98 protein-coding genes and 4 pseudogenes (2 of these 102 running past the window's edge) are annotated in these 114726 nt (G+C 72.6%); 58 read left to right on the top strand and 44 right to left on the bottom strand.

Annotated features, from left to right (window positions below; genetic code table 11):
• Positions 1 to 651, bottom strand: the 5' portion of a protein-coding gene (locus AB0K00_RS05050; RefSeq protein WP_363515513.1) for an SDR family oxidoreductase. It extends 264 nt beyond the left edge of the window; 651 of the gene's 915 nt are visible here — the first part of the coding sequence; the start codon lies at positions 649 to 651; its stop codon lies beyond the left edge, outside the window.
• Between the two features lie 46 nt (positions 652 to 697).
• A complete protein-coding gene (locus AB0K00_RS05045; RefSeq protein ID WP_363515510.1) occupies positions 698 to 1039 on the bottom strand; it encodes a hypothetical protein in 342 nt (113 codons plus the stop codon).
• A gap of 55 nt (positions 1040 to 1094) precedes the next feature.
• Here AB0K00_RS05045 and AB0K00_RS05040 point away from each other — a divergent pair, with 55 nt between their 5' ends.
• On the top strand, positions 1095 to 2585 hold the full coding sequence (locus tag AB0K00_RS05040; protein WP_363515508.1) for a CoA transferase: 1491 nt from the start codon (positions 1095 to 1097) through the stop codon (positions 2583 to 2585).
• A gap of 228 nt (positions 2586 to 2813) precedes the next feature.
• Here AB0K00_RS05040 and AB0K00_RS05035 read toward each other — a convergent pair whose 3' ends face one another.
• A complete protein-coding gene (locus tag AB0K00_RS05035; RefSeq protein ID WP_363515505.1) occupies positions 2814 to 4052 on the bottom strand; it encodes an ROK family transcriptional regulator in 1239 nt (412 codons plus the stop codon).
• Between the two features lie 114 nt (positions 4053 to 4166).
• Between AB0K00_RS05035 and AB0K00_RS05030 the strand changes: the two genes are divergently transcribed.
• From AB0K00_RS05030 to AB0K00_RS05015, 4 genes are all read left to right on the top strand, one after another.
• Entirely contained in the window at positions 4167 to 5162 is a 996-nt protein-coding gene (locus AB0K00_RS05030) for a PAS domain-containing sensor histidine kinase (RefSeq protein ID WP_363515502.1), read from the top strand.
• Positions 5163 to 5200: 38 nt separating this feature from the next.
• Entirely contained in the window at positions 5201 to 5749 is a 549-nt protein-coding gene (locus tag AB0K00_RS05025) for a YciI family protein (RefSeq protein ID WP_363515499.1), read from the top strand.
• 81 nt (positions 5750 to 5830) lie between these two features.
• Entirely contained in the window at positions 5831 to 6181 is a 351-nt protein-coding gene (locus AB0K00_RS05020; protein ID WP_363515496.1) for a GlsB/YeaQ/YmgE family stress response membrane protein, read from the top strand.
• Between the two features lie 52 nt (positions 6182 to 6233).
• Positions 6234 to 7076, top strand: coding sequence for a universal stress protein (locus tag AB0K00_RS05015; RefSeq protein WP_363515493.1), 843 nt, complete (start codon positions 6234 to 6236; stop codon positions 7074 to 7076).
• 3 nt (positions 7077 to 7079) lie between these two features.
• On the opposite strand, the gene AB0K00_RS05010 is transcribed toward AB0K00_RS05015, so the two are convergent.
• A complete protein-coding gene (locus tag AB0K00_RS05010; RefSeq protein ID WP_363515490.1) occupies positions 7080 to 8330 on the bottom strand; it encodes a pyridoxal phosphate-dependent aminotransferase family protein in 1251 nt (416 codons plus the stop codon).
• A 16-nt stretch (positions 8331 to 8346) separates the two neighbouring features.
• Entirely contained in the window at positions 8347 to 11391 is a 3045-nt protein-coding gene (locus AB0K00_RS05005) for an EAL domain-containing protein (RefSeq protein WP_363515487.1), read from the bottom strand.
• Positions 11392 to 11829: 438 nt separating this feature from the next.
• Between AB0K00_RS05005 and AB0K00_RS05000 the strand changes: the two genes are divergently transcribed.
• The gene (locus AB0K00_RS05000) at positions 11830 to 13248 is read left to right on the top strand and encodes a glycoside hydrolase family 6 protein (RefSeq protein ID WP_363515484.1); all 1419 of its coding nucleotides are present in this window, start codon (positions 11830 to 11832) and stop codon (positions 13246 to 13248) included.
• Between the two features lie 19 nt (positions 13249 to 13267).
• Here AB0K00_RS05000 and AB0K00_RS04995 read toward each other — a convergent pair whose 3' ends face one another.
• The 3 genes from AB0K00_RS04995 to sthA all read right to left on the bottom strand — a co-directional run bounded on the left by AB0K00_RS04995 (position 13268) and on the right by sthA (position 17461).
• Positions 13268 to 14341, bottom strand: a complete 1074-nt coding sequence (locus AB0K00_RS04995) for an MFS transporter (protein WP_363516431.1) — start codon at positions 14339 to 14341, stop codon at positions 13268 to 13270.
• 122 nt (positions 14342 to 14463) lie between these two features.
• The gene (locus AB0K00_RS04990) at positions 14464 to 15957 is read right to left on the bottom strand and encodes a hypothetical protein (protein WP_363515482.1); all 1494 of its coding nucleotides are present in this window, start codon (positions 15955 to 15957) and stop codon (positions 14464 to 14466) included.
• Positions 15958 to 16057: 100 nt separating this feature from the next.
• Entirely contained in the window at positions 16058 to 17461 is a 1404-nt protein-coding gene (gene sthA / locus AB0K00_RS04985; protein WP_363515479.1) for a Si-specific NAD(P)(+) transhydrogenase, read from the bottom strand.
• Positions 17462 to 17639: 178 nt separating this feature from the next.
• Here sthA and AB0K00_RS04980 point away from each other — a divergent pair, with 178 nt between their 5' ends.
• Positions 17640 to 18041: a type II toxin-antitoxin system PemK/MazF family toxin gene (locus AB0K00_RS04980; protein WP_363516428.1), complete on the top strand. Its 402-nt coding sequence runs from the start codon at positions 17640 to 17642 to the stop codon at positions 18039 to 18041.
• Positions 18042 to 18075: 34 nt separating this feature from the next.
• Here AB0K00_RS04980 and AB0K00_RS04975 read toward each other — a convergent pair whose 3' ends face one another.
• From AB0K00_RS04975 to AB0K00_RS04960, 4 genes are all read right to left on the bottom strand, one after another.
• The gene (locus tag AB0K00_RS04975) at positions 18076 to 18813 is read right to left on the bottom strand and encodes a septum formation family protein (protein ID WP_363515476.1); all 738 of its coding nucleotides are present in this window, start codon (positions 18811 to 18813) and stop codon (positions 18076 to 18078) included.
• Between the two features lie 49 nt (positions 18814 to 18862).
• A complete protein-coding gene (locus AB0K00_RS04970; protein WP_363515473.1) occupies positions 18863 to 19519 on the bottom strand; it encodes a hypothetical protein in 657 nt (218 codons plus the stop codon).
• Between the two features lie 72 nt (positions 19520 to 19591).
• Positions 19592 to 20299 (bottom strand): hypothetical protein, encoded by a 708-nt coding sequence (locus AB0K00_RS04965; RefSeq protein ID WP_363515470.1) that lies wholly within the window; start codon positions 20297 to 20299, stop codon positions 19592 to 19594.
• Positions 20299 to 20907 (bottom strand): RNA polymerase sigma factor, encoded by a 609-nt coding sequence (locus AB0K00_RS04960; RefSeq protein WP_363515467.1) that lies wholly within the window; start codon positions 20905 to 20907, stop codon positions 20299 to 20301. Before AB0K00_RS04960 ends, AB0K00_RS04965 begins: the two co-directional genes overlap by 1 nt.
• Before the next feature lie 107 nt (positions 20908 to 21014).
• On the opposite strand from AB0K00_RS04960, the gene AB0K00_RS04955 reads away from it, so the two are divergent.
• The gene (locus AB0K00_RS04955) at positions 21015 to 21365 is read left to right on the top strand and encodes an STAS domain-containing protein (protein ID WP_363515464.1); all 351 of its coding nucleotides are present in this window, start codon (positions 21015 to 21017) and stop codon (positions 21363 to 21365) included.
• Between the two features lie 10 nt (positions 21366 to 21375).
• Here AB0K00_RS04955 and AB0K00_RS04950 read toward each other — a convergent pair whose 3' ends face one another.
• Together AB0K00_RS04950 and AB0K00_RS04945 are read right to left on the bottom strand one after the other, a co-directional pair.
• Positions 21376 to 22035, bottom strand: coding sequence for a DUF3159 domain-containing protein (locus AB0K00_RS04950; protein WP_363515461.1), 660 nt, complete (start codon positions 22033 to 22035; stop codon positions 21376 to 21378).
• Positions 22036 to 22106: 71 nt separating this feature from the next.
• Positions 22107 to 23261 carry an aromatic acid exporter family protein gene (locus AB0K00_RS04945; RefSeq protein WP_363515458.1) on the bottom strand — a complete coding sequence of 385 codons (1155 nt, stop codon included), beginning with the start codon at positions 23259 to 23261 and terminating at the stop codon, positions 22107 to 22109.
• A 39-nt stretch (positions 23262 to 23300) separates the two neighbouring features.
• On the opposite strand from AB0K00_RS04945, the gene AB0K00_RS04940 reads away from it, so the two are divergent.
• The 6 genes from AB0K00_RS04940 to AB0K00_RS04915 all read left to right on the top strand — a co-directional run bounded on the left by AB0K00_RS04940 (position 23301) and on the right by AB0K00_RS04915 (position 29273).
• Positions 23301 to 24032, top strand: a complete 732-nt coding sequence (locus AB0K00_RS04940) for a tyrosine-protein phosphatase (RefSeq protein WP_363515456.1) — start codon at positions 23301 to 23303, stop codon at positions 24030 to 24032.
• Positions 24029 to 24988: a 2-dehydropantoate 2-reductase gene (locus AB0K00_RS04935; protein WP_363515453.1), complete on the top strand. Its 960-nt coding sequence runs from the start codon at positions 24029 to 24031 to the stop codon at positions 24986 to 24988. Before AB0K00_RS04940 ends, AB0K00_RS04935 begins: the two co-directional genes overlap by 4 nt.
• A 25-nt stretch (positions 24989 to 25013) precedes the next feature.
• The gene (locus AB0K00_RS04930; protein ID WP_363515450.1) at positions 25014 to 26387 is read left to right on the top strand and encodes a DUF2252 domain-containing protein; all 1374 of its coding nucleotides are present in this window, start codon (positions 25014 to 25016) and stop codon (positions 26385 to 26387) included.
• Positions 26388 to 26553: 166 nt separating this feature from the next.
• On the top strand, positions 26554 to 27432 hold the full coding sequence (locus tag AB0K00_RS04925; RefSeq protein WP_363515447.1) for a septum formation family protein: 879 nt from the start codon (positions 26554 to 26556) through the stop codon (positions 27430 to 27432).
• A gap of 71 nt (positions 27433 to 27503) precedes the next feature.
• On the top strand, positions 27504 to 28382 hold the full coding sequence (locus AB0K00_RS04920) for a septum formation family protein (protein WP_363515444.1): 879 nt from the start codon (positions 27504 to 27506) through the stop codon (positions 28380 to 28382).
• Entirely contained in the window at positions 28383 to 29273 is an 891-nt protein-coding gene (locus tag AB0K00_RS04915; RefSeq protein ID WP_363515441.1) for a septum formation family protein, read from the top strand.
• A 16-nt stretch (positions 29274 to 29289) separates the two neighbouring features.
• Here the strand turns inward: AB0K00_RS04915 and AB0K00_RS04910 are convergent, their stop codons facing one another.
• The 5 genes and pseudogenes from AB0K00_RS04910 to AB0K00_RS04890 form a co-directional block, all read right to left on the bottom strand.
• The gene (locus AB0K00_RS04910) at positions 29290 to 29601 is read right to left on the bottom strand and encodes a hypothetical protein (protein WP_363515438.1); all 312 of its coding nucleotides are present in this window, start codon (positions 29599 to 29601) and stop codon (positions 29290 to 29292) included.
• Between the two features lie 113 nt (positions 29602 to 29714).
• Positions 29715 to 30206: pseudogene (locus tag AB0K00_RS04905) on the bottom strand (ATP-binding cassette domain-containing protein); the annotation flags it as partial.
• Between the two features lie 5 nt (positions 30207 to 30211).
• Positions 30212 to 30979 carry an ABC transporter permease subunit gene (locus tag AB0K00_RS04900; RefSeq protein ID WP_363515435.1) on the bottom strand — a complete coding sequence of 256 codons (768 nt, stop codon included), beginning with the start codon at positions 30977 to 30979 and terminating at the stop codon, positions 30212 to 30214.
• 124 nt (positions 30980 to 31103) lie between these two features.
• Positions 31104 to 32099: pseudogene (locus AB0K00_RS04895) on the bottom strand (ABC transporter permease subunit); the annotation flags it as partial.
• Positions 32100 to 32272: 173 nt separating this feature from the next.
• Positions 32273 to 32434: a hypothetical protein gene (locus AB0K00_RS04890; RefSeq protein WP_363515432.1), complete on the bottom strand. Its 162-nt coding sequence runs from the start codon at positions 32432 to 32434 to the stop codon at positions 32273 to 32275.
• A 116-nt stretch (positions 32435 to 32550) separates the two neighbouring features.
• Here AB0K00_RS04890 and AB0K00_RS04885 point away from each other — a divergent pair, with 116 nt between their 5' ends.
• On the top strand, positions 32551 to 33570 hold the full coding sequence (locus tag AB0K00_RS04885) for a LacI family DNA-binding transcriptional regulator (RefSeq protein ID WP_363515429.1): 1020 nt from the start codon (positions 32551 to 32553) through the stop codon (positions 33568 to 33570).
• Positions 33571 to 33626: 56 nt separating this feature from the next.
• On the opposite strand, the gene AB0K00_RS04880 is transcribed toward AB0K00_RS04885, so the two are convergent.
• Both AB0K00_RS04880 and AB0K00_RS04875 read right to left on the bottom strand, forming a co-directional pair.
• Entirely contained in the window at positions 33627 to 34682 is a 1056-nt protein-coding gene (locus AB0K00_RS04880) for an FAD-dependent oxidoreductase (RefSeq protein WP_363515426.1), read from the bottom strand.
• A 57-nt stretch (positions 34683 to 34739) separates the two neighbouring features.
• Positions 34740 to 36647, bottom strand: a complete 1908-nt coding sequence (locus AB0K00_RS04875; protein WP_363515423.1) for a PPC domain-containing protein — start codon at positions 36645 to 36647, stop codon at positions 34740 to 34742.
• Between the two features lie 216 nt (positions 36648 to 36863).
• Between AB0K00_RS04875 and AB0K00_RS04870 the strand changes: the two genes are divergently transcribed.
• From AB0K00_RS04870 to AB0K00_RS04845, 6 genes are all read left to right on the top strand, one after another.
• Positions 36864 to 37835 carry an aminoglycoside phosphotransferase family protein gene (locus tag AB0K00_RS04870; RefSeq protein ID WP_363515420.1) on the top strand — a complete coding sequence of 324 codons (972 nt, stop codon included), beginning with the start codon at positions 36864 to 36866 and terminating at the stop codon, positions 37833 to 37835.
• Between the two features lie 47 nt (positions 37836 to 37882).
• The gene (locus tag AB0K00_RS04865) at positions 37883 to 39655 is read left to right on the top strand and encodes a PAS domain S-box protein (RefSeq protein ID WP_363515417.1); all 1773 of its coding nucleotides are present in this window, start codon (positions 37883 to 37885) and stop codon (positions 39653 to 39655) included.
• Positions 39656 to 39710: 55 nt separating this feature from the next.
• Positions 39711 to 40892 carry a metallophosphoesterase gene (locus AB0K00_RS04860; RefSeq protein ID WP_363515414.1) on the top strand — a complete coding sequence of 394 codons (1182 nt, stop codon included), beginning with the start codon at positions 39711 to 39713 and terminating at the stop codon, positions 40890 to 40892.
• Positions 40893 to 41014: 122 nt separating this feature from the next.
• Positions 41015 to 42424 carry a TIR domain-containing protein gene (locus AB0K00_RS04855; RefSeq protein WP_363515411.1) on the top strand — a complete coding sequence of 470 codons (1410 nt, stop codon included), beginning with the start codon at positions 41015 to 41017 and terminating at the stop codon, positions 42422 to 42424.
• A 5-nt stretch (positions 42425 to 42429) separates the two neighbouring features.
• The gene (locus AB0K00_RS04850) at positions 42430 to 43992 is read left to right on the top strand and encodes an SPFH domain-containing protein (protein WP_363515408.1); all 1563 of its coding nucleotides are present in this window, start codon (positions 42430 to 42432) and stop codon (positions 43990 to 43992) included.
• A complete protein-coding gene (locus AB0K00_RS04845) occupies positions 43989 to 45098 on the top strand; it encodes a TIR domain-containing protein (protein ID WP_363515405.1) in 1110 nt (369 codons plus the stop codon). The genes AB0K00_RS04850 and AB0K00_RS04845 overlap by 4 nt, the downstream gene beginning before the upstream one ends.
• Positions 45099 to 45777: 679 nt before the next feature.
• On the opposite strand, the gene AB0K00_RS04840 is transcribed toward AB0K00_RS04845, so the two are convergent.
• The 7 genes from AB0K00_RS04840 to AB0K00_RS04810 form a co-directional block, all read right to left on the bottom strand.
• Positions 45778 to 46218 carry a universal stress protein gene (locus AB0K00_RS04840; RefSeq protein WP_363515402.1) on the bottom strand — a complete coding sequence of 147 codons (441 nt, stop codon included), beginning with the start codon at positions 46216 to 46218 and terminating at the stop codon, positions 45778 to 45780.
• Between the two features lie 61 nt (positions 46219 to 46279).
• On the bottom strand, positions 46280 to 46711 hold the full coding sequence (locus AB0K00_RS04835) for a GtrA family protein (protein ID WP_363515399.1): 432 nt from the start codon (positions 46709 to 46711) through the stop codon (positions 46280 to 46282).
• The gene (locus tag AB0K00_RS04830; protein WP_363515396.1) at positions 46708 to 48369 is read right to left on the bottom strand and encodes a hypothetical protein; all 1662 of its coding nucleotides are present in this window, start codon (positions 48367 to 48369) and stop codon (positions 46708 to 46710) included. The genes AB0K00_RS04835 and AB0K00_RS04830 overlap by 4 nt, the downstream gene beginning before the upstream one ends.
• Positions 48366 to 50471: a glycosyltransferase gene (locus tag AB0K00_RS04825; RefSeq protein WP_363515393.1), complete on the bottom strand. Its 2106-nt coding sequence runs from the start codon at positions 50469 to 50471 to the stop codon at positions 48366 to 48368. Before AB0K00_RS04825 ends, AB0K00_RS04830 begins: the two co-directional genes overlap by 4 nt.
• A 22-nt stretch (positions 50472 to 50493) precedes the next feature.
• The gene (locus AB0K00_RS04820) at positions 50494 to 54363 is read right to left on the bottom strand and encodes a PA14 domain-containing protein (RefSeq protein ID WP_363515390.1); all 3870 of its coding nucleotides are present in this window, start codon (positions 54361 to 54363) and stop codon (positions 50494 to 50496) included.
• A 176-nt stretch (positions 54364 to 54539) separates the two neighbouring features.
• Positions 54540 to 55823 (bottom strand): cytochrome P450, encoded by a 1284-nt coding sequence (locus AB0K00_RS04815; RefSeq protein WP_363515388.1) that lies wholly within the window; start codon positions 55821 to 55823, stop codon positions 54540 to 54542.
• A gap of 89 nt (positions 55824 to 55912) precedes the next feature.
• A complete protein-coding gene (locus tag AB0K00_RS04810) occupies positions 55913 to 57403 on the bottom strand; it encodes an MFS transporter (RefSeq protein WP_363515385.1) in 1491 nt (496 codons plus the stop codon).
• A 218-nt stretch (positions 57404 to 57621) separates the two neighbouring features.
• On the opposite strand from AB0K00_RS04810, the gene AB0K00_RS04805 reads away from it, so the two are divergent.
• Positions 57622 to 59376, top strand: coding sequence for a discoidin domain-containing protein (locus AB0K00_RS04805; RefSeq protein ID WP_363515382.1), 1755 nt, complete (start codon positions 57622 to 57624; stop codon positions 59374 to 59376).
• Between the two features lie 68 nt (positions 59377 to 59444).
• Here AB0K00_RS04805 and AB0K00_RS04800 read toward each other — a convergent pair whose 3' ends face one another.
• Entirely contained in the window at positions 59445 to 61655 is a 2211-nt protein-coding gene (locus AB0K00_RS04800) for a choice-of-anchor J domain-containing protein (RefSeq protein WP_363515379.1), read from the bottom strand.
• 214 nt (positions 61656 to 61869) lie between these two features.
• Between AB0K00_RS04800 and AB0K00_RS04795 the strand changes: the two genes are divergently transcribed.
• Positions 61870 to 63069, top strand: a complete 1200-nt coding sequence (locus AB0K00_RS04795; RefSeq protein WP_363515376.1) for a PQQ-binding-like beta-propeller repeat protein — start codon at positions 61870 to 61872, stop codon at positions 63067 to 63069.
• Here AB0K00_RS04795 and AB0K00_RS04790 read toward each other — a convergent pair.
• Positions 63064 to 63789, bottom strand: coding sequence for an alpha/beta hydrolase (locus tag AB0K00_RS04790; RefSeq protein WP_363515374.1), 726 nt, complete (start codon positions 63787 to 63789; stop codon positions 63064 to 63066). The genes AB0K00_RS04795 and AB0K00_RS04790 overlap by 6 nt on opposite strands.
• A gap of 64 nt (positions 63790 to 63853) precedes the next feature.
• Between AB0K00_RS04790 and AB0K00_RS04785 the strand changes: the two genes are divergently transcribed.
• Positions 63854 to 64261, top strand: coding sequence for a MarR family transcriptional regulator (locus AB0K00_RS04785; protein WP_363515371.1), 408 nt, complete (start codon positions 63854 to 63856; stop codon positions 64259 to 64261).
• A gap of 7 nt (positions 64262 to 64268) precedes the next feature.
• Here AB0K00_RS04785 and AB0K00_RS04780 read toward each other — a convergent pair whose 3' ends face one another.
• Positions 64269 to 65450: a hypothetical protein gene (locus tag AB0K00_RS04780; RefSeq protein WP_363515368.1), complete on the bottom strand. Its 1182-nt coding sequence runs from the start codon at positions 65448 to 65450 to the stop codon at positions 64269 to 64271.
• Positions 65451 to 65489: 39 nt separating this feature from the next.
• A complete protein-coding gene (locus AB0K00_RS04775) occupies positions 65490 to 66557 on the bottom strand; it encodes an alkene reductase (protein WP_363515365.1) in 1068 nt (355 codons plus the stop codon).
• A gap of 115 nt (positions 66558 to 66672) precedes the next feature.
• On the opposite strand from AB0K00_RS04775, the gene AB0K00_RS04770 reads away from it, so the two are divergent.
• From AB0K00_RS04770 to AB0K00_RS04755, 4 genes are read left to right on the top strand one after another with little or no spacing between them, the layout of a single operon-like run.
• Positions 66673 to 67128: a MarR family winged helix-turn-helix transcriptional regulator gene (locus AB0K00_RS04770; protein ID WP_363515362.1), complete on the top strand. Its 456-nt coding sequence runs from the start codon at positions 66673 to 66675 to the stop codon at positions 67126 to 67128.
• A gap of 9 nt (positions 67129 to 67137) precedes the next feature.
• Positions 67138 to 67827, top strand: a complete 690-nt coding sequence (locus tag AB0K00_RS04765; RefSeq protein WP_363515359.1) for a carbon-nitrogen hydrolase family protein — start codon at positions 67138 to 67140, stop codon at positions 67825 to 67827.
• Between the two features lies 1 nt (position 67828).
• Complete coding sequence (locus AB0K00_RS04760; protein ID WP_363515356.1) at positions 67829 to 68494, top strand: FCD domain-containing protein; 666 nt, start codon at positions 67829 to 67831, stop codon at positions 68492 to 68494.
• Between the two features lie 34 nt (positions 68495 to 68528).
• The gene (locus AB0K00_RS04755) at positions 68529 to 69371 is read left to right on the top strand and encodes a fumarylacetoacetate hydrolase family protein (RefSeq protein ID WP_363515353.1); all 843 of its coding nucleotides are present in this window, start codon (positions 68529 to 68531) and stop codon (positions 69369 to 69371) included.
• Here the strand turns inward: AB0K00_RS04755 and AB0K00_RS04750 are convergent.
• Positions 69368 to 70192 carry a class I SAM-dependent methyltransferase gene (locus AB0K00_RS04750; RefSeq protein WP_363515350.1) on the bottom strand — a complete coding sequence of 275 codons (825 nt, stop codon included), beginning with the start codon at positions 70190 to 70192 and terminating at the stop codon, positions 69368 to 69370. The two genes, AB0K00_RS04755 and AB0K00_RS04750, sit on opposite strands and share 4 nt — an antisense overlap.
• Positions 70193 to 70278: 86 nt before the next feature.
• On the opposite strand from AB0K00_RS04750, the gene AB0K00_RS04745 reads away from it, so the two are divergent.
• Both AB0K00_RS04745 and AB0K00_RS04740 read left to right on the top strand, forming a co-directional pair.
• Positions 70279 to 70992: a helix-turn-helix domain-containing protein gene (locus AB0K00_RS04745; protein WP_363515347.1), complete on the top strand. Its 714-nt coding sequence runs from the start codon at positions 70279 to 70281 to the stop codon at positions 70990 to 70992.
• 108 nt (positions 70993 to 71100) lie between these two features.
• The gene (locus tag AB0K00_RS04740; RefSeq protein WP_363515344.1) at positions 71101 to 71664 is read left to right on the top strand and encodes a Uma2 family endonuclease; all 564 of its coding nucleotides are present in this window, start codon (positions 71101 to 71103) and stop codon (positions 71662 to 71664) included.
• Positions 71665 to 71680: 16 nt separating this feature from the next.
• Here AB0K00_RS04740 and AB0K00_RS04735 read toward each other — a convergent pair whose 3' ends face one another.
• Genes AB0K00_RS04735 through AB0K00_RS04725 form a run of 3 tightly spaced genes read right to left on the bottom strand, consistent with a single transcriptional unit; the run spans position 71681 to position 74122 of the window.
• Entirely contained in the window at positions 71681 to 72034 is a 354-nt protein-coding gene (locus AB0K00_RS04735) for a DUF4406 domain-containing protein (protein ID WP_363515341.1), read from the bottom strand.
• Positions 72031 to 73035, bottom strand: coding sequence for a DeoR/GlpR family DNA-binding transcription regulator (locus AB0K00_RS04730; RefSeq protein ID WP_363515338.1), 1005 nt, complete (start codon positions 73033 to 73035; stop codon positions 72031 to 72033). The genes AB0K00_RS04735 and AB0K00_RS04730 overlap by 4 nt, the downstream gene beginning before the upstream one ends.
• A gap of 49 nt (positions 73036 to 73084) precedes the next feature.
• Positions 73085 to 74122 carry a lysylphosphatidylglycerol synthase transmembrane domain-containing protein gene (locus AB0K00_RS04725; RefSeq protein WP_363515335.1) on the bottom strand — a complete coding sequence of 346 codons (1038 nt, stop codon included), beginning with the start codon at positions 74120 to 74122 and terminating at the stop codon, positions 73085 to 73087.
• 61 nt (positions 74123 to 74183) lie between these two features.
• On the opposite strand from AB0K00_RS04725, the gene AB0K00_RS04720 reads away from it, so the two are divergent.
• Entirely contained in the window at positions 74184 to 75002 is an 819-nt protein-coding gene (locus AB0K00_RS04720; protein WP_363515332.1) for a UDP-galactose-lipid carrier transferase, read from the top strand.
• Here the strand turns inward: AB0K00_RS04720 and AB0K00_RS04715 are convergent.
• A complete protein-coding gene (locus AB0K00_RS04715) occupies positions 74991 to 75695 on the bottom strand; it encodes an SDR family oxidoreductase (protein WP_363515329.1) in 705 nt (234 codons plus the stop codon). The two genes, AB0K00_RS04720 and AB0K00_RS04715, sit on opposite strands and share 12 nt — an antisense overlap.
• Before the next feature lie 36 nt (positions 75696 to 75731).
• On the bottom strand, positions 75732 to 76235 hold the full coding sequence (locus tag AB0K00_RS04710; protein WP_363515326.1) for a hemerythrin domain-containing protein: 504 nt from the start codon (positions 76233 to 76235) through the stop codon (positions 75732 to 75734).
• Positions 76236 to 76291: 56 nt separating this feature from the next.
• On the opposite strand from AB0K00_RS04710, the gene lysX reads away from it, so the two are divergent.
• The 7 genes from lysX to AB0K00_RS04675 all read left to right on the top strand — a co-directional run bounded on the left by lysX (position 76292) and on the right by AB0K00_RS04675 (position 85139).
• Positions 76292 to 79543 (top strand): bifunctional lysylphosphatidylglycerol synthetase/lysine--tRNA ligase LysX, encoded by a 3252-nt coding sequence (lysX, locus tag AB0K00_RS04705; protein WP_363515323.1) that lies wholly within the window; start codon positions 76292 to 76294, stop codon positions 79541 to 79543.
• Between the two features lie 44 nt (positions 79544 to 79587).
• Entirely contained in the window at positions 79588 to 80316 is a 729-nt protein-coding gene (locus AB0K00_RS04700) for an IclR family transcriptional regulator (protein ID WP_363515320.1), read from the top strand.
• Between the two features lie 35 nt (positions 80317 to 80351).
• Positions 80352 to 80834 carry a cation:proton antiporter regulatory subunit gene (locus AB0K00_RS04695; protein WP_363515317.1) on the top strand — a complete coding sequence of 161 codons (483 nt, stop codon included), beginning with the start codon at positions 80352 to 80354 and terminating at the stop codon, positions 80832 to 80834.
• An 8-nt stretch (positions 80835 to 80842) separates the two neighbouring features.
• The gene (locus tag AB0K00_RS04690; RefSeq protein WP_363515314.1) at positions 80843 to 82018 is read left to right on the top strand and encodes a cation:proton antiporter; all 1176 of its coding nucleotides are present in this window, start codon (positions 80843 to 80845) and stop codon (positions 82016 to 82018) included.
• A gap of 127 nt (positions 82019 to 82145) precedes the next feature.
• Positions 82146 to 82877, top strand: coding sequence for a hypothetical protein (locus AB0K00_RS04685; RefSeq protein ID WP_363515311.1), 732 nt, complete (start codon positions 82146 to 82148; stop codon positions 82875 to 82877).
• A gap of 91 nt (positions 82878 to 82968) precedes the next feature.
• A complete protein-coding gene (locus AB0K00_RS04680) occupies positions 82969 to 83394 on the top strand; it encodes a MarR family transcriptional regulator (protein ID WP_363515308.1) in 426 nt (141 codons plus the stop codon).
• On the top strand, positions 83391 to 85139 hold the full coding sequence (locus AB0K00_RS04675) for an MFS transporter (RefSeq protein ID WP_363515305.1): 1749 nt from the start codon (positions 83391 to 83393) through the stop codon (positions 85137 to 85139). The genes AB0K00_RS04680 and AB0K00_RS04675 overlap by 4 nt, the downstream gene beginning before the upstream one ends.
• A gap of 92 nt (positions 85140 to 85231) precedes the next feature.
• On the opposite strand, the gene AB0K00_RS04670 is transcribed toward AB0K00_RS04675, so the two are convergent.
• The gene (locus tag AB0K00_RS04670; protein ID WP_363515302.1) at positions 85232 to 86188 is read right to left on the bottom strand and encodes a helix-turn-helix domain-containing protein; all 957 of its coding nucleotides are present in this window, start codon (positions 86186 to 86188) and stop codon (positions 85232 to 85234) included.
• 62 nt (positions 86189 to 86250) lie between these two features.
• On the opposite strand from AB0K00_RS04670, the gene AB0K00_RS04665 reads away from it, so the two are divergent.
• The 3 genes from AB0K00_RS04665 to AB0K00_RS04655 all read left to right on the top strand — a co-directional run bounded on the left by AB0K00_RS04665 (position 86251) and on the right by AB0K00_RS04655 (position 89168).
• Complete coding sequence (locus AB0K00_RS04665) at positions 86251 to 87561, top strand: amino acid permease (RefSeq protein ID WP_363515299.1); 1311 nt, start codon at positions 86251 to 86253, stop codon at positions 87559 to 87561.
• Positions 87562 to 87591: 30 nt separating this feature from the next.
• On the top strand, positions 87592 to 87924 hold the full coding sequence (locus tag AB0K00_RS04660) for a YciI family protein (RefSeq protein WP_363515296.1): 333 nt from the start codon (positions 87592 to 87594) through the stop codon (positions 87922 to 87924).
• Between the two features lie 65 nt (positions 87925 to 87989).
• On the top strand, positions 87990 to 89168 hold the full coding sequence (locus AB0K00_RS04655) for a DUF6596 domain-containing protein (RefSeq protein ID WP_363516425.1): 1179 nt from the start codon (positions 87990 to 87992) through the stop codon (positions 89166 to 89168).
• An 85-nt stretch (positions 89169 to 89253) separates the two neighbouring features.
• Here AB0K00_RS04655 and AB0K00_RS04650 read toward each other — a convergent pair whose 3' ends face one another.
• Positions 89254 to 89445, bottom strand: a complete 192-nt coding sequence (locus tag AB0K00_RS04650; RefSeq protein ID WP_327010904.1) for a hypothetical protein — start codon at positions 89443 to 89445, stop codon at positions 89254 to 89256.
• Positions 89446 to 89538: 93 nt separating this feature from the next.
• Entirely contained in the window at positions 89539 to 89913 is a 375-nt protein-coding gene (locus AB0K00_RS04645; RefSeq protein WP_363515292.1) for a nuclear transport factor 2 family protein, read from the bottom strand.
• A gap of 106 nt (positions 89914 to 90019) precedes the next feature.
• Here AB0K00_RS04645 and AB0K00_RS04640 point away from each other — a divergent pair, with 106 nt between their 5' ends.
• From AB0K00_RS04640 to AB0K00_RS04615, 6 genes are all read left to right on the top strand, one after another.
• Positions 90020 to 91237: an ROK family transcriptional regulator gene (locus tag AB0K00_RS04640; protein ID WP_363515289.1), complete on the top strand. Its 1218-nt coding sequence runs from the start codon at positions 90020 to 90022 to the stop codon at positions 91235 to 91237.
• Positions 91238 to 91528: 291 nt separating this feature from the next.
• On the top strand, positions 91529 to 92617 hold the full coding sequence (locus AB0K00_RS04635) for a sugar ABC transporter substrate-binding protein (protein ID WP_363515286.1): 1089 nt from the start codon (positions 91529 to 91531) through the stop codon (positions 92615 to 92617).
• Complete coding sequence (locus tag AB0K00_RS04630) at positions 92614 to 94053, top strand: sugar ABC transporter ATP-binding protein (protein WP_363515283.1); 1440 nt, start codon at positions 92614 to 92616, stop codon at positions 94051 to 94053. The genes AB0K00_RS04635 and AB0K00_RS04630 overlap by 4 nt, the downstream gene beginning before the upstream one ends.
• Positions 94046 to 94987 (top strand): ABC transporter permease, encoded by a 942-nt coding sequence (locus tag AB0K00_RS04625; RefSeq protein WP_363515280.1) that lies wholly within the window; start codon positions 94046 to 94048, stop codon positions 94985 to 94987. Before AB0K00_RS04630 ends, AB0K00_RS04625 begins: the two co-directional genes overlap by 8 nt.
• Positions 94984 to 95958 carry an ABC transporter permease gene (locus AB0K00_RS04620; RefSeq protein ID WP_363515277.1) on the top strand — a complete coding sequence of 325 codons (975 nt, stop codon included), beginning with the start codon at positions 94984 to 94986 and terminating at the stop codon, positions 95956 to 95958. The genes AB0K00_RS04625 and AB0K00_RS04620 overlap by 4 nt, the downstream gene beginning before the upstream one ends.
• A complete protein-coding gene (locus tag AB0K00_RS04615) occupies positions 95951 to 96817 on the top strand; it encodes an SMP-30/gluconolactonase/LRE family protein (RefSeq protein WP_363515274.1) in 867 nt (288 codons plus the stop codon). Before AB0K00_RS04620 ends, AB0K00_RS04615 begins: the two co-directional genes overlap by 8 nt.
• A 60-nt stretch (positions 96818 to 96877) precedes the next feature.
• Here AB0K00_RS04615 and AB0K00_RS04610 read toward each other — a convergent pair whose 3' ends face one another.
• Together AB0K00_RS04610 and AB0K00_RS04605 are read right to left on the bottom strand one after the other, a co-directional pair.
• On the bottom strand, positions 96878 to 97756 hold the full coding sequence (locus AB0K00_RS04610) for a SigB/SigF/SigG family RNA polymerase sigma factor (protein WP_363515271.1): 879 nt from the start codon (positions 97754 to 97756) through the stop codon (positions 96878 to 96880).
• Positions 97757 to 98078: 322 nt separating this feature from the next.
• Entirely contained in the window at positions 98079 to 99275 is a 1197-nt protein-coding gene (locus tag AB0K00_RS04605) for a hypothetical protein (RefSeq protein WP_363515268.1), read from the bottom strand.
• A 31-nt stretch (positions 99276 to 99306) separates the two neighbouring features.
• Here AB0K00_RS04605 and AB0K00_RS04600 point away from each other — a divergent pair, with 31 nt between their 5' ends.
• From AB0K00_RS04600 to AB0K00_RS04580, 5 genes are all read left to right on the top strand, one after another.
• Positions 99307 to 100080, top strand: a complete 774-nt coding sequence (locus AB0K00_RS04600; protein ID WP_363515266.1) for an SAM-dependent methyltransferase — start codon at positions 99307 to 99309, stop codon at positions 100078 to 100080.
• A gap of 258 nt (positions 100081 to 100338) precedes the next feature.
• Positions 100339 to 101970 carry a DUF4331 domain-containing protein gene (locus AB0K00_RS04595; protein ID WP_363515263.1) on the top strand — a complete coding sequence of 544 codons (1632 nt, stop codon included), beginning with the start codon at positions 100339 to 100341 and terminating at the stop codon, positions 101968 to 101970.
• Between the two features lie 60 nt (positions 101971 to 102030).
• The gene (locus AB0K00_RS04590; protein WP_363515260.1) at positions 102031 to 103326 is read left to right on the top strand and encodes a hypothetical protein; all 1296 of its coding nucleotides are present in this window, start codon (positions 102031 to 102033) and stop codon (positions 103324 to 103326) included.
• Positions 103326 to 104996, top strand: a complete 1671-nt coding sequence (locus AB0K00_RS04585) for a hypothetical protein (RefSeq protein ID WP_363515257.1) — start codon at positions 103326 to 103328, stop codon at positions 104994 to 104996. The genes AB0K00_RS04590 and AB0K00_RS04585 overlap by 1 nt, the downstream gene beginning before the upstream one ends.
• Positions 104997 to 105517: 521 nt before the next feature.
• Positions 105518 to 106699, top strand: a complete 1182-nt coding sequence (locus AB0K00_RS04580; RefSeq protein ID WP_363515254.1) for a hypothetical protein — start codon at positions 105518 to 105520, stop codon at positions 106697 to 106699.
• 54 nt (positions 106700 to 106753) lie between these two features.
• On the opposite strand, the gene AB0K00_RS04575 is transcribed toward AB0K00_RS04580, so the two are convergent.
• Complete coding sequence (locus AB0K00_RS04575; RefSeq protein ID WP_363515251.1) at positions 106754 to 109432, bottom strand: FtsX-like permease family protein; 2679 nt, start codon at positions 109430 to 109432, stop codon at positions 106754 to 106756.
• A gap of 219 nt (positions 109433 to 109651) precedes the next feature.
• On the opposite strand from AB0K00_RS04575, the pseudogene AB0K00_RS04570 reads away from it, so the two are divergent.
• The 6 genes and pseudogenes from AB0K00_RS04570 to AB0K00_RS04545 all read left to right on the top strand — a co-directional run.
• A pseudogene (locus tag AB0K00_RS04570) lies at positions 109652 to 110848 on the top strand (Clp protease N-terminal domain-containing protein); the annotation flags it as partial.
• 135 nt (positions 110849 to 110983) lie between these two features.
• Positions 110984 to 112009: pseudogene (locus tag AB0K00_RS04565) on the top strand (AAA family ATPase); the annotation flags it as partial.
• Between the two features lie 39 nt (positions 112010 to 112048).
• Positions 112049 to 112687, top strand: a complete 639-nt coding sequence (locus AB0K00_RS04560) for a TetR family transcriptional regulator (protein ID WP_363515248.1) — start codon at positions 112049 to 112051, stop codon at positions 112685 to 112687.
• Positions 112684 to 113127, top strand: coding sequence for a DoxX-like family protein (locus AB0K00_RS04555; RefSeq protein ID WP_363515245.1), 444 nt, complete (start codon positions 112684 to 112686; stop codon positions 113125 to 113127). The genes AB0K00_RS04560 and AB0K00_RS04555 overlap by 4 nt, the downstream gene beginning before the upstream one ends.
• Positions 113128 to 113185: 58 nt before the next feature.
• Complete coding sequence (locus AB0K00_RS04550; protein ID WP_363515241.1) at positions 113186 to 114115, top strand: hypothetical protein; 930 nt, start codon at positions 113186 to 113188, stop codon at positions 114113 to 114115.
• A gap of 2 nt (positions 114116 to 114117) precedes the next feature.
• Positions 114118 to 114726: the 5' portion of a DUF2071 domain-containing protein gene (locus AB0K00_RS04545; RefSeq protein WP_363516422.1), read on the top strand. Its footprint extends 339 nt past the window's final position; the window shows 609 of its 948 coding nt (coding positions 1-609); the start codon lies at positions 114118 to 114120; its stop codon lies beyond the right edge, outside the window.

Genomic DNA, 114726 nt, shown 5'->3' with positions numbered 1-114726 from the left:
GCCGAAGTGCTCGAGCATCACCTCCGAGCGCAGCCAGCCGGGCGTGATCGCGACCGCCGTCGCGCCGTGCGGCTTGAGCTCGTGCGCCTGCGCGAACGCCAGCCGCAGCACGGACATCTTCGCCAGGTCGTAGAAGAACGACACCCGGTAGTTGTCGGCGTTGTACTCCAGGGTCCCGTCGGTCACCTCGACCACCAGCCCACCGGGGTTGCGGATCAGCAGCGGCAGCGCGGCGTGGCTGGTGATGATGTGCGTGTCGATGGCGAGGCGCAGGATGTGCAGCCCCGTGTCGAGGGAGTCCTCCCACAGCGGCTTGTCCCAGGTGAACAGCCCTTCGGCGCCCCAGATGTCGTTGACGAGCAGGTCGAGCCGGCCCTGCTCGGCGTCGATGCGGGCGACGAGGTCCCGCACCTGCTCCGGCACCAGGTGGTCGACCTGCACGCCGATCCCGACGCCGCCGGCCGCCGTGACGAGCTCCGCGGTCTCCTCGATCGTCTCCGGCCGCGCCATCTCCGACTGTTGCTGCCGGGTGGTGCGGCCGGTCGCGTACACCGTGGCGCCGGCCGCACCCAACTGCACCGCGATCTGCCGGCCCGCGCCCCTCGTGGCCCCGGCGACCAGCGCGACCTTGCCCTTCAGTGATGTGTTCATGCCGTTGACCGTGTCAGCAAAACCTGACAACCCGTGTCCGACTTTCCTACCGGGTCTTGCCGTCGACGCGGGGGCGCCGGGCACCCTCGACGGCGACGCAGATGCCGTAGACCTTCGCGTGCCCGGTCCAGCCGTTTATCCGGCCCCGGTTGTTGCTGATCTGCACCCGCCCGCCCGCCGCGTCGACCGCGGACACCAGGTGCAGGTAGACCGTCCCGGCGACCTTGGCCAGGACGATGTCGCCGACCTCGACCTTCGCCGGGTCGACCGGGCTGACCGTGACCAGCTCCCGGCTGCGCACCAGCGGCACCATCGAGGACCCGCTGGGCCGGAACCGCACCGTCGCGCCGCCGGCGACCCGCGCGGCGACCATGTCCAGAGCTCCCATCGTGCCCGCGAGCATGCGCCCCCGCGCGGCGCGGTGTCGAGCGAGAATGGCAGGGGTGAGCGTCGAGATCCGTGGTCCCGCTGTCCCTGGTGTACTGGCCGCGCCCCTCGCCGTGGCCGCCTGCGCGACCGCGGCGGTGACGATGTGCCTGGAGGCCGCCGCGGACCTGGCCGGCGCGCGGACCGGCCGCCGGCCCGCGGTCGCCCTCGACACCGCCCACGTCGCCGCGGCGGTGCGCAGCGAGGCGCTGCTGCGGGGCCCTGACGGGCGCGGCATCGAGGGGTTCGCCCCGTTGTCGCGGCTGTGGCCGGCCGCCGACGGCTGGGTCCGCACCCACGCCAACTATCCGTGGCACCGCGCCGCGCTCCTGGCCGCCCTGGGCACGGACGAGGACGGCGTGGCCGGTGCGATCGCGGCCCGGCCCGCTTCGGACGTCGAGCGCCTGGTGTACGCCGCGGGCGGCCTCGCCGTCGCCTGCCGCCGCCCGGACGACTGGCTGGACGAGTGGCTGGACGGGCCAGCGGCCGAAGCGGGCGGGGCGTCGGGCGGCGTGCCGGGCGGCGTGCCGGGCGGGGCATCGGGCGGTGCATCGGGCGGTGCGCTGCCGGGTCCGCTGGTGCGCACCACGCCGCTCGGTGCGGCACCTGGTGGCCGGGCCCTTCCGGCCGCCTCCGGTCGCCAGACGCCCCCGGCCGCTTCCGGACGCCAAGCGCCGCCAGCTGCCTCTGGTGGCCAGGTGCCTCCGGCGGCCTCTGGTGGCCGGGTGCCTCCGGCGGCCTCTGGTGGCCAGGTGCTTCCGGCGGCCGGGATCCGGGTGCTCGATCTGACCCGGGTCATCGCCGGCCCGGTCGGCACCCGGATGCTCGGCGCGCTCGGCGCCGACGTCCTGCGCATCGACGACCCCGGCCGGCCCGAGCTGCCGCTGCACGCGGTCGACGGGGTCGTCGGCAAGGCCAGCACCACCCTGGACGCCGGCACCGCCGCGGGGCTGGAGACGCTGCACCGCCTGCTCGACACCGCCGACGTGCTCGTCACCGGCTACCGCCCCGGTGCCCTGCGCCGGTTCGGCCTGGACCCGGACCAGGTCGCCGACCGGCACCCCGGCACCGTCGTGGTCACGCTGTCCGCGTGGGGCACCACCGGCCCGTGGGGCGCCCGGCGCGGCTTCGACAGCCTGGTCCAGGTCGCGACCGGCATCGGCTGGCTCACCAGGGACGCCACCGGCCGCCCCGGTGCCCTGCCGTGCCAGCTGCTCGACCACGCGTCCGGGTACCTCGCCGCCGCCGGAGCTCTCGCCGCTCTCGCGGCACGGGAACGCACCGGCGCCGCCGCCCACGTCGAGGTGTCCCTGGCCCGGACCGCCCGGTGGCTGCTCGAGACTCCCCTCGACCCGTCGCCCCCGGTGGACACCCCGACGGCGCCGTTCCTGGTCCCGCTCGGCGCGGGCTGGACCGGTGTCAGCCCGCCCGGCACGATCGACGGCACCCCACTGACCTGGCCGCACCTGCCGCCCGCCTACGGCAACGCACCCGCCGCCTGGCGCTGAACCCGCCACCACCGAGCCGCCTCGACCACCAAGCCGCCTCGACCACCAGGCCGCCTCCACGGCCAAGCCGCCTCCACGACCGCGCCAGCCACCACGACCGCGCCGGCTCCAACTCCACGCCAGCTCCACCACCGCGCCGACTCCAGCACCGCGGCGGCTCCAACTCCATGCCGGCCCCAACACCGCGGCGGCTCCAGCACCGCGGCGGCTCCAGCGTCGCCGGAGCAGCTACACCGGGCGGCGCAAGGTGGCGAGGATCGAGTCGCGGACGGCGGAGCGGCCGGCCTCCTGGGCGCCGAGCAGTGCGGCGTCGTCGTGCAGCGTGCTGGTCGCGATCGCCGTCTCCAGGGGCGCGGCCTCGGCCAGCGCGGTCGCGACCGCCGTGCTCAACACCGGCCCGCCGGCCTGGCCGACCTCGCCGCCGATGACGACGAGCGGCGGGTCGAGCACGGCGACGACGGCGGACAGGCCGATCGCGATCCGGCCGGCCAGGGTCGTCACGAAGCTGCGGGCGGCGTCGTCGCGCTCCGAGGCGCGGGCCACGGCGACGGCCATGGTGCCGGCGGCGGTGCTCTCCTGCAGGCCGTACTCGGCGGCGAGGTCGAGCACGGCGCCGCCGCCGACCAGGTCCTGGAAGTCGACCCGGCCGGTGAACCCGCGGCCGCCGGTGACGCCGGGCAGCATCATCGGCATGTACCCGATCTCGCCGGCGCCGCCGCGGGCACCGCGCAGCAGGGTGCCGCCGAGGTCGATGGCGAGGCCGAGACCGGCCTCGCCGAGCCAGAGCAGGGCGAAGCTCTCCGCGTCGCGGCCGGCGCCGTGGGCGCGTTCGGCGACGGCGGCGAGGTTGACGTCGTTGTCGACGCCGACGGGCACGCCGAGGCGGCGGCGCAGGTCGTCGACGAGCCCGGGGCGGCCCCAGCCGGGGACCTCGACGTGGTGCAGGACGTCGGTGCGGGCGTCGTAGGACCCGGCGACGGCGATCTGCACCTGCGCGACCGGGTCGGGCGCGATCCTGGCCTCCTTGCACACGTCCTGCACGGCGTCGACGACGGCCGAGACCGGGTCGGTGCGGGTGAAGTCGACCGCGAGCTCGAGCCGGCCGCGGACGGTCCCGGCGAGGTCGGTGACGGCCGCGCTGACCGTCGGCAGGTCCGAGCCCGAGATGCCGCCGGGCGGCGGGGACGCGGTGCGGTCGCGCACGGACAGGGCGACGGAGTACGCGGCGTCGGGGTTCACCGCGTACACCTCGGCGTTGGGGCCGGGGCCGGCGCTGACGTAACCGACGACGGTGACGAGCTTCGCCTCCGTGAGCCGCCGCAGCGCCTCCGAGATCGTCGGTTTGGACAGCCCGGTCAGCTCACGCAGGTCGCCGCGCGTGAGGGTGCCGCGTTCGAGGACATGACTCAGGGCGGCCGCGTCGTTCATGGCCCTGAGCAGCTTGGACGATCCGCCGAGATGCGTCATGGTGGCTCGAACCGTATGGGCGGGCGTCGGCGGGTGTCAATCGCCACGCGCGGTCGGGTGGACGTCACTTAAACTCACCAAGGGGACAAAAACGACGAAAAGCGTGGTCAGGTGATGACGGTCGATCCGGAGCTGCTCGCCGCGGCGCTCGACCAGCTCGGCACCGGGCTGCTCGTCACCGGCGCCGACGGCACCGTCGTCGCGGCGAACCAGGCGACCCGGGACCTCCTGGGCGAGCAGGCGACGGGGCGGAAGGTCGGCGACACCGTCGCCGCGGCGATGGCGAAGGACGACCACGGCCGCTGGTCGCCGCGGCCGGGGCTGGTCGTGGAGTGGACCTGGACCGCGCTGCTGACCGGCACCCCGCACGAGGGCCGCTGCCTCGTGCTGCGGGACGTGTCGCACCGCATCGCCGACCGGGCCAGGCTCCGCCGGCAGAACCGGGCCCTGGCGGAGCTGGTCGCGATGAAGGCCGAGTTCACCGCGGCCGTGTCGCACGAGCTGCGCACCCCCGTCACGTCGATCGCGGCGATGTCGGAGCTGCTGGGCGAGGAGGTCACCGAGCCGGACCCCCTCGCGGCGCCGGTCGCGGCCGTCGCCCGCAACGCCGCCCGGCTCCTCGGCCTCATCGACAACGTCACGGAGCTGGCCCGCATCGAGAACGCGCCGCCCGCCGCCGTCGCCGGCGAGAAGATCGCGCTGGAGGAGGTGGTGGCGGCCGCGCTGCCCGGCTGGACCGCCGCCGCCCGCGACGCCGCCGTGCACCTGACCGCGACCGGTGCCCACGACGCGACCGTCGAGGGTGAGCGGGTGCTGCTGCGGCGGCTCGTCGACGCGATGATCGGCATCGGGCTCGCGGCCGCCGAGCCGGGAGCCCTGCTCGGCGTCGACGTGGCGTCCACCGACAGCGGCTGGCGGATCACCGTGCCGATCGGCGGGCGCGGCGGCGACCGGCTCTTCACGTCCTCCGCGGCCACCGGCGAGGGCGTGCGGCACGACTCGACGGCGTTGATGCTGTGCCGGGCCATCGTCGCGCGGCACGGCGGCCGGTTGACCACCGACACGGACCCGGACGGCGCCGCGGTCCTCGCAGCGCATCTACCCTCCTGAGTGCGCCGGCGATCGGCCGCATGGGAGACTGCCGCACCATGCTGCACTTCATATACGGCGTGGACCGGCCGGGCACCGGCCCGCTGCGCGTGGAGCTCCTCGAGAAGCACTGGGCGTACATGGACGGCTACGTCAAGGAGCTCACCGCCCGCGGCCCGACGCTGAGCGAGGACCGGACCGAGGCCACCGGCAGCATCCACATCGTCGAGCTGCCCGACCTCGCCGCCGCGCGGAGGTTCGCGTTCGACGAGCCGAACTACCAGGCCGGCGTCTACGATCCCGTGCTGCTGCTGCGATACGAGGACACCCTCGGCGGCACCATGTGGCAGCACGCCTCCGGCGCGGGCGAGGGGTTCCTGCTCATCGGCCACGCGCCGCCGGGCACCCGGCCCGCCCGGGCCGCGGCGCCGGCCCGCGGCATGCTCGCCCGCGGCGAGCTGTTCTCGCACGAGGACGGCGGCTGGCTCGGCACCGCGGTGCTGGTCGAGGCGGCGGTCGACGGGGCGCCGGTGCGGGCCGCGGACGTGCTGCCGGGCGGCTACGACGAGGTCGAGATCCACCCGTGGCAGATGGGTGGCCGCCGCTGAGTGCCTCCCACCCCTGCGGACCTGACCAAGGACGTGTACGGTGCCGCTCGATTGATTCAACGCGAGGGGAGCGCGGGTGCCATGCACATCAACGACTTTTTGAGCGCGATCCCGATCGGTCTGCTCATCGGTGTCCTCGGCCGGCTGGTCCTGCCGGGCCGCCAGTCGATCGGGTTGTTCATCACGTTCCTGATCGGCGTCGGCGCGGCACTGCTCGGCACGCTCGTCGCCGAGCTGATCAACCTCGACGACGACGCCCTGGTCAAGGTGTGGAAGATCCAGTGGAGCTGGTGGGAACTCGGCATCCAGGTGCTGTTCTCCACGATCGGCATCGGGCTGGCCAACACGCTGACCTACACCAGGCTCGCATCCGGCAACCCGAAGCCCCGCAAGCGCGCCACCCCCCGCCGCCGCAAGAAGGCCGAGGACTGACCGGAGACTGACGCCGCTGGTCGATGCCCGTCCCGCGAGGGACGTTGGATACATGGACAGACCAGTGGTCGTCGGCGTCGACGGGTCGGTGGCGAGTCTCGGCGCGGTGCGATGGGCCGCCGACGAGGCCGCCCGGCACGACCGGACGCTTCGGGTCGTGCACGCGATGAGCTGGGAAGGCCCCGCCGACGGGCAGGGGGTCGTGCTGGACGCGGCCGCCGACGCGCGGGGCTGGCAACCGGGCATCGCGGTGGAGACCGTCACCGTCGGCGGGCCGGCCGCCCGGGTCCTGCAGGAGCAGTCCCGCACCGCCAGCCTGGTGGCGATCGGCGGCAGGCCGCACGACGGCGGCCTGCTGGACTCGTCGGTCGGCGCCCACCTGGCCGCCTTCGCGCACTGCCCGGTCCTGGTGGTCAACCGGGGCGAGCGGTGGCTGACCGAGGACCGGCACCCGCTGGACGTGTGGCCGGGGCCGCCCTCCCCGGACCGGGCCGGTCCCGGCGCGGACCCGATGACGGCGCTGCCCGGCACCGCGCCGGTGGTGGTCGGCGTCGACGGGACGCCGTCGAGCTGGCGGGCCCTCGATTTCGCCTACGACGAGGCGCGGTCGCGGCACGTGCCGCTCGTCGCCATGCACGCCGGGCACACCCGGCCACACAGCGCCGTTTACGCGGAGCTGGCGCCGTGGCTGCGGCGGCACCGCGACGTCGACGCCAGGTTCGCCGGGTCGGACGAGCCGGTCCTCGAGGCGCTCACCGCCGCCGCGAGCAACGCGCTGCTGCTCGTCGTGGGCGCGCACCGCGTCTGCTGGTATGAGCAGCCCCGGCCGAACCCGCGCACCCAGCTCATCGTCCATCACGCCGCCAGCCCCGTCCTCGTGACGCGCAGCGTCTAAGACCTAGCTCGCGCTGGTCTCCCGGGCGGACTGGAACACCTCGGCGGCGGCGAGCTCGCTGATGACGGCGTTGAGCTCGTCGATCTGCTCGTCGGTGTTGGCGGCCGTGACCTGCACCCGGAAGCCGACCTGGTCGCGGGGCACCCCCGGGTAGGGCGCGAGGGTCACGAACAGCCCGCGCTGCCACAGCAGCTCCGACACCTCGACCAGGTCGCGGTCCAGGGCGATCGGCAGCTCGATGATCGGCGTGTCGTCGGTGTTGGGGGTGAAGACGCCGAGCTCGCGGACGTGCTGCAGCACCCGGGTCGACATGCGGTGCAGGTCGGCGCGCAGCTTGTCGCCGCGGTCGGCGTTGACGTCGAAGCCGGCCAGGACGGTCGCGAGGGACGCGGTCGGCGACGGGCCGGAGTACAGGTAGGGCGCCGCGGAAGCCTTGAGCCGGTTCTTCAGCACGGTCGGCACCGCCAGGAACGCCAGCAGCGACGAGTACGCCTTGGAGAACCCGCCGACGAGCACCAGGTCGTCGTAGGACTCGCCGTAGTAGCGCACGATGCTGTTGCCGCGGGTGCCGTAGGGGCTCGTCTCCTCCGTGGACCGCTCGCCGATGACGCCGAAGCCGTGCGCGTCGTCGACGTACAGGACCGCGCCGTGCGCCCGGCACAGGTCCAGGTACTGCCCGATGCGCGGGATGTTGCCGGTCATGCTGTTGACGCCGTCCATGCAGACCAGGACCGGGCCGGGCAGGTCCGTGGCCAGCAGCGAGGCGAGCTCGTCGATCGTCTTGAACCGTTTCAGCGTGGCGCCCAGACCACGGGCGTGCACGCAGCCGTCCCAGATCGTCTTGTGCGCCCGGGCGTCGACCAGCAGCGTGCCGCGCTGCGCCAGGACCGGGATCACCGACAGGTGGATCTGCGTGATCGTGGGCAGGACCAGCGTGTCGGGAGCGCCGAGCAGGTCGGCGAGCCGCTCCTCGATCCGCGGATACAGCGCGGGGTTGCCCAGCATCCGCGACCAGCTGGGATGGGTGCCCCAGCGCCGCAGCTCGCCCTCGACGGCGTCGATGATCTGCGGCTCCAGGTCGAAGCCGAGATAGTTGCAGGAGGCCCAGTCGGTGAGCCAGTGCTCCCCGACCCGGATCCGGCGGCCGTCGACCTCGTCGATGACCGCGTCGTAGAAGCGGGTACGGGCCCGCAGGTCGGCGATACCGCTGTAACGGGGGTCGTCGTCGACAGCGGCAGCGAGGTGGTTGAGCACAAGTCCTCCGAAGGCCTCAGGCCGCCGAACGACTTCCCCGTTGAAGCCCCGACGCTTCCTCTAACAACCATTGACTCGCGTCACCGTAGCTCAACGGCCTGGAGAACAAGTAACCCTGGCCCAGATGGCAGCCCATCGCCACCAGAAGATCACGCTCGGCCTCGGTCTCGATACCTTCAGCAACAATTTGCAGTTGCAGAATCGCCGAGAGCTGCACGATCATGTCGACGACCGCGTGCTGCTCCGACGACGACGCGATGGTGTCGATGAAGCTCTTGTCGAGCTTCAGCACGTCGACGGGCAGGCGCCGCAGGTAGGACAGCGACGAGAAGCCGGTGCCGAAGTCGTCGATGGCGATGCGGACGCCGGCCTCGCGCAGTTCGGCGAGCTCGGCGGTGACCTCGCCGTCGTCGTGCAGCAGCAGGCTCTCGGTCATCTCCACCAGCAGGCTCGCCGGCGGCAGGCCCATCCGGTCGATCTCCTGCAGGACCCACCGGGCGAAGCCCTGCTCACGGCCGCGGAACTGGCGGGCGGAGACGTTGACCGACACGTACACCTCGTCGCCGGGGTGCAGCAGGCGCCACTGCGCGGCGGCCTCGACCGCGTTGCGCAGCACCCACGCGCCGAGCGGCACGATCAGGCCGCTCTCCTCCGCGACGGAGATGAACTCGGCCGGGGACACCATGCCGCGGGTCGGATGGTTCCACCGCACCAGCGCCTCGAAGCCGTGGGTGCGGCCGTCGCCGATCGCGACGATCGGCTGGAAGTGCAGCAGGAACGCGCCGTCGGCGATGGCCCGGTCCAGGTCGGCGCGCAGCTTGTGCCGCTCGACGACGGCGCTGTGCAGCGAGGACTCGTAGCGCCGCCAGCGGTCCTTGCCGGCGTCCTTCGCGACGTACACGGCGAGGTCGGCGTGGCGCAGCAGGTCCTGGGCGTCGGCCGCCTCGGCGGTCGTGGCGACGCCGATGCTGGCGGTCGCGGTGACGTCGCCGTGCGGCAGCTCGAACGGGGTGGCGAAGCTGGCGAGGACCTTCTCCGCGACGCGTTCGACGTCGGCGGCGCTGCCGGCCCGGCGGACCAGGGCCGCGAACTCGTCGCCGCCGAGCCTGGCCACGGTGCCGGCCGCGCCGTAGGAGCCGTCGACGGCCCGCAGCGCCTCGGTGAGCCGCTTGCCGACCGCGACGAGCAGCGCGTCGCCGGCGCTGTGGCCGAGGGTGTCGTTGACGACCTTGAAGTCGTCGAGCTCCATGATGAGCACGCCGACGGTCGCGCCGTTCTCCGCGCCGGAGCTGACCGCCTCCTGCACCCGCCCGAGGAACACCTCCCGGTTCGGCAGGCCGGTGAGCGCGTCGAAGGTGGCCCGCTGGTACAGCTCCGCCTGCAGCCGGCTGCGTTCGGTGACGTCGCGGAGGGTCACGACGATGCCGCCGACGGTCGGCTCGCCGCGCAGGTCCCGGAACGTGGCCTCGACCAGGGCGGGCCGGCCGTCGGCGCCGACCACGCGCAGGTCGTCGCCGGGCCGGTCGACGCCGCGGGTGCGCAGCTCGTGCAGGCGGCGGTCGACCTCGACGAGGCTCTCCTTCGCGAACGCCATCGGCAGCGGGGTGCCCTCGAGCTGGTCGCTGCCGAACAGCGCCCGCGCGGACGGGCTGGCGTAGCGGATCTGGTCGTGGTCGCCGACGATGAGGATGACGTCGGCGGTGTTGAGCACCAGGGTGCGGAAGTAGGCCTCGCTGTTGCGCCGGCCGATCTCCTCGCCGAGCGCGATCCGCTCCAGGGCGAGGGCGGCCTGGGTGGCGAGGATCTGCGCGGCCTCCTGCACGCCGACGAGCGTGACCTCGTCGGCGGCGATGTAGAGCGCCCGGCCGGACTCGCGGCCCTCCACCGGCGCGAGCGGGCAGCACAGCGTGACCTCGAAGTCGCCGAGGTCCTCGGCGAGGGACGGCGCCAGTGTCCGCGTGTACGGCATCGACACGGCGCCGTCGCCCGCCGGCGCGAGCACGACCCGGTGCGGCCTGCCGAGGGGCAGCAGCTCGGCGATCGCGGTGCGCACGGTGGCCGTCACGCCGGCCTCGTCGGTCGCCATCAGCAGCGCCCCGCCGGCCCGGCGCAGCCGGCGCTCCCGCTGCACGGTGTGCCGCTGGACGTTGACGGCCCGGCCGAGCCGCAGCAGGACCATGCCGGACAGCAGCGCCGAGGACGCGGCGATGACGGTGGCGTCGTGGACCTCGCCGCTGCGCATCTCGAAATACAGCACGCACGGCGCGATGAACAGGGCCAGGCCGAGCAGCAGCAGCCGGCCGAAGTGCTCCTCGCCGGCCCGGTGCACCTTGGGCTCGGTCAGCTCCCGCATCGACGGGTGCAGCGCCGCGACGCCCCACAGCGCGTAGAACGCGACCCAGCCGATGTCGACGGGGCCGCCGGTCTCCCAGACGCCGTTGAGCTGCTTGAGCCCGTACCCGACGTCGGCGCTGAGCAGCCCGACGCCACCGGCGGCCAGCAGCAGCAGGGCGGGGCTGCGGCGCACGGCGGTGATGAGCCGGGCACCGACGGCGAGCACCACGATGTCGGCGAGGGGATACGCGATCGAGAAGCTCTTCTCGAGCACCGACAGCGCGGGATCCTCGACGTAGGGCCGGATGAGGAAGATGTACGACAGCAGCCCGAGCCCGGCGGTCACGGTGACGGCGTCGTACAGCCCGCTCGGGTCACGGCGGGCCACCCCGATGCGGATCAGCCCCACCAGGGCGGCCGCGATCAGCACGTAGACGGCCAGGTAGAAGCCGTCGGCGACGGACGGGAAGCCCTGGCGGTCCAGCAGCCGGGTGAGGACGTCGGCGATGAGGTCGCCGGTGATGAACGAGGCGACGGCGCCGGCGAGCAGGAACCAGGGTGCGCGGCGGCGGGGCTTGTTGATGCGCACGCCGGTGACGATGGCCGCGACGCTGGTGAGGCCGATCGCGGACCACAGGATCAGGTGCAGGGCGGGCAGCGCGAAGTTGGCCACCACGAGGGCAGCCATGATCACGCAGTAGCCGGCCAGCACCCTACGCGGCGACACGCATCCCTCCCGACCGTCACGGTGGCGCCCCGACGCTACCCAGTGACACCCGTAAACGCCCTATCGGCACGAGGCCCGTCCCATTTAGGCTTTTTGGCGAGGGGAGCCATCGGCCTGCCCTCACCGTAGATTGTTTGCTGCCTAATGAGGAATACCTTGCATGAACCTGCCATGTGGCGTTGACCAGGGACTTTGCGCCAATCGAGTGGTATGTGGAGTTCGTGCCACCTGACCCGCCGGATCCGTCGTACGGCCCGTTGCCAGGGCATCTACGCTGCGCGATGGTTCACGAATTCATTCACCTCATTCGGCAAAAGGTAACTTTCACGCCATCTCGGCGCGTCCACGCTGGTCGGCGCGCGCGGCCGGCACGCACTGTGGACCGGCCGCGACGGACAGCCATACGGTCGGCCTTCCCGTACCCCGGAAGGACCCCGCATGCGTACTCCCCGAAGGTGGCGGCGGCCCGCCGTCGCCGCGATCGTTGCCGTGACCCTCGGCACCGCCGGACTCTGGCTGGCCGGCGGCGGGTCGGCGAGCGCCGGCACCATCGCCGGCACGTTCTACCGCGACCCCGGCTCGCAGGTGCTGCGCTGGCTCGCGGCCAACCCCGGCGACTCGCGGGCCGCCCTCATCCGGGACCGGATCGGCGTACAGCCGCAGGCCAGGTGGTTCACCACCCCGAACACCGCGACCACCACGGCCTCCGTGCAGTCCTACGTCGGCGCCGCCAACACCGCCGGGCAGATCCCGGTGCTGGTCGCCTACGCCATCCCCAACCGCGACTGCGGTGGCGCCTCCGCCGGCGGGACCACCACCCTGACCGAGTACGCGGCGTGGGTGCGCGCATTCGCCGCGGGCCTCGGCACCCGCACCGCGGTCGTGCTGCTGGAGCCGGACTCCCTCGCCCTGCAGACCTGCCTCGACAGCGCCGGCGTGGCCGCCCGCGACGCCGCCCTGGCCAGCGCCGTCACCACCATCAAGCAGGCGAACCCTTCGGCGAAGGTGTACCTCGACGCCGGGCACTCCGCCTGGAACTCCGCCGGCGACCAGGCCGGCCGGCTCGTCGCCGCGGGCGTGCGCAACGCCGACGGCTTCTACAGCAACGTGTCCAACTTCCGCACGACGGCGGACGAGGTCGCGTACGGCCGCAACATCCTCAACGCCATCGGCGCCGGGAACCTGCACCAGATCGTCGACACCAGCCGCAACGGCCGCGGGCCCAACGGCAGCCAGTGGTGCGACCCGGCCGGCCGCGGAGTGGGCGTCGGGCCCACGACCAGCACCGGCGAAGCGAGCGTCGACGCGTTCGTGTGGGTCAAGCTGCCCGGCGAGGCCGACGGGTGCGCCGCCGCCGCGGGGCAGTTCGTGCCCGACCTGGCCTACCAGTTGGCGTTGAACGGTGTCGTACCGTCGACGCCGCCGACGTCGCAGTCGCCCTCGGCGTCCCCGTCCGCGTCGCCCTCGAAGTCGCCGTCGTCCTCACCGTCGTCCTCACCGTCGAAATCCCCGTCGTCGTCGCCGCCCGCCTCCCAGGGCAGCACCGGGTGCTCGGTGGCGTACCGGGTGGACAACCAGTGGAACAACGGCTTCACCGCGACCCTGACCATCACCAACCGCGGCCCCGGCACGGTCAACGGCTGGACGCTCACCTTCGCCTTCGCCGGTGACCAGCGCATCAGCAACGCCTGGAACGCCACGGCGTCGCAGAGCGGCACCGCGGTCACCGTCCGCGACGGCGGCTGGAACGGCACGGTGCCGGTCGGCGGCACCGCGAGCTTCGGCTTCCAGGCCGGCTACTCCGGCACCAACGCGACCCCGGCGGCGTTCAAGCTCAACGGCACCACCTGCACCTGACCCCTGTCGCGGGGAGCCGTCACCGGCGGCTCCCCGCGCTCAGCGGTATCAGCGCCAGCAGCGCGGTGAGCGCGGCGACCAGGAGCACTCCCCCGGCGGCCCACGCGCCGAACAGCGCCAGGGCCGACAGTTCCGTGGCCAGGGCCGCCACCGACGTGACGGTGGCCCGGGACGCCCCCTCGATCACGTGCTGCATCCGGGCGTCGACGAGGACCAGCACGTAGCGGTACAACCCGTAGAAGACCGCGACGAGCACGATGCCCGCCGGCAGGCGCAGCACCCCGGCCGCGGCCAGAGCGGCGGCGGCGACCCCGAGCAGCGTCGCCTGCACCGCCGGTCGTGGCGTCCCGGTGTACGCGACGAGCCCCGCACCCGCCGCCCCACCGAGCGTGACGACGAGGACCAGCAGCGGGTTCAGCCCGGTCGGCACGCCCCAGCCGGCGGCCATCACGGAGAAGTACTCGTCGATCGCGTCCAGCCCGGCGACGGCGGCGAGCGCCAGGATCGCGGTGCGCACCGCCGGCGCGCGGGCCGCCTGCCCGATCCCGTCGCCGAGCGTCGCGAAGTATCCCCGCTGGTCGTCCTCGCCCGCCGCTTCCTGCGCTGCCGCCGCGGGCGAGTTCAGCCGCAGGGCGAGGGCCGCGGCGCACAGGCAGATCCCGACGCTGACCCAGCCGACCAGGGCGTAGCCGCCGAGGGGGAACAGCACGACGGCGGCACCGGCCGCGGGGATCTGCGCGATCAGCCCGGCGGCGGCGACCCGCCCGGACACCCGCGCGTAACGGTCCGCGGCACCGGCGGCGGCGAGCCCGTCATACAGCAGGGCCTCCAGGGACCCGCTGGACAGGGCGCCGCCGACGCCCCAGATCACGAACCCGGCGGCGAACACCCATCCGCCGGGCGCCGCGGTCCACACCGCGAACGCGACGGCCTGCAGCACCCCGGCCGCGACCAGCGCGCCCCGCCGGGAGAACCGGTCGGCGAGCGCACCGGTGGGCACCTCGGCGAGCAGCCCGACGCTCGACCAGAGCACGAACAGCAGCGAGATCTGCCCGTCGCCGAGGCCGGTGTCGGTGAACAGCAGCGCATACAGCGGATACAGCGGCAGCGCGTCGGACAGCAGCGCCCACCTGACCGCTCGCCTCGCGAACCGGCCGGCGGGATCGGCAGGGCGTCAACCAAACGGCATGCCGGGGACGCTACCGCGCCACTGCCTCAGCGGCTCAACGATTTTCCGAACGCGTCCGCGATCGGCCCGGTCACGTCCTGCCCGGCACCCTCGACGTAGACGCAGTACGCCACGTCGCCGCGCACCACCACCGACATCCCCGGCACCGTCAGCGGGCCGCTCAGGGCCGGGCCGTCCGTGGCGGGCGGCCCCGGCGACGGCTCCGTGACCAGCACCGGCTGGCTCCAGTGACCCCTGGCGACGGCGGCCGCGGCGGCCGCGTAACCCAGCGGCGAGCCGACCACGCCCTGCGCGGTGACCCGGCCGGTGAACATGTCCGCGCCGAGCTTCCACGCCGCGCCGAACCCGGCGGCGGTGCCGTCGACACCGATCGGCGGGCTCGCCACCTCGGCCTGGAACGCCAGGTTGTACCCGGCCGCGTCCGGCCCGTTCGCGGCGGCGAGGACCGCCCCGTCGGCGACCCGGACCACGACCAGTGCGGACCGTTTCGTGGTCGCCGCCAGCGCCGCCTCCGCGGCCTGCTGGGTCTTCACGTCGATCGTCGTGCGCACCTTCACCCCGTCGACGGCCGGCGCCGTGTAGAGCACCTTGTCCCCGCCGTCCCCGGCCACCACTTCGAGGCGGGGCGTGCCGCGCAGGGCGGTGTCGTACCGCCGCTGCAGCCCGGTCAGGCCGGTGACGTCGCCGGCCTTGAGCGCCCCGCCGCTGCCGTCGATCAGCTCCTTGGTCGCCGGCCCCGACGTGCCCAGCAGCGCCCGCCCGAACGTGCGGGTCAGCGGCAGCGACAACGTCCCCGTCCTCGTGGCGATCCCGTCGGTGGCGGCGAGGTCCCGCTCGATCTCGGCGTAGTCCGTCTGCCGCAGCGTGACCAGGTCGACGAACGCGTCCGGCTTGGCCGCCTTGATCCGGCCCGGCAGCGCCGACACGTCGACCGACACCCGCACCGACCGGAACACCAGGTCGAGCCGCTGGAGGAGGGCGTCGACGTCGCGGACCAGCCGCGGCTCGACCCCGACGTACACGACGGGGACGTCCGACACGATCGGCGTGCCGTCGGCGGCCAGGACCACCCCGCGCGCCGCGGGCACGGACCGCAGCGTCATCCGCTTGCCGTCGGGCAGGTCCGGGTGCACGGTCGCGGCGCCGAGGTAGACCGCCCAGCGCCCGTCGATCCGGCGCGCCTCGAGGGTCGTCTCGTAGGCCCAGTGCCGCCCGTCCGGCAACGTCCAGTCGACCCCGGCCAGCGTCGTGGCGTTGTCCCTGCGCACCGTCGCCGTGCCGTGCCGCGCCACCACGGGGCGTCGCGCGCCGAGGTCACCCTCGGTGTCGGCGAGCAGCTGCCTGGCCGCGTCGGCGGCCAGCGGCTGCCCACTCGGCGTGCGCAGGTCGACGCCGGTGAAGTCGGCCCGCTGCCACCCGCTGACGAACGCGGCGAACGGGTCCTCGACGGGCGCCTCGTCCGTGCACGCCGTCAGGGTCGCTCCGAGCAGTATCGCGGTGACCAGCGCACGCCTCAGCATCCTTGCCTTCCCCCGGTGTCGTCCTTCCTCTCTGGAACCGTATCGGGCGGGTCCGGGGTTGTTCGCGGCGTGTGTGGCCCGCACCACACTCGCCGAGCGGTCAGGCGGTCAGGCGGGACACCGAGCGCATCTTGTTCATCGCGTCCAGCGCCGCCACCTTGTAGGACTCGGCGAGGGTCGGGTAGTTGAAGACCGCGTCGACGAGGTAGTCGACCGTGCCGCCGCAGCCCATGACGGTTTGTCCGATGTGGACGAGTTCGGTGGCGCCGGTGCCGAAGACGTGCACGCCGAGGATGCTGCGGTCCTCCGGCGAGACGATGATCTTCAGCATGCCGTACGAGTCGCCGATGATCTGGCCGCGGGCGAGTTCGCGGTACCGGGAGATGCCGACCTCGAACGGGATGTTGCTGTCGGTGAGGTCGTCCTCGGTGCGGCCGACGAAGCTGATCTCCGGGATGGTGTAGATGCCGATCGGCTGGAGCAGCTGCATGCCGCGCACCGGCTCGTCGCAGGCGTGGTGGGCGGCGAGGCGGCCCTGCTCCATGGACGTGGAGGCCAGCGCCGGGAAGCCGATGATGTCGCCGACGGCGTAGATGTGCGGCACCTCGGTCTGGAAGTGCTCGTCGACCGTGATCCGGCCGCGCTTGTCCGCCTCCAGGCCGGCCTTCTCGAGGCCGAGCTGGTCGGCGGCGCCCTGTCGGCCGGCGGAGTACATGACGGCGTCGGCGGCGATCCGCTTGCCGCTGGCCAGGACCGCGACGGCGGTGCGGCCGTGGCGCTCGACCGCGGCGACCGACTCGCGGAAGCGGAACGAGACCGACAGGTCACGCAGGTGATACTTCAGCGCCTCGATGATCTCCAGGTCGCAGAAGTCGAGCATCCGGTCGCGGCGCTCCACGACGGTGACCTTGGTGCCGAGGGCGGCGAACATGGAGGCGTACTCGATGCCGATGACGCCGGCACCGACGACGACCATGGAGCCCGGGATCTTGTCGATGTTGAGGATGCCGTCGGAGTCGATGATGGTGATGTCGTCGAAGTCGACGCTGTCCGGGCGGGCCGGGCGGGTGCCGGCCGCGAGGATGATCTTCTCGGCGGACACCAGCGACGAGTGCCCGTGCTCGTCGGTGATGGTCAGGGTGTGCGGGTCGACGAACTGGCCGGTGCCCTGCAGCAGCTTCACCCGGTTGCGGGCGAGCTGGCTGCGGATGACCTCGATCTCCCGGCCGATCACGTGCTGGGTCCGCGCGCCCAGGTCGCCGACGGTGATGTCGTCCTTGACGCGGTAGCTCTGGCCGTACATCTCCCGCTGGCTGAGACCGGTCAGGTAGAGCACCGCCTCGCGCAGGGTCTTGCTCGGGATGGTGCCCGTGTTGATGCAGACACCACCGATCATGTTGCGCCGTTCGACGACGGCGACCCGGCGGTCGAGCTTCGCCGCCGCGATCGCCGCCTTCTGCCCACCGGGGCCGGAACCGAGCACGAGGACATCGAAGTCGTACATGAACCACAGTCTCCAGTGCGAAAACGGGCCCGTCCAGATGATCGGGACTATGGTCGTCCGCGTGAAACGACTTCTTCAGGGTTTGGCAACGCGGCTGGGCGTCCGGCCCGCCGCGCCCGCGCAACCGACCGCCGCACCGGCACCCGCCGCGCCGCGGGGCACCGCGCCCCGGGCCACGCTGCACAAGCCGGGGCCGCCGCCCAAGCACGCCGGCGACAAGCTGCTGCAGTACGCCCCGCAGCTGGACGGCGCCGCCGACCCGGGCGAGGTCGTGTGGACGTGGGTGCAGTACGAGGACGACCCGAACCAGGGCAAGGACCGCCCGGTCCTGGTCGTGGGGCGCAAGGGCACGTCGCTGGTGGGCCTGATGCTGTCCAGCCAGAGCGAGCGCGACGGGCAACGCAACTGGTTCGCCCTCGGTCCCGGATCGTGGGACCGGGATCAGCGGCCGAGCTGGGTCCGCCTGGACCGGGTGCTGACCGTCGAGGAGCACGGCATCCGGCGCGAGGGCGCGGTGCTGGACCGGCAGCGCTTCGACCGCATCGCCGAGCAGCTGCGCGCCTCCTACGGCTGGGACTGACACCGCGCGGGCCGGCCGCCGCGGTGGCGGCCGGTCACTGTGGCAGCGGCGCCTTGCCCAGGCCCTTGACGGTGGCGCGCAGGGTGTCGTGGCGGCCGTCCGGGTCGTCGGGTTCGGCCACGAAGCACAGCCCGGAGCCGTCCTCGAACCAGCGCACCTGCAGGTCGCCGCGGTCCCGCAGCTCGGCCTCGGTCAGCGACAGGTAGCCGGCGGCCACGCCCGGGCAGCCGGCCCGCTGGTCGGTGCCGTCGGCGACGACCCCGACGATCTCGCCGGAGTGGTGCTCCGCGCAGTCGCCGTACAGCAGGTTCTCCTCGTCGTCGAGGTCGTTGACGAGGCAGGTGATCGCGAGGCGCCGGTCGCCGCGCAGGCCGTCCTTGAAGCTGGCGGTGCTGCCGACCGCCTCGGCGGCGGTGCCGGAGGTCTCCACCATGCCGCAGTACGCCTTGCCGCGCCGCTGCTCGGACAGGCCCCACATGACGCGGGACTGCCGCCAGGGCCCGCCGAGGAACGCGTCGACCCTGCGTTGGCACTCCTCCTCGGCGCCGGCGGCGTCCAGCTGCACGATGATCTCCCAGTCGTGCGCCTGGTCACAGCCCACCGGCTCCAGCCGCTCGCCCGCGCCGGGGATCCCGGTGACCCCCGACAGGGTCGCGTAGCAGCCCCGGCCGGACGCCCCGGAGCCGCCGGGGCCCTGGGAGATGATGTGCCACAGCAGCACACCGGCGATGCAGAGCAGCACGGCGATGTACACCACGGTCTTCTTGGGCATGGTCGGGCACGGTATCGGCCGCGCCCGAGATCATCAACGCCGATTCGGGTCAGGGCTGCGGCTGGAACACCGGCAGCATCTTCGCCAGTTCCTCGCGCATGAGCGCGGCGGCCTCGTCGAAGCTCGCCACGACGGTGGCCGTGGCGTCGGTGCCGTCGCTGCCGACGAAACGCCAGGAGCCGTCCGTCGCCGACGCGAGCGTCGCCCGGGCCGGCGCGGTCCCGCGGGTGACGGCCTGCACGGTCGAGGTGTTGAACGTGGCCACGGCGGGCCGGTGCCGGTGCAGGAAGCGGTCCGCGATCGCCAGCAGCGGCTCGCGCACGTCGACGTCGGCGCCGATCGGGGTGATGTCGTAGCAGCGGTACGCCCGCGCCGCGACCAGGAACCGGGTCATCTCCGCATCGAACAGCAGCGCCCCGTCGGCGTGGTCCTCCGCGGTCAGCCCGACCTGCACGAACGCGCGGGGGCGGTGCAGCCCGGCGGCGACCGCGGCGACCGCCGGCGCCAGCTCCAGCTTCTGCCCGTCCACGGGCGCGGCGAGGTGGCGCAGCAGCAGCGACCCGAGGCCGGCGCTGAGCACCGCGTCGGCCCGGTCGGCGTCGGTCAGCCCGAGCAGCCGGGGTGCCTCCCCCGGCTGCCCCCCGCTCGCGAGCAGGAACGACAGTTCGGCGGCGGTCATGCTGAGCTGTTCGGTGGTCCCGTCCATGGCGTCCATCCCGTCGCGCGGTCATCCGTCGTCGTGGTGCTCAACGCCGGGCACGCGATCACGTCACGCGTTTCAGCGACGGGCCGCCTTTTTCGACTTGGTGCCGGACGGCGGGCCCGGCTGCCCGGGCGGCCCGGGCGTGGGTCCGGTCGGGGTCAGCCCGCAGTAGCCCTCGATCCGCTCCGGGCCGCCGGCCGCGGCGGTGAGCGCCCGCAGGTCGGCGGGGTCCATCGGCTTGCGGTGCGGGTCGTCGCGCGTCTTCTCCCACTCCTTGCAGAGCTTCTTGGCGTCGGCGGCGGCGAGGGTACCGGGGTGCGTCGGGGTGGGTGTGACCGCCGGGCGGTGCACCGCCGGCGGGGTCGGCGACGCGGCGCGGACGGTCTGCTCCGGCCGCGGCCGCGGGTCGGGCTCCGGGACCTTGTCGATCCAGTCGTGCGCGGCCCGCTGCAACGGCTCCGGCAGCCGGCCGGCGCCCGCGGCGACCCCGGTCCCGGCGAGCACCCCGGCGGCGAGCACCGCGGCCAGCACCGCGACCCGGCGGCCCGGGTGCCGGATCGCGCGCGGCAGCTCGCTGCGGACGCTCGCCGTGCCGGCGCCGGCGGCGTACTCCTGCCGGAACGCGGCGACCGCGGCCCGCTCCCCCGCCAGTTCGCCGGACCGGGCCGGGCCGGACGCCGCGCGGAGCAGGTCGGCCACCGCGGAGTCGCCGGACCCGCCGTCCAGCAGCCGCTGCGCCTCGGCCTTGGGCAGGGTCTGGCGACGCCACCACCACCCGCGCATCAGGCACCTTCCAGGTGTGGGTGGGGCAGGTCGGCGGTGGTGGTGCCGAAGGCGACGTGGCGGGAGCGGACCTGTGGGTGTGCGGCGAGCCGGCGCAGCCCCCGCATCGCGGCGACGCGGACCGCGCCGGGCCGCTTGCCGAGGACCTCGGCGGTGCCGGCGACGTCGAGCCCGGCGACGACGCGGAGCAGGACCGCCTCGGCCTGGTCGGGTGGCAGCTCCCCGATGAGCCGCAGCGCCCATTCGGTGCCGGCGTGCTCGATGACCTCCGTGGCGGCGTCCGGCGCCGGCCAGCCGGACTCGACGTGGTCGCGGCTCTCCTCGCGGCGGCGCCACACCCGCCGGCCGTCGTCGATGGCCCGGTGCCGGGCGATGCGGAACAGCCACACCCGGAACGCGGTCGCGTCGCCGGCGAAGCGGGGCAGGTCCCGCACGACCTGCAGCCAGGTCTCCGACGCGACGTCCTCCGCTGCGTCTCCGCACACAGCGTGCAGGTACCGTAGGACCGCCGGCTGCAGGGCGCGCCACAGCACGGCGAAACCGGTCTCGTCACCGTCGGCCGCCGCCCGCAACGGCGCGGCAAGGTCGGTGTCACGCACCGGCGTCACCGACCGGGTGTAACGCGTGGCGAGCGCGGACCGCCCCTTCAGGGACGAGCACTATCCGCGCGCCACTGAGGGGGACGACCGTTGACGCACCGACTGCAGGAGCGGACATGACCGACGCCATCACGACCGAGACGGTCGACGGCTGTGTCGTGGTCACGCCCACCGGCGCCCTCGACGTGGCGACCTCACCGGCCCTGCACATGTGGGTCCACCGCTGCCTGGACGACGGCGCGACCCTGCTGGTGCTGGACCTGTCGGAGGTGGAGTTCATCGACTCCACAGCATTGCGGGTCCTCGTGTCGGTGCACAAGCGGTTGCGGGACACCGAATCGGGTGGGTTCGCCGTGGTGTGCCCGCACGCCCGGATCCGGCGGATCTTCGACCTGACCGCGCTGGACCGGGTCTTCACCCTGACCGACACGGTCGACGAGGCCGTGATCGCCCTGAAGGCTCCCTGAGGGCGCGGCGTCACGGACCGCTCACCCCCGCGTCGGACGGCACGGGCCGGGGGTGGCGGATGCCGGGGTGCCCGGTCGGCAGGCTGCGGCGGAACACCCACCAGCTCGCCGCGAGGCACGCCGCGACCAGCGGCCAGGTGAGCACCACCTGCGCGGTGGCGAGCCACACCACCTGCCCCGCCCACCACAGCGGCACGAAGATCAGCAGGCGCACCAGGTATTGGCCGACCCACACCCAGCTGGCCGCCTGGTAGGCGCGCAGCAGCGCGGGGTCGCGGCGCCACCGGGTCTTCTGGCCCAGCACGGTCCCGGCGATCAGCCCGAGGAACGGCCAGCGCACCAGGACGCTGCCGGCCCAGGCGAGCGCGCTCGCCGCGTTGGTCAGCAGCCGCACCAGGAAGAAGTCCTCGGCCCGGCCGGTGCGCAGCGCGACGATCGCGCCGAGGCACACCAGCAGCAGGCTGACCACGGTCGCGGCCGGGGCCCGGCCCTGCCGCAGCCGCCACACCGCGACGGCGGCGCCGGCGAGGACCGCGATCCCCGCGCCGAGCGCGATCGAACGGCCGCCGGCGAGCCACCCCGCCGCGAACCCGGCGACCGGCACGACGCTGTCCAGCGCGGCCCGCCGCCCGCCGAGCAGGTCGGCGAGTGACTCGTCCCCGTTGCGCACCGTCCACGTCCTCCAGAGCCCGGCCCACCTCAGGTAAGCCTGCCCTATCATGCCCGGTGCCGCCCGGCGGGTCACGATCGCGGCAGGGTGTCCGGGTCCACCAGGGCGGTCGCGTCCTCACCGCCGATGTCCTGGCGCAGCTGGTCGAGCCGGCCGAGGAGGCTGACGGAGTCGAGGACGGCGACCGCGCTCGGGAACACCGTGTGAACCCGCTCGACGGCACCGGTCAGCGCCGCCCGCAGGTCCGAGTCGTCGGTCTCGCCGTCGTCGTCGCCGTCGAGGCGCTCCCTGAGCAGCCCCGCGAGGGACCGCAGCAGCCCGGCGAGGGTCCGGCGGTCCAGGGCCGGCGGCTGCCCGGCCCGGTCGTAGAGCCGGTCCGTGGCCAGGGACACCGCCCGCACCTGCAGCGTGATGCGGACCAGGAACAGCTGCTCGTCGCGCAGGTCGGCGACCCGCTGCCGGAGCCGGCCGGCGGCGAGGTGCAGCCGGACCGTCTCCTCGACCCCGCCGACCTCGGCCGCGGCGTCGGCGCTGAGGTCGGTCAGCGCCCGCGACGTGGCGATCCAGTCGTGCCGCTGCGACGGCTCCAGGACCGGTTCACCGTCGCGGCGGTCCAGCTCGTCGGCGATGTCCCGCAGCACCGTGACCGACTGCGCCGCCCAGACGGCCAGGGCCTCGCGGGCCTGCCGCAGCCGGGGGCGCTCCGGCACGATCACGGCGACGAGCAGCCCGACGACACTGCCGATGGCGACGTCGACGAAGCGCCACTGCCCGTAACCCTTGGCGACCGGCGCCAGCACGAGCACCGCCAGCATCGCGATGGTGAGCTGGTTGCGCGCCAGGGGCGTGTTCGTGACCTGCCTGGCCAGGGCGAGGGCGGCGAACGCGGCGAGCGCCAGGGACCACCAGGTCAGGCCGAACAGCCGCACCCAGCCGACGGCCAGGCCCGTGCCGACCAGATTGGCGAACAGCAGCTGCAGGCCGGTGGCGATCGACCCGTACACGCTGGCCTGCAGCGTCAGGATCGCCACGATCGGCGCGAACAGCACCGCGGCGTTGTCGCCGAGCTGCCGGGCGAGCACCCACGCCGCGGTCGCCGCGACGGTGGTCTTGACGACGGTCAGCCAGCTCGGCCGGCTCTTCGGCACGCTCGCCAGCAGCGCGCCGAGCGGCTCGGCCACCAGGGCCCTGGGCCTCGAGAACGGCTTCGACCGGGCGGGATCCACGTGACGAAACCCTACCGGCACACCCGATAGGGTCGCAGCGTGCGCAGCTACGAACACCCGAACCTGTTCAACTTCCGCGACCTCGGCGGCTACCCCGGCCGCGACGGCCGCACGGTGCGCTGGCGCCGGCTGTTCCGCTCCGACTCCCTGAGCCGGCTCGACCCGGCCGACGCGGCGTCGTTCACCGCGCTCGGCGTGCGGACCGTCATCGACCTGCGCCGGCCGCGGGAGGTCGCCCGCGACGGCCGGGTGCCGCAGTTCGACGGCCTCGCCTACCACCACCTGCACCCCGAGCACGCCGAGTGGGAGGACGCGACCGACCACGACGAGCCCAGCGACGCCCGCTGGCTGGCCAACCGGTATCTGGACATCGCCTACGGCGGCGCCGCCGCGATGGTCGCCGCGGTCTCCGTCATCGCCGAGGCCGACAACGCGCCGGTGGTCGTGCACTGCGTCGCCGGCAAGGACCGCACCGGCGTCGTGGCCGCGCTCACCCTCGCCGCGCTCGGCGTCGCCGAGGAGGTCATCGCCGAGGACTACGCGCTGACCGCCGCCGCGACCGGCCGGTTCACCGAGCACATGCGCCGGGTCAACCCGGAGATGGCGGCGATGCCGGCGCGATACCTGGTGTCCCCCGCCGAGGCGATGCTGCTGTTCCTCGGTGACGTGCACCGGCGGCACGGCTCGGTCCGCGGCTACCTGCTGGAGATGGGCCTGCCCGAGGCGCGGCTGGCGGCGCTGGAGGCGCACCTGCTGGAGGACCCGGCGTGAGGATCTGCGTCGTCGGCGCCGGCGCGGTCGGCGGGGTCCTCGGCGTGCGCCTCGCCGCGGCCGGACTGCCCGTGTCGGTCCTGGCCAGGGGCGCCACCCTCGCCGCGATCCGGTCCTCCGGGTGGCGGCTGCGGCAGGTGTACGACGAGCGCACGGTCCACGTCACCGCCTCGGCCGACCCGGCCGTGCTGGGCCCGCAGGACCTGGTGTTCCTCACCGTGAAGGCGCACGCGCTGCCGGACCTGGCGCCGTCGCTCACCCCGCTGCTGGGGCCGGACACGGTGGTCGTCGCGGCGCTGAACGGGGTGCCGTGGTGGTTCCTGCACCCGCGGCGGCTGCACAGCGTCGACCCGACCGGCAGCATCGCCGCGAGCATCCCGAGCTCCTCGCTCCTCGGCTGCGTCGTGCACCTCAGCGCGAGCGTGGCGGCGCCGGGCGTCGTACACCTGAAGGCCGAGAACGAACTGATCCTCGGCGCCGCACCCGGCGGCCCCGACCCGGGCCCGGCCGCCGGCGTGCTGCGCGACGCCGGGTTCTCCGTGCGGGAGTCGGCCGACGTCAAGGCCGACATCTGGTACAAGCTATGGGGCAACATGACCGTCAACCCCATCTCGGCGCTGACGGGCGCGACCGCCGACAAGATCCTCGACGACGACCTGGTCAACGGCTTCGCCCACGCCGTCATGCGGGAGGCGGCGCAGATCGGCGCCCGGATCGGCTGCCCCGTGGGACAGAGCCCCACCGACCGCAACGCGGTGACCCGCAAGCTCGGCGCGTTCAAGACCTCGATGCTGCAGGACGCGGAGGCGGGCCGGCCGATCGAGCTCGACGCGATGCTCACCGTCGTGCGCGAGATCGCCGCCACGGTCGGCGTCGCAACTCCGTCGCTCGACGCGCTGCTGGGCCTGACCAGGCTCGCCGCCCGGGAACGTGGCCTGTATCCGACAGCGCCCTGACCCCGCCGGCCGTTACCGTAGGAGCATGATCGGCTCCACCGGATGGTCGACCCCCGAGGCCCTGCGCGCCGAGGGCACCCAGCGCCGCGCCAGCACCCCCGTCAAGTCGCTCACCGAGCCGCGGACCGCGGCCGGCCGCGACCCGGTCGCCGCGATCGCCGCGTCCAACGCCGAACGGGTCGCGGACCTCGTGCCGATCCGCATCGGCCGGATGATCAGCTCGCCGTTCGCGTTCCTGCGCGGCTCCGCCGCCGTGATGGCCGCCGACCTGGCCACCGGCCTGCGCGGCGGCGACACCGGCCTGCACGGCTACATCTGCGGCGACGCGCACGCGGCCAACTTCGGCTTCTTCGCCTCCCCGGAACGCCGGCTCGTCATGGACGTCAACGACTTCGACGAGACCGTCGTCGGCCCCTGGGACTGGGACCTCAAACGCCTCGCCACCAGCCTCGTCAGCGCCGGCCGCGAGGCGGGCCTGCCCGACGACGAGTGCCGCGACGCCGCCCGCGACTGCGCCACCGGTTACCGCACCGCCCTGGCCGAGCTCGCCGACATGCCGCTGCTGGACGCGTACTACCTCACCACCGACCACTCGACCCTCGAACACTTCGGCATCGGTGACATCGCCGACACCTTCGAGCGGGTCCGCAAGAAGGCGAAGAAGAACACCAGCCGCCGGGTGGCGCAGAAGTTCACCCAGCGCCTCGAACACGACGCGTGGCGCTTCACCCCCGCGCCGCCGATCCTGGTCCCGCTCGACTCGGCCGACGCCTACCCCGTCATCGAGTCCCTCGACGGCTACGCCGCGACCCTCGAGGAGGAGATCCGCACCCTGTTCGGCCGGTACGCCGTCGTCGACGTGGCGCACCGCATCGTCGGGCTCGGCAGCGTCGGCTACCGCTCCTACGTGGTGCTCCTGCACGGCAACGGCGACGAGGCCCTCGTCCTGCAGGTCAAGCAGGCCCGCGCCTCGGCCCTGGCGCCCTACCTGCCGCCGGTGCCGGACCAGCACGCCGGCGAGCGCGTCGTGCGCGGCCAGCGCTGGATGCAGACCGTCAGCGACGTCCTGCTCGGCTGGACGAGCATCGACGGCCTGCCGTATCTGGTGCGCCAGTTCCGCGACATGAAGGGCTCGATCGACCCGACGACCCTGGGCGCCGGCCAGCTCGACGACTACGCCCGCGTCTGCGGCGTCGTCCTCGCCCGCGCCCACGCGCAGTCGATCGACCCCCGCACCCTGTCCGGCTACTGCGGCGCCCCCGACACCGCCGACGGCGACGAGTTCGACGCGGGGTTCGCCACGTTCGCGGCCGCCTACGCCGACCAGACCGAGGCCGACCACGCCGCCCTGCTCGCCGCCGTCACCGCCGGCAGACTCCCCGCCACCACCGGCATCTGACGCATCCCGCACCGCGACGGATCCGCCGGGTGCCGGCCCCGCGGATCCGCCGGCCTGTCGCGGGAGCCGGCAGGGGCGCGCAACCGACTTGTGGCGGTGATCGACGGCTGGCACACTGCCCACGCGCGCGTCTTGCGGGGGAGGCAGAAACGTGGTGCGGTTTCGGATGGCGGCTGTCCTGGCGTTGACGCTGGCGGCGGCCGCAGGATGCACGGCGGTGCCGGCCGGCGTCGACAAGGACCTCGTCGACGAGTGGGCCATGATCGGCGAGGCCAAGGTGCCCGAGCCCAGCGCCGGTGCCTGCTGGACCAGTTCCGCGACCTACATCGACAAGATCGTGACGACGCCCATCGCCACGACGGCCACCCCGTGCAACGGCCCCCACATCATCGAGACCGTGCACGTCGGGCACTTCACCGGCGCCACCGCCGACGCCGACCAGCCGCCCGCGCCGGACAAGATCGCCGAGACCTACACGGCGTGCGAGGCCGAGGTCACCAAGTTCCTCGGCGGCTCCTGGAAGGCCGGCCGGGTGCGCATGCTGGTGTATCCGCCGACCGCGACCCAGTGGCGGGGCGGTGCCAGGTTCTACCGGTGCGACGTCGCCTCGCTCAAAGGCATGCTGGGCGCCCTGGAGCAGCGGGCCGCGTCACTGCAGGGAAGCCTGCAGCCCGGTGGCGACCGGCTCATCGGCTGCGCCGCCATGAACGGCACCATCGACACCTGGAAGGACGTCACGTCGGTGGTGTGCACGGCGCCGCACGACGTGGAGTTCATGGGCGTCATCGCCTCGAAGTCCGGCACGTTCCCGCAGGACAAGGACGCCTGGAAGGCCGCCTACGACACGGCGTGCGTGGACCAGATCCGCTCCTTCACCAATGGCGCCATCAACGCGCTGGCGAGCGCCAAGGCCCGGTACTGGTACGCGCCGATCGCGGCGAACGGGCAGGAATGGGGCGCCGGCAACCACAGCGGCGTCTGCTACGTCCTGCTGCCGAAGAAGCTCACCCGCTCCCTGAAGAACAACGGCAAAGCGGCGGTCTGAGCGCACCCCTTGTCACGATGATCGACTACTGACACACTGCCCTCGCGCGTCTCGCGGGGGAGGCAGAAATCGTGGTGCGTCGTCGGTTGGCGGCCGTGCTGGCGCTGGTGCTGGCGGTGTCCGGCTGCGCCAGGGTGCCCACGCCCGCGGGCGTCGACAAGGACCTGGTCGACGAGTGGTCCATGCTGGACGAGGCAAAGGTCCCCGGCGACTGCTGGACCAGCAGCACCTCCGACGTCTACGTGATCATGCAGCGGCCGGGCGCCATGGTGCAGACGCCGTGCGACTACTCGCACTTCATCGAGACGGTGCACGTCGGGCAGTTCGGCGGCAGCAAGGCCCAGGGCAAGCAGGCGCCGGCGCCGGACCAGTTGGCGGAGGAGTCCCGGATCTGCGACGCCAAGCTGACGGAGTTCCTCGGCGCGCCGTGGACCCACGGCCGGCTGCAGCTGCTCGTGACGACGCCGTCGGACATCCAGTGGCTCGGCGGCGCCAGGTTCTACCGGTGCGACGTCGCCGCGCTGCGCACCGAGCTGGGCGTGCTGGATCCCCGCAAGGAGACCCTGAGGGGCACCCTGCGGGCGGGTGGTTCGATGCTGCTGGGCTGCGGCATCAGGGTCGGCCCCATCGAGGAGTGGGACGACATCACCCCGGTGGCCTGCACCGCGCCGCACAACGCGGAGTTCGTCGGCGTCGCCCACTCCACGACCGGCGTGTATCCCGCGGACGGCAAGGCCACGGGCAAGGCGTTCGCCGGCCCGTGCTGGGAGCGCATCCGCGCCTACACCGGCAGCTCGGAGCGGACCCTGGCGGACGTCGGCTACGGATACTGGCCGCTGGCCGGTGAGGACGAATGGAAGGCCGGCAACCATGACGCCCGGTGCTACATGATGCTCGAGCACAAGATGATCAGCAGGTCGCTGAAGGACAACGGCAGCGCGGCGATCTGAATGCGAACCCGGATGATGGCCGTGCTGGCGCTGGTACTGCTGGCGGTGGCCGGGTGCACGGAGGTGCCCGGCGGGGTCGACAAGGACCTCGTCGACGAGTGGGCGATGCTGGGCGAGGCGAAGGTCCCCGAGCCCAGGGCCGGTGACTGCTGGACGACCCAGGCCGCCAACGTCATCGAGCTGCTGCACACGTCGCACAGCGTCGTGCAGACGCCGTGCGACTTCAGCCACGTCGTGGAGACCGTCCACGTCGGACATTTCACCGGCCCGCTCGCGGATGCCGACCGGGCGCCGTCGCTGGACGAGATGGCCGACACGTATGCGGCCTGCGACGCGGAGCTCACCAAGTTCCTCGGCGGGTCGTGGCAGGACGGGCGGGTGCGGATGCTGGTGTACGCGCCGAGCGGCAGCCAGTGGAAGGGCGGCGCGCGGTTCTTCCGCTGCGACGTCGCCGCGATGCGATCGGAGCGCGGGCTGCTCGGCCCTCGCACGACCACGCTGAAGGACGCGCTGCGGCCCGGCGGCGACATGCTGCTCGGGTGCGGCACGAAGATCGAGACCGGCGGCAGCTGGACCGACGTCGACCCGCTGGCCTGCACCGCACCGCACGACGTCGAGTTCGTCGGCAACGTCGCCTCGGCGAGCGCGGTCTTTCCCACGGATGTGAAGGCGCGCACGGCCGCGTGGGGCACGGCCTGCCTCGACAAGCTCCGCTCCTACACCGGGATGCCGGACAGCGCCCTGGCCAAGGCGAAGGCGGCCTACGCCTTCTGGCCGCTCGTCGTCGCCCAGGACGAGTGGAAGGCCGGCAACCACAACGCCCGCTGCTACCTCAGCCTGCCGAAGAAGATCACCCGGTCGCTGAAGGGCGCCGGCAACATCACGATCTGACGGCTTGTCTGAGGGCTTATCTGATGGCCTGACCGGTGATCGGGTCGAAGAAGTGCATCCGCTCGGTGTCGACCACGATCTCGAGCCGCTCGCCGAGGCGGACCCGGGACCGCGGCGCGAACGCGGCGACGAACTTCGTCGCGTGGGCCGTCGGCAGGTCCTCGGTCTGCGCCTCCCTCGCCAGCAGGCGGGTGTCCTCGGTGACGACCCGCGGCGCGTCGATGGTGAAGTGCACGACGATCTGCGAGCCGAGCGCCTCGATCAGCGCCGCCGTGGCGTGCAGGCGGGACGACGCGGGGGTTGCCGGCACGAGCCGGGCGTCCTCCATGTCCTCGCTGCGGATCCCGACGGCCAGCTCCCGGCCGCCGACGTAGTCGCGCAGCGCGGGCCGGGCCGCGAGGACCCCGTCCGGCAGGTGCAGCGTCGTGCTGCCCAGGTGCAGCTCGACAGCGGCTCGTCCATGAGGAACACCTGCGGGTCGCGGACGATGGCGCGGCCCATCGCGACGCGCTGCCGCTGCCCGCCGGACAGCTGGCTGGGGCGGCGGCCCAGCAGCGGCCCGAGCTCCAGCATGTCCGCGGCCCGCTGGACCCGCCGGGCGATCTCGTCCTTCTCCATCCGGCGGATCTTCAGGCCGTAGGCGATGTTCTGGGCGACGCTCATGTGCGGGTACAGCGCGTAGGACTGGAACACCATCGCGATGTCGCGGTCCTTCGGCGAGAGGGTGTTCACGACCCGCTCGCCGATGCGCAGGGTGCCGCTGCTGATGTCCTCCAGGCCCGCGACCATCCGCAGGGCCGTGCTCTTGCCGCAGCCGGACGGGCCGACGAGGACCAGGAACTCGCCGTCGGCGATGTCCAGGTCGAGGTCCTGCACGGCGTGGAAGCCGTTCTCGTACTGCTTGTCGACCCGGTCGAGGACCACCTGCGCCATGACGTCTATCCCTTCACTGCGCCGGACGTGAGCCCGCCGACGATGTACCGCTGGAGGAACTGGAACAGCGCGACGGTCGGGATCGCCGCGAGCAGCGAGCCGGCGGCGAACATCCCGAAGTTGTTGTTGCGCTCGCCCGCGACGAGGCCGAACAGGCCGACGGCGAGGGTCTTGTCGTCCGGGTCGGTGAGGAAGATGCTCGCGATGATGAACTCGCTGACCGTGCCGATGAACGCGAGCAGGCCGGTGACGGCGAGGATCGGCGCGACCAGCGGCAGGATGATGTCGAAGAAGACCCGGACGTGGGTGGCGCCGTCGACCTTCGCCGACTCGTCGAGGTCCTTCGGGATCGTGTCGAAGAACCCCTTCATGAGCCAGGTGTTCACGCCCAGCGCGCCGCCGAGGTACAGCAGGATCAGCGACCACGGCGTGTTGAACCCGATGACCGGGTAGAGGTCGGTGACGGTGGCGAACATGAGGTAGAGGGTCACAATCGCCAGGAACTGCGGGAACATCTGCACCAGCAGCAGGCTCAGCAGCCCCATCCGCCGGCCCCGGAACCGGAAGCGGGAGAACGCGTAGGCGGCGCACGCGGACAGGAACATGCCGATCGCCGCCGCGGACAGCCCGATGAGCATCGTGTTGCCGAACCAGGTCCAGAACTGGGTCTGCTGGAACAGGTGGCGGAAGTTGTCGAGGCTCGCCCCGCTCGGCACGATCTTCGCGGTGCCGAGGGTGCCGAGCGGGTTGAGGGCGGCGGAGACCAGGAACACGATCGGGAACAGGGCGAAGAACAGCGCGACGATCCCGACCAGGTGCCGCCACCCGACCTGCCGGAACCAGCTGCAGCGGGAACGTGACGGTCCGGAAGGCGTAGAAGGGTTTCGCGCCGTCGACGGCGGCGGCCTCCTTCAGGTCGCCGGGGATCGCCTGCAGCGCGCCGGTGCAGACCAGGAACATGTACGGGTAGCCCATCCACAGCTGCACGATCAGGATCGCGACCATCGAGCTCCACGACGTGCCGAACCAGTTGACGTGGATCCCGAAGAGCCGGTTGACCAGGCCGAAGTCGGTGTTGAACATGTCGCGCCACAGCAGCAGCATGGCGAAGCCCGGCATGGCGTACGGCAGGATCAGCAGCGACCGGTAGAGCCGCTGCCCGCGCAGCCGGGTGTTGTTGAGCACGATCGCCACCAGCAGCCCGAGCGCGAACGTGATGAGCACCGTCAGCAGCGCGAAGGCGAAGTTCCACACCAGGATCCGCAGGAAGTACTTGGCGATGAGCGGGTTGGACAGCACGTCGGCGAAGTTGCGGAACCCGACGTTGACCTTCCAGCCCTGGGCCAGGTTGGCGCCGGTGGCGTCCACGAAGTACCCGCGGTTGCCGTTCGCCGTCCAGGTCCGGCCGTCGGCCACGTTGCGGACACAGTCGCACCGCTGGTCGTACACCTGCTGCGGCTGTCCCTCGAAGGCGCCGCTGAGACCCTGGTTGCGGATCGCACCCTTGGCGGTGGGGACGCTGAACGCGGCGATGTCCTCACCCCGTGCGTCCGCCTCGACGATGCCGAGGATGGTGTACCCGTCGGCGCGGGTCACCTTGCCGGCCTCGGTCACCTGCGCGCCGGCCACCCCTTCCAGGCCGTCCTTCGTGCCCGCCTGCACGGCCTTCGTGGCCGGGTCGACCAGCAGGAACACGATGTCGTCGCCCTTGGTGGCGATGGTGAGCACGTATTCGACGGAGTCGGGGACCTGCTGCACGGAGGCGCCCTCGATCGCGCGGATCGCCTCGGCCTTGCTGCCGCGGACAGGGTGATGATCGTTGCCACGCGTCGAGCCGTCATTGGCCACCTCGCGATGCTGAATCGAGTTAGCAGTCAGCTTTCGCCCTTGCATCGACGAATGTCAAGGGCGTTACGGGCTTGTTACGCCAGCCGCTCGATGAGCCGGCGGTTCGCCCACGTGACCGGGATCGGATCCACAATCTCGCCATGGAACACCCCGTGTTCCCGGTCCCGGAAGCCCAGCAGGCACAGCCCGCCCTCCCGGTCCCGGCCAGGCGGGCCTGGTCACCGGGGCAGCGGTACCACCGCTGGTCCGCCTCCAGGACCGGCCCGTCGCCGTGCCGCCGCCACCAGCGCCCGCGACGTGCGCAGGAAGAACAGGTGGAACTCCTCGCCGGCCACCGCCAGCCAGCTGTCCCACACCCAGTGGTCGGCAAGTCGCAACATGCTGCCCGGCACCTCCTGCTAAATGCATTCAGCTGTCTTGACCGTGCGCCGGTCGGTGGTTCCTGTCAAGCGGTGAGCTCCGATACGTCAAACTGATCACCTGGGCGGTTGTCTCAATGGAGGTGCTGCGAATGCCGGCAGGCCGGGTGACCCTGCTCGACGTCGCGCACCGCGCCGGCGTCTCGCGCACGACCGCCTCCTTCGTGCTCACCGGCCGCCGCGACATGCGCATCTCCGCCGACGCCGAGCAGCGCGTCCTGCGCGCCGCCCGCGAGCTGGACTACCGGCCCAACCTCACCGCCCGCAGCCTGCGCACCCGGGTCACCCAGACGATCGGCCTGGTCTCCGACACGATCGCCACCGACGTCTTCGCCGGCGAGATCATCCGCGGCGCCACCGCCACCGCGCTGACCCGCCAGCACCTGCTGTTCATCGGCGAGACCGAGGGCGACGCCGCCACCGAGAAGCGCCTGGTCCAGGACATGCTCGACCGCGGCGTGGACGGGTTCCTCTACGCCGCGATGTACACCCGCGAGATCCGCGTCCCGGTGGCGCTGCGCGGGCATCCCGTGGTCCTCGTCAACTGCGTCGCCGGTCGCCGCCCGGTCAGCGTGATCCCCGACGAGCTCGCCGCCGGCCGGGCCGCCGCCGCGGCGCTGCTGTCGGCGGGCCACCGCGACGGCATCCACATCGTCGGCGAGTCGGCGACGCACGTGTACGCGGCCCGCAACCGCCGCACCGGCATCGACGAGACCCTCATGGCCGCGGGCACCCGCGTCGCGGGGACGATCGAGTCGCCGTGGTGGCCGGAGCCCGCGTACGAGGCGGTCCGCACGTTCCTGTCGACCGGCGCCCGGGCCACGGCGTTCATCTGCCTCAACGACCGGCTGGCCATGGGTGCCTACCAGGCGGCGACGGAGGCGGGCCTGCGGATTCCGCAGGATCTGTCGGTGGTCGCGTTCGACGACTCGGACCTGGCGTCGTGGCTGCGGCCGCAGCTGACCTCGGTCGCGCTGCCACACTTCGAGCTGGGCCGCCGCGCGGTGGAGCTCCTGCTCGACCCGGACCGCAAGGCCGGCGCCCACGTGATCGACATGCCGCTGCGATCCCGCGCGTCGATCGCACCGCCGTCCTGACCGCCGCCGTTGCACGGGCGTGACGAGCACGCACGCGGGCCGCGAGCGCAAGGCGATCAGCGCACCGGCGAGCTCGGGAGCAGCGCCGCGGCCAGGGACAGCGCCGCGGCCCGCCCGGCCCGGTTGGCGCCGACGGTGCTGGCCGACGGGCCGTACCCGATGAGGTGGACGAGAGGCTCGCGCACGGTGGCGGTGCCGTCGAGGCGGATGCCGCCGCCCGGCTCCCGCAGGTGCAGCGGGGCCAGGTGGCTCAGCGCCGCCCGGAACCCCGTCGCCCAGATGATCACGTCGAAGGGCTCGAAGGAATCGCCCCACATCGCGCCGGTGGGGACGAGGCGGTCGAACATGGGGTGGCGGTCCAGGGCGCCCTTGGCGAGCGCGGCGCGGACCAGGGTGGTGTAGCCCAGGCCGGTGACGCTGACGACGCTCTGCGGGGGCAGGCCGGCCGCGACCCGTTCGGTGACCTCGGCGATGACGGCGCGGCCGCGGTCCTCGGTGAACTCGCCGTCGTGGAACTGCGGCGGGCGGCGGGTCACCCAGCGGGTGGACGCGGCGACGCCGGGCAGCTCCGACAGGACGTGGACGGCGGAGTTGCCGCCGCCGACCACGAGCACCCGCTTTCCCGCGAACTCGGCCGGGCCGCGGTAGGCGGCGTAGTGCAGCTGGCGGCCCAGGAAGCCGGCGGCGCCCGGGTACACCGGGAGATAGGGGCGGCTCCAGGTGCCGGTCGCGTTGATGATCGCCCGCGCCTGCCAGTCGCCCGCGTCGGTGGCGACAGCGAAGCCGGCGGGGTCCCGGGTGACCGCGCGGACGCGGACGGGGCGCCGCACGTCGAGGTCGAAGTGCCGCTCGTAGTCGGCGAAGTACGCCGCGACCACCGACGCCGCGGTGCCCGACGGTGGGGCGGTGAACGGCAGACCGGGCAGGTCGAAGATGCGGTGCAGCTCGCCGACGCCCAGCGACGGCGAGCGGTGCTGCCACGCGCCGCCGGGGGTGTCGTCCGCGTCGAGGACGACGAAGTCGAGGCCCAGCCGGCGCAGGTGGTACGCCGCGGACAGGCCCGCCTGCCCGGCGCCGATCACCACGATGCCCTCACCCGAGTCCGCGTCCACGATGGGGAGAACCCCACCGTGGACGCGGATCTTCCAGCTGGTGACCCAGCTAACGGGTCATTTCGCCTTGCCCTTGGTCAGGCCCCAGGCCGTGGTGTTCAGCGTGTCCTCGATGCCGACGAGGCCCTCGTCCGGGAAGAACTCGTCGTCGCCGAAGTCGTAGTCGACGTCGTCCGCGGTGCCGCCGACGTTGTCCGGGCCGACCCCGAAGAGGCCGGGGAACGCGCCGCCGGCGTCCATCAGGTTGGGCGTCGTGTTGAGCGGGTCGGTGTGGAAGTTGCCGTAGAGGTGACCGCCCTCGTGGGCCACGACGTTACCCAGCGCCCGCCCGATGAACTTGATCTTGTTGCTGGCGGGGGTGATGTAGGTGTTGAGCGACGCCGCGCCACTCGGGTCACTGAGCACGTCGAGCAGGACGATCGCGCTGTCCTCGTTCGCGTAGTTGCCCGGGTCGATGAACTGCGCGATGCCGATGGTGTCGATGCCCGACTCGGCGATCGTGCCGCCGACGACGATGCGGTGCACGTTCGGCTGGCCGAACGGGTCCGGGTCGTCACGGCTGTTGAGGATCCTCAGCCCGAAGCGCGGGTTGGTGCCGCGGGCCTTGGCGTCGGTGATGATGCTCTCCTTGACCGACGCGATGACCTCGTTGATCACCTTGTTCTCGTCCGCGGCGGTGAGGCCCCACTTGCCGAGGAAGCCGGCCAGCGGCGACAGGGTGCGCACCCCGGGACCACCGAAGATCGCGGTGTTGATCCGGGCGCCGTCGAAGTCCAGGAAGAGGGTCTGGACCGTGCCGTTGTCCTGCGCCTCAGGGCCGGGACGGTAGGCCTCGAGGGTGATGTCGTACAGGCCGGCGGCGCCGCCCACCTCTACGGTGAACCGGCCGTTGGTCGCGGCGACCTGCGACACGACCGCGTTGCCGCCGCCGGGCAGCGGCGAGGACGGCGCGTAGATGAAGCTCGCGTCCTGCTCGGAGCCGAAGACGATCCGGCCCGACGGGTCGCGGACGGTGAGCCGGGTGCCGACGCCGGTCACCGACGCGCCGAGGACGTCCCCGGCGAGCAGGTCGACGGCGTAGAAGTCCCGGTCGGGGAAGGACAGCGTGGTGTTGAGCAGGTACGGCCCCTCGCTGCCGGACCCGAGCCCGCTGCCGGAGTCGAACGGGTCGGCGGGGAACACGGTGCCGGTGCCGAACCCGGAGATCATCAGGTAGTAGGTGCCGGACGTGGTGAACGTGAAGTTGAGCAGGCTGTCCAGGCCCGGCCCGCCGTCGTCGTCGGTGCCGACGAGCACGCCGGCGGCGTCGTACAGGCCGATGACGGTGTCCAGCGGCCCGCTGGGCGTGTCGGTCCCGGCGATCAGCTGCTGCCCCGCGGTCGCGGTCACCTTGATGAAGTCGAAGTCACCGGTGTCGTCGCCGGCGCTGCCGTGCGGCCCGTCACCGATGTCGCCGCTCGTCGCGACGCCCTTGCGGCCGGCACCGAGCAGGACGTCCGACGCGATCGGGATCGCGCCGTTGTCCTCGGCCGGCGCGGAGACCGTGGACAGGCTGACCGTCTCCGGCGACAGCTGCCCGAGCACGCGCGCCCGGTTGTTGAGCTTCTTGCCGGTCCCGAAGCCCTTGACCAGCTCCGCGGTGGCGTGGCTGTCGTTGGAGCCGAACGTGCCGCGCGGCTCGGCCTCGTCGTGCAGCAGCGGGGACGTCGCCGCCGCCGTCAGCGAGTTCTTCTTCAGGTTGGCGCGGGCGGCGGCCTGCGTCTTGGCCACCTCGGACCAGTAGTACTTGTCGACCTTGCTGTTGTCCCGCAGCAGCGCGGTGTACGGGTTGACGGCGTTCTGCGGCGCCTTCAGCGTCGACTGCTGCTTCGGCACCACCTGGATGCCCGCGGCGAGCTGGCGTTTGATGCCGTCGCTGAGCTCCTTGGACGGTGCCGCCGCGGCGGGGCTCTGTGGCAACGCCACCAGTGCCGCACCCACCAATCCGGCGACAGCGAGACTGGCTAGCCTTTTCCTCACTTGGCCTCCCCATTGAGTCAGGCGTTTCGTGCACGCTATGGCCTGCAAGGTCGTCTCCACTACCCCCAACCGCTGTCAATACAGGATTTAACAGATCGAATGATCAACGCCTATGTTGATCACGGGGTACCGGCGATCTTGGGGCTCGCCTAGAGTGTTGGGGTGCCGAACGCCGTCAGCCCCACGCAACGCCTGCTCACCGCCGAGGACCTGACCGCCCTGCTCCGGGAGCGGTTCGGGCTGACCGCCGTCCACTGTGGACCACTGACCGGTGGCACGTTCGCCGCGGTCTGGCGGGCGACGCTGTCCGACGGCCGCGAGGTCGTGGTCAAGGTCGGGCCGCCCGACGGGGTGCCGCTGCTGCGCTACGAGCGGGGCGTCATCGCGGCCGAGGCGCGCTACTACCGGACGGTCGGCGCGGCGACGGCACACGTACCGGTGCCGCCGGTGTTCCACGCCGACGACGACGTGGTGGTCGTCGGGCTGCTGCCCGGCCGGCCGCTGACCGAGCTGCCCGACGAGCACGCCGCCGAGACGGTCCGCGAGCAGCTCGGCGTGGCGCTGCGGCACCTGCACGCGGTGACCGGCGGGCAGTTCGGATACGAGGGCGGCGGGCGTGCGTCCGGGCCGACGTGGCGTACCGCGTTCACCGCGATGACCGCCGACATCCTCGCCGACGCCGCGGACTGGGACGTGCCACTGCCGGTCCCGGCGGACGAGGTCCTGGCCACCGTCGACCGGCACGCCGACGCCCTGGACGAGGTCGAGCGGCCGGCGCTGGTGCACTTCGACCTGTGGGACGGCAACGTCCTGTGCGACGGGCCCCGCCTGACCGGACTCGTCGACGGCGAGCGCTACTTCTGGGGCGACCCGCTGTATGACTTCGTCTCCCCCGCCATCGGCCGCCGGATGGAGGAACTTCCCGCGCATCCCGTGCTGCGCGGGTACTACGGCGGGCCCGGGCCGCACCCGTTCACCGCGACCCAGCGCCGCCGCCTGATGCTCTACCGGCTGCAGTTCGCGGTCCTGCTCCTGGCCGAGATGCCCAGCCGCGGCATGGTCGGCGACGAGGCCCGGGAGCGTCACGAGTGGGTGACGCCGCAACTGCTCGCCGACCATCGAGATCTTGGTTGAGCCACCACGATGTGATATAGAGGACGCTACATACGGTAAGGGTGTCGATGGGTAGACGACAGATCCTGATCATGGCGGTGTACGGCGCGCTGATGGCGGCGCTCGGCTCTGTGGTGTTCATCGCACCCGAGCTGGACTCCGTGGCCTGGGCCGGGATCGGCCTGTCCGGCGCCGGCGCGATCGTGTTCGGCATCCGGCGGATCCAGCCGCAGCGCTCCGGCCCGTGGTGGGCCCTCGCCGCCTCGCTGGTGGCGATGATGGCCGGCGACTACCTGTACGGGCTGATGGCCGACGCCGGCGCCGAGCCGCCACCGCTGGCGAACCTGTGCTACCTGGCGATGTTCCCGTTCGTGGCGATCGCGCTCATCGGCCTGACCCGCGCCTCGTCCGCCCTCGACAGCCGGGCCGGCCTGCTGGACCTGCTCGCCGTCAGCAGCGCCGCGCTGCTCGCCGCCTGGGTGTTCAGCATCAGCCCGCGGCTGGGCACCGACGGGGTCACCGGCACCGAGTGGTCGATCCAGGCCGCGTACACCCTCGGCGACGTGATCGTCCTGGTCGTCACCGTCCGGCTGGTCCGCGCCGCGCCACGCAACCCCTCCGCGGTCCTGCTCGCCGTCGGCGCCGTCGGGATGCTCACCGGGGACGTGGCCTACGGCATCGCCCAGACCCACGGCGGGCTGGCACCTGGCGGCCCCGCCGACTTCGCCTACGTCGTGCTGTACGTGACCTGGGGCGCGGCGGCGCTGCTGCCATCGATGACCCGGCTCACCGATCCCCCGACCACCCCACCGCCCGGCGACGCGCCGGTCCGCGGGCTCGGCATGGTGCCGCTGCTCGCCGCGGTCGCGGTCGCGCCGGTCGTCCTGGTCGGCCAGGCGATGACCGGCCCCGTCCACGACGGCCCGGTGATCGCCGTCGGGTTCGGCATCAGCCTCGCGCTGCTGGTCACCAGGCTCAACGACGCGGTGCGCCGGCACGCCGAAGGGCTGCGGCGCGAGCGGACCCTGCGGCACGCCGGCACGGTCCTGGTCAGCGTCACCGACGCCGGGGCGGTCGCCGTCGCGGTGCGCACCGCGGTCCGCGAACTGCTGCCGACCGACACCCCGCACATCATCGTCGTGGACTCGAGCCTCACCGACCTGCTGCCGCTCAACGAGCTGTCCGCGCCGCGCATCGTGCCGGTACACCTGACGCCGCCGCTGTGGCAGGACCGCCTCGGCGAGTTCGGCTACGTGCTGGTCTGCCCCCTGGACGCGGCCGTGCTCTACATCGCCGCCGACCGGCAGGACCTGCGCACCGTCCAGGACGCGGTCACGGTCCTGGCCGGGCAGGCGGCGCTCGCCCTCGCCCGCATCGCGCTCACCGACGCCGCCAGCCGCCGCGACAGCGACGACTACCTGCGCGCCGTCGCCGAACACACCAACGACGTCGTGCTGGTCCTCGACGACGACGAGCGGATCCGGTACACCAGCCCGTCGGTGACGGACCTGCTCGGCATCTGGCCGACCCCGTTCGCCACCCTGCGCGAGATCGTCAACCCGGACGACCGCGATCAGGTCGACGCGACCCTGGGCGTGGCCCTCACCGGCGGCCGGGACGGCACCCGCGGCACCTGGAGCCTGCGCCGCCCCGACGGCACCCGGGTCCTCGTCGAGGTCAGCTTCCGCGACCTGCGCGACGACCGCCTCGTGCGGGGCATGGTCATCACCATGCGCGACGTCACCGAGCAGCGCCGGCACGAGCTGGAGCTGCTGCGGCGCCACTGGGAGGACACTCCGGGCGCGGCAAACCGGGACAATTCGTCCCGTAAGTATCACTGAGAGCCGTCACAGGTTCCGCTTGGCCGGTGCGTGGCACTGCGTGCCATGCTGAACTGTGGCTACCACTGAAGCGGTCCCTGTCGCGCGGCGCCGTTCGCTGCTGCGCCCCGTCGTGTTCGCGTTGACGCTCACCACCGTCCTGGCACTGCTGTTCGGCGTGCCGTGGTGGTCGCTGGTGCAGTCGGGCAACGCGTGGCCGGTGGGGGTGCGCGTCGCGGGGACGGCGCTGTTCGTCGTGGCGGCCGTCGGGTTCCCGGTGCTGATGATGCTCGGCCACGGCCGCCGGCACCTGGACTGGGCGTCGCGGATCGCCGACACCACCCTCGGCGTGGTCTGGCAGCTGTTCGTCTGGGCGGTCGCCGGTGACCTGCTGCGCCTCGCCCTGCTCGCCGGCGGGGTCCACGACCCGCTGCGCTCCAGGATCGTCGCCGGGTTCACCGGGGTCGTCGCGGTGGGGCTGCTGCTGTGGGGCTACGTCGAGGCGATGCGGGTGCCCAGGGTCCGCCGCGTCGAGGTCGCCATCCCGCGGCTCGGCGCCGGCCTGGACGGGCTGAAGGTCGTCCTGCTCACCGACACCCACTACGGACCGATCGACCGGGTCCGCTGGTCGAAGGGCGTCACCGAGGTCGTCAACGGCCTGGACGCCGACATCGTCGCGCACACCGGCGACATCGCCGACGGCACCGTCGCGCAGCGCACCGCGCAGGCCGCACCGCTCGGCGACGTCAAGGCCCGCCACGCCCGGGTGTACGTGACCGGCAACCACGAGTACTACGGCGAGGCCGAGGGCTGGCTGCAGCGCATGGGCGAGCTCGGCTGGGAGGCGCTGCACAACCGGCACCTGGTCGTGGAGCGCGGCGGCGACCGGCTCGTCGTGGCCGGCGTCGACGACCGCACCGCCGCCGGCACCGGCCTGCAGGGCCACCGCGCCGACCACGCCACCGCCCTCGCGGGCACCGACCCCGACCTGCCGGTGCTGCTGCTGGCACACCAGCCGAAGCAGATCTTCGAGGCCGTCGAGCACGGCATCGACCTGCAGCTGTCGGGGCACACCCACGGCGGGCAGATGTGGCCGTTCCACTACATGGTGCGCCTGGACCAGCCGGTGGTGCAGGGCCTGACCCGGCACGGCGCCCGCACCCAGCTCTACACCAGCCGGGGCACCGGCTTCTGGGGCCCGCCGTTCCGCATCTTCGCGCCGAGCGAGATCACCGAGCTCACGCTGCGCAAGGCCTGAGCGTCACCCGGCCGGTCACGGCACGACCGTGACCGGCCGGCGACCGCCGCGCGACGTCCGGCGCCGCCTGTCCGTCAGTTGCATCACGACGGCCTTCTCGGCGACTGACGGGTGCGGTGGAAATGTCCGAGGTCTTCCTCTCCTACCTCGACGAGGACCGGGACTGGACCCGGACCCTCGCCGAGGAACTGGAGCGACACGGGCTGGTCACGTTCCTCCGGGAACGCGACCCGGAGCCGGGCGACGTGCTGCTGCAGCAGACGGAGGCCGCCATCGGCCGGGCCGGCACCGCGGTGCTCGTGCTCGGCGCGGCGGCGCTGAGCGACCCGCAGCCGTACGAGGAGTACGCCGTCCTGCTGCGGGAGGCGGCGACCCGCGGGCTGCGGGTGATCCCGGTGCTGTGCGGCGACCCCGGCCGCGTGGTGCCGCCCTTCGCCGCGGACCGCCTGTGGGCCGACTTCCGTGGACTGTCCGCCGCCGAGCGCACGGCGAAGGCCGGCGACCTGGCCGCCATCGTCCGCGGCGAGTGGCGGCTCGCACCCGAGCACCTCGACCAGGTGCGACCGGCCCCGCCACCCGCCGCACCGCCCCCGGCCAGTTTCGTGGTCGTCTACGCCGGCGCCGACGCCGGCTACGGCGGCCGCCTGGTCTCCTGGCTGTCCGAGGCGCACCTGCCCGTCTGGTCGATCGCGCGGCTCACCTGGGGCAGCGAGTACACCCGGGAGATCCGCGACCGGATCCGGCACTCGATCGCCCTGGTGGTGCTGATGTCGCCGGCCGCCGAGGAGTCGCCCGACGTCACCCGGGAGATCCTCGACGGCCAGCGGCACGACCGGATCGTCTTCCCGGTGCTCATCCAGGGCGCCCCCAACTTCCTGCTGGCCAGCACCTGGTACGTCGACGCCCGCGACGGCGCGCTGCCCGGGCCGGCGCAGCTGCGGACACTGCAGCGGGTGTACCGGGACCACGCCGCCGGCCGGGTCGCCCAGCTCCCGCCGCCGCGGCAGCCCGCCGTCACGGCGGCGCGCACGCCGACCGGCCTCGAACTGGCCCGGCTGCGCGCGTCGCTGGCCGACGGCGAGCTGGAACACGCCGACCTGCTGACCACCAACCTGGTGCTCGCCGCGGCGGGCCGCCTCGGCTACGGCTGGCTGCCCGAGACCGCCGGCGCCGACCTGCCCGCCCAGCTGCTGCGCGACATCGACACGGCGTGGGCGGAGTCGACCGCCGGCCGGCAGGGATTCGGCCGACAGCGGCAGCTGTACCGGCTGCAGCACGAGTTCGGCGGCGACTTCGCGGTCCTGGCCACGGCGTACGGCTGGCGGCCCCGTCCCGACGGCCGGCCGACGTACGGCGAGCAACCGGCGACGCCGAAGTACGGCCGGTTCGTCCGCCCGGACAGCCCGCCGCCCGGCTTCTTCCCGACCCTGCGCAACCCGCAGGCCGAGCACTACCCGGGCTGGCACGCGCGCTGGCGCAAGACCGTGCTCGCCGTCCACCGGCAACTCCGTTCGTGGCCGATCGAGGGGTGACCAAGATGCTCGAGTTCTTGACGGTCGTGCTGTTCCTGGCGGCGCTGGGCGGCGGCGGGTATCTCGCCGCGAAGGGCCTGTACCACGTACCTGACCGGATGGTCGGGATCGAGTACCGCCGCCTCGGCCGCAACGCTCAGGACCGCTACCGGGTGAGCGTCTACGGCTCCGCCGGTCCGCAGGCGGAGACGCTGGCCGCGAACCGCTGGTACTGGCGGCCACCGTGGCTGGTGACCGTGCGGTTCGTGCCGCAGACGTTCGTGCCGGACGGCACCATCGGGCTGGTCACGTCACTGGGTGGTCCGGTGCGCCCGCTGGACCGCCGGTTGTGCCGCTACGTGGAGTGCGACTACTTCCAGGACGGCCGGCGGTTCCTGCTCAGCGGCGGCGAGCAGGGCCGGCAGCTGGGGGTGCTGCCCGGCGGCGCGTACTACGCCATCAACACCGAGCTGTTCGCTGTGTTCACGGTGCTGACGCTCGCGGAGGGCCCGGCGCACCCGGACGCCGCCAGGCTGACCGAGGCGGACCTGCGCGAGATCGACGTGCCGGTCGGCAGCACCGGCGTGGTGATCACCCAGCACGGCACCCCACCCAGCGACGCCCCCGACGCCGTCAACCCCGTCATCCCGGGCCACGACAGCTTCCGGCTGCCCTGGGTGTTCCTCGCCAACGGCGGCCACCTCGGGGTGCAGGAGGAGACGTTGCCCGGCGGCAGCCGGTACGCGATCAACCCCTGGTTCGCCCGGGTCGTGCTGATCCCGACCAGGGAGCTGTACCTGGAGTGGACGAACAAGGCGACGAAGGCGGCCGGCAACCTCGACTCCGCCCTCGAACAGATCGTGGTGAACATCGAAGGCCACGTGCTGTCGCTGGAGATGTCGCAGATCCTGCGCATCCCGGCCCGCGCCGCACCGCGGCTGGTCCGCCGGTTCGGCGAGGCCGACAACCAGCCGGAGCCCACCGGCTCGATCAGCGTCAAGCCCGCCCCGGTCCAGCGGTTCGTCGAACGGGTCCTGGGCGCGGCCGTGGCCGGCTACTTCACCGCGCTGGTCGGCCGGTACACGATCCTGCAGTTCATGGAGGAGTACGAGAACGTCCGGCTGGAGCTGCAGCATCAGGTGACCGAGGCCCTGGCCGAGTGGGACGTGGTCGCCGGGCTCACCGTCCTGGCCGAGTTCGAGTCCAAGGACGAGGAGATCAACAACCTGCGCCGCCGCCGCGTCCAGGCCCGCGAGCAGGGCCCCATCTCCGAGTTCACCTTGGAACACACCAGGACCGACATGGCCACCGAGCGCCTCCGCATCGAGATGGAGGGCCGGCGCCACGCGGCCGAGCTCCGGGAGATGATCGAACTGCTCGGCCCGCAGCAGGTGGCGATCGAGCGGGTCGCCGCGCAGCTGGCCCGGATGCCGGTCCCGCAGTACATCGGCGGCGGTGGCGACCTCGCCCAGCAGATCCTCGGGCTGATGCCCTTCACCAATGCCCGCGACATGCTCGGCCAGCTCATCGCCAGCCACAAGGACGGTGTTCCGCCGCAGCAGCGCCTCGACCCCGGCGAGCAGGAGTGAGCCGCGTCTTCATCTCCCACGCGGCCGCCGACGCCGCCCCCGCCGCCCGGCTGGCCACGCGGCTCGCGGCGGCGGGGGTCGCGGTGTTCCTGCTGGAGTGGGTGGAGCCGGGGCTGGTCACCATGCTGGAACAGGAGAACGCCCTCACCACCGCCAGTCATGGTCTGCTGCTGATCAGCCGGGCGACGATGGCCGATCCGGCCGTGCGGGAGGAGTACGCTGCGCTGGTCAGCCATGCCCGCGCTGGTTCCGGGCGGCGGTTCGTGCCGGTCCTCGTCGGCGACATCACGGATGCGGAACTGCCCCGGTTCGCCGCCATACGTCAGCCGGTCGACCTGCGCGTCCCTGATGCGTACGACGATCGTGTCGCGGTGTTGCTGCGCGCCCTTCAACGTCCTGGGGCCGGCGGTGCTGGGGCCGGCGGTCCCGCGTCTGGCGCTCCTGCGTCCGGGGCTCCTGCCGGCGATCTCTCCAGGCGTGCTCCTGGCCTTGCGTCCGGCGACCGGATTCGCATCGTGCTGCTGGCGGCCAACCCGCGCGGCACCGGCCAGCTCGGCACCGGCCAGCTCGCCATCGACGTGGAGGCGCGCGAGATCGCCGAGCAGCTCCTTCTGTCCCGTGACCGCGACAGGTTCGACCTGATCACCTGCTGGGCCGTGCGCCCCACCGACCTGCTCCAGCACCTCAACCGGCACATCCCACAGATCCTGCACTTCAGCGGCCACGGCCTGCGGCCCGGCGAGATCGTGCTCACCGCCGACGACGGCACCGGCCGCCCGGTCGACGCGGCGGCGCTGGGCGAACTCTTCCGCGTGGCGGGCGACAAGATCCGCGTGGTGGTGCTCAACGCCTGCTGGTCCGCCGTCCAGGCCCGGGCAATCGGCCAGCACGTCGACTACGTCCTCGGCATGCGCAAGCCGATCACCGACCAGGCCGCCACCGTCCTGGCTGCCGCCTTCTACTCCGCCCTGGGCTTCGGCCGCACCGTCCCCGAGGCCTTCGAACAGGCGACCGCCGCGCTGCTGCTGCACGGCCTCGCCGAGCACGACATCCCCGAACTCCTGATCCGCCCCGGCGCCGACCCGCACCTGAGCCCGCCCCACTGACCCGGCCCACGACGACGGCCCGCCACGACCGGCCCGCCACGACCGGCCCGCCACAACCTGCGCCCGCCCACGACTGGCCCGCCCACGACGCGCGCCCGCAATTACGCGCGCCTGCCACAACCCGCGCCCGCCCGCGACTGGCCCGCCCCACGACGCGCGCCGCAAATACGCGCGCCTGCCACGACCGGCCTGCCACGACGCGCGCCCGCAATGACGCACGTCCGCAATGATCGGGCCGCGACGAACGGGCCGCAACGGCCGGGCTCCGACGACCGGACCACAGCGACGGCGACCGGCGACCGGCGACCGGCGACCGCCCCCGCACCCAACAACCGGGCTGCGGCGGGATCACGGCGATCAGGGTGGCGTCGAGGGCGGGCACGTCGTCCGACCGATGCCCGTGTGATCACGTCACGTCGACCGCGTCCCGCTCCCAGCGAAGTTCGGCAACGCGGTTGATTGCCGGGATCAGCGCGCCAGCCCACCGCCGCACTTCGGCCGACCGCCCGGCCGTCGGCGTTCTGCTTCACCAGGACGGTACCCTAGCCGACCAAACGAGCTGCCCAACTCAACACGCAGTGTAGTCCTAGCCGGTCAACGGCATCGAACGCCCGCCGCGCTCCGGGATCGACTCGTCACGTGGTGTGGTCACGGACCTGACGGGTGCGGGCCGCTGTTGTCAGGGGACGACGGTGACCGGCCATTTGCCGGACTTCACCAGGCGGACCGCCAAGGAGCCGACGAACCGGTGCCCGAGCCGCGACGAGGCGCCGACCACAACCGCGTCGGCCCTCAGTTGTGTCGCCACCCGAACGAGCTCTGAGTACGGGTCGCCGCGCACCGCCACGAACTCGGCGCGGATGCCGGCGTGCACCGAGCCTGCCTCGACCTGGCGGCGCATGTCCTCGGTGGCCTCGGTAATGGCCTGTTCGACGGCGGCGGCGGCGCCCGGGGCGAAGACACTCGCGGCGGGCACGCCGGCCACATAGACCACGACGAGCCGGGCACCCTGCCGGCGGGCGAGCCCGGCGGCATAGGCACCGGCCCGAAGTGACGGCTCGGAACCATCGACGCCGACGACGATGACCTTCGGGCCGTCCGTGCCCAGTTCGAAGACCACGGCAACAGCATGCCGCAGCCCCCGGCGGATCCGCATCCGGGGGCCACGACACGAAACCGTCTCAGGCGGACTCTGGGACCGGGGCCGGCCGGTAGATGAACCGGTCGGTGATGCCGAACCGCAGGCCGAAGGCGAGCACGAGGGTTACCAGGTTGGCGACGAGCTCGTCGATGCCGGCCCAGGAGACCAGCACGGCCAGCAGCGGCAGCCGGACGGCCAGGTCGAGGTTGTTGAGGACCACGAACCGGCCGAAGCGCCCGGCCCAGTGTCGCCCGCGCCGGCTGCGGAACACCACGAGGTCGACGAGGACGAAGTTCCAGCAGATGGCGACCTCGGTCGCGACCACGGCGGCCGGCAGGTAGTGCAGGTGCCAGTGGTCGACGAGCAGCCACATGACGGCGAGGTTGGGCAGGACGCCGGAGGCTCCGACCGCGCCGAACCCGGCCATGCGCAGCAGGGCGCCGAGCCGCACCACGCGTGCCAGCGCCTTCACGCGTGCACCTTCCGGATGATGACCTCCCCGAAGCGGACCACCTCGGTCGACTCGACGACACCGCGGTGCAGGGTCGGCAGGTCCGCGAGCGTGCTGACCGCCTGGTCCGCCATGACGATGTAGTCGATGCTGGCCGCGCCGGCCGGCAGGATGTCGGCCATGACGGCGGGGTCGGTGTCGACCTTCCACAGCCAGACCGGTTTCGTGAACCCGGCGAGCTTCAGGTCCATCCAGATGTAGTCGTCGGTGACGACGACCGCGTCGCGGCCCACGTTGTCGATGACCCAGCGGGTCGCCGCGCGGGAGTTGGCGCTGCCGTCGAATTTGGCCTGGTCGCGCAGCGTCGTCACCCAGCCGGGCAGGACCAGCAGCGCCGCCAGGACGCCGGCGGTCGCGACGACAGGAAGCCGCGCCCGCGAAAAGGAAGAGACGAACCGAAGACGCGCCCGCGAAAAGGAAGAGATGAACCGAAGACGCGCCCGCGAGAGGGAAGAAACAACAGGAAGCCGCGCCCCCGAAACAGAAGGGACGACAGGAAGACGCGCCCCCGACAAAGGAGAGCGGCGGGTCCACAGGACGTCCCCGGCACCGGCGATGAGCAGCGCGGCGAAGGGCAGCAGGGCGATGACGTAGGCGAACGGCATGTACCCGCCGCGGCACATCATCACGACCTGGATGAGCAGCGCCAGCCCGATGGGCCGGAACCGGCGCACGGCGAGGCCGACCGGGATGAGCGCGACCCCGGGCAGCAGCAGCCACGGGTCGAGGTCGGTCCACGACTTGGCGAGGCTGAACGTGCCGGACGTCGGGTCCAGGAGGCTGCCGCTGCCGGAGCGGCCGAACACCTGCCACCACAGCGCCCAGCCGAGGCTCACGTGGCCCTCACCGGGGAGCAGTTCGTTCTTCAGCAGGGCGAAGACCGGGTAGGAGGCCACCAGTACAGCGAACGACACGAAGAACACGCCGAGGTTCCACACCCGGGTGCGCCGGGAGGTGTGCTGGACGAGCAGCCAGACCAGGGCCGGCAGGAGGATGACGATGGTCTCCTTGCACAGGGCGGCCGAGGCGAACCAGATCGCGCTCCACAGGGACGCGCCCACGCTGCGCCGCGGTGAGGCGGCGGCGGCGAACGCGGCGAGGATGAACATGGTGGCGAGGTTGTCCAGGAACACCATGCGGTGGAAGAAGACCGCGAGGGGGCTGACCGCGAACACGAACACGGCGACGCCGGACCAGGCCCGGTTGAACCGCAGCCGCCGGGCGAGCAGGAACAGCAGCGCGCAGCTGATCAGCGCGGAGATGAGCATGACCTCCCGGCCGACCATGACGGCGCTGGGCGCGCGGTCGAAGCCGTCGGTGACCCCGGCGTAGCCGGCGATGATGGCCCAGCCGAGGAACGGGTGGTCGTACCAGTACGTGTAGTGCGACAGGCCGCCGTGGTCCAGCATCGCCCACGCCTGGTTGACGTAGGTGCCCTCGTCGTCGTTGATGCGGCCGGGCCAGCCATGCAGGTTCCAGCCGTTGACGAACCCGGCGAGGACCAGCAGCGGCGTAAGCACGTAGAGCGACTTCCGATGATGGCGCCAGCGCGACTCCCGAACCGGCGAGACGACAGGCGTACGGACCGGGCTGCGCTCGATTTCCAGGACCGCGGTCATGCCGGGTTGCCTTCCAGCGACAGGACAGCGGGACGGTGGTGGCCGCCGTGGGCGGTCTTGTGCCATGTGGTGTTGCCGTCGACGTGCTGCCACACGGCCCAGAACGCGGCACCCATCAGCACCCACTGGTAGACGGGCGCGCCGATCAGCAGGAACGCGTAGTGCCGCCACAGCACCTTCTGCCGGTAGGCACGGGCGAACTCGCGCAGCCCGACGATCTGCGTCGCCAGGGTGATGATGATCGGCACGAACGGCGCGTACATGAGCATCGCAACGCCGACGGGGACCTTGAGCCACAGGATCGTGGCGATCGACAGCGGCAGCAGCAGGGCGGAGAACGCCTGCAGGAACGGGGTGGCCAGGATGTAGCCGGCGAGGGCCCGCTGCCGCAGCGTGGGCAGCGTCGCCCAGCGGCCTTCGAGCAGGATGCTGAGGAAGCCCTGGTTCCAGCGGACCCGTTGCCAGAACAGCGACCCGGACCGGCGGCTGCCGATCGTCTGCGGCACCTCCTCGCGGGTGGCGAGCTCCGGTTCGTACGCGGCCACCACGCGGGCGTTGTACCGGGTGCACAGCAGCACGCCGAGTGCGCAGTCCTCGGTGAGGTTGTCGGGCCAGCCGCCGGCCTGGTCGAGGATCTGCCGGCGGATGAACACGGTGTTGCCGCCGAGCGGGACGAACCCGGACCGCACCTGGTAGAACATGCGGCTGGTGAACCAGAAGAAGTACTCCATCACGTTGTGGACCTTGAACCAGTCGCGGACCCGGGTGCCCAGCGTCATCAGCTGCACCCCACCTTGCACGACGTCGGCCTCGGTGGTGCCGAGCAGGGTGTTGACCCGGGTCAGCAGCTGCGGCGCGACGTCGTCCTCGGCGTCGACGACCCCGATGACGGTGCCGGTCGCGGCCTCGAGGGCGGCGTTGAGCTGCCGCGGCTTGTTGGACTTGGTGTAGGCGCGCACGACGGTGCGGACCCGGCCGTGCGGGTCGTAGTTGGCCTGGACCCGCTGGACCTCGGCGATGGTCGCGTCGTCGCCGTCGCACAGCGACACGACGATCTCGTAGTCGTCGTGGTCCTGCTGGAGCAGGTGCCGCAGGGTAGCGGCGATGACGAGGTCCTCGTTGAGCGCCGGGACGATGATCGTGAAGCGTTCCTTGATCTCGTCGGGCACGACGGCCGGCCACCGCATCTGTTCGACCGCCTCGGGGGTGCGCCAGCCGTAGAGGCGCCACCGGACCTCGAGGGCGCCGACGACGGTGTTGTACGACGCGACGAGGGTCACCAGCAGCGCGAGGACAGCGGCGCCGGACAGTGGTGACACGGCGAGCGCGAGGGTGGCGGCGCCGATGACGCCCAGCAGCGCGGCCCACCGCAGCACCGGCGTGCCGAGCCAGGTGGCGAGCCGCAGCCACGGCAGCTGGCGCAGATAGAGCATCCCTTGCCGCAGGTCGCCCTTGCTGGTGCCGGCGTGCCGCTGGCCGAAGTCCAGGGGCAGCTCGGTGCGGCGCAGCCGGGGGTACCTGGCGAGGATCTCCAGGAGAATCTTGAAGCCGCGCGACCGGAGCCGCTCGGTGTCCATCTTGTCGAGACGTACCCCGAAAAATCCGGTCATGGGGTCGGTGACGCCGCGCAGCGCGAACGGGAACGCGACCCGGGCGAGAATCGTCGACCCGGTCGACACGATACGGCGCACCGGTCCGTCGAGGCCGCCGCTGCTGCCGCCCTCCCGGTAGCGGCTGGCCATCACCAGGTCGTGCTCGTCGAGCGCGGCCAGCATCGCCGGGGCGAGCTCCGGCGGGTGCTGCAGGTCGGCGTCCATGACCAGGGCCTTCACGGCGCGGGCCCGCCGGAACCCGTCGACGACCGCGCCGGCGAGCCCGCCGACCCGCTGGGCGCCGGTGCGGTGGAACACGCGGACCCGCAGGTCGTCGCGCTCCAACCTGGCCGCCGCGAGGGCGATGGCGTCGACGGTGTGCTCGTTGTCGCTGTCGTCGACGAACAACAGCTCGACGTCTGTCAGTACCGCGGACAACCGCTCGATCAAAGGACCTACGTTGTCTTCCTCATGTCGGCAGGGGATGACGATCGTGGCCGTGGGGGTCACGTGTTTCTCCTTCAACAAAGTTTCACAACCGGATGACCGAACAGCGCGCCAGTGCGCCGCCGCCGCTGTCGAAGTACTCGACGGTGAAGGTGTGATCGCCTTCAGCCAGGGCGGTTTCGAACGTGTACGTGGTCGGCGGGTGGTCGGACCATCCGTCGATCACCACGGCTCCGTCGATCGAGACGCGGATGCCGTCGTCACTGGTGGCGGTGATGCGGTACGTGCCGCCGGCCAGGTGGTCGGTCCTGGTCCAGCGGGCGGAGAACCCGTCGGCGGGCAGGCCCTCGGCCGGCGGCTCGAGGCCCCAGTCGTGGTCGATGGCCAGGTCCTGCCGGGTCAGTACGGGCGTTCCGGTGGCGGTCGGGTTGCTGTAGAAGGACGCCGTCCACGGGGTGGGTGGCGGCGGGTCGGCGGTCTTGTCGTAGCTGAGCCGGGCGATGGCCCCGGCGGCCCTCTCGTAGTACTCGACGACGATCACGTGGGCGCCCTCGGCGAGGTTGCGCTGGATCACGAACGTCGTCGGCGGCTGGTCGCGCCACTCGTCCAGGACGAGCACGCCGTCGACGTAGAGCCGGGCGCCGTCGTCGGCGAGCAGCTTGAACGTGTAGACGCCGGCGGCGAGGTTGTCGGTGCGGGTCCACCGGGCCGAGTACCCGTCGGCGGGCAGCCCGGGGCCGGGTGCGCCGAGACCCCAGTCGAAGTCGACGGCCGCGTCCTGGCGCAGCATCGCGGGCGCGCCGGCGAGGTCGGTGCCGAGGTAGTAGGCGCCGTCCCAGCCCGGCGGTGAGGTGACGTCGCCGACCCGGCGGTAGCCGAACTGCAGGCGGGCGCCGGCGGCGTTCTCGTAGTACTCGACGCGGATCGTGTGCGGGCCGCCGAGCAGCAGCTTGTCGGCGGTGAACTCCTCGTTCTGCTCCCGCCACTTCGACAGGATCAGCTGGTCGTCGACGTACACGCGGATGCCGTCGTCGCTGGCGCCGCTGAACCGGTAGAGGCCGGCCGGCAGCACGTCGGTGCGGGTGTGGACGGCGACGAAGTGGTCGACGCCGATCCCGTTGCCGGGGCCGCCGTCACCGTACGGGTGGTCGATCGCCGTCTCGGTCCGCTGGAGATCCGGCGCCCGCAGCGGGATCGACGGCTGCGACCCGGCGCCGGGGGTGTTCCAGTAGCTCGCCGTCCACGGCGGCGCCGGCGGCAGGTCCCCGGCCCGGTTCCAGGCGAGCCTGGCCAGGGCGCCGGCGGCGTTCTCGTAGTACTCCATGACGATTGTGTGCGCGCCGCCGCCGAGCGCCAGCCGGGCCGAGTACTCCGTGACGCCCTGGTCGGCCCAGTGGTCGATGACCTTCTGCCCGTCCACCCACAGCCGGACGCCGTCGTCGGAGGTGGTGGTGAAGTCGTAGTAGCCGGCGGTCAGGGTCACCGACCGGGTGTACCGCGCGACGAAATGGTCCGCGTCGATCGACGGGTCCGGTGAGCCGAGGGCCCAGTCGTGGTCGACGACCGGCTCGTCGCGGGTCAGCTGCGGGCGGGTCGCCGGGATCGTCGGCGCGGTGCCGGCGCCCGGGGTGTTCCAGTACTCGGCGGTGAACACGTCGCGGGGCTGGTCCGGGGTGGTCTCCCAGGACAGTTTCGCGCTGGCGTCCACGACGTTGTCGTAGAACTCCAGCCGCACCCGGTGCTGCCCGGCGGCGAAGTCGGCGACGTACTCGTAGGCGGTCGGGCCCTGGTCGTGCCACTGGTCGATGACGAGCTCGTCGTCGAGGTACAGGCGGGCGCCGTCGTCGGAGGCGATCGTGAAGCGGTACCGGCCGGCGGCGAAGAACTCCGTCTTGGACCAGCGGGCGGAGAAGTGGTCGGCCTGCACCCCGGGACCCGGCGGCTCGACCGACCAGATGAAGTCGACGCGCTGGTCCTCGCGGGTCAGCGCCGGCGCCCCCGCCAGGTCCTGGTTGTTGAAGTACTCGCCGAGGAACGGCGCCGACGGCGCGTAGTTCGCCGTCCAGGTCCCGTTCGTCGCCGGCGTGGTGATGAAGTGCCGGATCGCGCCGCCGTCGGACCAGCCGGTGAAGTGGTAGACGGTGCCGTCCGCGGCGACGGCGGTCGGCGGCGCGGCGAGCTCCCGTTTGAAGCCGACCACCCCGTGCACCGTGTCGGGGGTCGCGATCGGCACCCCGTCCAGGGTCAGCCCGAGTCCCGGCGGGTTCGTGGTGTACGTCATCAGTGACGTGTGTGGATAGATGAAGACCGACTTGGCGCTGGTGAGCCCGTTGCGGTCGGTGACGGTCACCTTGATCTCGAACCAGGTGTCGGCGGACGCCTCGCCGGTGACCGGGATCGTGAACGTGCCGACCCGGCCGGTCAGCGGCCCGACGAACGGGTGGACGTGCGTGTTGTGGTGCAGGAACACCTCGGTCTTGATGTCGCCGTCGCTGACGTCGAAGCCGGCGGCGTCGTTGCCGAACGCGTTGTAGGTGATCGTGTCGCCGGAGTTGTACAGGGCGCCGTCGACGGGCGCGGCGACCTGCACGGTGGGCGGCGAGCCGACCTGCACGACGATCGGCCGGGACGCGACGGTGTTCTGCCCGTCGGACACGGTGAGCGTGACCGGGTAGACGCCGACCGCGGGGTAGGTCTTCGTCGGGTTCGCCGCGGTGCTGCTGCTGCCGTCGCCGAGGTCCCAGTGGTAGGTGAGGTCGTCGCCGTCCGGGTCGCTGGTGCCGGCGCTGCTGAAGTGCACGGTGAGCGGCTGCTGCCCGCCGGTGGAGTCCGAGCCCGCCCGCACCACCGGTGCGCTGCCGGCGAGGCTGTAGGAGACCTTGTACAGCTGGCCGGGGAAGTACGTGATGTAGTACAGCGAGCCATCGGGGGCGACCTTCAGGTCCACGACGCTGCCGGCCTCGGGGTCGAAGTCCTTGACCTGGGTGATCTGGCCGGCGTCGTCGAGCAGCGCCTGCTTGATGAAGCCGCGGGAGTAGTCGCCGAAGAACATGCTGCCCTGGTACTCGGCCGGGAACTGGGTGCCGTGGTAGATCGGGCCGGCGGTCACCGCGCCGCTGCCGCCGTCGTGGTTGTAGGCGTGCAGCGGCTCGCGGTACCCGGCGCAGGTGGTGGCGCAGCGGCCCTCGTTGACCGGCCAGCCGTAGTTGCCGCCCTTGACGATGAGGTTGAGCTCTTCCCACGTGTAGTCGCCGACGTCCCCGCCGTAGAGCCGGCCGGTGGCGCTGTCGAACTGGAACCGCCACGGGTTGCGGAATCCATATGCCCAGATCGCGCCGAGTTTTCCGGGCTGCCCGGCGAATGGATTGTCGGCCGGAATCGTGCCGTCCGGGTTGATTCGCAGAATCTTGCCGTGTGGGTTGGTCAGATCCTGTGCGTTCGGTGGATAGCCGTTGTCGCCGACAGCGAAGTAGAGCTTTCCGTCCGGCCCGAACCTGATGCTTCCGCCGACATGCAGCAACTGCGAGGGCGATTGTGTCTGAAATATGGTGTACGGGCCTTCGGTGCCGATGTCGCCGGACGCGTCGAAACGCACGAGGTGATTCAGCAGGTCGTGCCCGGTGTAATAGAAGTAGACGTAGTGGTTGGCGACACCGAACCCTGGGTCGAACGCGACACCGATGAGACCCCGGTCCCCTGACGCCTCCGAGGGCAGGTCAGCGAAGGGTTCCGGGAGCAGGTGACCGTCCTTGAAGATCTTGATCTTGCCGGTTCGCTCGAGGATGAAGATGCGTCCGTCAGGTGCGATCTCAAATCCGGAAGGACCGTCGAGGCCCGATCCGAGGACGAGTTGTGTGGTGAATCCGGGTGGGGTCGCGGCGACCGCCGACGGCACCGGGCCGACCAGCGACACCACCAGTGTCAGTAATGCGACAAAAGCCAGGCACTTGCGCAACTTCCCACCCCACAGTCGTCCCTCGGCATGAATCCTCGGGTCGCCATGTGATGCGGGAATAGCAATTCATCGAATGAACGGTGACGAAATTGCGTCGACATTGTTTCGCCGCCGCCGTTCATTTCGCGGTCGCACAGAAATGCGGCGCAATTGTTCTGGCGGAAACACGCCTGAGGTCAGACGGACACCGATACCGCTACCGGTAGCGATGCGTAACCGCGCAGTACCCGGGTGCGCCGGCGCCGCGGGGTGCCGTCAATGACGAGGCCGGGGTGCCGATCGAACAGCGCCTTCAGCCCTACCTCGCCTTCCAGGCGGGCGAGGGCAGCGCCGAGGCAGTAGTGCACGCCGCCGGAGAACGACAGGTGCTCCCGCGCGTTGGGCCGGGTCACGTCGAAACTGCCCGGGTCGGTGAACACGGCGGAGTCCCGGTTCGCGCCGCCGAGCATCGGCACCACCACGTGCCCGGGCTGGAGCCTCGTGCCGGCGATCTCGACCGGCCGCTGGCAGACCCTGGCCGTGTTCTGCACCGGCGAGTCGAAGCGCAGCATCTCCTCCACCGCGCCCCGCCACAGGCCCGGGTCGCCGTGCAGCTTCGCCAGCTGGTCCGGGTGGGTCATGAGCAGCGCGGCACCCGTACCCAGGAGATTGACCGTCGTCTCGAAACCGGCGGCGAGCAGCAGGCCCGCGGTGGCGAGGAGCTCGTCGTCGGTGAGCTGCTCGCCCTCCAGGTGCACCAGCTGGCTGAGCAGGTCGTCGCCGGGCGCCTTGCGGAGCCGCTCGAAGTGCCCGCGCATCCAGGCGTTGCTGCGCCGGATGCCGATCTCAGTGCGCCGGTACTGCCGGTAGGTCAGCCCCAGGTCGAGCGTCGGCGCGGACATGGTGCCCCAGTCCAGGAACTGCCGCCGCATGTCCAGGGGCACGCCGAGGATGTCGGCGATGACGGTGACCGGCAGCAGCGCGGCGTAGCGCTCCACCAGGTCGAACCGCGGCCCGAGCCCGTCGAGCAGCTCCTGCGCGGTCCGCTCGATCCTGGGTCGCAGCGCCTCGATCGCCCGGGCGGTGAAGACCTTCGAGACCAGGCGGCGGTACCGGGTGTGCTCCGGCGGGTCCGTGACCAGCATCGACGGCGGGTCGACCGGGCCGATCGGGGCGGTGCGCCGGCTGAGCCGCCACAGCAGCGCCACGGGGGTCGGCAGCCGCCGGTCGCTGAAGCCGACGCCGAACGCGTCGCTGCGCAGCACCGCCGAGGCGACATCGTGCCGGGCGGTCGCCCACATGAGGCTGCCGCGCACGAGCGGGCCCTGCTCGCGGATCCGGTCGTAGAAGGGGTACGGGTCCTCGCGCACCTCGGGGTCGACGAAGTAGCGGGCCTGGATGTCGCCCTTGCGGGCCGCCGCGCTGATCCCCATCCGCGCGAACCCGTGCTTCGTGGCCCACCGCAGCATCGTGCCGGTCATGGTACTAGACGGTACCATGACCGGTGCCTGTTGACCTTGGAGACTTTGTCTGGTCATGGGCAGACAAAGTCTCCAAGGTCAACCTGGGCTCACCCCGTCGCCCGGGGACGGGTCGTCACGGCAGAGAGGGGCACCGCCACCTCCTCCAGGGACTTGCCCTCGGCATCCACGCCGAGGATCCACTCGACAACACCACCGATGATCATCACGGCGGCGCCGATGAGATACCCGATGAAGAGCTTGCCAGGATCCTCGCCCTCGCCGATCAGCCAGCCGTAGAAGATCGGGCCGATCGCGCCGAAGCACTGGGCGATGGCGAAGAACACCGCGATCGCCTGGGCCCGGACCTCGAGCGGGAAGATCTCGCTGACGGTCAGGTACGCGGAGCTGGCACCGGCCGAGGCGAAGAAGAAGATGATGCACCAGGCCAGGGTCTGCGTGAACGCGTTGAGCATGCCCGCGTCGAACATCCAGGCCGAGATCGCCAGCAGCACCCCGGACAGGATGTAGGTTCCGGCGATCATCTTGCGCCGGCCGATGGTGTCGAACAGGTGCCCGAGCAGCAGGGGGCCGGCGAGGTTGCCCAGCGCGAACGCGATCAGGTAGATCGGGGTCTTCTCCGCGTCGACGTCGTAGAACTTCGACAGGACCAGCGTGTACGTGAAGAAGATCGCGTTGTACAGGAACGACTGCGTGATCATCAGGGTCGCGGACAGGACCGATCTGGACGGGTAGTGCCGGAACAGCACCTTGAGCAGCGACAGGTACCCGTGCGACGCGGACGGGCGGACCTCGATGGCGGCGTTCTCGTCGACCGGGGCGAGGGTCTGCCCGGACCGCTCGACGTCGCGCTCGATCCCGGCGATGCTGTCCTCGGCCTCCTGCTCCCGGCCGTGCATGATCAGCCAGCGCGGACTCTCGGGCAGGTGCCGGCGCAGGTTCCAGATGGCCAGGCCGATGATCGGCCCGATCAGGAAGCCCAGCCGCCAGCTGATGTTCAGCGAGATGTGGTTGAGCAGGATGTACGTGCCGAGGGTGCCGATGATGGCGCCGCCCCAGTAGGTGCCGTTGACGCCGATGTCGACGCGGCCGCGGTACTTGGCCGGCATCATCTCGTCGATGGCCGAGTTGATCGCCGCGTACTCGCCGCCGATGCCCGCACCGGCGATGAATCTCGTCAGGTACAGGAACACCAGGCTCAGGGTGCTGTTGCCCCAGGTCAGCGCGGTCAGCGCGTTGCCCGCGAGGTAGACGCCGAGAGTGACGACGAACAGGTTCTTGCGGCCGAGCGCATCGGACAGGCGGCCGAAGAGCAGGGCGCCGAACACCTCGCCCAGCAGGTACACGGTGGCGATGGCGCCGACCTGTGTGCTGCTCAGGCCAAGTGTCTCGTCCTTGTTGAGCACCGCACCCACGGCGCTCGCGATGGTGATCTCCAGACCGTCGAGGACCCAGGCGGTGCCCAGTGCCAGCACCATTCTGGTGTGGAACGGGGCCCAGGTCAGCCGGTCGATCCGGGCGGGGATGAGGCTCCGGATGATGCCACCGGTCGGCGCCGGGGCGGATTGCGTGTCGGACAAGGTGCACCTCCCAGGATTCCCTCCCCGCCCCGTGCCCGCATCGGCGAACCTCAAAACCCGGCCCTTGACGCGCCATCGCAGATCGACGACGCTGAGTCCTGAGAGAGCGCTCTCTTCTCCCCTGCGACCGCACGCCCGCCAGCGCCGGCTACCCGCCCTCCCGGTGCATCGACGTGGTGCGGCGACGGTCGTTCACACCCTCCACCCAGGGAGAACGCATGTCAGGAACACGGGGCCGGCGCATCGCCGGCCTGCTCGTGGCGGCGCTCGTCGCCGGCTACGCCGCCTTCACCGTCACCACCTCCGCCAACGCCGCCAGCAGCCTGCTGTCCCAGGGCAAGCCGACGACCGCGTCGTCGACGGAGAACGCCGCGTCCGGCGCGGCCCTCGCCACCGACGGCAACACCGGCACCCGCTGGTCGAGCGCGTTCAGCGACCCGCAATGGATCCAGGTCGACCTCGGCGCCACCGCCACCATCGACCAGGTGGTGCTCAACTGGGAGGCCGCCTACGCCCGGTCGTTCACCATCCAGACCTCCACCAACGGCACCACCTGGACGAACATCTACTCCACCACCACCGGCACGGGCGGCGTCCAGACCCTTGCCGTGTCCGGCAGCGGCCGGTACGTGCGGATGAACGGCACCGCGCGGGCCACCGCCTACGGCTACTCACTGTGGGAGTTCCAGGTCTACGGCACGACCGGGTCCACCGGCTGCGGGACCGCGAACGCCGCGCAGGGGCGGCCCACGACCGCGTCGTCGGCGGAGAACGCCGCGTCCGGCGCGGCTCTCGCCACCGACGGCAACACCGGCACCCGCTGGTCGAGCGCGTTCAGCGACCCGCAATGGATCCAGGTCGACCTCGGCGCCACCGCGACCATCTGCCAGGTGGTGCTCAACTGGGAGGCCGCCTACGCGCGGTCGTTCAGCGTCCAGACCTCCACGAACGGCACCACCTGGACGAGCATCTACTCCACCACCACCGGCACGGGTGGCGTCCAGACCCTCGCGGTGTCCGGCAGCGGCCGGTACGTGCGGATGAACGGCACCGCGCGGGCCACCGCCTACGGCTACTCGCTGTGGGAGTTCCAGATCCGCACCACCGGGCCGGTGTCACAGCCGCCGAGCACCCCGCCGAGCTCGCAGCCGCCGGGGACGTTCTGGGGCGACACCAGCACGATCCCGAACCCGGCCAACGTCGTCATGGTCAAGGTGCTCAACCGCACCAACGGCCAGTACCCGGACAGCCAGGTCTACTGGAGCTTCAACGGGCAGACGCACAGCATCGCCGAGCAGCCGTACCTCGACATGCCCGCCAACTCCGCCGGCCGCATGTACTTCTACCTGGGCAGCCCGAACAGCCAGTACTACGACTTCATCGAGTTCACCGTCGGGCCGGCCGTGTTCAACGGCAACACCACCCGCGTCGACGCGTTCGGCCTGAAGCTGGCGATGCGGCTGCACGCCCGCGACGGCTACGACGTGCAGGTCGGCGAGGACCAGGCGACGTTCGCCGAGAGCCGGGCGGCGACGTTCCAGCGGTTCATCAACGAGGTCCCGGCGCAGTTCGACGTCCTGGCACAGTCGCAGGCGCCGTACCGGATCATCGCGCCGGGCAGCGACCCGACGTTCCGCACGGGCGGCGTCAACGCGAACTACTTCACCGCGTACGCCGCGCAGTACGGCATCAACGCCCCGACCTCGGACGTCTTCGGCTGTGCCGGGGTCCTGGCGAACGACCCGGGCAACTGTGCCGCCCTCAACCGGCACGTCAAGCAGCTGCCGGAGTCGCAGTGGTCGACGCCGAGCCTGTACTACCAGGCGGCGCCGGCCAACTACTACGCCAAGTTCTGGCACGACCACGCCATCGACCGGCTCGCCTACGGGTTCCCGTACGACGACTACGCCGGCCAGTCCTCGTTCGTCTCCCACGGCAACCCGCAGTGGCTGCTGGTGGCCGTCGGCTGGTAACGGCCGCTGTAGCAAGCAGAGCGGGCACCCCTGGAGACCAGGGGTGCCCGCCCTTTACCGCATGTGCGTCAGGAGCTGCCGCCCGGCTGGAGCACACCGTTCACCGTGAGGGTGTACGGCGCGTACTGCTGGACCTGCTCCGTCGGCTCGTCGTAGGCGACAACCGCCACGACCTTCGGGAACAGCGACAGCAGCGCCAGCTGGATCCAGTTCAGCGAGACGGAGTTCTTCCCGTTGAACTCGAACTGCCACGCGAGGTGGTTCGCCTCGTCGATGCCGACGAGCCTGACGTTCCAGTTGTTGACCTCGACCGGGTTGATCTCCGTCGGCGAGTCGAACGGGGCCAGGCTGGACCCGTCGCTCAGCAGCGTGCCGCCGAGGGTGATGTCGTCGATGAGCAGGCCGCCCTCGTTGACACCGCCGTCGCTGACGTAGCGGAAGCCCAGCAGGATCGACTTGCCCGCGTACGCGGACAGGTCGTAGCTGTGGGCCTCGAAGCCGGTCGTCGTGCCGTTCAGGCCCGGGCCGAGCGGCCCGTCGACGGTCTTGTCACCCGGGATCGCGGTGTAGGTCGTGCCACCGTCGGTGGAGACCACGACGTAGCCGTAGTCGTACCCGAGCTCGGCGCCGTACTTCGCAGCGAAGGACAGCGTCGCGTTGGTGGCGGGGACCGTCACCGGGATGACCGCGGTGGCGTCGGTGTTGTTGGCGTTGCCCGAGAACAGCACCGAGTTGCCCGGCCGGTCGGGGTCGTTGTTCACCAGCGTCCAAGCCAGCGGCAGCGCCGGCAGCTGGGCAGCGCCCGTGAACTTCAAGGACCGCAGGTCCTTGCCCTTGATGGCCGTGCCGTTCTTCTGCAGCAGCACGTAGTCGGCACCGTTGGGCGCCGCTCCGGGCACGCTGTAGCTCTGCGTGTTCGCGAGGTTCACCGAGGAGCGGACGCTCTTCGACGTGACCTTCTTCTTGTCCGCGCCGAGCACGATGCTGAACCGCGAGTCGTCGAGGAGCTTGTCCAGCAGCACCGACGACTGGTAGTCGTGCAGCACCGTGTACACGCCCTTGGCGCCCTCGGCCTTCACCGCAGCGTCCACACTGGCGAGACCCTGCAGGTCAGCGTCGTGGTGCAGCCGCTCGATGACATCCTGACCGTAGTGGTCGTAGAGGTACAGCAGGAACTGGTATGCGTTGCCGTAGTCGGCGAGCACACCCGCGCCGCTGCCGCCCTCACCCCAGAGGTTGAGCGAGTTCTGGGACCCACCGCAGTCACGCGGGTTGGGGTTGAAGGGTGTCTGCACCGGGCCGTAACCCTGGAAGCAGTACAGGTGGCTGTCGCCGCCCTTGTCGAAGACCGTCTTGGTGCCGTCGACGTAGCCGGTGAGCGTCTGCGCGAAGTCCGACAGACCCTCGTTGAGCCACGTCGACTCGTTCGGGTCGACGTAGGACAGCAGCAGGTGCTGCCACTCGTGCGCGAACGTGCCCTCGTAGAGGGTCGGCCGGGCCGGGCGGCTGGTGCACACGTCACTGGACGGCGCGTCAACGGGGTTGGCACCGGTGCGGTGCTCCCAGTCGAACGCGTCGATCGTCATGACGTTGCGGTCGAACAGCTCGTTGAACTGGGTGGAGAAGAAGCCGGCGATGTAGGTCGTCGCGGCCGGGAACGTGTAGTAATTGTCGTCCCGGACGTTGTCGACCAGCGTCACCGTCTTCTCGCCGCCGCCGGTGTAGACGCCGCCGTTGCCGTTGGCGTCCGGGCCGAGCAGCGCGTTGCTGCCGTCCCGGTTCGGCGGGGTACTGAAGGCGGCGGTCTCCTTCGGGTACATGTTGGTGTCGAACTCGTGGATGAAGTTCGTCACCTGCGCGTCGGTGACCGTGGTCGTGTTCGGCACCGCGTTACGGCAGTCGCCCGCCGGGAACGAGGTGTCGACCGCGACCCAGACCTCGATGTGCTCGCCGACACCGCGCAGGACGTAGTCCTTGCGGTACAGCCGGCCCTGGTAGTCGTCCGAACCCAGCCACTGACGGACCGTGCCGACGGTCGGGGTCTCCCCCGCCGCAAGCGCACGCTTCTGCGCCGGCTTGGCCATCTTCGACGTGTCGACCAGCTTGCCGTCCAACGTGAATTGCGTGCGGGTCATGTGCCGCGTGTCGGACGTCTTGCTCGCACTGGACGCCGCAGGCGCCTTGACCGGGGCCGCCGACGCCGGGGAACCCGGCAGCGCGACGAGCACCGGCGCGGCGAGGACGACGACCGCGGTCGTGACCAGGCGTTTTCGCACCATGAAGCCTCCTCAAGTCGGCCTGCCGTCCGGGCGGGGTGACCGTGACCGGAAACGGGCAGACCGCCCGTGATGATATTGACAACGCACACTATCGCCGCCGTATCCATCGGCAGCGCTCGCATCGAAGGGCGAGGGTGTAGACGAGGGATAGGAATACATTCAGTGCCATCAATTAACTGATTCCGTCGGCCGGATCTGCGCCTACCGTGGATCCGTGATCGACCTGGACGCGACCGCGCCGCCGCCGACCGCCCGTCGCCGGCGCCCGCCGTGGTGGGCGGTGCCGCTCGTCCTGGCCGCCGTCGGTCCCGCCACCCTCCAGCTGCGGGCGCCCGCGCCGATGGAGCCGGTCGCCTGGCTGCCGCCGGGCACGATGCGGCTGGCCGGCGCCGGCGACGCGTTCTACGTGCTGCGCGGCAACGGCACCCTGGCCTGGAACGTGACCGCGTACGCCTGGTCGGACGGCGCCGAACGCTGGCGCCGGCCCCTGGCGGGCCCGGACCCGGACCTCATGATCGCCGGTGCCGGCGCGGTGCTGGTCACGCACCAGCCGTGCGACCCGCAGCACGCCCCGTCCGTCGACCGGCTCGACCCGGCCACCGGCCGTCCACTGTGGACGGCAACCGGTGCCGTGCTGCCCGGCGGTGACCTGCTCCTGGCCGAGGGGGGCGGCTGCGGCGACCGCCGGCACGTGACCAGGCTGACGTCCGTCGACCCGGCGGACGGCGCCCCGCGCTGGGCGATGCGGTTCCCGGACGGCCGGCCGGTCGTCGTCGGGGACGGCTGGTTCGCGGCGGTCGGCGACACGGGCGGCGTCGACACGTACGCCATGGACGGCCGGCACCTCAGCGCCGTGACGGTGACGGAGACGTCGATCGTGCTGGCCGCCGGCGCCGGCGTGATCGCCGCCGACCAGCCCGATCCCAGCCGGCCGGGCCGCCTCACGGGCCGGCCGCACGACGGGTCGGGCCCGGCGTGGAGCGTCCCCCTCGACGGCGCCGCGGCGGCGTGCGGCCCGTGGCTGTGCGTCACCGGCGGCGGCGTGACCAGGGCGCTCGACCCGGCCACCGGCCGGACCCGGTGGACGGTGGGGGTCCTGCGGGAGCCGGTCCCCGGGCCGTCCTACGTGCTCGGGGCCGACGCGCGGCTCGTGCGGTGGCGCGACGGCGAGCAACGCTCGCTGCCCGGCTGGCGGCTGCTCCCGCCGGCCGAGGGCTCCGCCGCGCCCGTCATGCAGCGGGGCGGCGCCGTCGGCGTCGTCGACCTGACCCTGGGCCGCCTCGACGTGCTGGGCACGCTGCCCGGCCCGCAGACCCGCTGCCTGGCCGGCGGGCCCGGCCGCACCGGGCTGCGGCTGGTCTGCGTCGGCGCGGACGGGCAGACCCGCCTGTGGCGGCCCGGCCGGGCGCTATAGGTGCTGATCGAGGACCTCCAGGACCTGGTCCGGGGTCTCGATCAGCGGGAGGTGCCCGGTGCCGGGCAGCAGCACGAACGTGGCGCCGGGGATCGCGGCGGCGTAGGCCCGGCCGTAGTCCGGGTCGACGATGCGGTCGCTCTCGCCCCACAGCGCGAGCGTGGGCACGGCGACGTCCCGCAGCCGCGCCCGCAGCCCGGGGTCCGCCATCTCGTGCGGGCCCGAATAGTGTGCGATCGCCCGCCGGTTGCCGGCCATGGTGGCGCGCTGGGCGTCGGTGAGTGCGGCGGGGTCGATGCGGAACGCGTCCGGGTTCGCGTAGGAGCGCTGCGCCAGCTCGGCGAAGTCGAGCGCGAAGAAGTCCGCGACCGGGTGGTCCGGCACGGCGATGCCGACCGCGCCGACGAGGACGAGCCGGTCGAGGCGCCGCCCGGTGTCGCGCACCGCCATCTCCGCGGCGATCCAGCCGCCGATCGAGTTGCCGATGACCGCGACGCCGCCGAGGCCGAGCTCGTCGAGCAGCGCCAGGTATTGCTCCGCGAGGTCGCCGACCCCGGCCGGCCCGCCGGGCGTGTCGTCGAAACCGGGGTGGGTCGGCACGATCACGCGGGCCCCGGTCGCGAGCCGCTGCGCGAACGGCAGCACCGAGCGCGGTCCCGCGCCGCCGTGCAGCAGCAGCACCGTGCGTCCGGTGCCCTGGTCCTCATAGGTCAGGCTCATATCAGGAAGCTTATACAAGGAACCTTATACAAACAAGCTGACTTGTCGTCGGTACCATGGCGGCATGCGGACCGACCAGGACGTCGCGCTGCTCGTGAAGCGGCTGCAGCACCGTCACCACCGGGCGCTCAACGCGGCACTGGCCGAGCTCGGCGTCTCCCTGGTGCAGTGGGACACGTTGCGGCACCTGGCCCGGCACCCCGACGCGTCGCTGCACGACCTGGCCGTGCTGACGTTCCAGACCGACCAGTCGTTCGGGTCCCTTGCCACCCGGATGGCCGACCGGGGGCTGATCGAGCGGACCCCGGGCCCGGGCCGCGCGGTGCGGCACCGCCTGACACCGCGCGGCCTGGAGCTCAAGGAGGCCGGTGACGTCCTCGTCGACCGGGTGATCGGGGCGTCGTTCGCCCCGCTCACCCCGGCCGAGCGCGACCAGCTCGGCGACCTGCTGACCCGGCTGCTGGACTCCTGACCGGGGTTCAGCAGGCGGGCGCGGCACCGCCGGAGGTCGAGGCGATGTAGGCGTGGCTGACGTACTGCCCCGCGCCGACGCGGTCCCAGCGGGTGGTCGTGCCGTAGGGCCCGGCGATCGACTGGCCGGTCACCCAGCACTCGATCGGGACCTGGGCGGCGGTGGCCGCGTAGCCCTTGCTCGCGGCCGTCGAGGTGGCACCGGCGCGGATGTTCAGCGGTCCGCTGCCGACGACGCCGCGCGGCCCGCCGGCGGTCCACAGGTAGGCGACGTCGACCCAGGAGTTCGTGGTGAGCTGCAGCCCGTCCCAGAACACGCCGTCGGCGAGATCGATGCCGGCCGGGTTGGCCACGGTCCGCCCGAACTGGTCCTTGCCGCCGTTGTAGCCGTTCTGGTAGGCCGCCTGCGCCTCGGGCCGCCCCTGCGGGAGGTCCTTCCACGACTGGCGGGTCGCGGGCGGGTTCCAGTAGTCGTCGGTGGTGTTCCACGGCCCGACGTCCCAGACCGGCGCGAACTCGCACCTCGCGCCGCTGGTCGTGCAGACCCGGACCGTGTAGTCGCCGGTGTTCTTCGGCGCCAGGCCGCGCCGGGACGGCAGCGCCACGAAATGGTCCCGGGAGGTGATGACGTGCCCGTTGGCGGTGGTGCCGCCGACCAGGCCCTCGCGGGTCGCGTAGATGCGGTGGACGGAGCCGACCGCCGCCAGCGCGGGCGGAGCGCCGGACGTGCGGTCCGCGGTGAGGCGGACCGCGGTGACGGTGGCGGCGCCGGTCAGCAGCACGCGGACCTGCACCGCGCCGACGGACTCCGGCAGGGCCGCGCCCGCCGCCTGCCACTCGGTCCACCGGTCGCCGGCCTGGCCGCGGTACTCGACCTCCACCCCCGCCGGTGCGCCCGCGACCTGCGCGGTGACCCGGTCGGCCGGGGTGGCGAGGACGTGCGGCGCGGTCAGCAGCATGCCCTGCGCGACCGGCGCCCGCTGGCCGCCCGGCGCCGTGGCCGGGTCGGCGAGCCGCAGCACGGCGCCGGACCAGGTGACGTTGACGTCGTCGCCGCCGCCGGTGCCGAGCCACGCGGACCAGGCATTGTCCGCCCCGGGCTCCGGCAGGGGCGGGGAGGCGTGCGCCGGTGCGGCGCTCAGCAGGACCAGGCCGCAGGCCGCGAGGGTGACGAACCGCCGGTAAGACACCCTCGCAGCCAAGCAGTCATATCGATGAACGTCAAGGTCTTAGGGCAGGGTCGGGTAGTCCGTGTAGCCGGTGTGGTCGCCGCCGTAGGCCTTGCCGTAGTCGGGGGCGTTGAAGCCGGCGCCGGCGCGCAGCCGGTCCGGCAGGTCCGGGTTGGCGAGGAAGAGCGCACCGAAGGACACCAGGTCGCTCGCGCCGGTCTCGACGTGCCGCAGCGCGTCCGGGCCGGTGTAGGCGCCGGGCGTGAACGGGTTGAGGATCAGCGTGCCGCTCCACCGCTGCCGCAGCTGCGGCGTAAACTCCACGTCCGGGCCTTCCGCGACGTGCAGGTAGGCCAGGCCGAGGGGGTCGATGGCGGCCAGCAGCGCCGCGTAGGTCTCGCGGTGGTCGTCCTCGACGATGTCGTTGTAGGGGTTGGACGGCGAGATGCGCAGGCCGACCCGGTCGGCGCCGATCGCGGCCGCGACCGCCTCGATCACGGCGACCGGGAAGCGGATCCGGCCCTCGGGGCCGCCGCCCCACTCGTCGTCGCGGCGGTTGGTGCCGGTGGCCAGGAACTGGTGCAGCAGGTAGCCGTTGGCGCCGTGCAGCTCCACGCCGTCGAACCCGGCCTCGATCGCGTTGCGGGCGGCGTCAGCGAAGTCCTCGACGGTCTGCCGGATGCCCTTGTCGTCCAGGGGCTCCGGGGTGACGAGGTCCGCGGGGCCGTCCGCGGTGAGGACCGTGCCGTCGGCACGGACCGCGGACGCGCCGACCGGGGTCGCGGCGAGCCGGTTGAGGGTGGGGTGGCCGATCCGGCCGGTGTGCATGAGCTGGGCGAAGATGAGGCCGCCCTGGGCGTGGACCGCGTCGGTGACCGCCCGCCAGCCCTCGATCTGCTCGGGTGCGTGCAGGCCGGGCGTGTTGAGGTAGCCCTGCCCGATCGGCGACGGCTGGGTGCCCTCGGTGACGATCAGGCCGGCGCCGGCGCGCTGCGCGTAGTAGGTCGCCATCAGCTCGGTCGGGCTGCCACCCGGCCCGTAGGCGCGGTTGCGCGTCATCGGCGCCATCACGACCCGGTTGCGCGCGGTGTGCCGGCCGATGCGGACCGGTTCGAACGCTGTGCTCATCACAGGCTCCCTCTCGGTTAACTGTTCCGCACAGGTAAATCTGCCATGGTCGGCGTTCATTCCGCTGGTACGTGGTGACGGGACCCACACTGGTCCGAACAGCTAAACTCGGGTAATGGCCGCCGAACCAAGGATCCGGCCCGCGGCCGCGGTCTGCGGGCCGATCAGCCACGCCATCGTGCGGTTGGCGAAGGCGCACAAGGCCCACGCCCGGCAGCTGCTGCGCGAGGTCGGCCTGCACCCGGGGCAGGAGCTGATCCTGATGATGCTGTGGGACTGCGGCCCGCAGCGGCAGAGCGAGCTGGCCACCCAGTTCGACACCGACTCGGCGAGCATGACCCGCAGCGTCCAGCGCCTCGAGCGGGCCGGCTACGTGCGCCGCGTCGCCGACCCCGCCGACGGCCGGGCCACCCTGGTCGAGCCGACCCCGGCCAGCCTGGTGCTGCGCGAGCGGATCGAGCTGCTGTGGTCGACGCTGGAGGCCGACACGGTCGGCGGGATGAGCGCCGCCGAGCAACGCGCCGCCCTGCGTGCGCTGCAATGCCTCGAGGGCAACCTGCCCTGCACGTAGGATCCGCGCATGCCCCTGACCGTTGCCGTCGCGCAGCCGGTGTGCGTGCCCTATGACGTGGTCGCGAACGCGGCCGCCCACGCCGCCGTCGTCCGGGCCGCGGGGGCGCGGGTCGTGGTGTTCCCGGAGCTGTCGCTGACCGGCTATGAGCTGGACGCCGACCCGGTGCCGATCGACCATCCGGGCCTCGCGCCGCTCGTGGCCGCGTGCCAGGAGACGGGGACCCTCGCGCTGGCGGGCGCGCCGGTGGACGGGCCGTGCATCGGGATCCTGGCGATCGACGGGCGGGTCGGCGTCGCGTATCGCAAGCTGTACCTCGGCGCCTCGGAGCAGCGCCGGTTCCGGCCGGGGCCCGAACCCGCCGTCGTGACCGTCGACGGGTGGCGGCTCGGGCTCGCGGTGTGCAAGGACACGAGCGTGCCGGAGCATCAGGCCCGCACGGCCGCGCTCGGCATCGACGGCTACGTGGCCGGGACGCTCATGTTCGACGAGGAGACCGGCGAGCAGGACGACCGCGGCGCGCGGATCGCCGCGGCGCACGGGGTGTGGGTGGCGTTCGCGAGCTTCGCCGGGCCGACCGGCGACGGCTACGACCGCACCGCCGGGCATTCCGCGATCTGGTCCCCGGACGGCGCCGTCGTCGCGCGGGCCGGCGCCGAGCCGGGCACCTTCGTCACCGCGACCATGTCCGCGCCCTGACATGGCCGACTTCGCGAAGCTGCACCGCACCTCCGCGGCCGCGGACGCGGCCCGCAGCATCCAGCAGATGATCGTCGACGGCCGGCTCGCGCCCGGTCAGCGGCTGCCGGCCGAGCGGGAGCTCAGTGAGCTGCTCGGGATCAGCCGGCCGACGCTGCGCGAGACGATCCGCTCCCTCGTCGGGCTCAACATCCTGGAGAGCCGCCACGGCGCCGGCACGTTCGTCGCGGCCTTGGACACCGCGACGCTGCTGGAGCCGATGCAGTTCGTGATGGCCCTCAACGAGCGCACGCTCGGGGAGCTGTTCGAGGCGCGGCTGCTGCTCGAGCCGGCCCTCGCGGCCCTCGCCGCGCAGCGCGCCACCGACGCGCAGGCGGCCGCCATGCGCGCCGCGATCGGCGGCGCCGACCAGCTCGAGGCCGACCTGCTGCTGCACCGGCTCATCGCCGAGGCGTCCGGCAACGCGCTGCTCGCCGCGATGCTCGAGTCCCTGTCGACGCTGGGCCGCTCCAGCCGGTCCATCACTGCGGCCCGGCCGGGCGTGCGGCGGCACACCACCGACGACCACGCGGCGATCGTCGCCGCCGTCGAGCGCCGCGACCCCGACGGCGCCCGGGCGGCGATGACCGCACACCTGGAGCGGATCGCGGCCGCCGCATTGGCTTGACCACTTGGCCACTTCGTCCGTACCGTAGCGGCTCATGAAGCTTGCCCGGCTGGGACCTTTCGGAGCGGAACGACCCGTGGTGCTCGACGCCGAAGGCGTGCCCCGGGACCTGTCGGCCCTGACCGCCGACATCGACGGCGTGTTCCTGGCCGGCGGCGGGATCGACCGCGCCCGCGACGCCTTCGACGCGGGCACCCTGCCGGTGCTCACCGACCCGCCGGCCCGCGTCGGCGCGCCGGTCGCCCGGCCCGGCAAGGTGGTGTGCATCGGCCTCAACTACCGCGCCCACGCCGCCGAGTCCGGCGCCGAGCCGCCCGCCGAGCCGGTCGTGTTCATGAAGGCGTCCGACACCGTGGTCGGCCCCGACGACGACGTGCGGATCCCGCGCAACAGCGTCAAGACCGACTACGAGGTGGAGCTGGCCGTGATCATCGGCCGCCAGGCACGCTACCTGGACTCCCCCGACGACGCCGCGGCCTGCATCGCCGGCTACGCGATCAGCAACGACGTCTCGGAGCGGGAGTTCCAGCTGGAGCGCGGCGGCCAGTGGGACAAGGGCAAGTCGTGCGAGACCTTCAACCCGCTCGGCCCGTGGCTGGTGCCGGTGCCCATGGAGGCGGTGCCGGCCCTGCGCCTGCGGTCCTGGGTCAACGGCGAGGCCCGCCAGAACGAGCTCGCCGGTGACATGATCTTCGACGTGCCGCACCTGATCTGGTATCTCAGCCAGTTCATGGTGCTGCACCCCGGCGACGTGGTGAACACCGGCACGCCGGCCGGGGTGGCGATGGGCATTGCCGGCCAGCCCTACCTGCGCGCCGGCGACGTGGTCGAGCTGTCCGTCGACGGGCTGGGCCGGCAGCGCCAGCGCTTCGTCTAGCCGTTCTCCGCCGGGGTACGGGCAACGAACAGCAGATACTCCCAGTCCATCGCCCCGCCGCCGAGATCGTGGGAGCGGGCCAGGTCCAGCAGGGCCGCGTCGAGTGCCGCGACGGCCTCCGGGTTGCCGGCGTTGGCGCGGTACACCGCGATGGTCGGGCCGTAGTTGCGCTTGAAGAAGTCCAGGAACGCCTCCGCGGTCGCGAACACCCCGACCCGGAGCATCTTCCGTTGCGCCACGACGCCGGTGACCGCGTCGCCGAACAGGGCCCGGACGTGCTCCTCGCTGCCCCACAGCGGCGGGGGCTGCACGCCGGGCGGCGGTGGCGGCGCGTAGGGCTTCATCGTCGCGAACATCTGCCCGATGAACCCCTGCGGGGTCCAGTTGATCAGGCCGATCGTCCCGCCGGGCCGGCACACCCGGACCAGCTCGTCCGCGCACACCTGGTGGTGCGGGGCGAACATCACCCCGACGCAGGACATGACGGTGTCGAACGTGCCGTCGCCGAACGGCAATGCCTCGGCGTCGGCGACCTGCCACGTCAGGCCGTCGTTGAGGCCCTTTCCGATCTCGATCAGCTCCGGGGTCAGGTCGGTCGCGACGACGTCGGCGCCGGCGAGGGCGGCCGGGATCGCCGCGTTGCCGGAGCCGGCGGCGACGTCCAGGACCCGGGTGCCGGGTCCGGCGGCGACCGCCTCGACGAGGACGGGCCCGAGCGACGGGATCACGTCGGCGGCGACGGCCGCGTAGTCCCCCAGCGCCCACATCGCCCGGTGCTTGCTCTTCAACGCCTGGTCGGCGGTCATCTCAACTGTCTGCATACCTCGACCGTAGGAACGGCGCCCGCCACGGGACTAGTACAGGATCTGTACTAGTCGGCGAGGCGACAGACGCCTACGGTGCGGGCATGGGTGCGTCCTACTACCAGTTCTGCCCGGTGGCCAAGACCATGGAGCTGCTCGACGAGCGCTGGACCCTGCTCGTGGTCCGCGAGCTCGTCGGCGGCGACCGGCACTTCAACGACCTGCGCCGCGGCCTGCCGCGGATGTCCCCGACGCTGCTGTCGAAGCGGCTGCAGCACCTCGTCGCCGCCGGCGTCGCCGAGCGGCACAAGTCCGGCGCCGAGGTCCGTTACCGGCTCTCACCCGCCGGGCGGGAGCTGGCCCCGATCGTGAGCGCGCTCGGCGAGTGGGGCATCCGCTGGATCGGCCATCTCGGCGACCAGGACCTGGACCCGAAGATCCTGCTCTGGGACATGCACCACCGGGTCGACCACGACGCGGTCCCCGCCGGCCGGACCGTGATCCAGTTCCAGTTCCCTGCCGTGCCCGCGGCGCAGCGCAACTGGTGGCTGGTGCTGACCCCGACCGACGCCGACGTGTGCGACGCCGACCCCGGCTTCGACGTGGCGGTGCGGGTCACCGCCGACCTGCGCAGCATGGTCGAGGTCTGGCTCGGCGACCTGGAGTGGTCCGACGCCCTGCGCAGCGGCGCCGTCGACATCCAGGGCCCGGAGGACCTGCGCCGCGGCGTGCCGGCCTGGTTCAAGCTCATCTCCTTCGCCGGCGTCCCCCGCCCCGCCCGCCCCGAACGCACCGTCGGCCGCGAGTTGTCATCATAAGCTCTCATGTGACAAAATGAGCGGGTGACCCTTCAAGACGTACGCGTCGTCGATGGCCCCGCCGCATGGCAGGCTGGTGACAGCAGCCGTCGGGAGGTGCGTGAACGCATGGATTTTGGCGCGCTCGATCATGCGGGGATCTGGACCGAGGACGACTACCTTTCCCTCGAACCGGCCGGGCACCGCATCGAGCTGTTCGACGGGAGCCTGCTGGCGAGCCCGGCACCGACCAACCGACACCAGAGGCTGTCCTGGCTCCTGGCGACGGCGCTCGACACGGCCGCCGACGACGCCGGTCTGCTGACGCTCGAGGCGGCCAACGTCCGGTTGCGCACGGGTCGCCTCATGATTCCGGACATCGTGGTGGCGCACGTCGACAGCGACGCCATGATCGAAGCTCCGGCGGTCGCGCTGATCGTCGAGATCGTCTCACCCGGCAACGCCGTGACCGACCGGACGATCAAGATGCAGCTCTATGCTGAGGCAGGGATCGGTTGCTACCTGCTGGTCGAGCAGGAGCCACCGGGATCCGTCACGATGCGGTTGCACCGGCTGGACGGCGCGCACTACGTCGAGGACGCGAAGGTCGGGCCGGGCGAGACGCTCACGATCGGGGAGCCGTTCGCCTTCACCCTCGACCCGGACACGTTGGCCCGGCGGGTCTTCCGGTAGCCGGGGCCGGCTCGGGTCACGCCGCTGGGACTTCGGTCAGCGTGGTGTAGATGTGCTTGCCCTCCGAGCGGGCCTGGGCGACCATCTCGTCGGCGCCGGCCGAGGGGCCGCCGATGCGCAGCACGGCGTCGCAGTGGGTGAGCAGGCGGGCGGAGATCGGGTGGAAGATCTCGTCGAAGACGGGGTCGCCGACGGTGGCCGAGCCGGCCCGTTCGATCAGCGGCAGGGCAAGGGCCTCGCCGGTGACCGGGAGGTGGCCGGCGCGGAAGAGGTGGACGGCGGCGTCGTTCATCGCGTCGACGTTGGCACGCAGCTTGGCGGGGTCGTCGCCGGTGCCTGAGCGGTACGGGCCGGCTACCAGGATCATCATGACGGGTGCTCCTCAAGGTTGTCGGTGGTGATGACGTCGACGCCGGCCGCGCGCAGCGCTTCGAGGGTGCTTGCGGCGGCCTCGCCGGAGGGCGCGGCGTCGGAGGTGACGAACGTGTCGACGGCGTCGAGCGGGGCGACCCGGGCGAAGGCCTGGACGCCGAGCTTCGTGGCGTCGGCGACGACGATGGTCCGGCCGGCCCGGCGCAGCGCGGCCCGCTTGACGGCGGCGTCGTCGAGGTCGAACTCGGACCAGCCGAGGTCGTGATGGACGGCGCCGATCGACATGACGAACGTGTCGAAGCGCAGCTGGTCCAGGGCGCTCAGGGCGAGGGGGCCGACGAGGCTGCGCTCGCCGGCGCGGGACTCGCCGCCGAGGATGAGCAGCCGGATGCCGGGCTGGTCGGCGAGCCGCACCGCCGCCTGCAGGCTGAGCACCGCGACCGTCAGCGGCCCCGCACCCCGGCCGTCCCCTCTGCCCCGGCCGTCCCCCTCGCCCCGGCCGTCCTCCTCGCCACGACCACCACCGGCAGCACCACGACCGGCACTGGCCGCGTCACCACCGGCAGCGGCACCGGCCACGCCACGACCGGCACCGGCGGTGAAAGCAGTGGAGTCGGCAAAGGCGGTGGAGCTGGCTGCGGCTGGGCTTAGACCGAAGCGGGTGGCCAGGGCGGCGGCGACCGCGGCCGTCGTGGTGCCGGCGTCGAGCAGGACGGTGCTGCCGGGGGCGATCAGCTCGGCGGTCGTACGCGCCAGGCGGGCCTTCGTGGCGGCCTGCCACTGCTCGCGGACCGCGAACCCGGCCTCGTCACTCGACACGTCCAGGGCGACCGCGCCGCCGCGGACCCGGCGCACCAGGCCCTGCTCCTGCAACTGGTCGAGGTCGCGGCGGACGGTCATCTCCGAGACGCCGAGGCGCCCGGACAGCTCCGCCAGGGTCAGCCGGCCGCTGCCGCGAACCAGGCGCAGGGTGAGGTCAAGTCGATCCGGTACGTGCACGGACCGAACCTAACAGGACCTTGTGAAGTTTGAAAGATCTGTGTGAGGTTTACGCCACCGGGGTTGGCTGGCGGGGCGCCGGTTCCGGTGCGGGGGTCGCGCCGCGGCGCAGCGTGGCGTAGGTCAGCGCGCCCAGCGGGATGATGATCCAGCAGGACAGCAGCCGGTAGACCAGCATCGCGGCGGCCGCCGCGCCCTGCTCCGCGCCGGCGGAGACCAGGCCGGCGAGCAGGGCGACCTCGACCACGCCGATGCCGCCGGGGCTGATCGGCACCTGCCGGAGCAGCTGGACCGTCAGGTACACCGTGGCTAGGCGCACCAGGCTCACGTCGATGCCGAACGCCGCCGCCGTCGCGGCCAGGCAGGCGAAGTCCAGGCCCCAGTTGACGGTGGCGTGCACCAGCGACAGCACCCATGAGCGCGGCGGCAGGCGGCGCAGGTCGGTCACGGTCCGCCCGACGGCCGCCCTGCCCCGGGCGGTCAGGCCGGGCCGCGGCCCGGGCTTCTCCTCGTCCTCCGGGTGCTCCGGCTGCGGCGACGACACACCGCGGCCGCCGCGGGAGAGCAGGAAGTCCAGCGCGAAGACCACGGTGGCGGTCACCAGCAACCCGAGCACCAGCACGAGGGTGTCGGCGTTGCCGGTCGCGCCGCCGCGTGGGATCAGCACGACCGCGCCGTACATGAGGATCAGGGCGACGCCGGACAGCACCGAGGACAGCACGGCCACGGCGCCTGCGGTGCGGCGGCTCGCGCCCGCGGTGCGGAACTGGCGGAACGCGAACCCGGCCGACATCGCCGAGCCGGCCGGCAGGCTGAAGGAGATCGCGGAGCGGGTGAACGTCACCGCGACCGCGCGGGGCACCGACATCTTGACCCCGAAGCCGGCCAGGAGGCGGCGCTGCTGCAGGGCGAAGTGCCGCAGGGAGGTCATCTCGGCCGCGGCGGCGAGGACCAGCCACCACGGGTTCGCCGAGGCGATGGTGGCGCCGATCTGGGCCGGGTCCGGCAGCTTGTCCTTGAGCGTGAGCACGGCCACGCCCAGCACGACGAGCAGTGCGGCGACCCGCAGCGCCCGCTTCGTGCTCATACCAAGTACTGTCGCACCTCCGCAGGGCAATGCACCCGGTGAACTCATCAAGAAGTGAGTTGTGCTCATCACGCGGACGCTGCCGTGGCGTGGCACGCTGATGGCCATGAAGCGGCTGTCGAAGGTCGACCTGGATGCGACGTTGCCCAAGGACGAGGCGCTGCAGCGCCTCGAGGCGGCCCAGGAGCGGCTGCTGCGGCTCCGGCTGACGCTGGGTGGGCAGATCGGCGGCGACGACCCGAGCGAGGCGGCGAAGCTGGGGCCGCCACTGTGCGTGGTGTTCGAGGGCTGGGACGCGTCCGGCAAGGGCGGCTCGATCAAGCGGCTCGTCGACCATCTCGACCCGCGGCACGTGCGCGTGTCGCAGTTCGCCGCGCCGACGTTCGACGAGAAGCGGCACCACTTCCTGTGGCGGTTCTGGCCGGTGCTGCCCGGCTGGGGCGGCATGACGGTGCTGGACCGGTCCTGGTACGGCCGGGTCCTGGTCGAACGGGTCGAGGGCTTCGCCACTGAGGAGCAGTGGGGCCGGGCCTACGACGAGATCACCGAGTTCGAGCGGACCCTGGCCGCCGAGGGCATGGTCATCGTGAAGTTCTGGATGCACATCTCCAGCAAGGAGCAGCTGCGCCGGTTCCGCAGCCGGCAGGACGACCCGCTGCGCTCGTGGAAGCTGACCGACGAGGACTGGCGCAACCGGGAGAAGCGGCCGGCCTACAAGCGGGCGGTGGAGGACATGCTGGAGCGCACCGACCACCCGGCCGGGCCGTGGCACGTCATCCCCGGCGACGACAAGCCCACGGCCCGGGTGCTGGTGGTGGAGACGGTGTGCGCGACGGTCGAGGAGGCCCTGCGCCGCCACGGCCTGCAGCTACCCAGCTGAGGCGCCGCCGTCGACGTACATGACCTCGCCGGTCATGAAGCTGGCCGCGTCGGAGCCGAGGAACAGCACCGCCTTCGCGATCTCGTCCGGCGTGCCGATGCGGCCCAGCGGCACGCCCACGTTCAGGTCCGTCTGCGGGTCGGCGAACTCGCGCTGCAGCATGGGCGTGTCGATCGGCCCGGGCGCGACCGCGTTGATCCGCACCCCGCTGCCCGCCGCCTCCAGCGCCGCGGCGCGGGTGAGGCCGTCGACGGCGTGCTTGCTGGCCGTGTAGATCGCGGTGCCGGCCGCGCCCTGGTGGCCGAGGTACGAGGACATGTTGACGATGCTGCCGTGCCGCTGGCCGAGCATGACCCGCAGCTCGTGCTTCATGCTCAGCAGCGTGCCCAGCACGTTGGTGTCGAAGGTGTCGGCGTAGGTCTCGGCGGACTGGTCCAGCACGGTGCCGGGCGCACCCTCCGTCCCGGCGTTGTTGACGGCCACGTCGAGGGAGCCGAAGCGCGTGACAGTGTCGTCGACGAGCTGCCGGACGTCGTCCTCACGGCGCACGTCGGCGTGCATGAAGACAGCGCCTGCGGGCAGTTCGGCGTCATGGCGGCCGGCGACCACCACGTCCGCGCCCTGGCCGGCGAACGCCGACGCGGTGGCCCGTCCGATGCCGGTGAGACCACCGGTGATCAGCACAGTTGTCATGCGCCGGTAGATCCCCTGGAACGGGACCGGTATGCGTCAGCTGTTCTCCTGGATGTACCGCTTCGGATCCTTGTCGTGGAAGTTGAGGCCCTTGCCGCTGGGGTGCTCGCCGTAGAACGTGAGCCACTGCGCGCCGAGCGAGACCCGCAGGTCCATGTCGGCGTGCTTGCGGAAGTCGGGCAGCACCTCGTCCTCCTCCTCCGCGAGGTGCTCGCTGTTCTCGGTGCGCGCCTCCCAGACCGCCTTCCACCAGCCGTCGGAGCCGACCTTCTGCTCCGCTGCGGCCTGGATCGCGTCGCGGATCTTGTTGTGGTCGCGGATCGCGTCGTCGGTCTCCTCCTCGGCGGTCTCCGACGAGCCCTCCTTGAGCAGGTGCGGGTACAGGATCCGCTCCTCGGCCTCGGCGTGGATCTCCAGGTGCAGGGCCAGGGCCTCCCACACGGCGGTGAGCTGCTCCTCGCCGCGGGCGTCGTCCAGGCGGGCGAACCCCCGGCGGAACGCGGCGTGGTCGTCGAGGATGAGCGCGGTGATGTCGTCCATACCCGCCATCATCACCCGGCGCGGGTGTTCTGAAACGGGGCAAGGATGATGTGCCCGTGAAGACGCTGCGTGAGAGGCTTCCCGACTGGATGGCGGGCGGGCTGCTCGCCGTGGCCGTCCTCTGCGCCGTCGCCGCCGTCTCCGCGGCGCTCGGATCGCGGGTCCACCCGGTCCGGGTCACCGTCGACGCGCTGCTCCTGCCGGCCCCGGCAAACCTCGGCTACGCCGCCATCCTGGTCACCCTCGCGGCCGCCGTGCACAACCGCAAGCACGTCATCTACTGGCTGCTGGTCGCCTTCCTCGGCCTGCAGTTCCTGTTCGACGTGTTCGTGCTGCTCGGCGGCGCCGAACGCGGCGAGGAGGCGCGCGAGCTGCGGCTGCCGTGGCACGGCGCGGCGGCCGGCCTGGCCAACGCGGTCGTCACCGTCGTGCTGCTCGTCCTGCTGTGGCTGGCCCGCGGCGGCTTCTCCGCCCGGGTCCAGCGGGCCAGCCTGCCCAAGGCGCTGCTCACGCTCGTCGTGCTGCTGGCGGTGTCCATCGTGCTGGGCTGGGGACTGGTCGAGATGTTCCCGGGCTCGCTGGAGACCCGGGCCGGGCGGCTCGCGTACAGCGCCAAGACCGTCCTCGGCGGCGCGTTCGGCTTCGACGTCGGCCGGCAGGGCCGGGCCGCCGGCTGGGTCAACCTGATCCTCGGCGCGTTCGGGGCGGTCGCCCTGTTCGCGGCGCTGTTCGCGCTGCTGCGCTCGCAGCGGGCGACCGCGTCGCTGGACGCCGACGAGGAGCGGCGGGTCCGGCAGCTGCTCGCCGAGCACGGCCGCCGCGACTCGCTCGGCTACTTCGCGACCCGCCGGGACAAGGAGGTCGTGTTCTCCCCCACCGGGCGCGGCGCCGTCACGTACCGGGTGGTCTTCGGCGTCTCCCTCGCCAGTGGCGACCCGCTCGGCGAGCCGGACGCGTGGCCGCCGGCCATCGAGGCGTGGCTGCGGGAGGCCCGCGACTACGCGTGGACGCCCGCGGTGATGGGCGCCAGCGAGGAGGGCGCGACCGCGTTCGCCCGCGCCGGGCTGCGGGTCATCGAGCTCGGCGACGAGGCGATCCTGCACGTGCGCGACTTCGACCTCGAGTCGCCCCGGCTGCGGCAGGTGCGGCAGGCGGTGCACCGGGTGGAGCGGGCCGGGTACACGGTGCGCATCCGCCGGCACGCGGACATCGGCGCGGAGGAGATGGCGCGGATCATCGAGCTCGCCGCGCGGTGGCGGGACACGGAGACGGAGCGTGGCTTCTCGATGGCGCTCGGCCGGCTCGGCGACCCCAACGACGGCCGGTGCGTGCTGGTCGAGGCGCACGACCGCGACGGGCGGGAGGTCGCGGTGCTGTCGTTCGCGCCGTGGGGCCCCGACGGGCTGTCGCTGGATCTCATGCGCCGCGACCGGGCCAGCGACAACGGCCTGGTCGAGCACATGGTCGCCACGCTGATGCGCGAGTCGCCGCGGCTCGGCGTGGAGCGGGTGTCGCTGAACTTCGCGGTGTTCCGGGCCGTGTTCGAGGAGGGGGCCCGCATCGGCGCCGGGCCGGTGCTGCGGCTGTGGCGGGCGCTGCTGCTGTTCGCGTCGCGCTGGTTCCAACTCGAGTCGCTGTACCGCTCCAACGTGAAGTACAACCCGCAGTGGCTGCCCCGGTTCCTGTGCTTCGAGGACGTGCGGGACCTCGCGAAGGTCGGTCTCGCGTCGGCGGCGGCCGAGGGCTTCCTGGTCGTGCCCAACCTGCGCACGCTGCTGCGGCGCGGCACCCCGGCGGCGGCCGACGCACCGCGGGAGCTGATCCCCACGTTCGCCGAGCCGGCGCCGGTCCGGAAGCGGCCGGAGCAGATCCGGGTGCGGCTGGCCAAGCTCGAGGCGCTGCGCCGCGACGGGATCGACCCGTATCCGCCGGGGTTCCCGCGCACGCACAGCCTCGCCGAGGTCCGCGCCGCGCACCCCGGGCTGCCGCCGGACACCCGCACCGAAGCGCTGGTCACCGTCGCCGGCCGGGTGGTGCGGCTGCGTGACCACGGCGCGCTGTGCTTCGCCACGCTGCGCGACTGGTCGGGCGACCTGCAGGTGCTGCTGACGGCGGACCCGACGTTCGGGGCCACCGTCGACCTCGGCGACCATGTGGGTGTCAGCGGCGTCGTCGGTACGAGCAGGCGCGGCGAGTTGTCGGTGTTTGTCGACGCGTGGCGGCTGACCGCGAAGTGCCTGCGGCCGCTGCCCGACAAGCACCGCGGGCTGGCGGACCCGGAGGCCCTCGTCCGGCAGCGGCACGTCGACCTGATCGTCAACCAGGCGCCCCGCGACATGGTGCGGCTGCGCTCGGCGGTCGGCTTCGCGCTGCGGGCCGCCCTGCACGGCCGCGGCTACGTCGAGGTGGAGACGCCGGTGCTGCAGCCGGTGCACGGCGGCGCCAACGCCCGGCCGTTCGTCACCCATTCCAACGCCTACGACATGCGACTGTTCCTGCGCATCGCGCCGGAGCTGTACCTGAAACGCCTCGCCGTCGGCGGGGTCGAGCGGGTCTTCGAGATCGGGCGCAACTTCCGCAACGAGGGCGTGGACGCCACCCACAACCCCGAGTTCACGATGCTGGAGGCGTACGAGGCCTACGGCGACTACACGTCGATGCGTGCCCTGGCCCGCGACCTGATCCTGGCCGCCGCGCAGGCCGGTCCCGGTTTCGTGCTGACCCGCGGCGACGACAGCGACCGGATCGAGGTCGACCTGCGCGAGGAGTGGCCGGTGGTCCCGGTGTACGAGGCGGTCTCCCGCGCGGCCGGCGCCGCCGTCGATCCGTCCGCCTCGGTGGACGAGCTGCGGCACCTGTCCGATGGGCTCGGCGTCGCGTGGCAGGACGGCTGGACCCACGGCCAGCTGGTCCTGGAGCTGTACGAGCACCTGGTCGAGGGCAGCACGGTGCGCCCCACGTTCTACACCGACTTCCCCGTCGACGTGTCGCCGCTGACCCGCCAGCACCGCGACGACCCGCGGCTCGCGGAGCGGTGGGACCTGGTCGCGTTCGGGATGGAGCTCGGCACGGCGTACACGGAGCTGGTCGACCCGGTCGAGCTGCGCGCCCGGCTGACGGCGCAGTCGCTGCGGGCCGCCGCCGGGGATCCGGAGGCGATGTCGCTGGATGAGGACTTCCTCGACGCGTTCGAATTCGCGATGCCGCCGAGCGGGGGGCTCGGCCTCGGCGTGGACCGTCTCGTCATGCTGTTGACCGGGCGTTCGATCCGCGAGACGCTGCCGTTCCCGCTCGTGAAGAAAAACTGACCCGCGGATGTTTGAACCGCGCGGAGATGGGAAACGAAACCGCAATGCCCATCACTGGTGAGAGCCCGACGCTCGATGTGCTGGAGCGGCTCGCGGCTGCCCCGGACCGGATGACCTTCGAGTCCCTGTTACGTCAGCTCGGCCTGCCCGAGGGCGTGCTCCGCGGCCGGCTGCGAAGTCTCGTGGACCGCGGCTGGGTGCACGCCGCGGGGGACGACAGCTACACGATCGGCGTCGGGGCGCTGCGGCCGGGCAGTGCCTACCTGCTCACCGACCGGACGGTCCGGCTCGCCGGGCCGCTGATGGCGCAGCTTCGGGACCGGCTGAGCGAGGCGGTGCGGCTGGTGCGGCTCGACCCGCCGGGCATCGTCTGCATCGCCAGCCGCGAGGCGCCGCAGGACATGGTCGGCTCCGCGGTCGGCCGGCGGATGCCCGCCTACGCCACCGCCAGCGGCAAGGCCATCCTCGCCTGGCTGCCGCGGGAGCGAGTGGCGCAGCTGCTGGACCTGGGCGTCGAGGCGCACACCAGCGAGACCGTCGTGGACCGGGCGGCGCTGTCCCAGGAGCTCGCCGAGACCCGGGCGCGTGGATGGGCGTATGAGCGCGGCCAGTTCCAGCCCGGCGTCGGCTGCGTCGCGGCGGCCGTCCCCGGCACCACGGACGCGATCAGCATCGGCGTGCCGCTCGCCCGGCTGACCGACGACCACGCCGTCGAGATCGCCGCCAACCTGATCCGCACCACGGAAGAGCTCGGCGAGGCGCTGCGTCGCTGACCGGTGGCATTGATCCACCTCCGGTATCATGGGGTATGAACGTCGAGCGCACCGACCTTCCCGGCATCGGCACGAGCCACGTGGTGACCACCGCCCGTGGCCGCCGCATCGGCATCGTCTCCCACCGCAGCGGGCGGCGCGATCTCGTCATCTACGACAAGGAAGACCCCGATACCAGCGTGGTCTCCGTGGCGTTGTCCGCGGAGGAGTCAAACGCGCTCGCCGAGTATCTCGGCACCGCGCGGATCGTCGAGCACCTCGCCGAGCTGCAGCGGCAGGTCACCGGGCTCGTCACCGAGCAGCTGGTGATCGCGCCCGGCTCGCCGTATGACGGCCGCACCCTCGGCGACACCCAGGCCCGCACCCGCACCGGCGCGTCGATCGTCGCCGTGCTGCGCGGCGGCAACGTGCACGCCAGCCCGCGACCCGACTTCGGCCTGCACGCCGGCGACCTCATCGTCGTCGTGGGCACCGCCGCCGGCACCGAGGGCGTCGCGACGCTCCTCACCGACGGATAGGGGCCGGCATGCATCACGACACGATCCTCATCGAGCTCGGTGCGGTCATCCTGGCGCTCGGCCTGCTCGGCGCCCTGTCCCTGCGGTTCTCCATCTCCCCCATCCCCCTGTATCTCCTCGCCGGGCTCGCGTTCGGCGCCGGTGGGGTGCTGCCCCTGACCACGAGCACCGAGTTCATCTCGGCGGGCGCGGAGATCGGCGTCATCCTGCTGTTGTTCACGCTGGGTCTGGAGTACACGGCGCCGGAGCTGGTCGGCACGCTGCGCTCCTCGGCCCCGGCCGGCCTGATCGACCTGGTGCTCAACGCGGCGCCCGGGGTCGCCGCGGCGCTCATCCTCGGCTGGGGTCCGGTCGCCGCCGTCGCGATGGGCGGCATCACCTACGTCACGTCGTCCGGCATCACCGCGAAGGTCCTCGGCGACCTCGGCTGGCTCGGCAACCGGGAGACCCCGGTCGTGCTGTCGCTGCTGGTCTTCGAGGACCTGATGATGGCGCTGTACCTGCCGATCCTGACCGCCCTGCTGGCCGGCGTCGGCCTGCTCGGCGGCGCCGTGACCCTCGCCATCGCCGCGGCCACGGTCAGCGTGATCCTGGTCGTCGCGCTGCGCTTCGGGCGCATCGTGGAGCGGTTCGTCGCCTCCGACAGCGACGAGGTGCTGCTGCTCAAGGTGCTCGGCCTGACCGTGCTCGTGGCGGGCGTCGCCGACCTGCTGCAGGTCTCCGCCGCGGTCGGGGCGTTCCTGGTCGGCATCGCGCTGTCCGGCCCCCTCGCGCACACCGCCCGGGAGCTGCTGACCCCGCTGCGGGACCTGTTCGCGGCGGTGTTCTTCGTCTTCTTCGGCCTGCAGACCGACCCGCGCGCGCTGCCGCCGGTGCTCGGCGTCGCGGCGCTGCTCGCGGTCGCCGGGATCGCGTCGAAGATGGCGACCGGGTGGCTCGCGGCCCGGCGGGCGGGCGTGGCGATCACCGGCCGGGTCCGCGCCGGCGCCGCGCTGCTGCCCCGCGGCGAGTTCAACATCGTCATCGCGGGGCTCGCGGTCGCCGCCGGCACCAACGCGAAGCTCGGTCCGCTCGCCGCGGCCTACGTGCTGATGCTCGCGGTGGCCGGGCCGCTGGTGGCCCGCGGTGCGGAGCCGCTCGTGCGGCTCTACCTGCGGCGGCGCAGCCGGCCGGCGACGACGTAAAACGGCTGGAGAAGTTTGCCCGAAATACGGAATTTCTTCGAACTGTCCGCCTTTGCGCAGGTCAGCATGCTTGGCTCGGCGCGGAGGTTGCCACGGCAACGGTGCCGTGGCGGACAGGGGGATCACCATGTTGAAGCGCACGAGGACCATGCACGGGATGCTGCCGGTGGTCGGGGCCGCGGCACTGCTCGCCACGCTCGTCAGCACGCCGGCGTCCGCCGCCGGCACGAACGGCGCGGGCGGCCCCGGCGGCACGGGCAGCGCCGGGATGACCGGGATGGCCAAGCCCAAGCCCGGCCCGAAGCCGGTCTGCAAGGAGATGACCGTGAACGGCGGCTTCGAGCTGCCGAAGATCGGCAACGCGGACTGGAAGCTGTTCGACGAGGACGACGTCCCGGCGTGGCGGACCGACGACTCGGAGGGCCAGATCGAGCTCTGGAACGGCGGCATGGGCGTGCCGGCCCGCTTCGGCAAGCAGTTCGCCGAGCTCAACGCCAACAGCTCCGGCAGCTCGATCTACCAGGACATCAAGACCAAACCGAACACGAAGATCTACTGGTCGTTCTGGATCCGGGCCCGCGACAGCTCCGACGGCAAGGACGTCGACGCGACCCAGATCCACTTCGGCCGCACGCCGAAGAACGACGACGGCAACGTCAACGGCGTCGGCTCGACGTTCTCGTACCTGAACTCGGCCAGCGACGTGTCGTGGAAGCGCCTGTACGGCTGGTACAAGACCGGCTCGAACCAGACCTCGACCCGGGTGACCCTGACGGCGGTGGAGAGCGCCTCGACCGATGAGGGCTACGGCAACCTGGTTGACGGCCTGACCATCGTGGAGAACCAGAGCTGCATCTGAGCCCTGCCGGGTGGCGTCGGCCGCGCGCCGGCGCCACCGCTGTGACCTGATACATAACATGCTTTTATAAGTGCATGATACAAATTGGAGTATGCCCGCCTCCATCACCGCGCTGGACGCTGCGCGACTCACGGCCGCAGTAGAGCGGCTGTTCAGCCTGCTGCGGCACGGCAACCCACCCAACGACATCAGCCTCACCGCCGCCTCGACGCTGCGCAGGCTGGAGCGGGAGGGACCGCGCCGGCTCACCGAGCTCGCCGCCGCCGAAGGTGTCACCCAGCCCGCGATGACCCAGCTGGCGCAGCGCCTCGAGCGCGACGGGCTGGCCGAGCGCACCACCGACGCCACCGACGGCCGGGTCGTGCTGGTCCGCGTCACCCAGGCGGGCCGCGACCTCCTCCAGCGCCGCCGCGCCGTGCGCGCCGAGCACCTCACCGCGCAGCTGCGGCACCTGTCCGCGCAGGACGAGGCGCTGATCGCGGCCGCGCTGCCGGCTCTGGAGAGGCTGGCGCCGTGACGGAGACCCTGCAGAAGGGCGGTTTCCGGGGTGCCCTGTCGGGTGGCACCGACCACCCGCACTACAAGTGGGTGGCGCTGTCCAACACCACCCTCGGCATGCTGATCGCCACGATCAACTCCTCGATCGTGCTCATCTCCCTGCCCGCCATCTTCAACGGCATCCACCTCGACCCGCTCAGCCCGGGCAACGTCAGCTACCTGCTGTGGATGCTCATGGGCTACATGCTCGTCAGCGCCGTGCTCGTGGTGACCCTGGGCCGCCTCGGCGACATGTTCGGCCGCGTCCGCATCTACAACGCGGGCTTCGCCCTGTTCACGATCACCTCGATCGCGCTGTCCCTCGACCCGCTCGACGGTGGCGGCGGCGCGCTGTGGCTCATCGGCTGGCGGGTCCTGCAGGCCGTCGGCGGCGCCATGCTCATGGCCAACTCCGCCGCGATCCTCACCGACGCGTTCCCCACCGCCCAGCGCGGCATGGCCCTCGGCGTCAACATCGTCGCCGGCATTGCCGGCTCGTTCATCGGCCTGGTCCTCGGCGGCCTGCTCGCCGAGTGGAACTGGCGGGCCATCTTCTGGGTCAACGTCCCGATCGGCATCATCGGCACCCTGTGGGCCTACCGGTCACTGCACGACACCGGCCTGCGCCGACCCGGCCGCATCGACTGGTGGGGCAACCTGACCTTCGCCTTCGGCCTCACCGCGCTGCTCGCCGGCATCACCTACGGCATCCAGCCCTACGGCGGGCACACCCAGGGCTGGACCAACCCGTGGGTCCTCGCCGGCCTCATCGGCGGCGTCGCCGTGCTCGGCCTCTTCGCCTGGATCGAGTCCCGCGTCACCGACCCGATGTTCCCCCTCGGCCTGTTCCGCATCCGCGCGTTCGCCTCGGGCAACATCGCCGGCCTGCTCGCCTCCATCGCCCGTGGCGGCCTGCAGTTCATGCTCATCATCTGGCTGCAGGGCATCTGGCTGCCCCTGCACGGCTACCGCTACGAGGAGACCCCGCTGTGGGCCGGCATCTACCTGCTGCCGCTCACCGTCGGCTTCCTCGCCGCGGGACCCATCTCCGGGCACCTCTCCGACAAGTACGGCCCGCGCCTCTTCGCCGCCGGCGGCCTGCTCGTCATGGCGCTGTCCTTCGGCGGCCTGCTGATCCTGCCGACCGACTTCAGCTACTGGGCGTTCGCCGGGCTGGTCTTCCTCAACGGCCTCGGCGGTGGCCTGTTCGCCGCCCCGAACACGTCCCTGGTCATGTCCAGCGTCCCCGCCCACCTGCGCGGCGCCGCCTCCGGCATGCGGGCCACGTTCCAGAACGCCGGCATGGTCCTGTCGATCGGCGTCTTCTTCTCCCTGATGGTCGCCGGCCTGTCCACCTCCCTGCCGGCCACCCTCGACGGCGGCCTCACCGCCCAGGGCGTCCCCGCCCCGGCCGCGCACACGATCGCCAACCTGCCGCCGGTCGGCACGCTCTTCGCGGCGTTCCTCGGCTACAACCCGGTCGCGGCCCTGCTCGGCCCGCAACTGCTCGGCCAGCTCCCGCCCGCCAACGCCGCCACCCTCACCGGCCGCGAGTTCTTCCCGCACCTGGTGTCCGGCCCCTTCCACGACGGGCTTGTCATCGTGTTCTGGTTGGCGATCGGCATGTCGGTCGTCGGCGCGCTCGCCTCCCTCATCAAGGGCGCTGCCACCTCCTCGACCAAGGGCGTTGTCCCGTCCCCCGCGGAGGAACCTGTCGCTGGGTGACGCCACGGGCTCAGCGACGTTCGGCGGACGGGCCGGCCCCCTTGTGGGAGGGGTGCCGGCCCGTCTGTCTGCGTTGTGCCGGCGGCCCTGGGTCAGCGGTGGAAGACCTGGCGGTAGGTGGTGGGGGTGACGCTGGTCTGGCGGGCGAAGTGGGCGCGCAGGTTGGCGGGGGTGCCCAGGCCGGTCCGGTGGGCGATGCGTTCGATCGAGTCGTCGGTGGTCTCCAGGAGTTCCTGCGCCAGCCGTACGCGCTGGCCCAGCAGCCACTGCAGCGGGCTGGTGCCGAGCGACTCGCGGAAGCGGCGGGCGAACGTGCGGGGGCTCAGCCGGGCCTGCCGGGCCAGGTCGGCGACGGTGAGCGGCTGGTCGAGGCGGGTCCTGGCCCAGTCCAGGGCGACGCCGAGCGCGTCCGGGGTGCGCGGGCGCTGCGGCGGGTGGGCGAACTGGGACTGGCCGCCGTCGCGGTGCGGCGGGACGACCATGCGGCGGGCGACCTCGTTGGCGACCGCGGCGCCGTGGTCGAGGCGGACCAGGTGCAGGCACAGGTCGATCGCGGCGCCCGTGCCGGCCGAGGTGAAGATCGTGCCGTCGCAGGTGTAGAGCACGTCGGGGTCGAAGGTCACCGCGGGGAAGCGCTGGGTGAAGTCGAAGGCGTTCATCCAGTGGGTGGTGGCGCGGCGGCCGTCGAGGAGGCCCGCGGCGGCGAGCACGTAGGCGCCGGTGCAGATCGCCACGATGCGGCGGCCCAGCTCGTACGCCTCGCGGACCACCTCGACCAGGGCGGCGGGCGGCGACACCTGGGTGGCGCGGGCGAACGCCGGGACGATCAGCGTGTCGGCGTCCAGCAGGGACGGCAGGGCGTAGGGCGCGGTGATCGTCATGCCGGAGCGGGAGGCCAGCACCCCGGGCGTGACGGCGGCGAAGCGCAGCTCGTACCACGGCGGGGCGAGGTCGCTGCGGTCGATGCCGAACACCTCGCACGGCACGGCGAGCTCGAAGACCGGCATGTCCTCGGTGGCGGCGACGCCGACGATGTGACGCGGGCTCATGGCTCGAATCTAATCCAACATGGCATTCCTGCCACTCGCTGGCGGCGGGGAAACCGGGTCGAATGAACGGCATGTTGAACGTGCCGCAAGGGGCGGCCCTCTCGATCGGTGCGGTGCTCGGCACCGGGGTCATCGCGCTGCCGGCCCTCGCCGCGCAGACCGCCGGGCCCGCGTCGCTCGTCGCCTGGGCCGCGCTGATCGCGCTGTCGGTGCCCCTGGCGGCGACGTTCGCGGCGCTCGGCGCCAGGTTCCCCGACTCGGGCGGCGTGGCCACCTACGCGCGCAAGGCGTTCGGCGAACGGGCCGCCGCGGTCGTCGGCTGGTGCTTCTACCTGGCCGTGCCGGTCGGCGCGCCCGCGGCGGCGCTGTTCGCCGGGGCGTACGTGGCGGCGGCGCTCGGCGGCGGCACCCGCACGGAGCTGCTGACCGCCGCCGGCCTGATGCTCGCGGTGACGGCCGGCAACCTCGGGGGCGTGCGGGTGTCCGGCCGGCTGCAGCTCGGGCTGGCGCTGCTGCTGGTCACCCTGCTGCTGACGGCGACCGTGACCGCGCTGCCGCACGCCGACCCCGGCCACCTGCGGCCGTTCGCGCCGCACGGCTGGTGGGCGGTCGGTTCGGCGGCGGCGCTGCTGGTGTGGGGGTTCGCGGGATGGGAGGCGGTCACGTCGCTGGCCGCCGACTTCCGCCGGCCGGCGCGGGACCTGCCGCGCGCCACGGCGATCGCCCTCGTCGTCGTCGGGGTGCTGTACTTCGGCATCGCCGCCGCCAGCATCCTCGTGCTCGGGCCGGAGCCCGGCGACGCGCCGCTGGCGGAGCTGCTCGCGCGGGGCGTCGGCGGGCAGGTCAAGGTCCTCACCGCCGGCGCCGCGGTCCTGCTGACGCTCGGCACGATGAACGCCTACTACGCGGGCGCGGCAAAGCTCGGCGCCGCGCTCGGCCGGGACGCGGCGCTGCCCGCGTGGTTCGGGCGGGGCAGTGGCGCCGGTGAGGTGCCCCGGCGCAGCCTCGCCGTCGTCGCGGCGCTGGGTGGGGTGTCGCTGGTGCTCGCCACGCTGACCGGCACCGGCACCCGCCCGCTCGTGCTGCTGACCAGCGGCGCGTTCGTCCTGGTGTACGTCCTGGGCACCGCCGCCGCGCTGCGCCTCCTGCCGCGCCGGACGCCGGTGTGGTGGTGCGCCGCGGTCTCCTTCGCCGCGTCGCTCGGGCTGCTGGTGCTCAGCGGCTGGTACGTCCTGGGCACCGTCGCCGTGGCCGGCTGCGCACTGGCGTACAAGAAGCTCGCGGACAAGAGGCTCGCGGACAGAAAATTCGTGGGAAAAAAGTTCGACCGGCCTGTCGATCCGGGAGACGTCCCGATTGACGTAGGAGTGTAAGAGGACGTTTTCCCTTGAAGGAGCCCCACGATGTCCCAGTACCTGATCCTGATCTACGAGAACGAGGCCGACTACGAGAGCGCGGACCAGTCCGTGTTCCAAGAGGTGATGGACGCGCACAACCGCTTCTCGGAGCAGGTCGGCGAGAAGCTGCTCGGCGGCAACGCCCTGCAGCCCACCCAGACCGCCACCACGATCCGCGGCGACGTCGTCACCGACGGCCCGTTCGTGGAGACGAAGGAGGTCCTCGGCGGCTACTACGTCATCGAGGCGAAGGACCTCGACGAGGCCCTGGCGATCAGCAAGCTCTGCCCGGCCCGGTTCGGTGGCGTCGAGGTCCGTCCCGTGATGGTGTTCGAGTAGTCGCCTTGGAGCCAGCCGCCGTCCGGGAGGCGGTCGCCGACGCGCACCGTCGCGAGTGGGCCAGAGTGCTCGCCGCGACGGTGCGCGTCGCGCGCGACCTCGACCTGGCCGAGGAGTGCGTCCAGGACGCGTACGTCGCCGCCATGGACGCCTGGCTGCGCCAGGGCGTGCCGGCCAACCCCGGCGCGTGGCTCACGGTCGCCGCCCAGCGCCGCGCGCTCAACGCCCACAAGCGGGCCGCGACGCTGCGCTCGAAGCTGCCGCTGCTGGTGGTGCCCGACGTGGACGAGTCCGAGCCGCCCGACGAGATCCCCGACGACCGGCTGCGGCTGGTGTTCACCTGCTGCCACCCGGCCCTCGCGCGGGAGGCGCAGCTGGCCATCACGCTGCGGCTGGTCTGCGGCCTGAGCACCGCGGAGATCGCCAGCGCGTTCCTGGTCAGCGAGCCGACGATGGCGGCCCGGGTCACCCGCGCGAAGAAGAAGATCGCGGCGGCGGCCATCCCCTACCGGGTGCCGCCGCTGGAGGACCTGCCCGACCGGCTCGACGCGGTGCTCACCGTCGTGCACCTGGTCTTCACCACCGGCCACGCCGCCCCGACCGGCCCCGACCTGCTGCGCCCCGACCTGGTCGAGCGCGCGATCGACCTGGCCCGGACCCTGTGCGCCCTCATGCCCGACGAACGCGAGGCCCAGGGTCTGCTCGCCCTCATGCTGCTGCACGACGCCCGCCGCGCCACCCGGGTCGCCGCCGACGGCCGGCTGCTGCTGCTCGAGGAGCAGGACCGCACCCGCTGGGACGCCGCCCAGATCGCAGACGGCCTGCGCCTGGTGCGCGGCTGCCTGCGTGGTGGCCGGCCCGGCCGCTTCGCCCTGCAGTCCGCGATCGCCGCCGTGCACACCGAGGCACCCACCTACGCCGACACAGACTGGTGCCAGCTGCGCGGCCTGTACGACCTGCTCCTGCGCGCCTGGCCGTCGCCGGTCGTCGCGCTGAACCGCGCCGTCGTGGTCGCGATGTCCGACGGCCCCGCGGCGGCGCTCGCCCTGCTCGACGAGCTCGCCGAGGACCCCCGGCTGGCGGCCTACCACTACCTGCCGGCGGCGCGCGCCGACCTGCTGCGCCGCCTGGGCCGGACCGCGGAGGCGGAGGTGGCGTACCGGGCGGCGATCGCCCTGTGCGACAACGCCGTCGAACGCGCCTTCCTCGAGTCCCGCCTGAACGGCTCCGGCGCCCGGCCGTGAGGGCCGGACGCCGGAGCAAGGTGCGGACCTGCCGGCCGGCGGGAGGGGCCGTGGAAGCCCAGCGCCGGCGTGGCGGACCGCCGGTTCAGCAGGGGATCAGCTCGCCCCGCCGCGCACGGACACGCGTGCCGTCCATCAGCGTGATCTCGACGCGACCGTTGACGTCGGTGTCCCCGAACGCGTAGATCTCCTTGCCGTCGTGCGGGGCCAGCTCGGCGTGGTGCACGCCGTTCCGGTCCGGCCGCAGGACCCATTTCAATTCCGGCGATTTACCCATTTCGCCCACCCCCTCGTCCGAGGCTAACGGCCGGGAAGCCGCCCCGGTGCGGACCCGGGGCCCGGGGCACCCGTGTGAGTGAGCGCGGACATTTCAGCGCAGGCCGCCGGGCCAGGCGAGGTATTCGCGGAAGGCGGTCACGAGACCGTCGCGCGTCTCGAAGACCAGGCACAGGCGCTGGGTGAACGGTTCGCCGGTCATGGTGCCGGTGACCTGGACCTCGAAGGCGACCCCGGGCCCGCCCGTCAGGGTCGCGTGGATCACCAGATCGGCGCGCACGTTCGCCGCCAGCCAGTCGAAGAAGCGGACCGCGTCGGCGGCGCCGTGGCGTACCCCGGCGAAACCCTCGACCGGGACGTGGAAGGTCACCGCGGGGTCGAGCATGCCGATGAGCCGGGTCCAGTCGCCGGTGGCCGCGCCGATGATCCAGTGATTCATGGCGGTCAGTGCGGGTTGCGGTTCCATCATCACTCCAGCGTGCTTGTTTTGACTGAATCAGGCAGAACTATGGTCGCGGAAGCGCTCTACCGTTGTGTCTATTGACTGGACCATGAGGAATGCGAATACTCAAGGCATGTCGCCGCTCGACTCGGGATCCGCACAACGCAGCGCGAACCGCAGCCGTGTGATCCACGCGCTGCGGCAGCACGGTGCGATGAGCCGGGCCGCGCTCGCCGAGATCGGGCTGTCGCGCTCGACGGTCGCCAGCGTCGTCGGGGAGCTGATCGAGGCCGGTGCGGTCGTCGAGATCGGCGGCGACGGGCCGCGGGCCGGCAACGGTCACGCACCCACCCGCGGCGGGGTGGCGAAGGCCGGACGGCCGCCGACGCTGATCGGGCTCAAAGGCGGGCTCGGCGCCGCCATCGGGGTCGAGATCGGCAACGGCATCGTGCGGATCGCGGTGTGTGACGTGGCGCAGGAGCTGCTGCGACACGAGGCGGTCCGGGTCGACGAGCAGACCTCACCCGAGGACACCCTGCTGCTGGTCGACCGGCTGATCGACGGGCTGCTGGAGCAGACGGGCTTCCGCCGCGACGAGGTGATCGGGGTCGGCATCGCCATGCCGGGGCCGATCCAGCGGCGGACCGGGCTGACCGGCCGCGCGTGCACCCTCAAGCCGTGGGTGGGCCTCGACCCGCGGCTGCTCGCCGAGCACGTCCTCGGGCTGCCGGTGCACGCCGGCAACGACGCCAACCTCGCCGCCCTGGCCGAGATGACCTGGGGCGCCGCGCGGGGGCTGCGGGACTACGCCTACATCTACACCGCCACCGGCATCGGCGCCGGGTTCGTCATGGACGGACGCCTCTACGTCGGCGCGAACGGCACGGCCGGCGAGATCGGCCACACCACCATCAACGAGGACGGCCTGGTGTGCGCGTGCGGCGGCCGGGGGTGCCTCAACACCCTGGCCAACCCGGACGCCATCACCGATCAGCTGTGGCAGAGCCACGGCCGCCGGCCGTCGATCGGCGAGGTGATCGCCCTCGCGCACGAGGGTGATGCCGGGTGCCGCCGCGTCCTCGCCGACGCGGGCCGGCACATCGGGGTCGCCATGGCCAACATGTACAACCTGCTCGACCCCGAGCTGATCGTGCTCGGGGGCAGTCTCGCGCCGGCCGGTGACATCCTCATCGAGCCGTTGCGCCAGTCGATGATGCGCCGCGCGATCCACGCCGGGGAGGCCGTCCCCGATGTGGTCGCCGGTGAGATCGGTATCGACGTGGTCGTCGTCGTGGGTGCGGCCGCCGCCGTGCTCCGCGACGCCACCAGGTTTCCGCTCCCCGTCCGCTGACACCCGCCGCCGAACACGACGGCTGACACCGAACCGCCGCGCAAGCGGCTGACACCCCACCGCCGTTCGCGGCGGCCGCCGACCCGCCGGCCGGCCTTCCCAACCCGTCGTCCGGCCGGCGCACGCCCGAACCACCAGAGGTAACGCGCCGCACAGCGCTGATACAAGCGCGCCCGAAAAGAGGAAACGGCCAGAGCGAATCGGCTCTGGCCGCCCTGCCGCACGCCAATGCAGCACAAACAACCGGCCGCGGATTGCCGTCCGCCGCCGATCGTCGAAGGTGGAGCAACCATGATTCTACCGCGCTACGCGAAAGCCCTCCTGGTGGTGGCGCTCCTGCTGCCCGCCACCGCCGCCTGCAGCGACGGGAAGAGCACCCCCCAGGAAGGCAAGGGAAAGCTCAAGATCGCCCTGTCGAACTCGTTCATCGGTAACGGGTGGCGGGTCGAGATGGAGAACGTGTTCAAGGCGGCGTGCGCGATGCCGCCGTACAAGGACCAGGTCGACTGCAGCGTGTTCAACGCCGGCAACGACGTCGCCACGCAGAGCCGCCAGATCTCCAACCTGATCGCCCAGGGCGTCGACGGCATCGTCATCAACGCCGCGTCGACCAGCGGCCTCAACGGCGTCGTCCAGCAGGCCTGCGACCGCAACATCGTGGTCGTGTCGTTCGACAACACCGTCGACAACAAGTGCGGCCTGACGGTCAACACCGACCAGATCAAGTTCGGCGAGCAGCTCGCGCAGTTCATCGTCGACCAGCTCAAGGGCCAGGGCAACGTCGTCATGGTCACCGGCGTGGCCGGCACCGGCGCCGACAACGACCGCAACGCCGGCGCGAAGAAGGTGTTCGACGCCAACCCGGGCATCAAGGTCGTCGCCACGTACAGCGGGATGTGGGACTCCGCGACCGCGCAGCGGCAGACCGCCGCGCAGCTGCCGAGCCTGTCCAAGGTCGACGGGGTGTGGGTGTCCGGCGGCACCGACGGCGTCATCAAGGCGTTCCTGGAGGCCAACCGGCCGGTCCCGGTCGTCGGCGGCGAGGCGGAGAACGGCTTCCGCAAGTACCTCGCCGGCGTGACACCCCCGAAGGTCAACGGCATGTCGATCGGCCAGCCACCGTTCCTGTCGGTGATCTCCCTGGAGCTGGCCCGGGCCGTGATCAAGGGTGAGCACCCGAAGACCAGCGTCACCATCCCGTTCCCGATGGTCACCTCGGAGACCGTGAAGGTCGGCGAGACCGTGTTCCCGGACCTGCCGGACAGCTTCTTCGCCGACTTCACCGACTCCGGGCCCAACGCGACCGTCGTGCTCTGCCAGGAGGCCGCCACCGACGGCACGCCGTGCCCGGGCAAGACCCTCGCGGTGAAACTCGGATGATGGACACGCACGCCGTGCACGCCGAAGGAGTCGACCGCTCCTTCGGCGGGGTACGGGCTCTGCGGGACGCGTCGTTCGCGGCGCGTCCCGGCGAGATCCACGCCCTCGCCGGCGAGAACGGCGCCGGCAAGAGCACGATGATCAAGGTGCTGTGCGGCCTCATCAAGCCCGACCGGGGCAGCGTCCGCGTCACCGGCCGGCTGGCGACCGCGTTCCAGGAGCTGTCGCTGCTGCCGGACCTCACGATCGCGGAGAACCTGCTGCTGCACGACCCGCCCCGGGGAAGGCTCGGCCTGGTCGCGCGGCGGCAGCTGGTGCCGGTGGCGAGGGACGTCCTGCACGAGCACGGCATCGACGACCTCGACCCGCGCACCGTCACCCGCGACCTGTCGGTGGCGCACCGGCAGGTCGTGGAGCTGGTCCGGGTCCTCGCGACCCGCCCGGAGGTGCTGATCCTGGACGAGCCGACGGCGGCGCTGCAGGAGCAGCAGGTGGCGTGGCTGGCCGCGCACATGCGGCGGCTGCGGGCCGAGGGCTGCTGCGTGGTGTTCACCTCGCACCGGTGGCGCGAGATCGAGACCCTCGCCGACCGGGTGACCGTGTTCCGCAACGGCACCCACGTCACCACCCGCGACCGGCTCACCGAGTCCGAGGCGGTGACCCTGATGAGCGGCCGCACCCTGGAGGCCACGTATCCGCCGCTCACCCCACCGGGGACCGACGTCGCCCTCGAAGGGCAGGTCGGCGGGGTCGGGCTCCGGCTGCACCGCGGCGAGATCCTGGGCATCGGCGGCCTGGCCGGGCAGGGGCAGCGCGAGCTGTTCCTGACCCTCTTCGGCGCGAGTCGCACCCCGGCGAAGGTCACCGTCGGCGGCACGACCCGGGTGATCCGCCGGCCGAAGGACGCGATCCGGGCCGGCATCGGCATCGCCTATGTACCGGAGGACCGCAAGGCCGAAGGGCTGCTGCTGCCGATGTCGGTGCGCGACAACCTGGCGCTGGCGACGTTGGAGCGGCGTTCCGTCGCCGGGTTCGTCCGGCGGGCCGCCGAGCACAGGGCGGTGCGCGACATCGTGGACCGGCTGGCGGTGCGCACCGCCAGCATCGGGCACCCGGTCGCCACCCTGTCCGGCGGCAACCAGCAGAAGGTGCTGATGGGTCGCTGGCTGCTCAGCGGCGCGGAGGTGCTGCTGCTGTTCGACGTGACCCGGGGCGTGGACGCCGCGACGAAGCACGACTTCTACGCCCTCGTCGCCGACCTCGCCGCGCAGGGCCGGGCGGTCCTGCTGTACTCCAGCGAGACCGAGGAGATCGCGCACCTGTGCCACCGGGTCCTGGTGATGCGGGAGGGCCGGGTCGCGGCGGAGCTGCCCGGACCGGTCGGCGACGCCGAGCTGATCGTGGCGGCCGCCATGCGGGAGCGTCAGCATGTCTGAGCTGCGGGCCGCCACGCTCGGCTACGCGGTTCTCGCCGCGACCGCCGTCGCCTACCTCGTCGTGTACACCACCAGCCTCGGGCACCTGCCGACGTCCTTCGACTACCTGTCGCTGCTCAACACGTCGCTGCCCCTGGTGTTCGTGGCGATCGGGCAGAGCCTGGTCGTGCTGACCGGCGGCATCGACCTGTCCGTCGGCGGCATGGTCGGCCTCGGCGTCGCGATCGTCGCCGCCGGGTCGACCGGCAACGCCGCCGTCACCGCGGGCTGGATGCTGGCCGCGGTCGGCGCCGGGGCCGCCTGCGGCGCCGTCAACGGGCTCATTGTCGCCAAGGGCCGCATCGCGCCGATCCTCACCACCCTCGCCACCCTGTCCGTCTACAGTGGACTTGCGTTGAAGGTGCTGCCGGTACCCGGTGGGGAGATCTCGCCCGCGGTGCGTTCGGTGCTCACCGACCCCGACATGCCCACGGCGCTGATCTGGCTCGGGGTCGCGGTCGCCGGCTGGCTGGCGCTGCGCCGCACCCGCTTCGGCATGCGGGTCTACGCCGTCGGCAGCGACGAGACCGCCGCCCGCGCCGTCGGCGTGCCGACCGTGTGGGTGAAGGTCGGGGTCTACACCCTGTCCGGCGTCTGCAGCGGCCTCGCCGCCGTGTTCTACGTGTCCACGACGACGTCCGGCGACCCGAACGCCGGCGACTCGTTCATCCTCACGTCGATCGCCGCGGTCGTCGTCGGCGGCATCGCGTTCGCCGGCGGTCGCGGCTCCGCCCTGGGCGCGGTCGCCGGGGCGTTCGCGCTGACCCTCGTCATCGACGTGCTGTTCTTCGCCGGCATCGACCCGCTGTACCAGTCGCTGTTCCAGGGCCTGTTCCTGGTCGTCGCGGTCCTGCTGGGCAGCCTGAGCACCCTGGCGCGCTGGAGGCGGACATGACATTCCCGGAAACGGCGAAGCGGGTCCTCGCCGGGCCGCACCGGCGGGTGCTGTACGCGTTCGCCGCCGCGGCCACCATCCTCGTCGCCGGCGCCGTCATCCACCCCGGGTTCGGGTCGTGGACGAGCCTGCGCACGATGCTGGTCCTGGCCAGCTTCATCGGGTTCGTCGGCGCCGGGCAGATGCTCGTCGTCCTCGTCGGCGGCATCGACCTGTCGATGCCGTGGGTGCTCAACGGCGCCGCGATCGTGCTCACCACCAGCAGCCTCGGGCAGGCCGACCGGCTGCCCCTCGCCGTCGTCCTGGCGCTGGGCACCGGCGCCGCCGTCGGCCTGGCCAACGGGCTCGGCGTCGCCTGGCTCGGCGTGCCCGCGGTCGTCATGACCCTCGGGATGAACGGTGTCCTGCAAGGGTTGTCGCTCGGCCTGTCCAAGGGCCTCACCTGCGGCTCGTGCGCGTCGTACGCCCCCGAACCACTGCGCCGGCTGGTCGTCGGGCGGGTCTGGGGCGTACCGGCGGAACTGCTGCTGTGGGCGGGGGTGGCGCTGTTCGTGACGGTGCTGCTGACCCTCACCACGTTCGGCCGCCGGGTGTACGCGGTGGGCAACAACCCGCGGGCGGCGTTCCTCGCCGGCGTCGGCGTGCGCCGGGTCACGGTCGCGTTGTACGTGCTCAGCGGCGTGTTCGCGGCCCTGGCCGGGATCACGCTCGTCGCCTACGGCGGGCAGCCGTCGCTGGGCCTGGGCGACCCGTACCTGTTCGAGTCGATCGCGGCGGTCGTCGTCGGCGGCGTGTCCATCCTCGGCGGCCGCGGGCACTACGTCGGGGTCGTCGCCGGCTCGATCACCCTGGTCGCGATCGTGACCCTCCTGCAGGCCGAGCGCGTGCCGGAGTACGGTCGCAACGTCATCTACGGCCTGGTGATCCTCGCCATCCTCTTCACCTACGGCAGGGAGCGCGCCGATGATTGAGACCCCGGTCGAGACACTGCACGACTTCGCCTGCGAGCTGGGCGAGAGCACCCTGTGGGATGACGTGAAGGGCCGGCTGCACTGGGTCGACATCGACCAGGACCTGCTGTTCACGCTCGACTGGGCCACCCGCGAGGTCGCGACGCTGCAGCTGCCGTACACGGCCGGCAGCGTCGGGCTGCGGGCCGGCGGCGGCCTGGTCGCGGCGCTGCGGCACGCCGTCGCGTTCATCGACGTCGACACGGGCCTGGTCGAGATCGTGGCGGAGCTGGAGACGGACCTTCCCGGCAACCGGTGCAACGACGGCGCGGTCGACCCCGCCGGGCGGTTCTGGTTCGGCACGATGGACGTCGCGGAGACCGGCGCCACCGGCGCGTTCTACCGTTTCGACGAGGACCTGGCCGTCACGAAGGCGTTCGGCGGCGTCATCGTGTCCAACGGCCCGGCGTGGAGCCCCGACGGGCGCACGATGTACCACGTCGACTCGGCCCGCAGCAGCATCACCGCTTACGAGTTCGACCCCGTGACGGGTGCCGTCGGCGGCGGGCGGCTGTTCGTCTCCGACGAGGACGAGGCGTGGTTCCCGGACGGGGTGACCGTCGACGCGGACGGTTACGTCTGGAACTGCAAGTGGGACGGCGGGCGGATCGTGCGCTACTCCCCCGACGGCCGGGTCGACCGGGTCGTGGAGGTGCCGGTGCCCCGCCCGACCCGGTGCGCGTTCGTGGGGCCGGACCTGGACCAGCTCGCGGTGACCAGCGCCCGCCGGGGGCGGGGTGCGGAGGCGCCGCGCTCCGGGCACCTGCTGCTGCTCGACCCGGGCACCCGGGGGCTGCCCGCGCCGCGCTACCAGGGCTGAACGCGACGGCCGGCCCGGAAAGTCCCGGGCCGGCCGCGCAGTTGTCCGTGCCTGATCAGCTCAGTCCCTGGTCAGGGACGCGCGCAGGGTCTTCAGCGCGCCCGCGAGGAGCCGGGACACGTGCATCTGGGAGATGCCGAGCTCGGCTGCGATCTGCGACTGGGTCAGGTTGCCGTGGAAACGCATCGCGATGATCTTCTGCTCACGCTCCGGCAGCTTCGCCAGCAGCGGGCGCAGTGCCTCACGGTTCTCGACGTTGGCCATGTCGGGGTCGTCGCCGCCGAGCAGGTCACCGAGGCCGGTGGCACCGCCGTCGCCGGCCTCGCCGACGGGCGCGTCCAGCGACAGCGCGCGGTACGCCTGGCCGCAGTCGAGGCCCTCGATGATGTCTTCCTCGCTCGCCCCGAGCTTCGTCGCGAGGTCGGCGACGGTCGGGGAGCGGCCGAGGTCCTGGGCGAGGTCGCCGGAGATCTTCGAGATCTCCAGGCGGAGTTCCTGCAGGCGGCGGGGCACGCGGACGTCCCAGCCCTTGTCGCGGAAGTGCCGCTTGAGCTCGCCGACGATCATCGGGATGGCGTAGCTGGTGAACGCGGCACCGCGGTTCGGGTCGAACCCGTCGACGGACTTGATGAGGCCGAGGTTGGCGACCTGGACGAGGTCGTCGAACTGCTCGCCGCGGTTGCGGAAGCGCCGGGCGAGGTATTCGGCCAGGGGGATGTACAGCTCGATGAGCCGGGCCCGGACGCGGTCGCGGTCGGCGCCGGCGGGCAGGTCGGCGAGCAGGGACAGCAGGGCCTTGGCCTGCGCGTCGGACTCCCGGGTGCGGTGCGACCCGGCGGTCGGCGCGGGGGTCGCGGCGGCGGGCGCCGGCGCGGTGGTGACCTCGACGCTGTCGGTGGTGCCGATAAGGGTGGCTTCGGTGTACATGTCAGTGCTCACGGCAGGGTCAGCCTTTCGGTGCATGACCGGTCCGTCCGGGTAGGACGTCGTTTGGAGCGACGACGAGCGGGCATCCCTGAACAGGACGCACAAGGCTCAAGACCGGTCAGAAGATCGCTCACAGCGCCCGTGTCTTGAGCGCCGGCGGTAAGACCGAGAACCGTCGACCACCGGGTGGACCGCCGCTGTCTGGACGGGCCCGGCCGGCAACCCGCCTCGTCACGCTGCTGACGCAACATGGGCAGGTCGCCTGTGGTGACGACTCACCCACCGTACAACAAATTGCCGGACGACAACAGTCGACCCCCGCGCACGGGTGCGGTCAGGCGGCCAGCGCGCGCAGCTCCTCAGGGTCGCCGGGCAGGCCGTATGCCCGCAGCAGCCCGGTCACGTTGCCGAACCTGTGCCCGCCGAGCTGCCATGCGGCGGGCGCGCCGGCGAGCACCCGCGCGAGCCGGCGCTGGGTGGCGTCCAGCGCGGCGCCGGCGGGCCGCGGACCGTCCGGGAAGGCGGCCCGCAGCGCGGTGCCGAGGACCGGCAGGGTCTCCACGCCCGTGACGGAGCCGAGCCGGGCGAGCAGCGCGTCGAGGGTCGCGGCGGCGTACGCGTCGCCGAGGCCGGGCAGGGACAGCGCCGCGTACCCGGCGAGGTCGCCGCCGAGGAACGGGATGCCGGGCCGGGCGGTGCTCGTGCCGCCGGCCCAGCCCAGCAGCTCCGCCGCGGCGTCCGCGCCCGCGCCGGCGCCGTGCACGCGGGCCAGCGCGATCGCCGTGCCCCACCGGATCTCCGCCTTCGGGTCCTGCAGCGCCGCCGGCATAGTCGTGCCGAGCAGGCCGAGGGCGACGAGCGCGGTCGCCGCGACGGAGCGGGACAGGTCACCGACCGCACCGGTCAGCGCGGCGACGTTGGCGTTGCCGTCCACCCCTTTCTGGTCCTCGGCGAACCAGCCGAGGGTGAACGCCGCGCCGGCGCGCACGGCCGCGTCGCCGTCGGCCAGCAGGCCGCGCAGGACCGGCTGGCCGGCGCCGACCGCGTCGTAGGCGGCGACGTCGACGTACGCGGCGAGGGCGTGCTGCTGCGCGTCGTCGAGGCCCTCCCAGTAGTCGAGGCGGGTGCCGTCCTCGAAGTCCTCGTCCTCGTCGTCCTCCGCCGGTGGCGGCGCGGCAGCCAGCAGCTCGGCGCCGCCGGCCGCGGCGGTGCGCAGCTCGGCGGCCGGGAACCCGCCGGGCAGCCACGCCTCGTGCTGCCCGACCGCGATCGCCGCGACGAGCCCGAGGATCGCGGCGCGGTCCGGGGTCGCCGGGTCCTCGAGCAGCTCCAGCAGGAACGGCACCGCCGGTGCGCTCGCCTCGTAGCGGGTCCCCTGATGGCAGATGCCGCCGTACAGCCCGGACAGCGCGCGGCGGCGCTCCTCCTGCGACCCGGCCAGCAGGCCACGCAGGTTGCCGGGCACGTCGGCGGCCGGCCCGTACGCGTGCTCCAGCGACGCCCAGCCGATGTCGTCGAGTCCGTCCAGCATGCGCCGCAACGTACCCCATTAAGGTGAGCGGATGACCGGTCTCGGCGACGTCGACTCCAGTGTTCCCAACGTGGCCCGCATGTACGACTACTACCTCGGCGGGTATCACAACTTCGCCGTCGACCGGGAGGCCGCGGAGAAGATCCTGGCGATCTTCCCCGACACTCCGGCCGCGGCGCGGACCAACCGGCGGTTCCTGCAGCGGGCCGTGCGGCACCTGGCGCAGGCGGGCGTCCGGCAGTTCCTGGACATCGGCACCGGCCTGCCGACGCAGGGCAACGTGCACGAGATGACCGACGGCAAGGTCGTCTACGTCGACAACGACCCCGTCGCGGTCGCCCAGGCGCGGTCCCTTGTGGACGGTCTGGACCGGGTGTCGGTGGCGTGCGCGGACCTGCGGGACCCGGAGGCGCTGCTCGCCGACCCCCACGTCGCCGAGCACCTCGACTTCACCGAGCCGGTCGCGGTCCTGATGGTGTCGATCCTGCACTTCGTGCCCGACGAGGCGCACCCCGGTGACCTCATCGCCCGGCTGCGGGACGCGACCGCGCCCGGCAGTCACCTCGTCGTGTCCCACCTGACCCTCGACGGCGTCCCGGCTGCCCCCGCCGCCGCCGGCCAGCAGGTGTACCGGCAGTCCAGCGCCCCGCTCGCGCCCCGCACGAAGGCGGCGATCGCGGCGCTGTTCGACGGCTACGAGCTGCTCGAGCCCGGTCTGGTGTGGCTCGGTGACTGGCGGCCCGACGACGGCGACGAGCAGGTCTCCCACGGCTACGGCGGCGTCGGGGTGCTCAGGGGCCGCTGACCCGGAGCCCGGTGACGGCGCTCCGCGGCCGGTGACGGCGCTCCGCGGCGGCCGGCTCGGCGCTGGTGACGGCGCTTCACGGCGGCCGGCTCGGCGCTGGTGACGGCGCTTCGCGGCGGGTCATTCGGAGCCGGTGACGGCGCGGATGGGTCGCTGACAGCAAGCCGACACCGACCCATCCATCGACCGGGCGAACGCGAAGTCCTCTCGTGCAGCGGTCCACCACCGGACCGCTCCAGACGCGGGAGGACCACCCTCATGACCACTCCAACCCGGGCAGGTCGCCGGTGGCGTGCCACCGCCGCCACACTCGTGGCGGCCGGTGTGGCGTTCGCCGGCCTCGGGCCCGGCACCTCGTCGGCCTCGAGCCACCGGGAGGCGCCGCTCATCGCCGCCGACCCGGCGGTCGACAACACCGACCTCTACGCGTTCGTCAGCCCCGAACGTGCCGGCTACGTCACGTTCATCGCCAACTGGCAGCCGTTCGAGGAGCCGAACGGCGGCCCGAACTTCTACCCCTTCGCCACCGACGCCGTCTACAACATCAACGTCGACAGCGACGGCGACGCGAAGGCCGACGCGGTGTTCCGCTGGACGTTCCAGAACATCGACCGCCGCGGCGGCGACACGTTCCTGTACGCCAACGGCCCGGTCACCTCACTCGACGACGAGAACCTGCTCTTCCGCCAGACCTACACCCTGGAGTCGTCGTTCCACGGTGAGCCCTTCAAGACCAGGATCACCGGCGCGCCGGTCGCTCCGTCGCGGGTCGGCAAGGCCACGATGCCCGACTACGCGAAGCTGCGCAACGACGCCAACAAGCGGCTCCCGGGCGGCTGGAACGTCTACGCCGGCCAGGCCGACGACCCGTTCTTCCTCGACCTGCGGGTCTTCGACCTGCTGTACGGCGGTGACCTGAGCGAGGTCGGCCAGGACACCCTGGCGGGCTACAACGTCAACACGATCGCGCTGCAGGTGCCGTTCTCCGACGTGGCCCTCAAGGGCGACGTGAAGCGCAACCCGGTCATCGGCATCTGGACCACGACGGAACGCGCGAAGACCCGGGTCGCCGGCCAGGCCGGTCCCGTCACGGGCGAGAAGGTCCAGGTGTCCCGGCTGGGGAACCCCCTGGTGAACGAGGTCGTCGTGCCGGCCTCGCTGAAGGACGCGTTCAACTCGATCAGCCCCGACAAGGACGCCGGCATCCCCGCCGTCGTCGCCCGGGTCACCGACCCGGAGCTGCCGAAGCTCATCGAGGGCATCTACAAGGTGCCGGCGCCCCCGGCACCCCGCAACGACCTCGTCGAGATCTTCCTGACCGGCATCACCACCAAGGCGAACGGGCCGATCAAGGCGGACCTCAACTCCCAGCTCAACAACGCCGACGTCGTCGCGGCCGACTTCCGGCCGTCGGAGATGCTGCGGCTCAACCTGGGCGTGCCGGTCGCAGCGGCTCCGAACCGGCTCGGCGTCCTCGCCGGCGACCTGCAGGGCTTCCCGAACGGCCGGCGGCTCACCGACGACGTCGTCGACATCGCGGTGCAGGCCGTCGAGGGTGCGGCGCAGACCGGCAAGCTCGTCGACGCCCTCGCCGCCGGCGACAAGGTCGACGCGAACGACAACGCGTTCAGCGGCTCCTTCCCCTACCTGGCGCTGCCGAACACCGAGTCGGTGAACAAGGGCGGCGGCACCGGCGGTGCGGCCGCCGCGAACGGCACCGGCCCGTCGGCGTCCGCCGAGGCGGCCCAGCCGAACACGACGCCGTCGGCGTTCGAGTCCGGCACCGGCATAACGGCCATCGCGGTCAGCACGTCGGCGATCGCCGCCGGGCTCGGTGTCCTGCTCTTCGTCGGCTGGTGGCGGCGCCGCCGCGGGATCACCCAGCCCTGATGTCCCAACCGCGGGGCGCGTCCACAGTGGACGCGCCCCACCCCCTTGGAAGGAGGAGTCATGCGGGTTCGCATCGTTCTGGGTGTGGTACTGGCGGCCGCACTGCTGTTCGGCCTCGGCGCGCTTGCCGGTCGCCCTTCGGGCGGGGTGCCCGCCCCTGCTGCCGTCGAGCCCGACCGTCCACAGGGGACCACCCGGCTGGTCGCGGCGATCGCCGGATACCAGGAGCGGCTGAAGAAGGTCCCCGGCGACTGGACCACGTGGGCCGCGCTCGGCGAGGCCTACCTGGAGCAGGCCCGGGTCGGCGCGGACCCGGCGTACTACCCGAAGGCCGAGGGCGCGCTGCGCAAGTCCCTCGAGGTCCACCCCGACGGCAACGCGGCCGCCGTCACCGGCCTCGGCGCCCTCGCCAATGCCCGCCACGACTTCGCCGCCGCCAAGACCCTCGCGGAGCAGGCGCTCACCGTCAACGCCTGGTCCGACACCGCATACGGGGTCCTCGCCGACGCCGAGACCCAGCTCGGACACCCCGAGGCGGCCACCGCCGCCGTGCAGCGGATGCTCGACCTGCGGCCGGGGCTCGGCTCGTACACGCGCGGCTCGTACGACCTCGAACAGCACGGCAAGCGCACCGAGGCGGTCGCGCTCATGCAGCTGGCCCTGGACAGCGCCACGGAACCCGCCGACATCGCGTTCTGCCACCAGCACCTCGCCGGCCTGGCATGGGCCGCGGGCGACCTGACCACCGCCGCCCGGCACGTGTCGCTCGGCCTCGCCGCCGACGCCGGCACGGTCGGCCTCTGGCAGGTGAAGGCGAAGCTCGACACCGCCGCCGGCGACCTGACCGCCGCCCTCGACGACCTCGCGAAGGTCGTGGCGCGGACCCCCACCGTCGATGCGCTGCTCGACCAGGCCCGCCTGCTCAAGGTCGCCGGCAAGGACCCGGGCCCGTCGCTGAGCCTGGCCCGCGCCGCACACAGCCTCTTCACCGCGAACGGCGGCACCGACGACCTCGGCGCGGCCGCCCTGGAGCTCGCTGCCGGTGACGCCACCGCCGCGGCCCGGCTCGCGATCGCCGAATGGGACTGCCGCCAGTTCGGCGAGGTCGCCGACATGGTCGCCTGGACCCTGATGTCGGCCGGCGACCCGGTCGCGGCGCTGCCGTTCGCCCGTCACGCCAACGCACTCGGGCAGGTCGACGCGACCCTCGCCTACCACTACGGCATGGTCGCCGCAGCCGGCGGCGACAAGGAGACCGCGCGCCTGCAGCTGCGCCTCGCTCTCGCCCTCAACCCGAAGTTCTCCCCCGTCGACGCGCCGATCGCGGCGCGCACCCTCGCCGCCCTGGAGTCCTGATGCGTCGCGTGCTGCTTCTGCTCTGTGCCGTCGCGGCCGGGCTGCTCCTGTGGCCCGGCTCCGCGCAGGCCCACCCGCTCGGCAACTTCTCCGTCAACCAGCTGGGCGCCCTGACCTTCTCCCCCGACCGGGTCACGGTCGCCTACGTCGCGGACTTCGCCGAGCTGCCGACGTTGCAGTCCGAGCCGTCGTGTACGGCGGTGGCGCCCGCCTTCCGGGTCACCGCTGGCGGACACCCGCTCAGCTGGACGGTCGACCGGGCCGTGTTCACCTACTCGCCGGGCGCGGCGGGTCTGCGTACCAGCCGCCTCGAATGTGACCTGTCCGCCCCGGCCGACCTGTCCGCCGAGTCCACTGTGGACGTCGTCAACGATTTCGACGCTGACCGCATCGGCTGGCGGGAGCTCACCGCCACCGCCTCGGGCGTGCACATCGTCGACTCGCCGCTGCCGACGGTGTCCCGCAGCGACGGCCTGCGGTCGTACCCCGAAGACCTGCTGAGCTCCCCGCCGTCGGTGCGGACCGCGTCCCTGCGGCTCGCCCCGGGCGGCAGCACCGGCGCGTTCGTCTCCCCCTCGCCGCGCCCGCCGACGGCACTGCCCGCGTCGGTGCTGCCGGGCTGGGCGGGCCAGGCGGAGCTGACGCTGCGCGGCTGGGTCGCCCAGCGCGAGCTGACCCCGTGGGTCGGGCTGCTGGCGGTCCTGCTGGCGCTGACCCTCGGCGCCGCGCACGCCGCGCTGCCGGGGCACGGCAAGACGGTCATGGCCGCGTACCTCGCCGGCCGCCAGGGCCGCCCCCGCGACGCCCTCACCGTCGGCGCCACCGTCACCCTCACCCACACCGGCGGCGTGCTGCTGCTGGGGCTGCTGCTGACCACGGCCGCGGGCCTGGCCGGCGAGACGGTGCTCGGCTGGCTCGGGGTGACGAGCGGGGTGCTCGTGGCGGCGATCGGCCTGAGCATGCTGCTGTCCCGGCACCGCGGCGCCGCACACAGCCACGCGCACGGCCCGCACGGCCACACCCACGGCCCGCTGGGCCACACCCACTCCCACGCCCCGACCACCCCCGACCATTCCCACTCCCACGCCCCGACCACTCCCGACCATTCCCACCCCCATTCCCACGACCACTCCCCTGGCCACTCCCCCTCCCCTGACCACTCCCACGACCACGACCACGACCACGACCACATGCGTGACCACGACCATGACCATGACCACTCGCACGGCAATGACCACGACGACGACCACGGGCACGACCACTCCCACGACAAGGACCACGACCACGACCATGGACACGGGCATGACCACGACCAGAACCAGGATCATGGGCATGACCACGGGCACGAGGTCGGGCGGCCGAGTCGGCTCGCGGTGGTCGGCATGGGCATCGCCGGTGGGCTGGTGCCGAGCCCGTCGGCCCTCGTCGTGCTGCTCGGCGCCGTCGCGCTCGGCAGGACCTGGTTCGGGGTCCTCCTGGTCCTCGCCTACGGGTTCGGGATGGCCGGCACCCTCACCGCCGCCGGGCTGCTGCTCATCAAGATCCGCGACCGCTGGCCGGCCCGCCTGCGCATCAGCGGGCGGCTGACCAGGCTCGCACCCACCGGCACCGCGGCGTTGGTCCTGCTCGTCGGCTCCGCCCTGGCGGTCCGGTCCCTGGTCACCCTCTGAACGACCCGTGCCGGCCGGTTATCCACAGGCGCACAGCAGACCTGGCGCCCCGGCCGGCACCGCCCCACCCTCGACGGGATGCGAGCAGAGCAACAGGCGGTGCGCTACCTCCGCGACGTCGAGCGGCCGCACGAGCCGCCCGCCGGGACCCGGACGTGCACCGCCGGGCCGTGCGAGAGCGCCGCGGCGGTCGCCGTCCTCCTGCACCGTGCAGGCTGGCCCTCGCCGCCGATGCGCTGCGGACCGAACTGCCGACTACCCGGTGGACTAGTGGTCGCCGACGAACAGCGATCCACCGGGTAGTCGGTCCGCTCTCGGCGAACAAGGTGGGGGCGACGGGCGGGCGGTGCGGCGGTATCGTCAGGGTGGGCAGTGCGCCTGCCCGCGCCACGACACAGCAGCCCACGCCTGCGGTGACCCGAGGCCAAGAGGCTCAGACTCAGCGCGGCGGTGCAGGCTGCCCGGCGGGGATTTCCGCCGTCCGATCGGTGCGAGCGTGGGTCGACGCCGGAGGTCTCGTGATGGCAGACGCAGAGGACACCCAGGAGCCCCACCGCAACACCTCGCAGGCTGGCCGCGACGCGTCGCAGCAGGACGAGCGCGACACGCCTGAGCAAGACGGGCGCGACGCCCAGGAGCAGGACGGACGCGACGCGCCGCAGCAGGACGAGCGCGGCGCGCCGGAGCAAGACGGACGTGACGCCTCGCGGCAAGACGGGCGCGGCGCCCAGGAGCAGGACGGGCGCGACGCGCCGCAGCAAGACGGGCGCGACGCGCCGGAGCGGGACGGGGCGGGTGGGCGGGCGCGGCGGGACCGGAAGCGGCGCCGGGCGATCAGGGCGCACGCCGCGCAGGCCGGCATCGCCTACTCGGTCGCCGCCCGGCAGCTGGCCGGCACCGGCATCGGGCCCGGTGAGACCCTGGCGAGCCGCGGCCGGACCGTCTATCCGGTCGGGGTGCCCGGCAGGTGGACCGTCGCGGCACGGGAGCTGCGACCCGCCGAGGTGAAGCTCCACGACACCCGCCGGGCCGCGCGGCTTGCGGGTGGGCGGGCCACGCACCTGGTGGAGCGGTTCCCCGCGGGTGAGAGCCACGCGGGTCCCTGCTATGCCGGCGACGGGCTCGAGGACCTCCTCGCCATGCTGTATCTGGTCGTCGTACGGGAGGCGCCGGGTCTCGTGCCGGCGGCGCTCGACCTGGCCTGGACCGCCGAGCTCGGCGAGGAGACCGCCGTCGACGTCGAGTGCGCCGAGGTCGACCGGGCCGCGCGGCTGGTCCTCGACGACGGCGTCGCGGACCTGTGGGGGCGGGTCGAGGAAGCGTTGCGGGCGGGGCAGGACGACGCCAGTCCCGCGATCCGGCACGACGCCGACCGGCTGACGCTGGTCTGCCGCACGTTCACGATGCCCGTGGAGGGTGCGGACGGTGAGCCGTACGTGCTGCGCGCCCCCTGGGACGGCGCCGGTCAGGTCCTCGACGCGTTGCTGGTCGTCGCCGACGACGGGCACGCGCCCGGGACCAGGGTCCGGCTCGCGGGGTCGCCGGCCGAGGGCACGATCGTCGGCGCGGCCTGGGGTGCCAGCGGGCCGCCGCTGCGGTACGACGTCCGCCTCGACGCCGCCCCGACCGGCCGCACGGTCCGCCCCGAGGAGCTGATCGTGCTGCCCGGCCAGGAGTCCGACGCCGCCGCCCTGCAGGTGTGACACCACCGCGCCGCGGGTGACGCCGGGCGGGTGACGTCGCCGGGCGGGTGAGGGTCACTGCTCGGCGAGCAGGCGGGCGGTCGGCAGCCGGCGCAGGGTGCGGACCGGGACGGTGGCCGCCGCGACCGTGACGAGGAGCCCGGCGAGAGCGGCGCCGGCGGCGGCGAGCCAGACCGCGCCGGGCAGCGCGCCACCGAGCAGCGCGGCCAGGCCGAGGCTGACGGCCGTGCCGAGCAGGGCGCCGGTCGCGCCGAGCGCCACCGCCTCGTAGCCGGCCAGGCGGATGAGCAGGTGGTCGTCCCAGCCGCTGGCACCCAGCAGGGCGAACTCGCCGGCGCGTTCGCGGATGCCGCGGTACAGCACGTCGGCGACCGCGGCCGCGCCGAGCAGGACCGTGAGCGCGGCGGCAAGGTAGTCGGTGCCGCGGACCTGGACGGTGACCGCATCGCCGAGGACGGTGCCGCTGACCGTGCCGCGGAAGCCGACGGTCAGCACGGCGAGGAAGGTGAGGGCGGCCACGCCGATGGCGAGGCTGAGCACGCCGACCAGGGTGCGGCCCGGGGTGCGCAGCAGGTTGGTCCAGGCGAGGCCGGCGACCCGGCGTGGGGTGCGGGCCCGCCGCACCGCGCTGACCGCCGGCCGGACCGCGGCGACCGGGTCGGTGCGGTTGGCCCGCCACGCGGGCTGGAGCGCGGCGAGGACGCTGAGCAGCAGCGCGGCCGGCACGGCCAGCGCCGCGGTACGCCACTGCAGCCCGATGCCCAGCGGCGGCGCGGCGAGCAGGGCGATGGCCGTCCCGGCGAGCCCGGCCGTCAACCCGAGGATCAGGGCCTCGGCCAGGACCAGGCCGAACAGCCGGCGCCCGGGCCAGCCGAGGCAGGCCAGGACGGCCAGTTCGGTGTGCCGGGCGCGCAGTGCCGCGCCGGTGGCGTTGGCGACGGCGAGGACGCAGGCGACCAGCACCAGGCCGGCGAGCAGGATGCTCTTGCGGTCAATCGCGGAGACGACGACGGTCGCGACCCCGGTGCGTAGCCACGGCTGCTCGACCTTCAGCGCGGGCCGGCCGTGGGCGCCGGCCGGCACGGCCAGGTCGGCGGGTGCGACGGAGGAACCGACGGTCAGGTCGACCCGCAGGCCGGTGCTCTGCTGGATGCGCTCGGCGACGGCCCGGACCCGCTCCTGCGACAGGGCGTCCATGCCGACGTCGCCGGCCACCCGGACCCGCACCGTGCCGATCGGCGCGCCGGCCGCGGCTGAGGACGTCGTGGTGTAGGGGGGCCGGTGCAGCAGGTCCAGCGCCGACAGGCTGGTGAGCAGCGCCGGCCGCGACCCGGCGGGGCCGCCGAGGTTGCCGTTGGGCAGCAGGGCCCGGTTGCCGAGCGCGGCCCGCGACGCGGCGTCGGCGCCGGCGAGTCCGGGGTCGCCGGTGAGCGACGCCGGCAGCGCGGCGAGCGGCGGCCCGGCGTCGAGCGCGGCCGGGTCGAACGGGCCCACGCCGCGCAACGCGACGCCGCGGGTGATGCCGCTGACCTGCGGGGCCTGCCGGGGCACCGTGCGGACCTGCTGGTCGGTGAGTTCCAGCGGTAGTGGGTTGTACCAGACGTTGTTGTCGGAGGAGCTGCCCCAGTCGCCGGTGGACGGCCGCGGTGCGCCCGCCGGGCCGGGCGTCCAGTACTGCTGGACCCAGGGACCGCCGGGCTGCGGGGCGGCCAGGTCCGCGAGCAGCTGCCGGTAGACGTCGGCGACGTCGACGGTGCGTTCGTCGGCGGTACTGCCCGGGTCGGCGTCGAAGACGCCTACGAGGTTGTCCAGGCGTACCCCTGCCGCGGCGGAAGCAGCGGAGGTGTCGGCGAGCCGGTCCACCCGGAGCCGGACCTGCCGGTCCACGCCGGGGCTGGTGGCGGCCAGGACGGGCAGCTCACCGGGGGCCGCCGGGCGGGTGAGGGCGGTCGCGTCGAGCCCGTCGAGGCGGGCCTCCTGCTCGGGGTCGACGGCGGCCATGAACATCGGCACCGTGAACGCCACCCGCACCTCGGCCTGCGGTGGCTGCTCGACCGTGGAGCGGGGGTCGCTGGACCAGCAGGTCGCCGCGTGCCGGTGCTTCGGGTCGAGCGGATCGGTCATGCCGATGACGTGGTCGAGGGGTTCGCAGACCTCCGTGCGGGAGCCGCCGGCACCGAGCCGCCACACGTGGGGGCGTTCGGGGATCTCGTCGTCCTGATACATGCGGCCCTGCTCCCACGGCTCGCCCGGCTGGTATTCCAGGACGTCGCTGGTGGCGTACAGGTAGACCGGGCCGTCGGTGACGCCGCTGAGTCCCCGGTCGGTGATCCAGGTCGGCCGGACCCGCAGCACCTGCTGCGCCACGCCGGGCCGCAGCTGCCCGGTGAGGTCGATGGGCAGCGACACGGTCCGCAGGAACGATCCGACGGGTGCGAGGGGCGCCGCGACGTCCACGCCGGGCAGCCGCAGGATGTCCTGCCACTGTTGCACGGTGATCCCGCCGTAGCCGGTGCCGACCTGGTCGAACCCGATCGGTCCGGCCCCGGTTCCCGCGGGTCGCACGAGGATGTCGTACAGGGGGCGGAAGTTGGCCTGCACGGTGCCGGTCGCTCGCAACTGAGCGCCGCGCGAGGCGGACAGCAGCAGCGAGAATCCGGCTACCGCGATCGCGACGGCCAGTACCGTCGCGACGAACCGGCCACGCTGCCACCGGAGCTGGGCAAGCACCATCGATCTCTCCCCCCGTCAGAGAGCGCTCTCCGGTCAGCCTGACGGTGGCAGCCACGGGTGTCAACGGTCGGCTATGGTGGAGACGGCAGCGCGCCTGCCCGTGCCGCGGATCGACGGAGCCCACGCCTCCGCCGGCGGCCAAGAGGCTCCGACTCAGCGCATCCGACGATTCCGTGCGGATGCTGGGTGCGTGGGGCCCCGCCGAGAGGCGTGATCGTCATGTTCGAGCGGTTCACCGACCGGGCCAAGCGCGCCGTCGTGCTGGCCCAGGAGGAAGCCCGGATCCTCAACCACAACTACATCGGCACCGAGCATCTGCTGCTGGGCATCCTCAAGGAGGGCGACGGGGTGGCCGCGCAGAGCATCGGCGCCCTCGACGTGTCCCTCGACGACGTGCGGAGGCAGGTCGAGGAGCTGATCGGCCAGGGCGGGCAGGCGGCGGGCGGGCACGTCCCGTTCACGCCCAGGGCCAAGAAGGTCCTGGAGCTCGCGCTGCGCGAGGCGCTGCAGCTCGGGCACACCTACATCGGCACCGAGCACATCCTGCTCGGGCTGGTCCGCGAGGGCGAGGGCGTCGCCGCGCAGGTGCTGATCCGCCTGGGTGCCGACCTCAACCGGCTGCGGGCGCAGGTGATCCAGCTGCTGTCCGGCCACCCGTCCGCACCGGACACCCGCACCGCCGCTCCCGAGTCCTCGACCGTGCTCGACCAGTTCGGGGTGAACCTGACCGCCGCCGCCCGCGACGGGCTGCTCGACCCGGTGATCGGGCGGTCCGCCGAGGTCGATCGGGTCATCCGGGTGCTGTCCCGGCGGCGCAAGAACAGCCCGGTGCTGACCGGCGCGCCCGGTGTCGGCAAGACTGCCGTGGTCGAGGGCCTCGCCCAGCGCATCGTCGCCGGTGACGTGCCCGCCTCGCTCAAGGGCAAGCAGGTGTACACGCTCGACCTGGGTGCGCTCGTCGCGGGCTCGCGGTACCGGGGCGACTTCGAGGAACGGCTGAAGAAGGTCACCAAGGAGGTCCGCGGGCGCGGCGACATCATCCTGTTCATCGACGAGATCCACAACCTGGTGGGTGCCGGCGCGGCCGAGGGCGCCATCGACGCGGCGTCGCTGCTCAAGCCGTTGCTGGCGCGTGGCGAGCTGCGTGCGATCGGGGCGACGACGGACGAGGAGTACCGCCGGTTCATCACCAAGGACGGCGCCCTGGACCGGCGGTTCATGCCGGTCGCGGTGCCGGAGCCGACGGTCGAGGACACCGTGCTCATCCTGCACGGGCTGCGGGACCGGTACGCGGAGCATCACGGTGTCACGTACACGGACGCGGCGCTGCGGGCGGCGGCGCTGCTCGCCGAGCGGTACATCGCGGACCGGCACCTGCCGGACAAGGCGATCGACCTCATCGACGAGGCGGGCGCGCTCAGCGCGTCGGGCGCGGTTCCGAGCGCCGTTTCGAACGCGGTTTCGGGCGCGGTTTCGGGCGCGGTTTCGGGCGCGCCTGGCGCGGCTTCCGGCGCTTCCGGCGCGTTCGGTGCGGCTTCCGGCTTGGCCGTGGTCGGGGAGGACGAGATCGCCGTGGTGCTGTCCGCCTGGACGGGCATCCCGGTGCACCGCCTGACGGAGCAGGAGAGCGCCCGGCTGCTGCGGATGGAGGAGACGCTGCACGAGGACCTGGTCGGGCAGGACCTGGCGGTCGCGGCGGTGTCCCGGGCGATCCGCAGGACCCGCGCCGGGCTGAAGGACCCGCGCCGGCCCGCGGGGTCGTTCATCTTCGCCGGGCCGTCCGGCGTCGGCAAGTCGTCCTTGGCGAAGGCCCTGGCGGGGTTCCTGTTCGGCACCTCCGACGCGCTGATCCAGCTGGACATGTCGGAGTTCCACGACCGGGCGACCGTGTCGCGGCTGGTCGGCGCGCCGCCCGGCTACGTCGGCTACGACGACGGCGGCCAGCTGACCGAGCGGGTGCGGCGCCGGCCGTTCTCGGTGGTGCTCTTCGACGAGGTGGAGAAGGCACACCCGGACGTGTTCAACACGCTGCTGCAGATCCTCGAGGATGGCAGGCTGACCGACGGTCAGGGCCGCGTCGTGGACTTCAAGCACACCGTGCTCATCCTCACGACCAACCTGGGCACCCGCGACCTGCAGCTGCCCGCGGGCTTCCAGTCGGCGGCGGTCCCGGTGTACGAACGGATGCGCCAGAAGGTCGACGACGAGCTGAAGCGACACTTCCGGCCCGAGTTCCTGAACCGGATCGACGACACGATCGTCTTCCACCAGCTCGGCCCTGCCGAGGTGGCCGGCATCGTCGACCGCCTCGTCCTGGACGTGGCGGCGCGGCTCGCCGTGCGTGACATCGGCCTGGTGGTGACGCCGCAGGCCCGGCGGCACCTGGCGGAGCGCGGCCACGACCGGGTGCTCGGCGCCCGGCCGCTGCGGCGCACCGTACAGCGGGAGGTCGAGGACCCGCTGTCGGAGCGGATCCTCCTCGACACGCTGCGCGCCGGCGACACGGTGACGATCGGTTGCGGTGAGGACGGTCTCACGTTCACCACTTCCCGGGAGCTTGAGCGAGTGCTTAAATAACCCTCGTTGAGCGACTGCTCAAATGAACGGGGGTGAGCAGTGGCCGACACGAAGGAACGCCTGGTCGACGGCGCGATCAGGGTCCTCAGCAGCGAAGGCCTCGCCGGCGCGTCGGCGCGGGCGATCGCGACGGCGGCGGGCGTCAACCAGGCGCTCGTCTTCTACCACTTCGGCACCGTGGACCAGCTGCTCTCGGTCGCCTGCCGGCAGGCGACCGAGAGCCGCGTCGCGCTCTACCGCGCCAGGTTCGCGGCCGTGTCGAGCATCGGCGAGCTCCTCGACGTGGGCCGGCAGCTGCAGGTGAGCGAGCGCGCCTCCGGCAACCTGCAGATCCTCGCCCAGCTCCTCGCCGGCGCACAGACGGACGAACGGCTCGCACCGGCCGTCAGCGCCGGCCTGGACCTGTGGATCGCCGAGATCGAGTCCGTGCTCGGCCGGATCACCGCGACGTCGCCGGTCGCCGACCTCATCGACGTGCCGGGCCTGGCAAGGATCGTCGCGTCCACGTTCATCGGGCTGCAGCTGTACGGCGGCGTCAGCCCGGACGGGGCGGCCGCCGCCCTGGCGACCCTGGAACGTCTCGCCGTCCTGGTCGAGGTCGTCGACGGGCTCGGCCCGGTCGCCCGCCGGGCGTTGCGGGCCACGCTGCGCCGGGTCGACACGAAGGCGGCACGATGACGACCTGGTTCGCTCGGGCTGCCGTGGCCGCGGTCTGGCTGTACGAAGGACTGTGGTGCAAGGTCCTCGGCGGCGACGGCGACCAGCAGGCGATCGTCGCCGCCGTGCCGCTGCTGCCGCCGGCCCTCGCCGCCGCCGCGCTGACCGGGATCGGCCTGGCCGAGGTCGCGGTCGCGGCGTGGGTGCTCACCGGCCGGCGGGCCAGAGCGGCCGCGGTCACGCAGACGGTGCTGCTCGTCGCGTTCAACGCCGGCGGGCTGCTCTTCGCCGGCGACCGGATCGCCGACGCGGGCCGGATGCTGACCGCCAACGCCGCACTGCTCGCCCTCGTCTGGCTCCTGGCGACACCACGCACGCAGTCCGCGCCGTCGGCGCAGTCCGCGCCGCGGACGCCGGGAACGCCGCCCACGCCGTCCACACCGCGGCACGCTCATGGCTAACCCGTGGCAGGGTGGCCGGCTCACGGTCGGCCGCAGGCCTCAGGTCATGTTCGGCCGCATGTACGAGGACCCCGCCGCCGAGCTGAGCGTGTTCCCACAAGGCGGGCGGGTCCTGGCGATCGCCTCCGCCGGCGACACCGCCGCCGCACTCGCCCGCGCCGGGCACCTGGTCACCGCCGTGGACATCAGCGCCACCCAGCTCGCCTACGCCAAGGCCAGACTCTCCGGCGCGCCCGCGACGAAGGGCACCGCCGAACGGCTGCAGGCGGTCGCCCGCCAGGCGGCGCGCGCGGTGCAACCCGCCTGGCGGGCCGCCGCGATGACCACGTTCCTCCAGCTCGACGACGTCGACGCGCAGCGCGAACACTGGCGCCGGCACCTGGACCGCCCCAGGCTGGGCGCGCTGATGCGACTCGCGTTCGCCTCCGCCGGCCTCGTGCGAAGGGACCTGTGGCGGTCCCTGCCACCGCGGATGGATCTGGTCCTGCGCCGCCGCCTCGCCGACGGCGTAAGCCGCCACCCCAACGCCGCCAACCCCTGGGCCTGGCGGCTGTTGCTGGGCCGCGAGTGCCCGGCCGCACCCCCGGAAACCCCGGTCACCAGCGGCATCGAATGGGTGCACGACGACGTCGTCAAGCACCTGTGGTCGGTGCCGCGCGGCTGGTACGAGGCCGCCACCCTCTCCAACGTCCTCGACGGCCCGCCGCCCGCGTTCGCCGGTGCCCTGCGCGACGCGCTCCGCCACGGTGTCAGGGCCGGCGGGCCGGTGGTGCTGCGCACGTTCGGGAACGCGCCGCCGCTGCCCGGCGACCCGCTGCCGGACCGGTCCCTGCTGTGGGGCGCGGTCGTCCGGCTCAACCCTGGCACCACGGTCGTCCGGCGCCACCCCGGCACCGCTGCCGTCCAGTCCCACCCTGGCACCGCTGCCGTCCGGCGCCACCCCGGCACCGTGGTCGTCCGGCCCCACCCTCTCACCGCTGGAGCGTGACCATGCTGCAGGCCCTGCGACGGCATCCGCTGCCGATGCGCACCCGGTTCGGGCATTCTCTCGTCGTCACGTACGCGCTGCCGCCGGCAATCCTCGAGCCGCTGCTGCCGCCTGGGCTAACCCTCGACACGTACACCTCGCGTGACGGCTCGACGCACGGGTTCGTCGCCGTCGGGATCGTGTCGACCCAGGGGCTGCGGCCCGCACCGCTGCCGGCCGCCCTGGGCATGGACGTCGTGCTGACCGGTTACCGGATCTTCGCGACGTTCCCGACGCCCGCGGGCAAGACCATGCGCGGACTCTACATCCTGCGCAGCGACACGCACCGGGTCGTGCTGGCCGCCGCGGGGAACCTGCTCACCAGATACCGCTACCACCTGGCGCGGGTCGGGCTCACCGTCGATGGGGACCGGTTGACCGCGACGGTCGACAGCCGCGACGGTGGCGCCGACCTCACCGTGACCGCGGACCTGGGTTCCCGGCCTGCGCCGCTGCCGGCTGGTTCACCGTTCGCGAGGACCTGCGGGGCGGGTCCGGTGCTGCCCAACAGCCTCCCAGGCACCATACACCCACCCCAGAAATCGATCTCTAAACACGTTATCACCCGCTCA

The sequence above is a fragment of the Dactylosporangium sp. NPDC049525 genome, assembly GCF_040676755.1.
Taxonomy (GTDB): domain Bacteria; phylum Actinomycetota; class Actinomycetes; order Mycobacteriales; family Micromonosporaceae; genus Dactylosporangium.
Note: the sequence above shows the minus strand (reverse complement) of the source record. Positions and strands in the feature narration are given on the sequence as shown.

Excerpts from the sequence above, each read along its gene's own strand:
- AB0K00_RS05045 (WP_363515510.1), bottom strand. The coding sequence starts at position 1,039 with ATGGGAGCTCTGGACATGGTCGCCGCGCGGGTCGCCGGCGGCGCGACG.
- AB0K00_RS05035 (WP_363515505.1), bottom strand. The coding sequence starts at position 4,052 with ATGACGCATCTCGGCGGATCGTCCAAGCTGCTCAGGGCCATGAACGAC.
- AB0K00_RS05030 (WP_363515502.1), top strand. The coding sequence starts at position 4,167 with ATGACGGTCGATCCGGAGCTGCTCGCCGCGGCGCTCGACCAGCTCGGC.
- AB0K00_RS05025 (WP_363515499.1), top strand. The coding sequence starts at position 5,201 with ATGCTGCACTTCATATACGGCGTGGACCGGCCGGGCACCGGCCCGCTG.
- AB0K00_RS05020 (WP_363515496.1), top strand. The coding sequence starts at position 5,831 with ATGCACATCAACGACTTTTTGAGCGCGATCCCGATCGGTCTGCTCATC.
- AB0K00_RS05015 (WP_363515493.1), top strand. The coding sequence starts at position 6,234 with ATGGACAGACCAGTGGTCGTCGGCGTCGACGGGTCGGTGGCGAGTCTC.
- AB0K00_RS05000 (WP_363515484.1), top strand. The coding sequence starts at position 11,830 with ATGCGTACTCCCCGAAGGTGGCGGCGGCCCGCCGTCGCCGCGATCGTT.
- AB0K00_RS04990 (WP_363515482.1), bottom strand. The coding sequence starts at position 15,957 with ATGCTGAGGCGTGCGCTGGTCACCGCGATACTGCTCGGAGCGACCCTG.
- sthA (WP_363515479.1), bottom strand. The coding sequence starts at position 17,461 with ATGTACGACTTCGATGTCCTCGTGCTCGGTTCCGGCCCCGGTGGGCAG.
- AB0K00_RS04975 (WP_363515476.1), bottom strand. The coding sequence starts at position 18,813 with ATGCCCAAGAAGACCGTGGTGTACATCGCCGTGCTGCTCTGCATCGCC.
- AB0K00_RS04970 (WP_363515473.1), bottom strand. The coding sequence starts at position 19,519 with ATGGACGGGACCACCGAACAGCTCAGCATGACCGCCGCCGAACTGTCG.
- AB0K00_RS04965 (WP_363515470.1), bottom strand. The coding sequence starts at position 20,299 with ATGCGCGGGTGGTGGTGGCGTCGCCAGACCCTGCCCAAGGCCGAGGCG.
- AB0K00_RS04955 (WP_363515464.1), top strand. The coding sequence starts at position 21,015 with ATGACCGACGCCATCACGACCGAGACGGTCGACGGCTGTGTCGTGGTC.
- AB0K00_RS04930 (WP_363515450.1), top strand. The coding sequence starts at position 25,014 with ATGATCGGCTCCACCGGATGGTCGACCCCCGAGGCCCTGCGCGCCGAG.
- AB0K00_RS04925 (WP_363515447.1), top strand. The coding sequence starts at position 26,554 with ATGGCGGCTGTCCTGGCGTTGACGCTGGCGGCGGCCGCAGGATGCACG.
- AB0K00_RS04915 (WP_363515441.1), top strand. The coding sequence starts at position 28,383 with ATGCGAACCCGGATGATGGCCGTGCTGGCGCTGGTACTGCTGGCGGTG.
- AB0K00_RS04910 (WP_363515438.1), bottom strand. The coding sequence starts at position 29,601 with ATGGAGGACGCCCGGCTCGTGCCGGCAACCCCCGCGTCGTCCCGCCTG.
- AB0K00_RS04890 (WP_363515432.1), bottom strand. The coding sequence starts at position 32,434 with ATGTTGCGACTTGCCGACCACTGGGTGTGGGACAGCTGGCTGGCGGTG.
- AB0K00_RS04885 (WP_363515429.1), top strand. The coding sequence starts at position 32,551 with ATGGAGGTGCTGCGAATGCCGGCAGGCCGGGTGACCCTGCTCGACGTC.
- AB0K00_RS04865 (WP_363515417.1), top strand. The coding sequence starts at position 37,883 with ATGGGTAGACGACAGATCCTGATCATGGCGGTGTACGGCGCGCTGATG.
- AB0K00_RS04855 (WP_363515411.1), top strand. The coding sequence starts at position 41,015 with ATGTCCGAGGTCTTCCTCTCCTACCTCGACGAGGACCGGGACTGGACC.
- AB0K00_RS04850 (WP_363515408.1), top strand. The coding sequence starts at position 42,430 with ATGCTCGAGTTCTTGACGGTCGTGCTGTTCCTGGCGGCGCTGGGCGGC.
- AB0K00_RS04830 (WP_363515396.1), bottom strand. The coding sequence starts at position 48,369 with ATGACCGCGGTCCTGGAAATCGAGCGCAGCCCGGTCCGTACGCCTGTC.
- AB0K00_RS04815 (WP_363515388.1), bottom strand. The coding sequence starts at position 55,823 with ATGACCGGCACGATGCTGCGGTGGGCCACGAAGCACGGGTTCGCGCGG.
- AB0K00_RS04805 (WP_363515382.1), top strand. The coding sequence starts at position 57,622 with ATGTCAGGAACACGGGGCCGGCGCATCGCCGGCCTGCTCGTGGCGGCG.
- AB0K00_RS04800 (WP_363515379.1), bottom strand. The coding sequence starts at position 61,655 with ATGGTGCGAAAACGCCTGGTCACGACCGCGGTCGTCGTCCTCGCCGCG.
- AB0K00_RS04790 (WP_363515374.1), bottom strand. The coding sequence starts at position 63,789 with ATGAGCCTGACCTATGAGGACCAGGGCACCGGACGCACGGTGCTGCTG.
- AB0K00_RS04785 (WP_363515371.1), top strand. The coding sequence starts at position 63,854 with ATGCGGACCGACCAGGACGTCGCGCTGCTCGTGAAGCGGCTGCAGCAC.
- AB0K00_RS04775 (WP_363515365.1), bottom strand. The coding sequence starts at position 66,557 with ATGAGCACAGCGTTCGAACCGGTCCGCATCGGCCGGCACACCGCGCGC.
- AB0K00_RS04770 (WP_363515362.1), top strand. The coding sequence starts at position 66,673 with ATGGCCGCCGAACCAAGGATCCGGCCCGCGGCCGCGGTCTGCGGGCCG.
- AB0K00_RS04765 (WP_363515359.1), top strand. The coding sequence starts at position 67,138 with ATGCCCCTGACCGTTGCCGTCGCGCAGCCGGTGTGCGTGCCCTATGAC.
- AB0K00_RS04760 (WP_363515356.1), top strand. The coding sequence starts at position 67,829 with ATGGCCGACTTCGCGAAGCTGCACCGCACCTCCGCGGCCGCGGACGCG.
- AB0K00_RS04755 (WP_363515353.1), top strand. The coding sequence starts at position 68,529 with ATGAAGCTTGCCCGGCTGGGACCTTTCGGAGCGGAACGACCCGTGGTG.
- AB0K00_RS04750 (WP_363515350.1), bottom strand. The coding sequence starts at position 70,192 with ATGCAGACAGTTGAGATGACCGCCGACCAGGCGTTGAAGAGCAAGCAC.
- AB0K00_RS04745 (WP_363515347.1), top strand. The coding sequence starts at position 70,279 with ATGGGTGCGTCCTACTACCAGTTCTGCCCGGTGGCCAAGACCATGGAG.
- AB0K00_RS04740 (WP_363515344.1), top strand. The coding sequence starts at position 71,101 with ATGGATTTTGGCGCGCTCGATCATGCGGGGATCTGGACCGAGGACGAC.
- AB0K00_RS04735 (WP_363515341.1), bottom strand. The coding sequence starts at position 72,034 with ATGATGATCCTGGTAGCCGGCCCGTACCGCTCAGGCACCGGCGACGAC.
- AB0K00_RS04725 (WP_363515335.1), bottom strand. The coding sequence starts at position 74,122 with ATGAGCACGAAGCGGGCGCTGCGGGTCGCCGCACTGCTCGTCGTGCTG.
- AB0K00_RS04715 (WP_363515329.1), bottom strand. The coding sequence starts at position 75,695 with ATGACAACTGTGCTGATCACCGGTGGTCTCACCGGCATCGGACGGGCC.
- AB0K00_RS04710 (WP_363515326.1), bottom strand. The coding sequence starts at position 76,235 with ATGGACGACATCACCGCGCTCATCCTCGACGACCACGCCGCGTTCCGC.
- AB0K00_RS04700 (WP_363515320.1), top strand. The coding sequence starts at position 79,588 with ATGCCCATCACTGGTGAGAGCCCGACGCTCGATGTGCTGGAGCGGCTC.
- AB0K00_RS04695 (WP_363515317.1), top strand. The coding sequence starts at position 80,352 with ATGAACGTCGAGCGCACCGACCTTCCCGGCATCGGCACGAGCCACGTG.
- AB0K00_RS04690 (WP_363515314.1), top strand. The coding sequence starts at position 80,843 with ATGCATCACGACACGATCCTCATCGAGCTCGGTGCGGTCATCCTGGCG.
- AB0K00_RS04685 (WP_363515311.1), top strand. The coding sequence starts at position 82,146 with ATGTTGAAGCGCACGAGGACCATGCACGGGATGCTGCCGGTGGTCGGG.
- AB0K00_RS04680 (WP_363515308.1), top strand. The coding sequence starts at position 82,969 with ATGCCCGCCTCCATCACCGCGCTGGACGCTGCGCGACTCACGGCCGCA.
- AB0K00_RS04670 (WP_363515302.1), bottom strand. The coding sequence starts at position 86,188 with ATGAGCCCGCGTCACATCGTCGGCGTCGCCGCCACCGAGGACATGCCG.
- AB0K00_RS04665 (WP_363515299.1), top strand. The coding sequence starts at position 86,251 with ATGAACGGCATGTTGAACGTGCCGCAAGGGGCGGCCCTCTCGATCGGT.
- AB0K00_RS04660 (WP_363515296.1), top strand. The coding sequence starts at position 87,592 with ATGTCCCAGTACCTGATCCTGATCTACGAGAACGAGGCCGACTACGAG.
- AB0K00_RS04650 (WP_327010904.1), bottom strand. The coding sequence starts at position 89,445 with ATGGGTAAATCGCCGGAATTGAAATGGGTCCTGCGGCCGGACCGGAAC.
- AB0K00_RS04645 (WP_363515292.1), bottom strand. The coding sequence starts at position 89,913 with ATGATGGAACCGCAACCCGCACTGACCGCCATGAATCACTGGATCATC.
- AB0K00_RS04640 (WP_363515289.1), top strand. The coding sequence starts at position 90,020 with ATGTCGCCGCTCGACTCGGGATCCGCACAACGCAGCGCGAACCGCAGC.
- AB0K00_RS04635 (WP_363515286.1), top strand. The coding sequence starts at position 91,529 with ATGATTCTACCGCGCTACGCGAAAGCCCTCCTGGTGGTGGCGCTCCTG.
- AB0K00_RS04630 (WP_363515283.1), top strand. The coding sequence starts at position 92,614 with ATGATGGACACGCACGCCGTGCACGCCGAAGGAGTCGACCGCTCCTTC.
- AB0K00_RS04625 (WP_363515280.1), top strand. The coding sequence starts at position 94,046 with ATGTCTGAGCTGCGGGCCGCCACGCTCGGCTACGCGGTTCTCGCCGCG.
- AB0K00_RS04620 (WP_363515277.1), top strand. The coding sequence starts at position 94,984 with ATGACATTCCCGGAAACGGCGAAGCGGGTCCTCGCCGGGCCGCACCGG.
- AB0K00_RS04615 (WP_363515274.1), top strand. The coding sequence starts at position 95,951 with ATGATTGAGACCCCGGTCGAGACACTGCACGACTTCGCCTGCGAGCTG.
- AB0K00_RS04605 (WP_363515268.1), bottom strand. The coding sequence starts at position 99,275 with ATGCTGGACGGACTCGACGACATCGGCTGGGCGTCGCTGGAGCACGCG.
- AB0K00_RS04600 (WP_363515266.1), top strand. The coding sequence starts at position 99,307 with ATGACCGGTCTCGGCGACGTCGACTCCAGTGTTCCCAACGTGGCCCGC.
- AB0K00_RS04595 (WP_363515263.1), top strand. The coding sequence starts at position 100,339 with ATGACCACTCCAACCCGGGCAGGTCGCCGGTGGCGTGCCACCGCCGCC.
- AB0K00_RS04590 (WP_363515260.1), top strand. The coding sequence starts at position 102,031 with ATGCGGGTTCGCATCGTTCTGGGTGTGGTACTGGCGGCCGCACTGCTG.
- AB0K00_RS04585 (WP_363515257.1), top strand. The coding sequence starts at position 103,326 with ATGCGTCGCGTGCTGCTTCTGCTCTGTGCCGTCGCGGCCGGGCTGCTC.
- AB0K00_RS04580 (WP_363515254.1), top strand. The coding sequence starts at position 105,518 with ATGGCAGACGCAGAGGACACCCAGGAGCCCCACCGCAACACCTCGCAG.
- AB0K00_RS04575 (WP_363515251.1), bottom strand. The coding sequence starts at position 109,432 with ATGGTGCTTGCCCAGCTCCGGTGGCAGCGTGGCCGGTTCGTCGCGACG.
- AB0K00_RS04555 (WP_363515245.1), top strand. The coding sequence starts at position 112,684 with ATGACGACCTGGTTCGCTCGGGCTGCCGTGGCCGCGGTCTGGCTGTAC.
- AB0K00_RS04550 (WP_363515241.1), top strand. The coding sequence starts at position 113,186 with ATGTACGAGGACCCCGCCGCCGAGCTGAGCGTGTTCCCACAAGGCGGG.